Source organism: Thalassospira sp. MBR-102, from assembly GCF_040549275.1.
In the GTDB taxonomy this organism is placed as follows: Bacteria; Pseudomonadota; Alphaproteobacteria; order Rhodospirillales; family Thalassospiraceae; genus Thalassospira; species Thalassospira xiamenensis.
Map to the genome: position 1 here is coordinate 115,344 of NZ_JBEPTC010000003.1, position 115,343 is coordinate 230,686.

Sequence of the window (115,343 nt, forward strand, 5' to 3'; positions counted from 1 at the left end):
GCATCACCGCGCCGTTACCAAACAGGTTGGTGGTGACGGTCGATTCATATTCCGGTTTGAACCCCTCAAGAATGTGCGAGGCTGCGGTCGTCTGGACACCTTCGGTGCAGAACAGATCCTTGATCGCAATCGGCAGGCCTTCCATTTTGCCCGCGTCACCCTTGGCGCGCTTGGCATCGGAAGCCTTGGCCATGTCGATGGCCTTGTCCGGGGTTTCGGTGATGTAAGCGTTCAGATTACGGTGCGCTTCCATCGATTTGATGTGGGCTTCGGTCAGTTCGACCGACGTGTAATCGCCCTTTGCCAGCCCGTCACGGGCTTCAGCAAGCGTCAGATTTGTCAGATCAGTCATTATTCAACCACCTTCGGCACAACAAAACAGCCAGCATCGGTCATCGGTGCGTTTGACAGCACTTTTTGCTGGATATTGCCATCGGTGACTTCGTCCTTGCGCATCGGCAGGGTCAGATCGGCAACCGACGTCAGGGGATCACAACCCTCGACATCAACTTCTTGCAGTTCCTCGACGAAATCGAGGATACGGGTCAAATCTCCCGCCAGTTCGCCAAGCCCTTCTTCGGACACGTTGATACGCGACAGAAAGGCGATGCGACGAACTGTTTCCTTATCCAAAGACGACATGGATGAAAGTCTCTCTTAAGGAATGACAAAACACCCGGCAGGCAGGCGGCCTGCCGGAACCTGAAATTACAGCGCGGAAACTAGCACCCCGCCGCCGCCGCTGCAAGGGTCGTTGCCGCCCTTTACTATGGGCTAGCATTGCCCGGTTTCGTGACCAACGTACCGCGCCATGCCGAAGTTATTTGAACAAAAGAGAACGGCCCGGCTCAAACCAGATGGATTTCTTCTCCGAAGAGGAGCCCGTTCAGGCTTCGTCACGCGATCATGGTTGCACTAGGTTCACAGCGAAATCCTGGTTCCGGCCTGCCCCTTCAAAATTTGACCTGCGTCCTCAAGACGACCGATCCCGGCCATCCTCCCTGCCGTGACAAAATCGGCTGCCGCAGTCACCTTGGGGGCCATCGACCCGTCAGGCAATGAAAGTGCGCGCGCCTCATCAGGGGAAAGCCTGTCAATCCGACAGGCATCTGGCGTCCCGAAATCACGGTAAACCCCGTCCACGTCGGTAAGCAGCAGCAAAGCATCAGCACCGATCTTCTTGGCGAGAAGAGCACTGGCGGCATCCTTGTCGATGACCGCTTCGATGCCGGTCAGGCTGCCGTCTTTTTGATAGACCACCGGAATACCGCCCCCTCCCGTGCAAATAACAATAACACCATGCTTCAAAAGCAATTGAATAACCGGGATGTCAGGTATTTCGACCGGCTTTGGGGAGGGAACGACCCGACGCCATTTATTGCCGTCCTGCGCAATGGTCCAATGGCCTTTGGCAGCCTTTTCTTCGGCCTCTTCCTTGTCATATACGGGGCCGACGAATTTGGTCGGACAGGCAAAAGCCGGGTCCTTTTTATCGACAACGACCTGTGTCAGCAAAGCAGCAACCGGCCGTTCATGATTCAACGCATTTTCCAATTCCTGCTCGATCATGTATCCGATCATGCCTTCGGTTTCAGCCCCCAGAACGTCAAGTGGATATTCTTCTTCCGGACGATATGCGGCACCTTGCAAAGCCAGCAAACCGACCTGAGGCCCATTGCCATGCGTCAGAACAAGATGATGCCCATCGCGAACGATTTGGGCCAGCACCGTGGTAGCGCGCCGCACATTGGCGCGCTGCGTATTGGCCGTCATGGGTTCGCCGCGTTTAAGCAGAGCATTCCCACCAAGGGCTGCCACAACAAGCATGTTATCCTCCCAGTGTTGCGACCAAAACGGCTTTGATCGTATGCATCCGGTTTTCAGCCTGATCAAAAACAATCGATGCCGGGCTTTCGAACACCTCGTCGGTAACTTCCATCGCATCAAGGCCGAACTCTGCCTTGATTTCCGCCCCCACACTGGTGGTGGTATCATGAAATGCTGGAAGACAGTGCATGAAGCGCACATGCGGATTGCCCGTTTTGTCCAGAACGTCCTTGTTCACCTGATACGGACGCAGAATCTTGATCCGTTCGGCCCATTTTTCCTTGGGCTCCCCCATCGAAACCCAGACATCCGTGTAAACGAAGTCAACGTCCCTGACCGCCTCGTCAACATTTTCAGTGAGGGTCAGCTTGGCTCCAGTTTCACGCGCAACCAATCGTGCCTCTTGCTGAATGCTTTCAACCGGCCAGCAGTTTTTGGGCGCACACAGGCGTACATCCATGCCCATCTTGGCACCACCAATCAACAGGCTGTTACCCATATTGTTGCCAGCATCGCCCAAAAAGGCATATCGGGTTTGGTGCAGCGGCTTTTCGACATGCTCCTGCATGGTCAGGAAATCTGCCAGAATTTGCGTTGGATGGAATTCATCGGTTAACCCGTTGAAAACCGGAACCCCCGCATATTGCGCAAGCGTTTCCACAACTTTCTGCCCAAAACCACGATATTCGATCCCGTCATAAATACGGCCCAGAACACGTGCCGTATCCTTGACGCTTTCCTTGTGGCCAATATGGCTTCCGGTTGGCCCAAGATAGGTCACGCGCGCGCCTTGATCATAGGCGGCAACTTCGAACCCGACCCGTGTACGCGTGGAATCCTTTTCAAAAATCAGCGCAATGTCCTTACCGGTCAAAGTCGGAACTTCGTAGCCGGCATATTTCGCCGATTTCAAATCCTTCGCCAGCTTCAACAGGAACTTGATTTCCTCACCGGAAAAATCGCTCAGGGTCAGGAAGCTACGGTTTTTAAGATTAAATGCCATTTTCAGGCTCCTTCGTTCTATGCAACCTGGGGCCTGGCCCCTACACCGGATCACGCATGGTTGGGCAGCTCATGCAATGCCCACCGCCGCGCCCCCGGCCCAATTCGGCGCCCGGTATGGCAAGAACCTTGATACCTGCGGCTTCAAGGGCGGCATTGGTATCGTCGTTTCGGTCATAACCGATGACGACGCCCGGACGCAGGGCCAGAACATTGTTTCCGTCGTTCCACTGTTCGCGTGACTGTTCGGCTTCGTTATTGCCGCCAGTCGGGACAACTTGCAGGGATTTATAGCCAAAAACCTCGGCAACGATGTCAAAGATGGGACGCGGATCGACACGGAAGTTCAGCTTGCCTGCTTCGGAACCGGGACGAATATCATAGCAAACCAGACCGTCAGCGACTTCCTTGAACGTCGTCACGACATCCCCTCCGCACAGGGTGAAAATCGTATCCAGATGCATGGCGGCACGTGATTTCGGTATCTGGAAGGCAAGAACACGTTCAACCACGTTATCGCGGAACAAAGCCTGCGCAAGTTGCCCCACCGCCTGTGGCGAAGATCGCTCGCCCATGCCAACCAGCACCGTGCCATTCCCGACCGGCATGATGTCGCCGCCCTCCAGCGTCGCCAGACCATGATCGCAGGTTGGATCGCCCCAGTGGATCTTTGTCTTTCCCGAAAATTTTGGATGAAATTTGTATATTGCCGTATTAAGCAATGTTTCCGGTCGCCGTGCCGCCCAGAACATCGGGTTGACGGTAACACCGCCATAAATCCAGGCACTGTTGTCGCGGGTAAACAGCGCATTGGGCAATGGCGGTAAAATGAAACCATGATGCCCCAGATAGCTGCCGAACAAGCCGGTCGGCTCAAAAGGCAACTCATCGACGGTCAACCCGCCCAGAAGGAGTTCCGCAAGGCTGGCAGCCGGAAGATCTTCCATCCAGCCACGCAATTCCGAAAGCGCGCCAACACCGATCTGATCGGCAGTGATGCGATGATCAAGAACCCAGGAACGGGCTTCTTTGATGGCAAGCGTTTCAGATAGCAGATCATTGACATCAAGGACTTCGACACCTTCGTTGCGCATGATACTGGCAAAGACATCATGATCCTTTTGGGCCTGCTTGACCCAAAAAACATCATCAAACAAAAGCTCCTGACAATTACCCGGCGTCAAACGACGATGGGCCAATCCGGGGCGACAAACAACAACCTGACGCAACGTTCCGGTCTCAGAATGAACGCCGAGCATTTTTTCAGACATGACACTGTCCTTTCGGGGGACCTAAAGAGAAGTTCCGACACACAAAACGACAGTAATCATGACTGTCAGCATCAAAAGAAGCGGCCAGACAAATGCCAGCCAGCGGTCGTAAGACACCCGACCAATGGCGAGCCCGCCAACCACCACGGCAAATGTCGGATTGATCAGATTGACCAACCCGTTTGCCGACTGATAGGCGGTCACGATCAGATGCCTGTCGACCCCGGAAAAATCGGACAAGGGTGCCAGAATCGGCATCGACAGAACAGCCAGCCCCGATGACGACGGCACAAGGAAACTCATTCCCGCCTCGATCCAGAACATCAGGTTGATAAAAGCCAGATTGCCAAGCCCGCTCAGGCTGCCAACAGCCCCGTGCAGCAATGTGTCGGCAATCAGGCCGTTTTGCATGATCACCACAATCCCCCGAGCCAGCCCGACAACAAGGGCGACCCCCAAAAGATCGCGCGCCCCGTCGACAAAATGCCCCGTCACTTCTTTTTCGCCCATCCGCGCCAAAAGACCGATCACAATCGCAGAACCAAGGAACAGAGCCCCCATCTGGGCCATCCACCAATCCTGGGATGAAACGCCCCAGATCATCACCGCGAAGGTTAAACCGAACAGGATCAAGATCAGGCTTTGTTTACCAGTAAGGGTCGCACTGTCTGTTTGGGCGTTATGACCTTTCAGAAAGAGGGACCGGTGTGAATCCAGTTGCTTGGCAACAATCGATTTCGACGGGTCATTTTTCACCCGACCGGCATAACGCATCACATAAGCAATGCAGATGACCAAACCCAAAATCAGGATAACAAAGCGCAACACAATACCCGAAGTGAACGGAATATTCGCTGCGTTCGCCGCAATCACGGTGGCAAACGGATTTATGGTCGAGCCCAGAACACCGATACCGGCACCAAGCATGATGATCGCAACCGCGGTCACGGTATCGTAGCCCGCTGCAATCATGACCGGAATTAACAGACCATAAAAAGCCAGCGTTTCTTCCGCCATGCCATAGGTGGTCCCCCCGATGGCAAACAAGGTCATCAAAATAGGGATCATCCATATCTCGTGCCCTTTTAGCTTTTTCATCGCAGATCGAATACCGGTATCGATTGCACCGGTCGCGTTTACCACGCCCAGAAAACCGCCAAGGAAAAGAACAAACAGCGCCACATCAATCGCATTTGCGGCATAGCTATCAGGATCATAAAAACCGGCACCGGGTGCCAGCATGACATCAAAGAAGCCCTGCGGATTCGGATCGACTTCGTGATATGTACCGGGAACGGCAACCTCACGACCAATCGCCTCATTCATTTCCCGGTCATACTGCCCGGCCGGAATGACCCAGGTAAGAGCCGCGACAACAATAATCAGAGCAAACAGGATCGTGTAGGCCGTGGGAAAACGGGACAACAAATCATGCTCATGTGTCTGTTCTGGCTTTGACGGTTTGTCAAGCTTGGACGGCATTGCAAACTCCTGCTAAATAACGAAAAACCAACAATGTTTTCAGGTCTCGTCTCAGAAAAACTGCAATCCAATCAGGATGGATATCCACTTATCCCATAAGCAGACGCCAAGTTCATTGACATACATCTAAAAAAATTGAATTCACAAAAAGTAAAACCAGAATGAATTTTATGTAAAATTTGAAATAATAAAAATAAAATCTATTTTTATTCTTATTTTATTATTAGCAGTACTTTATAAATTTAAATAATGGAAAATAAAAATTAAAATACCTTGAATTTACCTTCAACCAGCCATCCAGCACGTCCGCTTCCCAAATTGACTTCAAACTTATCAATCATGCGTTACAATCTGCGTTAAATTGCCTTATGGTGGATTTTCGGGCTGAATATGGCGTCATTTTCAAAAGCTAACAATTTACCATTTGGCCTTTTGATCAATCCGAAATATTAGCTCTGGCACAGGACATAACTTACACCTATAAGGGCGCCATGATTTGCAATGACACACAGGAATTGCTGCGGTTTTTGACACCGGCAGCACGCGTTTTGGGGCTGGATCTCGGCACCAAAACCATTGGCGTGGCCCTTTCGGATGTCGGGCTGCAGATCGCGTCCCCCTATTCGCTGATTTCGCGCAAGAAATTCATGCGTGATATTGCCGAACTTTCGGCAATCGTCACCAAGCAGAATGTCGACGGCATCATCATCGGTTTTCCGCGTGAACTTGACGGCACGGTCGGCAAGGCATGCCACCGGGTTTATGCCTTTGTCGACGAAATGCAGAATTATATCGATCTGCCGATCCTGCTTTGGGATGAACGTCTTTCGACCAACGCGGTTGAACGCATCCTGATTGAAGATGTCGACATGACGCGCAAACGCCGGGCCCAGGTCGTCGATAAAACGGCTGCGGCCTATATCCTGCAAGGCGCGCTTGATAACCTTAATCTTCATACCGATCCGGGCGCAAACCCTGATGACGACGATGATGAAGATGAATTTGGTGACGAAGAAGCCTGATTTTCAGCCAAACGAAACCACTTGGTTTCAGAGTTTTCGATCAGCCGCCTGTTTGTTCAGGCGGCTTTTCCTTTGGCCGTAAAAACAACCAGTGTTCCGAAAAATTTCGAGGGCGGCAGGATCAGACGGCCCTTTTTATGGATTGCCCCCATGGACTGGGCGGCTTGGGCAATCGTGTCGAGCGTGTTGACGATGATTTCATAACCGGCAAAGCCATCGGTAGGGAAAGCCGGGTCGTCAATTCCGAACCGAGTGACCATTTCATCACTATGCAGAGCTGTGACGATCTTCTCGGTTCCGATTTCTTCGACGAAATCCGTAACCGCGTCCGCCGCCCAATGCGTGAGGAACACCTTGCCAATCGCATAGGCGCCGTTGGCGTGGTTTTGATATTCCGGATAATAGAAATTCTGCGGCGGATGTCGATGCTGGCAGACAAAGGTCACCGCATGGCGCAACAGCGGATGATTGGCAAAGGCCAGCGAAAAGGCCAGATCGGTAAGCGAACCATCCGGGCGGGTTGCTTCGCGTTCGAACTTGAAAACACGGGGCACGGCGGCACCCGCGGCAATGAAATCCTCCCGGTCTTTTTCCGCATCGCGCGATTGCAGCGCCAGCATCGACATGCCTTCGCGCTGACGCAGATAATCGCGGTTATAAATCGGGAAGGAGAACGGCGCGGCAAGATCGGTTTCAGCGATTTTTTCCGGCTCGATCACGGCAAGCAATTCGATATACATGCCATCAAGCTGGATCAGGGCATTGCCAGTGCCAAACGGATGATTGGCACGCGGGGTGACGGTAAAACCCAGCTTGCGGTAAGCATCGCAGGCCGCATCGAGATCATTGACACATAGAACCAGATGATCGATTGCGCGACTCATGGGCTTTCCCCTGATTGCATTCCTGTTTGGCGCGGCAGGTCACAGCGCAGGAATTTCTTTCAATTGATAAATCAGTGCGTTGAACGCATTATCTGAGCGACATCCATTATCACAGGATGTCCGTGCAATGAAACAGGCAGTCTTTTCGATACGACGTCAGGCCGGACTGTTACAATGCAAACCATCACAGCAAATCACATAACAACCGATTAATAACTGCCCCATCGTGCGGCAAGATATTTTCGAAAGCGCCCCATGTTAGCCATCCTGTCCGCCCTGATACCGACCTTTGCCCTGATCGTGCTGGGCTTCATCCTGCGGCAACGCAAATTCCTGCCTGATGCGTTCTGGCCAGGGGCGGAAAAGCTGACCTATTATGTGACATTCCCGGCATTGCTGTTTTCCAATACCGCGCGCGCCGATCTGGGTAGCCTGCCACTAGCGGGAATTGCGACTGCGATGCTGGGCACGGTTTTCATATGTACCGTTCTTATCCTGATCGCCAAGCCGGTTCTGAAAGTCTTCAATCCGGCGTTTTCATCTCTGTTTCAGGGCGCCATCCGGCCCAATACCTATATCGGACTTGCCGTTGCCGCGGCCCTTCTGGGCGAAGCCGGATTGACGGTAACGGCCCTTTGCGTTGCCCTTGTCGTGCCGACGGTCAATGTGCTGTCGGTTCTGGCATGCGCGCATTGGGGGGATAATGACCGCACGCCCGGCGCGGTATCTCTTTTGCGCGATGTTCTGCGCAATCCGTTGCTGATGGCGTGTGTTCTTGGCATTGGGATCAATATGACGGGATTTGGCCTGCCGCCAGTGCTTGGACCGTTTCTGGAAGTTCTGGGGCGTGCGGCATTGCCGATCGGGCTTCTGGCGGTTGGTGCGGGGCTTGATCTTTCGGCGGCACGACGCGCCGGGGGGCCGGTCGGATTTTCCACGCTGGGCAAACTTGTCATCAGCCCGGCCATTGCAGCGGGGCTTTGCCTTTTGCTCGGCCTGCCGCAGGTCGAACTGGCGGCGGTTGTGCTGTATGCCGGATTGCCCTGTTCGGCGAGTGCGTTTGTGCTGGCGCGCCTGATGGGTGGTGACGCCCCGATGATGGCCAGCATCATTACGGTTCACACGCTTGTTGCGATTGTCAGCATTCCGATCCTTGCGGTTTTGCTGCATGTGGTGTGATGTAAACCAAGCGAAATATTGATCATTCGGTCAGGATGTTGGGGCAATATTTTAACTTTCCGTGGCAGGGGCAATTGGGTATGCTCCGCGCGAGTTTCTGCCCATACCATTTAAGGAATATGTGCAACGCCATGAGTGTCATGGGACCAGCGGCGGATCACTATCCGCACCCTCACCTCCTCGGTATCGAAGGTCTTACCCCGGGGGAAATCACCCTTATTCTTGATCGTGCCCAGCATTATGCGGAAAAGAACCGCACAGCAGACAAGACCAGCAACATTCTTGCCGGGGCCACGGTCGTCAATCTGTTCTATGAAAATTCGACCAGAACGCTGACATCGTTTGAACTTGCCGCCAAGCGGCTGGGGGCGATGGTCATCAACATGACGGTCGGCACCAGTTCGGTTAAAAAGGGTGAAACCCTGATTGATACGGCAATGACGCTCAATGCCATGAACCCCGATGCACTTGTGGTCCGTCACGGTGACAGCGGTGCGGTCAAGCTTCTGAGCGAAAAGGTCAATTGTGCGGTTCTCAATGCCGGGGATGGCCGCCACGAGCACCCGACACAGGCGTTGCTTGATGCGCTGACCATCCGCCGCCACAAGGGCCGCCTGCATCGGCTTAATGTCGCGATCTGCGGCGATATCGCGCATTCGCGCGTCGCCCGGTCCAATATCCTGCTGCTTAATACCATGGGATCGCGCGTGCGCCTTGTCGCGCCGCCGACCCTGATCCCGTCAAAGATCGACCGGATGGGGGTCGAGATTTTCCATGACATGGAAGAAGGCCTTAAGGATTGTGACATCGTCATGATGCTGCGCCTTCAGCTTGAACGCATGGAAGGAAGCTTTATCCCGTCGGTCCGCGAATATTTCCATTTCCATGGCCTTGATCGCGCCAAGCTTGCCAATGCCAAGCCCGACGCGCTGATCATGCATCCCGGCCCGATGAATCGCGGGGTGGAAATCGACAGCGAAGTCGCCGACGACGTCGAACGATCCGTCATCCGCGAACAGGTTGAAATGGGGGTTGCGGTGCGCATGGCCGCCCTTGAATTGCTGGTCCAGAACCACAGACAGGCAGGAGGCCAGGCATGACCCCCGCCATTCGCGTAAAGGGTACGGGCCGTAAGGCCATTATCAATGCCCGTCTGCTTGACCCGGCGGCACAGACCGACAGTACGGGCGGCATCCTGATTGAAAACAGCAAGATCATTGATTGCGGTGCGCAGGTCACCCGCGACAATCTGCCCAAGGATTGCGAGATTGTTGATGCTGCGGGTGCGTGTCTTGCGCCCGGTCTTGTCGATATGCGCGCACAATTGCGCGATCCGGGGTTCGAACATCAGGAAACCATCGAAACCGCCGGTCGTTCGGCGGCAGCCGGCGGGATCACCACGATCATCGCACTGCCCAATACTGATCCGGTAATTGACGATGTGGCCGGTGTCGAATTTATCGCACGCCGGGCACGCAAGGTTGGCCTGGCCAAGGTTTTTGCCTATGGCGCGGTATCAAAGGGCATTGAGGGTGGCGAAATCACCGAGATGGGCCTTTTGCATCAGGCCGGTGCAGTGGCGTTTTGCGATGGCGTAAAAACCATCGCCAGTGCCCGGTTGCTGCGACAGGCGCTATCTTATTCGACCTTCTTTGATGGCATGATTGTCCAGCATCCCGAGGAACCGGAACTTTCCAAGGGTGCGTCGATGAATAGCGGCGAACTTGCCACGCGCCTTGGTCTTAGCGGTGTATCACCACTTGCCGAAGTCATGCAGATAGAGCGCGATTTGCGGCTGGTTGAAATGACAGGCGGACGTTTGCATTTTGCCCATATCTCGACAGGAGAGTCGGTCGAGGTGATCCGCAAGGCCAAGAAACGCGGCCTTAAGGTCACGTGCGATACGGCCCCGTTCTATTTTGCGCTTAACGAAAATGCGGTTTCGGATTACCGGACTTTTGCCAAGCTGTCGCCCCCACTTCGGTCCGAAGACGACCGTCAGGCGATTGTGGCAGGCCTTGCCGATGGCACGATTGATGCCATCGCATCGGACCATAATCCGCAGGATGTTGACTCCAAACGCCTGCCTTTTGCGCAGGCCGCCGCCGGTGGTGTTGGTTTTGAAACACTTCTGCCGATCACGCTGGAGCTTTATCACAACGGGCATATGTCGATGCTTGATGTGATTACCAAGCTGACAACCGCCCCTGCGGGACTGGTACGCATCAAGGGTGCCGGTACGCTTGAAATCGGGACAGCGGCCGATCTGGTGCTGTTTGATCCTGATCGCCCATGGAAGATAGATCCTTATCAGTTCGAGTCAAAATCGAAAAACTCGCCATTTGACGGCCGCCTTACCCAAGGCCGTGTCCTGCGCACCATCATTGATGGTCGCGAGGTTTTTGCCGATCCCTCTGTCGCGGAAGGCGCGTGAATATGGAACTTGATGCCACTTACAAGGCAACCCTGATGTCGCTGCAGATTGCGACCGTTTGCGGTTATCTGCTGGGCTCGATCCCGTTTGGTCTGGTTCTGACGCGGATGGCCGGACTTGGCGATATCCGCAAGATCGGATCGGGCAATATTGGTGCGACCAACGTACTGCGTACCGGCAACAAATTTCTGGCATTCCTGACACTTGTCGGCGATGTCGGCAAGGGTGCGGCAGCAGCCCTGCTATTTACCCATTTTGTCAATGCCGAGGCCGGTATTTTTGCTGGTGGTGCCGCGGTTGTCGGGCACATGTTCCCCGTATGGCTGCGTTTCAAGGGCGGCAAGGGTGTTGCCACCACCCTTGGGACCCTTGTTGCGGTCAACTGGATCATGGGGCTTGTCGCGGCGGCAACGTGGCTTGTCATGGCGCTGGTTTTCCGCATTTCATCGCTTTCGGCCCTGATTGCGATGATTGCCGCCCCGATTGCCGCCTTCCTGATCGCCAATGATCCCGGTGCCGGATGGCTTGCAATCTTCCTTGCGGTGATTGTCTGGGCTGCACATCACAGCAATATCCGCCGCCTTCTTAAAGGCGAAGAGCCGAAAATCGGCCAGAAGAAAAAAGAAGCCGCAGCCACCAGCGAAGAATAAGCTATGCAGTTGGAATAGCTTGACGAAACAACGCCCGGATGATCACAATCCGGGCGTTATGGTTTCAGACATGCAACAACCGATACGATTACCGCAATCTGAACGCCTCGCGCGTATGCGACTGGCGAGCAGTACCAATGTTGGCCCGGTCACATTCCGCAAGCTGGTCGAGCGGTTCGGATCGGCACGCAATGCCATTGATGCCCTGCCCGATATCATCGCGCGCACAGGTGGCAAACGGCAGATTGTTCTGGCAACGCGCGAAGACACGATTACCGAAATTGAACAGGCGCGCGCCTGCGATGCCAAGCCGGTGATTATCGGTGATCCGGAATATCCGGTGATGCTGGCCGCGATCGAGGATGCCCCACCCTATTTTTATGCGCTGGGTCGTGTTGAACTTTTGACCAGGCCAACCATCGGGATCGTCGGTGCCCGCAATGCATCGGCCAATGGGTGCGGTTTTGCACGGCGGTTATCCGCCGCCCTGTGCGACGCGGGATATGTTGTCGCATCGGGCATGGCGCGCGGGATTGATGGCGCGGTTCATGATGCCTGCCTCCAAGTCGCAAATACGGATGGCGGCACCGTCGCGGTTCTGGGCGGGGGTGTGGATGTGATCTATCCGCGTGAACATGCCGATCTGTATCGCAAGCTTTGCGAAAATGGCTGCGTGATTTCGGAAATGCCACCGGGACTTAATCCGCAGGCACGGCATTTTCCAAGGCGCAACCGGATCATTTCCGGCCTGTCGCATGGCGTTGTCGTGGTCGAGGCCGGACGCAATTCCGGATCGCTGATTACCGCCCGATTTGCAGGAGAACAAGGACGTGATGTTTTTGCCGTTCCAGGCAGTCCGACCGATCCGCGTGCGGCAGGCCCCAACAGCCTGATCCGTGACGGGGCGATCCTGTGCGACTCCGTTGATGTGATTTTGGATGCCTTGCGTGTTTCCGAACAAAACAACCATCTGCGTGAAGGAATTCATCATTTTGCCATCGAGGGCCGCGCGACAACCACAACCAGTTCATCAGATGATTTCAGCGACATCACCAAATCCATCGAACGCGATGCCCAAAGCGCGATCATCGTCGACACCCCGGAAAGCATTGATAACCAAGAAGAAACAGGGGTCCCTGCCCCGGCCCGAAACGGAGACCGTGAAACGGACCATATACTTGAATTATTGTCGTCCAGTCCGCTTCTGATTGATCAGCTTATCCGGGCTTCTGGCATGCCTGCCGATGTGATTTCGACCATGCTGATTGAGCTTGAGCTTGCAGGAAGGGTTGAACGTCACCCAGGAAATAGGGTATCGCGTATCGCCGAATGAGTGTCGTAGCGATCTGTGCTGCGACAATATTGTTGTGATTTGCCGCAATTTGCGCAATCTGATCTGAAATACGATCACACTATATATATGTGTCGGACATTCGGATCATTCGCAGCACGACATACATTTTCGCCCCAGGGCGCAAGAACCGGACACGAAAAACGTAATGAATCTTGTCATCGTCGAATCCCCGGCCAAAGCCAAGACGATCAATAAATATCTCGGTGACGATTACAAGGTGCTGGCCTCGTTTGGTCACATCCGCGATCTTCCGTCAAAAGATGGATCAGTTGATCCCGACAACGAATTTGCGATGGTCTGGGAAACCGATGGCCGTTCCGAAAAACAGATCCGCGAGATCGCATCGGCTGCACGCGATGCCGATACCATCTATCTCGCGACTGACCCGGATCGCGAAGGGGAAGCGATTTCGTGGCATATTCTGGAAGTTCTGGAACAGAAAAAGCTTTTGCGCGGTCGCGATATTCATCGCGTTGTGTTCCACGAGATCACGAAAAAGGCAGTTACCGACGCGATTGCCAATCCGCGCGAGCTTAATCAGGAACTGGTCGATGCCTATCTGGCGCGCCGTGCCCTTGATTATCTGGTGGGCTTTAACCTATCGCCGGTTCTGTGGCGCAAATTGCCCGGATCACGGTCGGCCGGTCGTGTTCAGTCGGTCGCCCTTCGCCTGATTTGCGAGCGCGAGATTGAGATCGAAGCATTCCGCCCCGACGAATACTGGTCACTCGAAGCTGGTTTCAAGGTGCCTGAGGGCAACTTCACCGCGCGTCTGACTCATCTGAACGGTGAGAAGCTTGATAAGCTGGCACTGGGCAATGAGGGTGCAGCGACGATTGCCAAGGAAAAGGTCGAAAGCCGCAGCTATACGGTTTCAAAGGTCGAGCGCAAAGATGTCAAACGTCGTCCGCAGCCGCCTTTCACCACCTCGACCCTGCAACAGGAAGCGTCACGCAAGCTGGGCTTTGGCGCGAAACGCACCATGCAGCTGGCACAGCGCCTTTATGAAGGGGTTGATATCGGTGGCGAGACAGTTGGCCTGATCACCTATATGCGTACCGATGCGGTCGTGCTGTCGGGCGAGGCACTGGCAGCAGCACGCCGCCTGATTTCCAAGGATTACGGTGAAAACTACCTGCCGCCAAGTGCACGCAGCTTTGCCAACAAGGCCAAGAACGCACAGGAAGCCCACGAAGCCATCCGTCCGACTGACCTGTTCCGTCGCCCCGATCAGGTTGCGCGTCACCTGGATAAGGATCAGCTTGCGCTTTATACCCTGATCTGGAAACGCACCGTCGCCTGCCAGATGGAAGATGCCAAATTCGATCAGGTCGCGGTTGATCTGTCATCGAATGACAATCACGTGGTTCTGCGCGCCAATGGTTCGGTCGTGAAATTCGACGGTTTCCTGAAACTGTATCAGGAAGGCAAGGATGACGAGGCAGAAGACGAAAATGATCGTCGTCTGCCCCCTTTGAACGAAGGCCAGAAGCCCGATCTTGGCAAGGTCAGTATCGACCAGCATTTCACACAGCCCCCGCCCCGTTATACCGAGGCGAGCCTGGTCAAGAAAATGGAAGAACTGGGTATTGGCCGTCCGTCGACCTATGCATCGATCATTTCGGTGTTGCAGGATCGCGATTATGTGACGCTGGACAAGCGCCGCTTTGTCGCACAGGACCGCGGTCGTCTGGTCACGGCGTTCCTGTCGAAATTCTTTGAACGTTACGTGCAGTACAACTTTACGGCCGATCTGGAAAACCAGCTTGATGACGTTTCAAACGGAAGCCTTGCTTGGCGCGATGTGCTGAACCAGTTCTGGTCGGCCTTTAAGGGTAACGTTGACGAAGCCAAGGAACTGAAGATCACCGATGTGCTTGATGCGCTTCAGGTGATGCTGGAAAATTACCTGTTCCCGACGCGCGACGACGGCACGGACCCGCATAAATGCCCGAAATGCACTGATGGCACGCTCAGTCTTAAGCTTGGCAAATTCGGCGCGTTCCTTGGCTGTTCGAATTATCCGGAATGCAACTTTACCCGTCCGCTAGTTGCCAATGAAAATGGCGGCGATTCCGAACTTGATTCCGGGCCCAAAGTGCTTGGCATCGACAAGGAAACCGGCAAGGAGATCACCCTGCGCAAAGGCCCTTATGGTGTTTATGTGCAGCTGGGTGAAGAAGAGGAAGTCGAAGGCAAGAACGGCAAACCAAAAAAGGTCAAACCGAAGCGGACATCGCTTCCAAAAGGTCTGGAGCCATCGGTTGTCGATCTGACCAAGGCGGAAGAATTGCTGACATTGCCGCGTCTGGTGGGCGTATTCCCCGACACAGGAGAGGAAATCAAGGCCAATGTCGGCCGTTTTGGCCCCTATGTTCAGGCGGGCAGCATTTTTGCATCGCTTAAGGCCGAGGATGACGTTCTGACGGTTGGTGAAAACCGCGCCATTGCCCTGATTGCGGATAAACGCGAAAAAGCAGGCAAGGAAATCGGCAAACATCCCGATGACGGCGAACCGATATTCCTGTCCGATGGCCGTTGGGGTCCGTTTGTCAAACACAAGAAAACCAATGCCAATCTGCCGCGTGACACCAACAAGGAAGATGTCACGCTGGAAATGGCCATTGCGGCATTGAAGGAAAAGGAAGCCAAATCGGGGAAACCGGCCAAGGCAACCAAAACCGCAGCAAAAAAAACAACGACGAAAAAGGCGGCCCCCAAGAAACCGGCTGCCAAAAAGACCGCTGCAAAGAAACCTGCAGCAAAGAAAACAACCAAGAAAGAGGCGGCGAATTAATCGCCGCCTTCCTTTTCTTGACGATAAAATTGAAAGGACGCCGCGAAGTTGGCGAACGACACAGAAAATAAAACCCCGTTCCCCACACGGGAACAGATCATGGAATTCATCGATATGAGCCCCACCCCGGTGGGGAAGCGCGAAATTGCGCGCGCCTTCAACATCAAGGGTGCAGCGAAGATCGAGCTTAAAAAGATCCTGAGGGATCTAAAAATCGGTGGTGACGTGGTCAAGGGCCGCAGACGATTTGACAAACCCGACCGCCTGCCGCCGGTTGAAGTACTGGAAATCATCGGCATCGATGATGATGGCGAGGTAATTGCCCGTCCCAATGTCTGGAAAGAAGATTACGAACCACCGGTCATTTACGTGAAAACGATCCGGCGTGGTGGACCAAGCGCACCGGGAATTGGCGATAAAATCCTTGCCAAACTGCGCTATACCGGCAAGCAGACCTATGAAGCCAGCATCATGCGGGTTCTGGGCAGCGGCCCGCAACGCGTTCTGGGCATTTTCCGCCCCAATGAACGTGAAGGCCGGGTTGTGCCCACAGACCGCAAGGATAGCGGCGAGATCGCCGTGCCGCTGGATGACCATCCCGATCTTGAAGGTGGTTCGTTGGTTCTGACCGAAATTCTGCCGGGCAAGCATTTCGGCCTGCGCAAAGGCCGGATTACAGAGGTTCTGGGCAATATCAACGAACCGAAATCGATCAGTCTGGTATCGATCCATGCGCGTGGTATTCCTTTTGAATTCCCGCCCGAGGTCGAATTGCAGGCGCGTGAGTCCAAGGCAACGCCGATGGGCAAGCGCACAGATCTGCGCGATATTCCGCTGGTGACGATCGACGGTGCTGATGCGCGCGACTTTGACGATGCCGTCTGGGCCGAACCCGATTCCGATCCGGAAAACGAGGGCGGCTGGCACATCATGGTCGCGATTGCCGATGTGTCCTGGTATGTGCGCCCGCACGACGCGCTCGACCGTGAAGCGGTAAAGCGCGGCAATAGTTGCTATTTCCCGGACCGGGTCGTGCCGATGTTGCCGTTTGAATTGTCAAACGGCTGGTGTTCGCTGGTTCCACATGAAGATCGCGGCTGTATGGCCGTCGAGATGTGGTTGAACCGGCACGGCACCAAACTGCGACACAAATTCTGTCGCGGAATGATGCGATCAGCAGCACGCCTGACTTATGATCAGGTTCAGCGCGCAATGGATGGTTATTCCGACGACACAACGGGGCCATTGCTTGAAACCATTATCAAGCCGCTTTACGGGGCGTATGAGGCGTTTCTTGAGGCGCGCAAAGGACGTGGTGTTCTGGAACTTGATCTTCCGGAACGCAAGATCGAGCTGAATGACAAGGGCCAGATCATTGCCATTGCACCGCGGGCACGCTTTGACAGCCACAAGCTGATCGAGGAATTCATGGTCGCGGCCAATGTCTGTGCGGCCGAGGAACTTGAACGGATCAAGCAGCCCTGCATGTATCGTATTCACGATGCGCCAAGCGAGGAAAAGCTTGAAGCGCTTCATGAATTCCTTGAAGGGGCTGGATACAAGCTGAACAAGGGGGCGGTCCTGCGCCCGCGCGATTTCAACCGCATCCTTGAACAGGCCAAGGACACCCCGGAAGCCGAGCTGATCAATACGGTCGTGCTGCGTAGTCAGTCACAGGCCATGTATAGCCCGGACAATATCGGGCACTTTGGTCTGGCCCTTAAGAAATATGCCCATTTCACATCCCCGATCCGACGTTATGCCGATCTTCTGGTGCATCGCGCACTGATTGCGGGCCTGAAACTTGGCGAAGGCGGATTACCGCCCGAAGATGGCGAACGGTTCGAGCAGATCGGCGAAGACATTTCCGGCACCGAACGACGGGCGGCCATGGCCGAACGTGATGCGGTTGACCGTTATGTCGCGGCCTATATGGCCGACAAGGTCGGCGCGGAATTCCCCGGACGTGTTTCGGGGGTCACGCATTTTGGCCTGTTCGTATCGCTTCAGGAAACCGGTGCCGATGGTCTCGTCCCGATTTCCACCCTGCCCGATGATTATTATGTGCATGATGCCATCGGACATGCATTGGTCGGGCAAAATCGCGGCAAGACATTCCGTCTGGGAGATGATGTTGTTGTCCGCATTGCCGAGGCAGACGCGGCAACCGGATCGCTTGCGCTGCGTCTGGCAGGTCATGCCGATATCACCGACCGGGACCTGATCGAACGGCCGCGTGGACGCGGCAAGCGCAGTGGCAGCCCCGGTGATCGCAGCCACCGTCACGGCACCAAACCGGGTTTCCGCGCCAATCCAAAGGATAAAAGCGGTGCATCTGGTGGTGGCCCCCGTGGGGGAAACCCGGGCAGCAAGCCTGGTGCCAAGGCTGCAGGCAAGAAGAAAACCACACCCAAAAAACAGCGCAAGCTGGTGGCATCAAGCCGGGTCGCACGCAACACGACCAAACGCGATAGTTAAAGAAAAAGGGCGGCCGCGATGGTCGCCCTTTTTCGTTGATATCGGATGTTGCAATCAGTCAAGCGTTTCAATGAACTTTGCCAGATGCTCGGCTGTCTGCTTGCCCCGGTTTGAAATGATCACGACATTTGATGGCAGACCTTCCAGATCGGGGTGGGATGCCTCGAAGCTGGTCAGAAGGCCAAGCGCCTTGTCCTTCATGGTTTTCATTGCGGCAAGGGCGCGGATCAGTTCGATCCCGCTTAGACCATCAAGGACCGCCGCAGTGATGATTGCATCTGGGCGCGATTGCACGACGGTCTCGAATGCTTCGACTGCGTTACGTGCGGTGATGGTCCGGAACCCCTTTTCGCGCAATTCGCGTTGCAGAAAGTGCGCCTGAACCGTGGTTGCAGTGACAATCAGAACTTCCTTGTCATGCGCTGTTGGCGTGTTCGAGACGCTATCCTCATCCCCCTTTTTTGCACTTCGGGTCGGCAATGAGCGCAGAATGCGGGTTTCTTCCTCCGCCGGGGGATTGGTCCCGCTTTCGATGATTTCGCGGATCCATGTCGTGAAATCGACAAGCGATGCGGCTTCGAGATCATCAATTTCAGTCAGTTCGGCGATGTAATCTTCCATGCGGTGCGCAATAGCGCCGACAAGCGGGAAACCGAACGATCCGGCCAGACCTTTGACTGTGTGGGCTTCGCGCCGCAGTTCGGCGATGCCAACATCAGCCTTGTCCATACCGCCGGCAACACGATCAATGGTGGTTTCGATGCGGTCTGCGCGTTCCAGAGTGTCTTCAATGAAATCCTGTTTCAGTCGGGCGACGATATCGTCTGCATTCCCCATCTGGGCGCTCCTGTACCGGGTTGAAGACATCAGTATCAAAGATTCGGCATTATAACGGCGTTTCGCAGGGTTTTCAGCCATGCCAGAAAAGCACTTGCCCGATCACTTCAACTTCATGATGATAGATATCCGTTTCAATGCCCCTTTTTTTCGGCCCGATCAAGGGGCTGGATCAAAAAACAGGAACGAATGCCACCATGCAGCCAGAATATAGTGAACAAAGCAGCGGGTCGCGCCTGCTGACCGGTCTTAGCCGTGGTTTCCGCCGGAAATGCCCCAATTGCGGGCATGGACTTGCGTTTGGCGGGTATCTGAAGCTGCGTCAGGAATGTGATTGCTGTGCGCATCCGATCGGCGAATATCGCTGTGATGATGCACCGCCCTATTTCACGATTTTCATTGTCGGCCATATCGTTGTTGGCGGGGCGCTTACGATGGAACAATCCATCCAGCCATCCATGGCGCTGCAACTGTCGGTCTGGCTGCCGATCACTGTTTTGCTTTGCCTTGGCTTCCTGCCTTTTATCAAGGGGGCGGTGCTTGGAACCCAGTGGGCGATGAAGATCAAGGGATAGTCATTGTCGACTGCACATCATTCGCAGTAGAATGACTTTCACGTTGATCCATCTCCTTTCGGATTGAGCACATTTTGGCATCAGCCACGCAGGACTTCGATACTGTTTCTTTCCGTCCGGCTTTACGCCCTATAAAGCGTGTTGCCGGGATGGTTGGTATTTGCCTTTTGCTGGCCGGGTGTGTGACCCAGCGTGCGGATGTGATCATTTCAAGTGATGATGCGCAGACCCGCGATGTGATGTCACAAACCATCGAACTGGTCGCGACCCGATATATTGATCCAGTTGGCCGTGAACAGATCGTTGTCAATGCGCTTGACGGGCTTTCGACCATTGATCCGAACATTCGCATCGGCATGACACCTGACGAAATCATCCTTGGATATAACGGTAAAACCGTTCGCAATCTTGCCCTGCCCGCTGCCGATAGCGAAGAACAGGACACCCTTTTGTGGACGGAGCTGACGCTTAAGGGCGTTGGCATTTACCGGGTTTATTCACCAGACTTGCGCCATGCCGATCCGCTTTCGGTACAATCAGCCCTTGTCAGTGGATCAATCAAGAACCTTGATCGATACAGCCGTTACGAGGGTCCCAGCCAGGCCGAAACGGCGCGGACACGGCGCGATGGTTATATCGGGGTTGGCGTGCGACTGATCGGTGGCGATGGATATCCGGTCATCAAGAAAGTGCACGAAGACAGCCCGGCGGCCAAGGCAGGCCTTAATATCGGCGATCAACTGATTTCGGTGAACGGGATCAACCTTTATAACCGGACCGCCTCCTACGCCAGCGACCTTTTGCATGGCGAGGAAGGCACACGTGTTTCAATCGAGATCAATGGGGCCGATAGCCCGGTCGTCACACCGGTTGAAATCATGCGAGAACGCGTTATCGGCCGGACCGTTTTTGCCGAAATTCGCGACAATATTCTGATTGCGCGGATCGCCAGTTTTAACAGCGCGACAGCACAGGCGCTTGGCGATGAAATCCTGAAGGCCGATCTTTATCCCGGTGGTTTGCGCGGGGTGATCCTTGACCTTCGCGGTAATCGTGGCGGGCTTTTGCAGCAGGGTGTGGAGGTTGCCGATCTGTTTATTGCCGGTGGCCCGATTGCCAATACCCGATCACGCGTGATGGCCGCGCGCCATATCTTCAAAGCCGATGCCGAGGACCTGACCCGCGGTGCCCCGCTTGTGGTTCTGATTGATGGAAGAACGGCATCATCGGCCGAACTGGTCGCCGCGGCCCTTCAGGACCGCAATCGCGCCGTCCTGATCGGGTCAACCAGTTTTGGCAAAGGATCGGTTCAGGCGATCAATGATCTTTCGAACAAGGGTACCCTGACCTTTACATGGTCACAGATGACGGCTCCATCCGGTTACACATTTGATCGTATCGGACTTTTCCCGTCGATCTGCACAACCGCCGACGGAGTTGGTCCGGATGAACAGATCAAATCGGCATTGGCCCATCGCGATGACATGGTCGCCGTGATGACAAAATGGCGCAATCTTGATTATCAGAATGAACAGGCACGACAGGACCTTAGAAAGGTGTGCCCGGCCCGTCAGGGCGTTGATGAAAACGACATTGATATCGCGCTTGAATTGATCAAAAACCTCCCGGGTTACAAGGATTTGGCTCAGTTGCCGATCAATGAGATTGCCGATACCTTTGCCTCGCAATAAAAATGGCATTATTTTTGCCAAAATGGCTTGACACCCGGCGCATAACCTTTATGTTCCGCGGCCTGAGATACACCTGAACACAGGAAGCTGAGATATGGCGAAGCCCGCTTCGATCCTCGTAAAGTTGGTAAGCACCGCTGACACCGGTTACTTCTACGTCGTTAAGAAGAACCCGCGGAATACCACCGAGAAATTCTCGTTTCGCAAGTACGACCCGGTCGTGCGCAAGCACGTCGAGTTCAAAGAAGCGAAAATGAAGTAATCTTTCAGCCTCGGCTGATTAGGTTACCGGAATTTAAAAAAGACGTGACCTTCGGGTCGCGTCTTTTTTATTGTCTGGTGGACCTGGTGAAACGCCCCAACTCCCGTCAGGCTGAAAATCTTTTCCACCCTGCCCCCGCCAACATAAGCCAGCCGGTAATGAAAGACAGCCCGCCAATTGGGGCCACCATGCCAAAGGCGCTTATCCCGGCAAAGGCAATGACATAAAGCGCTCCGCAGAAGAATAAAATACCCGCCAGCATTGCATATGCCGCCCAGCGCAAAAGCCGTTCATCGGGCACCTGATGGGCAAGGGCTGCGATGGCAGCAACCCCCACAGCATGAACCAGCTGATAATGTGCGGCAGTTTCGACAAGATCACGGGCGTGGCTCATTTCTTCGCCTGCCATGCCGTGGGTTGCGAACGCACCAAGTGCGACGGCAATTGCCCCATTGAGCCCCGCCAAAACAACAGATAACCGCATGAAGATGTTTCCTGATTTTATAAAGCCTTAAACTGGCGATACTTTATAGACCGGTAGCTGGGCGCGCCATGATCAAACGCAAAAAAATGGCCGTACAAAAAATTGTACGGCCAGTAAACTCTCTTGGGGGAGATGTTCCGGACCATTTAAATGCCCGTCACCCTGTTTTTCTATCCTGTACGGCCAAAGGTTTCTGTGACACCCGTCACAATTGGCGAAACAATTTCGACTTTCTGTCGACATTTCATCATTTCGCAACCGATTTGACCAATCAATGGATCGACTCACTCAGGAATTCTTCCAGACGTCGTACATCGGGAACGTAAAGACCGGTATCATTTTTGGTCACCAGTCCCTTACGCGCCAGACTGCCCATAACACGCGCAACCGTCTCGCGCGATGTGCTGACACGCCCGGCAATGTCGGAATGAACCGGCACCGGGTTTAACGTTGCCGATCCATCCCCTGCAATCGCGATCTGTGCGCAGCGCAGAATTTCCGCCACGACACGTTCGTTCGCGCCAAGGGTACTGACATCGACAATCCGCCGGGTCGACGTCCGCACGATACGCGCGAGTTCATGAATGACATTCCAAGCGACAGATGGGTGGTTCTTGACGACTTTTTCGAAATTGGCCGGACTGACAATGGCAACATCGGTATTGGTAACGGCCAGCACACAAGCCGAACGGGGTTCACCATCGATGGCCGAAAGATGGCCGACACAGCCGCCGACCCCGATTTCCTCCAGCGTGATTTCACGTCCCGATAGCGAATAATTCACGATCCTGACCTTACCCGACAGGATCAGATAGACATCCGAACTGTCCGATTCCGGTTCAATGATCTGCGCACCGGCCGAAAATGTTTTTCGATTGATGTGCCGTTCGACATCCGCAAGTGCGGCTTGATCAAGCCCCGCAAGAATACCGACCACCGATAATTCTACCATCTACCCCAGCTTTTCCATGCTCTCGTTTTCATCGTTTTACCGGTTCATCGCGAATTTGACCGATACCGACTATCCCCTTAGGATCATATGCAAAGCAGTCGGCACTGACAATCACCGGCAATCAATTTCGGGGCTATTTTCAATACAATTGTATGACCATACTCTATCCAAACGAATGCTGCGGATGTGAATTGTCGATTTTCATGTTAGATTATATGGATCCCTACACAATTCGCATGCAGGAGGCCTGCCATGAGTCCCGAATTGGAAATTTTTCGCCGTAACCCAGGCAGCAAGCCCAAATCTAAAACCCCGATTGTTTTCGTCCATGGTGCGTTTACCGGTGCCTGGTGCTGGAACGAGCATTTCCTGACCTGGTTTGCCGATCAGGGGTTTGAAACCATCTCGTTTTCACTTCGCGGCCATGGTGGCAGCGGCGGACGCGACCTGCGCAGTCTGGCGTCAATTGATGATTATGTCGAAGACCTTGAAACCGTTGTCGATACGCTGGGACAGAAGCCGATCCTGATCGGGCATTCGATGGGTGGTTACATCATCCAGAAATATCTTGAAAAACATAAGGCCGCCGCTGCGGTACTGATGGCATCCGTCCCACCGGAAGGCCTTCTTGCCAGCAACACCATGATGGCGATGGCAAAGCCCGATCTTTATCTTCAGATGTTCTGGCTTCAGGCAATAGGACCGCACACCCTGCTGCGAGACAGACTTGGGCGTGCCATGCTGTCGCCCGACATCGCCGAGGACGAAGGCATGATTTATTTCGGTCGCCTTGAAACGGAAAGCCACCGCGCCCTGATGGATATGATGGGCGCCAATCCTGTGTTTCTATCGCAAACAGATCTGCCGCCGATACTGGCCATCGGGGCACGCAATGATGAGATCATTCAAAGCGAGCTAGTCAATCATACCGCGAAGCGTTTGGGCGCGGATTGCATTCTGCTTGATGATATCGCACACGCGATGATGCTTGACGCAAAATGGGAAAAAGCAGCATCCCAAATTGCTAAATGGCTTGAAAAAAACGTAATCGAAAAACAGGACAGTACCTCAAAGAAGTCCGCAGCCTGATTGATTACAAAAAACGAATTCATTTTTAAAGGCAGGATGTTAGCGCATTCTGCCTTTTGTTTTTCTGAACGTCCCCAACTGTTTTCTTTTCAATCACCACCATTTCTGGAAGCATGGGCCATCAGAACCACAACAAAAAGGTTGGTGACATGCCCCACATGATCAAAGGTTTCCGTCTGCGGTCCTTTCTGCTGAGCAGTGCAACGGCGATATTGCTGACACTGCCGGCCAACGCACAACAGGCCACGGATGCGATTGCACCCGAAAGTGCGACATCGCCGGTCTCACATCGCGACGCTGTTCGCGCGCCGAACTGGATGGTTACGGCGGCCAACCCGCTGGCGGTTGAAGCTGGTGCAAATGTGCTTCGTCGCGGCGGCAATGCTATTGATGCCATGGTCGCCGTTCAGACGATGCTTGGACTAGTTGAGCCACAGTCGTCGGGACTGGGGGGCGGTGCCTTTCTGGTTTATTTTGATGCACGCAGCGGCAAGCTGACAACCATGGATGGCCGCGAAACGGCGCCGATGGCCGCCACACCGCCCCTGTTTCAGACCGAAACAGGCGAACCAATGGAATTTTATGATGCGGTTGTCGGCGGTCGGTCCGTCGGGACACCGGGAACACCAGCATTACTGAAAGTAGCCCACGAAAAATGGGGTCAACTGGAATGGCCCTCATTGCTGTCCCCTGCCATAGAACGCGCCGAAATCGGTTTTAATGTCTCCCCTCGCCTTGCCGGACTGATCGCCGAGGATGCCGAAAAGCTCTCGCGCGATGATACCGCAAAGGGCTATTTCTTTGACAGCAATGGCGCGCCGCTTGAAGAAGGTGCGCTTCTGAAAAACCCGGAATATGCCAATACCCTTAAGGCGTTGGCACAAAACGGTACTGACGGGTTCTATTTTGGGCCGATTGCCAATGACATCATTAACAAGGTTCAGGGGGCAAGCTGGAACCCCGGTGTTCTGTCCCTGAAAGACCTTGCCAATTATACTGTCAAGGAACGTGATCCGGTTTGCGCCGATTATCGCGGATATGAAATATGTGGAATGGGCCCGCCATCATCCGGTGCCCTGACGGTCGGGCAGATACTTGGGCTGATCGAACCGTTTGATATTGGTGATTTTGGCCCCAAATCGCCGGAAAGCTGGCGATTGATTGGTGATGCATCACGTTTGGCCTTTGCTGATCGCGGGCGATATATGGCTGATATCGATTTTGTGCCGATGCCTTTGACCGGATTACTGGACAAGGATTATCTGGCGCAAAGATCGAAGCTTCTGGAAAGCGACCAGGCGCTGGAAAGTGTGGAACCGGGCATACCCGCGTTCAGCCACGCCATGCGGCTTGCCGATGATGAAGCAATCGAATTCCCCAGCACCAGCCATTTTTCAATTGTCGATGCCATGGGTAACGTTATGTCGATGACCACCACCATTGAAAACGGCTTTGGGTCGCGCCTGATGGTGCGCGGCTTTATGTTGAACAATGAACTGACCGATTTTTCGTTCAAGACACACAGCAACGGTGTGCCGATTGCCAATCGGCTGGAACCGGGCAAACGCCCGCGTTCTTCCATGGCGCCGACAATCGTCATGCAGGAAGGCAAACCGGTTATCGCCGCCGGGTCACCTGGCGGATCGCGGATTATCGGGTATGTCGCACAGGCGCTAGTCGGGATGATTGACTGGGGCATGGACCCGCAGCAGGCCATCAACATGCCCCATCTGATCAACCGGTTCGGAACCTTTGATATCGAGTCAGGAACAGAGGCCGAGGCACTTGAGCCATACCTTCAGCAACGCGGTTTCAAAACCGAGATCCGCGATCTTAATTCCGGTTTGCACATCATCCGGATTACCGATCAGGGTCTGATTGGCGGGGCAGATCCACGACGCGAAGGCATCGTTATCGGCGGGTAAATATAGATTTCGATGATTTGAGGACGGGCGGCATCGATTGCGATGCCGCCTTTTTTTGTCAAGCAAGCCAATCAGCCAGAAAGTCGCGTAATGCCAGATGATTTTCTGCGACATAATGCGCCCCTGCCCCGCGCAGAGCATCCGCCGATGTCAGATCGACCAGACCGATTGTCGTGGCCCCCGATGCAACACCGGCGCGCACGCCGCTGATGCTGTCGTCAATAACCACGCATTTGGTGATGTCGATACCGATTTTTTCAGCAGCCAGCAAATAAACATCGGGGGCCGGTTTTGCATGTTGCACATCATGGGCGGAGCATATCCGACCACGAAAACGATCCAGCAACCCGACCTTGCCAAGCGATACATCCATTTTGTCATGCGGGCCGTTGCTACCGATTGCCATCGGGATCCCCTTCGCATCCAGAAGGTCGAGAACAGGATCAAGGTCTGGATATGGCTTCAAATCTTTTTCAAATGATTTGAAGGTTCTGGCATAACATTCCTTAATCCAGTCGTCAGGCAAGGTCACACCAAAAGATTCGGCCATTTTGGGTGCAACAGCCGCCAGCGTGCCACCTATAAAGAATTGGTGGCTTTGCGCCGGGGTCATGTCACAGCCATATTCGCACAGCAGATCGGTCAGAACCCTGTTTGCCAGGTTTTCGGTATCAACCAGAACACCATCACAATCAAAGATCACGCCGCGCACGACCGGCTTAGTCACAATCGCGTCCATCATCCTGTCACTCATGCCCCAGCCAGTTCGGACCAGCGTCCTTCATCATAGGCTACCGTGCGGGTCGCACCGAAATCGACAACCGGCCGTTTGATCACGGTCGGATTAGCCGCAAGGATGGCGGCGGCGGCCGCATCGTCATTTTCAAGCACGGCCTTGTCGCCATCGGAAAGATTACGATAGCTTGGCCCGCGTTTATTGATCAGGGTTTTGCCGCCGACTTCGGCAAGCCACCCTTCGATGGTTTTGGCATCAATTCCGTCAATGCGGAAATCATGAAACTTGTGATTAATCCCCTTGGCATCGAACCATCTAAGGGATTTTTTGACTGTGTCGCAGTTTTTGATGCCATAGACCGTAATCATGAATGCTTCCTGTATGTCGCAATGTGCGATGCAGCCATGCATCGCCGAATGGGTTTTGACCCTAAATCCCGGAACATATATAAAGACCGCGCCCGGAAATCGGCAACCCCATTCACGTGCTCAGGTTCAGGAACAACTCGGTATGACTGTCAATCGGCGTATTTCCGTCGCCCCGATGATGGATTGGACAGATCGGCATGATCGCTATTTCTTGCGGCAGATCAGTCGGCATGCGCTGCTTTATACCGAAATGGTTACCACGGGTGCGATCATCCATGGTGGGGCGGACCGGCATTTGCGCTATAACACGGCAGAGCATCCCGTTGCCCTGCAATTGGGCGGCAGCAACCCCGATGATCTGGCGCGTGCCTGCGAGATTGCCAATGATTATGCCTATGACGAGATAAACCTGAATTGCGGCTGCCCGTCGGATCGCGTGCAGAATGGTGCGTTTGGTGCCTGTCTGATGGCGACCCCCGATGTCGTGGCAAATTGCGTCAAGGCGATGATCGCGGCCAGTAACGCGTCGGTGACGGTCAAAAACCGTATCGGTATCGACGATCAGGAAGATTACCCGTCGTTGAAACGGTTTGTTGAAACCGTGGCGGATGCCGGGTGCAGAACTTTCATCGTGCATGCCCGCAAGGCATGGCTGAACGGGCTTAGTCCCAAGGAAAACCGCAAAGTCCCGCCGCTTAAATATGAACTGGTTTACCAGTTGAAACAGGAATTGCCGGAACTTGAAATCCTGATCAATGGCGGCATCAAGACGCTGGATGAAACAGAAGAACATCTGAAACAGGTGGACGGCGTGATGATTGGGCGGGAAGCCTATCAGAACCCCTATGTGCTTTCGGATGTGGATCGACGTTTTTATGGTGATGATACAAAGCCCTTAAGCCGTCATCAGGTGGCAGAGGCGATGTTGCCCTATATCGACGAACATCTGAAATCGAACAACGGGACGCTTGGCCATGTGACGCGACATATGCTTGGCCTGTTTCAGCAGATGCGCGGTGCCAAACAATGGCGCCGGTATTTAAGCGAAAATGCCCATCGCAAGGGCGCGGGTGTTGATACGGTGCGAGAGGCACTTGCACTGGTTCCCGAAGAAGATGCCGAGGCATTGTCTGCATGAGCGCAGATGAACAATCGCCCGAAGCCGCGAGACAAACCGGCGGCATTACATGGCGGGAAGGCAACGTCCCCTTTTCCCCGCAATTTGGCGATATCTATTACAATCCAAAAAACGGATTGGCCGAAACGCAATATGTGTTTGTTGCGGGCAATAACCTGCCCGAGGCATGGCAAAACCGCGAGAATTTCACGATTGGTGAAACCGGCTTTGGCACAGGATTAAATTTCCTTGCCGCGTGGGATTGCTGGCAAAAGGACCCGACGCGGTCCAAACGTTTGCATTTCGTGTCAGTCGAGAAATTCCCGCTGACGCGTGATGCGATGGCACGCGCGCATCAGAACTGGCCGGAATTGGCCGAAATTTCAGACCAACTGGTCACACAATGGCCAACCGGAACGATGTTGCCCGGTGTGCACCGGTTTGATCTGGGCGATGGTTCGGTCACGCTGACACTCCTGATCGGGGATGCGATTGACTGCTATCGAGATTATCACGGAATGGTCGATTGCTGGTTCCTTGACGGTTTTGCCCCGTCGCGCAATCCCGATATGTGGCGACCGGAATTGTTCACCGCCCTTGCCGCGGCATCAAGCAGTGATGGTGCCACCCTTGCGACATTCAGTGCAGCACGCATCGTGCGTGACGGGCTGGAACAGGCCGGGTTTGAAGTCGCCAAGCGCAAGGGATATGCCTATAAGCGCGATATGATCACGGCCCGCCTTGCCCCGAAAGGGACCGATGAAAACGCAGATCGCGGCAAAGGAATGGACGAAAACCCTTGGTTTGTATTGCCAAAAATGACGGATAACAAACGTGTCGCGATCATTGGCGGCGGCATGGCCGGGGCTGCCTGTGCACGGGCGCTTCAAAATCGCAGATGTGCGGTTACGCTTTTTGAAAAATCCGAACGCTTGGCGAATGCGGCATCTGGCAATCCCATCGGGATGCTTGAACCCTATTTCACCGCTGATAACGCCATAACAGGACGCTTTTACGAAGCGGGCTTTCGATACAGCCAACGACTGGTGCGCAGCTTGTCCGTGGCGGGCAAGATCGAAGCCGATTTTTGCGGCGTATTGGATCTGATTTCCAACCAGCGCGACGAAGAGCGTCAGGCAGGCATGATGCAGCGCCTGCCGGACAGCCCCGATCTGGTTCATGTTCTGGACCGTGAAGCTGCGAGTAGCGCCTTTGGGTTGCCGCTGCCCCATGGCGGCTTGTTTTATCCTGGTGCTGGCTGGGTCAATCCACCATCGCTGGTGACCTGTCTTGCCAGCGGGATCGAGTGCCACATCAACACACCGATTGCTGCAATTTCCGAAGATGGTACAGACAAGGTCCTGCATTCGGTTGAGGGGCAGGAATTTGGCCCCTTTGACGCTGTGATCATTGCCGGTGCGACCGAAACAACGGGGCTTGATCAAACCGCATGGCTTTCAGACTATCTGCGCCCGGTACGCGGACAGATCAGTTACTTTGACGACAGCGCATTGCGCGAATGCTATGGCGACGAAAAAATTCGCTGCGTGCTCAGTCATAAAGGCTACCTGACCCCGGCGCGTGCGGGTATCCATGTTTTTGGTGCGACATTTGATCGCAATGATGATCAGACAGACCTGCGCGAAACTGACCATGCCCATAACCGCCGACAGTTGAGCCGCGTCCTGCCCGAGCTTGCCGACAGGCTGGAAGCGATAAAACTTGACGGTCGGGCGGCATTGCGGACCACAACCCCGGATCACCTGCCAATGATCGGTCCAGCACCGGATTACGATGCCTATCTTTCGGCCTATCACGATATAGACAAAGGGAAAAAGGCGGCGCGATATATCGATGCGCCTTACCACAAAGACGTGTATATCTGTACCGGATTTGGCGCGCGTGGGCTGATCGCAGCCCCTGTTGCCGCTGAAATAATTGCCAGCGAGATTTGCAATATGCCCCTGCCGCTCGAAAAGTCCCTGATGGATGCGATCCATCCCGCACGGTTCATCGTGCGTGGTCTTAAACGGCGGCAAATCACGGCATGATCAACAAGCACGTCCTTCCGTCATTTGACGACCCGCGTATGAAAACCGCAACCGTGCTTGCGCTGTTTTTCGTGGGGCTTTTCCTTATTCAGGGTGTGTTTCTGCCCTATTGGCCGGTCTGGTTGAAAAGTCAGGGATTATCGGCGGGCGAGATCGGTATTTTGCTGTCCCTGCCCAACTGGGTTCGGGTTTTTGCCGACCCATTGATTGCGCAGCGCGCAGATCGCACCGGCAATCGTAAGACACCTATGTTGTGGCTGGCGGGGATTTATGTCGTTACGGTTCTTGCCTTTCCGGTATCGAGCAATTTCTGGTGGCTGGCCGGATTATCCGTGATCATCGGCTTTAGCTTTGCACCGTTATTGCCACTGGGCACAACGATTACGGTTCATGAATGCAAGGCCAAGGAACTTGACTACGGCCGGGTTCGGCTTTGGGGATCGCTTGCCTTTATCGCGGCATCCTATGGCGCGGGATGGGTTCTTGATGGCACATCTACGGCTTGGATTGTCTGGATGCTGTTTATTGCCGGGATTGTAAATTTTGCCATCGTCACTCGCATGCCCGATCCACAAACCGACCGTCCGTTGCGGTCCGGTTCGTCAATCATTTATCTGCTGCGCAAACCCGTTTTCCTGATTTATCTCGGCTGCATCGGTTTTGCGCAAGGGTCGCACGGCACCTATTATAGCTTTGCGTCTGTCCATTGGGAAAATGTCGGCTATCCCCATGATGTGATCGGGGCGTTCTGGTCCATCGGGGTGATTGCCGAAATCGCCCTTTTTGCCTTTGCCGGGAAATATGTGCGCGGTCGGCATCCGGGGATTTTGTTTGCCATCGGAGCGGCGTCAGGCGTGCTGCGCTGGACTGTTCTGGGCATGACCGATAATTTCTGGCTGATTGTTCTGGTGCAACCCTTGCATGCCATGACATTTGGCATTACCCATCTGGCGGCTGTCAGCTTTATTGCACGCGCGGTACCGACCCAGCTGGCAACATCGGCTCAAAGCCTGATGGCGACATTATCCATGGGTGTTTTCCTTGGCAGTGCGATCTGGGCATCGGGACCGCTTTATGATCATTTCGGGTCGCATGCCTATTACGCCATGAGCGGACTTTCGATTGTTGCGTTCTTCTTTGCGCTTTGGCTAATCAAGCGTTGGCGCGGCGAAGACAACACGTTTTGTGAATGACCGGGACATGCCTGGGGGAAATCTGATGAGCAATCTTCCGCTTTCACGGAAATGGCGCCGTTTGAAACTGGGGCTTAGGACGCTTTTGACGGCGTCGCCAGCCGGTTATTTCATTCCGTATCGCTATGCCGCCGAAACGGCCAGTACCGTTGGCCGACCGCATTATCCGGCAATCGAGGCCATGATGGATCACGCGGCGCCGACCATGAAGGCGTGGCTGACCAAGGCCAACAAATATCAGGACGCATTTGCCAGTTTCGGCAATGCCACCCCACCCGATCCACGTTGGCAACAAAGCTGGTTCCCGCGACTAGACGGGATGATGGCCTATGTCCTGACGCGTGAATTTCGCCCGGAACGGATTATTGAAATTGGATCGGGCCATTCAACACGGTTTTACTATCGCGCCATTCTTGATGGTGAACTCGACACCATCTTTCACGCAATTGATCCGGTACCACGCGCCGATATTGCCGCCTTGCCGATTACGGTCGAACGAACCATCGTGCAAAAGGCCGATCCGGCTGTGTTCAAGACATTGTCGGGTGCGGATATTCTTTCGATTGATTCAAGCCATATCCTGATGCCCGGCACGGATGTTGATCTGCTGTTTTCAACGGTCATACCGGCATTGCCCAGTGGGGCGATCATTCATATCCATGACATCACCCTGCCCGATGATTATCCGGAAATCTGGCAATGGCGCGGATACAATGAACAGCAGGGTGTTGCAGCGTTGCTGGCAGGTAACGGGTTTGAAATCCTGTGGTCGAGTGCCTATGCCAGTACACGCCTGAATAACATTATTGCAAACTCCATCGCCAATGGCATTCATCTGCCTGATGGGGCACATGAAACCAGCTTGTGGTTGCGTAAAAAGTAGTTCAAACAGGATCAGTATCCATTCAAACCGTATTGACGGAAATGACGGGGTAAAAGCCCCGCAAGCCTGCCGGGAAAACGTCTTTCCATCCGAACCACGGTTAATCAGGATTAAATCGATGTCGCGAACAGATGCTCCGGGTCTTGGCCGGGGACTGGCCTTTGTCATGGCGGTTGCTGCCGGTCTTGCAGTTGCCAATATTTATTATAATCAACCGATGCTTGGCATCATTATGGCCGAGTTCAATCAAAGCGGCACTGCGGCACTGATCCCGACCGCAACGCAGTTGGGATATGCAGTTGGTCTGTTTTTACTCGTCCCGCTTGGCGATCTGTTTGACCGACGCAAACTGATTGTTATCCTGTTCCTGTTGCTGGCACTGGTTCTTGTAATCGAAGGATCGGCACCAACGGATTATATTCTGTTTATTTCTTCAATATTGCTTGGTGCCTGTTCGACGGTGGCCCAGCAAATCATTCCCTATGCAACAGCACTGACCCCTCCCGAAAACCGCGGAAAAACCATTGGCACGGTCATGGCGGGTTTGCTGTGCGGTATTCTTCTGAGCCGGACACTGGCGGGGTTTGTGTCGACCCATCTTGGCTGGCGCGAGATGTTCTGGCTTGCCGCCCCGGTGGCCGTTCTTGCCGCCATCGTGATGGCCATGATGTTGCCAAAGGACAAGGCGCGGACCTCCATCGGCTATGGAGAGGCGCTTTTATCCGTGCTGTTCCTGTGTAAACAGCTGCCTGCCCTTCGCCGGGCGACATTGACGCAAGCCGCCCTGTTCGGATCATTTTCGGCCTTCTGGACCATATTGGCCCTGCATCTTCAGGAACCCGATTATCAGCTGGGTGCCGACATCGCCGGGCTATTTGGGGTTTTGGGCGCGATTGGCGTTCTGGCAGCCCCCCTTTCGGGCCGGTTGGCAGACCGATATGGTCCTGCGCGCGTCATTGCCGCCGGTGTCATCATTTGCGTGATTTCATGGCTGGCATTCGGGCTTTGGACAGCTCTTGCAGGGTTGATCGTCGGGGTGATCATTCTGGATTTCGGCGTGCAAAGTGCGATGATTTCCAACCAACATGTGATCTTCGGCCTGCTGCCAGAGGCCCGCGGCCGGATCAACACCGTTTATATGACCGGTATGTTCCTTGGCGGTTCATTCGGCTCGGCCGGGGCGACCTATACATGGGGACTGGGCGGTTGGCCTGCGGTTTGCGGTTTCGGGCTCGCACTTTCGGTGATTGCGATGGTGCCCTCGATGGCGCAACTGCGATCAAAACCGATTGTGCATTAAAACAGAAGCAGCCCGCCAGTAGATGGCGGGCTGCTTGATTTGGCAGGACAGTTAATTCTTGTAGGGATCGGCCGCATCGCGCAGGCCATCGCCAAGGAAGTTAAACGCCAGAACAACGATCACCACCGGTACCACCGGCAACATCAGCCATGGATAGACAGCAACGGCGTTGATGTTCTGGGCCTCGTTTAACAGCACGCCCCAACTGGTGACAGGTGCTCTGAGGCCAAGACCAAGGAAACTGAGTGCGGTTTCGCCAAGGATCATGTTCGGGATTGAGAGGGTTACCGACGCGATCAGGTGACTGGCAAAGTTTGGCAGCAGATGACGGGCAATGATGCGTTTTGGCTTGGCCCCCATCAGACGGGCGGCAAGGGCATAGTCTTCTTCACGCAGTGCCAGAAGTTTCGAACGTACCGCGCGGGCAAGCCCCGTCCAGTCGATCAGGCCCAGAATGATCGTGATCCCGAAATAGATCAAAACCGGGCTCCAGGTCACCGGCAATGCTGCTGAAAGTGCCATCCATAACGGAATTTCCGGCATCGAGCGGATGACTTCGATCAGGCGCTGCGCGCTTGCATCGACCCAGCCGCCGTAATATCCCGCCGCCCCGCCGATCAGGATGCCCAGAATGAAGCTTACGGCAATACCGACCAGACCGATGGTCAGCGACACACGTGCGCCGTAAATCATGCGCGACAACATATCGCGGCCCAGACGATCCGTACCCAACAAGAACAGGGTTCCGTCCTCGGCCGGGCACATGACATGAAAATCGGCCTCGAACAGGCCCCAGAATTCATAGGGATCGCCGGAACAGAAGAAGCGGATTTTTTCAACGCGGCTGTCGCTTGGCGTATAGATCGGTTTCAGCGTTTCCATGTCAATCGAGAAATCGGTGCCATAGGTAAACGGCCCGACAAATTTCCCGTCGTGAAACAGGTGGATCGCTTGCGGTTGATGATGGATGTATTCGGAATTCCGGGTTTCCTGTGCATAGGGTGCCAGGATTTCGACAATGAAAACGGATGCATACATGATCGCCAGAATGATCAGCGAAACATACGCCAGCCGATGGCGTTTAAGCCGCCACCAGATCAGCTTCCACTGCGATGCGAGATAGTATTTTTCCTGCGCGGGTGTCAGTTCCTCACGATCCCAGGGATCGAAGGGCGCGGTATCAACGAAATGCTCGTTACGTTTATCGTCGCTGCGGCTCATTGCGATACCCCTCCTTGCAGACGAATTCGGGGATCAAGCCATGCAAGAAGCAGATCGGACACAAACATGCCGATCACCGTCAGCAATGCCAGAAACATCAGGAACGACCCGGCCAGATACATGTCCTGACTTTGCAGGGCGGCAAGCAACATCGGCCCGGTTGTTGGCAGCGACATCACAACAGATACCAAAACAGAACCCGATACGACCTGAGGCAGGATATTGCCGATATCGGCGATAAACGGATTCAAAGCCATGCGCAGCGGGTATTTGAACAAAACGCGCGTTGGCGACAAGCCCTTGGCATGGGCCGTGACAACATATTGTTTGCCAAGTTCATCAAGAAGATTGGCACGCAGGCGCCGGATCATCGACGCGGTCCCTGATGTCCCGATCACCAGCACCGGCGCCCAAAGATGTTCGGCAACCGACATGATCTTGGCAAAAGACCAACCCTGATTGATGAATTCCGGGTCCATCAGGCCTCCGATGGAAGTCCCAAACACAACATTGGCGTAATAAAGCAGGATCAACGCAAACAGAAAGTTCGGCATGGCAAGGCCAAGGAAACCGAGCAAGGTAAATCCGTAGTCGCCCCAGCTATATTGGCGGGTTGCAGAATAAATCCCGATTGGGAAGCTGACGACATAGATGAACAGAACCGTGCTGAAATTCAGAACGACCGACAACCACAGACGATCCCCAACCACCTCGGTAACCGGCAGGTTATATTCAAACGAGAAACCAAGATCGCCGTGTAACAGCCCCCACGCCCAATCGAAATATTGCTGCCAGAGCGGTTGATCGAGACCGTATTGCTGTTTGAGGAAAGCAATTTTGGCAGGATCGACCGCCTCGCCCTGCGCCTGCAATTCATTCAGATAGGTGGACAGGAAGTCGCCCGGCGGCAATTGAATGATAATAAACACCAGCACGCTGATGAAAAACAGCGTGGGCATCATGACAAAAAGCCGTCTTGCCAAGAAAGTCAGCATCGGCGGTTAAGCTCCCCCTGTCGCATCGGCTCCGGTTTCCCTGTCCGGAATGATGCGTTCGTTTTCAGATCATTGCGATCAACGGTCCCACCAGAATGTATCGGGACGGTAAATGCCAAAGAATGCACCTGGTTCCCAGCTATGTATGCCCTTTTCCGGCACGTTGCGCAGATCGTTGCGAACCACGACCGGCTGCGGCACATTACCGATCAGACCGATCGAGAACATGTTTTCCGCGTTGATATCGAGAATACGCTGCCATGCGTCCTTTCGGGCCGCGTCATTGCCATTGGCCCATTTACCATAAAGGTCCATGAGTTCCTTGGCCGCGGGCATATCCGGTGCTTCGCCCGCCTCGCCATTGGTCTGGAAATACTGTCCCCATTTCGGCCATTGCAGGCTGTCCTGCTGGATCGGAACGAATTCCGCCGGAACTGTACCCGGCGTTGCAAGGCCGCTATCGACACCATTAAAGATCGACATGATGGTTTCGCCGCTATAGGCCCGATTGCGCAGAACTTCGCGCTGCAATCCCTTGACGAACAGCTTTACACCGATCTGTTTCCAGCTATCCCCGATCAGTTCAAGCATGTCGTCATGTTCGGGGTTTTCGCCCATGGTTTCGACAATGATTTCAAGCGGTCGACCATCGGGCATCAAACGAATGCCATCGCCATTGCGCTTGGTCAGGCCCATTTCATCAAGCAGCGCATTGGCCTTCTTGACATCGAACTCAATATAGCTGTCGCGGTATTCCTGTTTGAAAAGCGGGCTTTTGGGCAGGACCGTATTGTTGGTCGGTGCCGCCAGACCAAAGAACATCACCCGGTTGATCTCGGTTCGGTTGATGGCAAGCGACAATGCCCGGCGGAATTTCACATCGCGCAATAATTTCCGCCAGACCGGATCAGAACAGGTCAGGTTCGGATAAAGTGCCGCATAGGCACCGTAACCGACATCCCAAAGGTTCACCTTGAAGTTTTGCTGCGGCTCGGACTGTTTAAGGAAGGTGTAATCCTGCAAGGACAGAATCCGGCTTTGCAGATCAACCTCGCCCGCGCCGACCTTGGCCGGAACCAGTTTGGCATTCGAGATATTGAAGATCATCCGATCAATATAAGGCAGCTGATTACCATCCGGATCAACGCGATGATAGTACGGGTTACGTTCAAAGATGAATCGATCAGACGGTTCTTCGGTTCGGATCAGCCATGGTTCCAGCGATGGACGTTCGACATTTTCAAGCCGGTAAGGACGGTCCTTATCTGTATGAAGCACCGCCCAGCTGCGTAAGCCCCGTTCTTTGACAATCGCATCCAGCTCGGCCGCATCGCGATATTTTGCGTGAAACTGTTTCAGATAATGTGCAGGCCGATAAATGAAGGGCGGCCGGGTTGCAGCCAGTTCCGTTACGAAAAACGGGTTGGGTTTGGACCAACTGTAACGAACGGTATATTCGTCGAGAGTCTCGAATGTTGCCGGTTCATCGCCAACAAACAGGAACCGCGGCGGACCGACCGGAAACAGTTCATCGTTATTGACGACGTCTTCCCAAAAATAGCGGAAATCCTCGGCGGTAAAGGGTTCACCATCGGACCATTTATGGCCTTTGCGAAGATGCAGGGTGAATACATTACCGGTATCGTTGACATCAAGGCTTTCGAGAATATCGGGTTGCAGGTTCAGGTTCTCGTCATATCCGATCAACCGGGCATAGCCATAAACCACCGCCATGCGAATATCGCGCGAACGGCCCATGATGGTCACCAGATCACCGCCATATTTGCCGATTTCCTTATTCTCGGCAGTGAAGTCGATGACGTTGGGATGTTCAGGCAGACGTGCCGCCATCGGGGGCAATTCCCCCTTTGATATGGCATCCTCGAAATACGGAATTTCAGCCTTTGCCGGGCCGACCGCCGATATCATCCCCGCAAACATCGCCGCCGAGAACCCCACACATACGAACGCCATGCGCGATTTGTTAAACCAACCCGCAGAGAACGCAGGAACGATAGTCGGCTTCATATGGCCATCTCCTGATAATCGGCACGTGCGGCACGGACAAAGTGATCCTCGGCAAACTGGACCATGCGCGGATCAGATTGGGCATCAATGGTAAAGGGCGCAGGCCAGCGGCGCGGATCAGAAGCCTTGCCGTCGACAATCTTGGTAAAATCCAGAAGATGGTCGAGATCGGCAAACGGCACGGCGTTAAGCAATGCCTGGGTATAGGGATGGACCGGATTTCTGAACAATTGTTCGCGTGGTGCGGATTCAACAATACGCCCCGCACACATCACAGCAATCCGGTCCGCGATATAGTCAACCACCGCCAGATTGTGCGAAATAAACAGGTATGTCAGTTTAAGTTCACGCTGCAAATCTTTGAGAAGGTTTAAAATTTGCGCCTGAACCGATACATCAAGTGCCGATGTCGGTTCATCAAAAATCAGAAGGTCGGGTTTAAGCGTCAGCGCGCGCGCAATGCCGATACGCTGGCGCTGGCCGCCCGAAAAGCTGTGCGGATACCGGTTCAGGAACCGGGGATCAAGCCCGACCAGTTCCATCAGTTCCAGCACCATTTTCTTACGGTAGGATGCATCACCGATACCATGAATAATCAACGGTTCGGTAATTATGTCCTGAACGGTCATCCGTGGATTAAGGGACCCGAACGGGTCCTGAAAAACGAACTGGATACGTTTGCGATACGGGTTGAGCTGATCTTCGTTCAAACCGGTCAATTCGGTCATCTGACCACTTTCCCCCCGGAACAGGATCGATCCGCTATCGGGTGCCATCGCCCGCATGATCAGTTTGGAAAGCGTGGTTTTGCCACATCCACTTTCGCCAACCAGACCGACACATTCGCCGCGATTAACCGTCAGAGACACATCCGCCACAGCGGCAATTTCTTGTTCCTCGGTCTTTAGCCAGTTGCCTTTGCGCACCGCAAAACTTTTGTAAAGGTGGCGCACAGCCAGAACCGGCTCGCTTGCCATTGCCGGATGCAATGCTAGCGACGGCGGAACATCCCCGCCTTGCTCAGATGTGTCTTTGTCGCCGCAGAAAGTCAGCAGACTATCGACCTTCGGCTTGATTTCACGCAGGGGACGCAAACGTTCGTCAGGTCCCATATCGAAATGCGGAACCGCAGCCAGCAACGACTGTGTATAGAGGTGACCGGGATTGACGAACACATCATGGGTCAGACCGCTTTCGACAACACGGCCATCATAAACCACGACCATGCGGTCCGCCATGTTGGCCACCACCCCAAGATCATGGGTGATCAGCAGTACGGACATTTGCAATTCGGCCTGCATATCCTTGATCAAACGAAGTGTCTGGGCCTGTATCGTCACATCAAGTGCCGTTGTCGGTTCGTCCGCAACCAGCAGTGCCGGCCGGCAAACCATTGCCATGGCAATCATCGCACGTTGGCGCAAACCACCTGAAAGCTCGAACGGATATGTCTTTAAGGATCTTTTGGGATTGGGAAAACCGACAAGTCCCAGCATGTCACTGGCAAGCTCTTTGGCCTCGCTGGAGCCGACCTTGCGATGGAGGCGCACGGCCTCGCAAATCTGATCACCGATGGTATGAAGAGGTGACAGGGAGCTCATCGGCTCCTGAAAAATCATGGAAATACGGCCACCGCGAATGGAACGCATTTCAGCACCCGAGCGATCCAGCATCGCAATATCAACGCGGGTTCCCGGCTTTTTCGGATCGGCAAAAACAATTGATCCGTTGGTGATCTGTGCCGATTTGGGCAACAACCCCATGATCGCCTGTGAAATGGTGGTTTTGCCAGAACCGGATTCTCCGACAAGGGCGACGGTTTCCTGCGCACCAATGCGAAAACTGACATTTTCGACCGCCTTGACCCGCATATGCGGCAAAACGAATTCGACTTTCAAATCGCGGATACGCAGAATATCGGTCATCTTCCCTCGCCAATGCCGCCTGCCCGACTTGATGCGGCTGCCTGGACCATTGTTTCGGCCTCGTCCATACGCATCAGATTGGTTCTTGTTATATCGTCGACCAGTAACTGGTTATCTTTGGCCCAATCCCGCGCAATTTCAAGCAGATCATCAAAACCGTCCAATGTTGATTCTGTGACGATTTTCGCATCCCCGGCCTGGAGGGTCAGTTCAAACCAGCCTTTCCTGCCATCGCGACGGGTAGAGAAATAACGCAAACGGAATTTGGAAAGTTCCGACCACGCAAATGCGGTTCCGCCGCGCAAGTTGCTGATCCGGATACCATATTCCGAAACATAAATCTTTGACTGAAACCGCATTAATGTGCGGGCAAAATAAAGAATGAACAAAAGCGCCAGCCCGGCTGCCGTCCACTGAATAATCGGCAGCATTTCGGGAATCAGGGCAATGACACCGCAAATCAGCAATCCGGCAACCGATTTCGCCATATCAGGTGCCATAAGCCGCGGCGGATATCCCATGATCTGAACATCACGATCACGCACACCGGCAGGCTTGACCGGATCGACTGTTTCGACACCGCCGGTTTCTTCGATAGGGCTTATTGCCATGGGAAAACTCCGGGAATTCGCAACCATTTGAGCGCTGCGTGCTCAAACGAAAACAGGTTTTCAAGAAATCGTGTTGTGGTGTCGTCATGAACCAGATGATGCGTCAGAAGCCCTGTGGGCTCGGCGGCGTCAACCAGCCCGGTTCGGCGGGCCGACAAATGCGCAATCATCGCCGTAATGCATTGGTCTTCGCCGGCAAAGCCACGGGTACCGCGCCAGTCAATAACATCAACATGGGTATTGACCATCAGAAGGCCGGAAACGGGATATGCATCCGGTCTCGCATTAAACGTGCTGATGCCGCGCAGGCCAAGCGATGGCAAAGCCCGCATGACGTCATCGGCAATGCGGTTCCATGGTGGCACCATAACCGGCAGGAAACGATTGCCAAACTGGGATGACAGGATATCAAAGCCGCGGCGGATATCGGCAACGACCGCACCAATATCGCGAACATCGTCAAGTTCCTGCTTTTTTCGGCCAGCAGGCATATGATTGGTATGGGACCAGCCATGCTGGAAAACACGGGTATCAAGTGTTTCTGCCAGACGCAGCACCAGATCATGTTCAAGATCAGCCGGAATCACCGCAAGGGCCAAGGGAACGCGATAATCCTGTTCGAAGGCAAGCAACGTTTCAAGTGCCGATGTAACGGCAACTGCGTCATCGTCGCGCCACCACATCGTGGCAATCCATTCTTCGGACTGCCACAAATCCAGCTCTGCGCGAAGTTGATCCCAGCTACTCATGCCTTCCCTCTTATTCTTTCTGCGAGTTTAGCCGCAGTTATCCCTGCCCCGTCCAGAGATATATCTAATTTAACAGGATTTTTCGCCCGATCTATTTGATTTGCCAAGGATTGCGGACTTAAATCATCGGGATCAAGCAACGACAGCACTTTCTTTCCCGCTAAAATAGCAGCGCGCTCACTTTGTTCGCTTTCACCACCATCGGCGAATGGAACCATTACCGACGCGGTCCCCGTCGCCAGAACATCCATCAAGGTATTATAGCCTGCCTGCGAGACGGAAACACAGGCATGTGCCATCCGTGCGCGGAAATCAGGCAAAAAGCGATGCAACGTGACCCCGGTCGGCAGGTTTTGCGCAAGGCGATGGAATGTGTTGGTCGGGAAATGCGGCCCTGAGACAATATCCCATGGCTGATCGGCAAACCGGCTTGAAAGCGGACGCGCAGTGATTGCAGCTTCAATCAGCGCAGCCCCGACCGCACCACCACCAGCAGAAACAAGAACACCTTGTCGTTCGCCGCCGACGAACTCAGCTTTGGGCGCAACATAACCAGTATATTCGATCATATCAGCAATATCGCTTGCAAACGGGAAGCTACGCTCGAAACCAAAAAGCATCGGATCACCGTGAACCAGCACGTGGTCAAAATGACTGCGTGCAATATCGCGCATCCAGACTTCTTTTAACGGGTCTGCTTTGCGAACCAGAAGGTCACGAACGGAACAGATACGGGGAATCCCCGCCTGCCCAGCCCGTTCCAGCAGCGGCAGTAATTCGAACCGGAAGGCCCGGCGGCCAAACGGGAACATTTCGATCATCAAAAGCTTGGGTGCCACGGATTTGAACGCATCAAGCAATGCCTGTTTTCGCGCCTGTTTCCATGCCTCATCAACCGGATTGCCTGCCTCGTCGACCAATCCGGAAAAACCGCTATCTGCGGTTCGGCAAGGTGGCAGCTGGATCACATTATCGCTTCCGAAATCCAGTGCGGCATCGGGGATACCACCGGTGATAACGGTTGTCTTGATGCCGAGCTTTTTCAGTTCCGCATTGATCAGGGCGATGCGACGCACATGTCCAATACCAAGCAAATGCTGAACATACACAAGGATGTCAGTCATGAGGTTGTTCCGCCCCGTTCAAGCAGACGGCAATTAAGATCAACGACGCCAAGCCCGTCATCCGAAGACCATGAAAAGACATGAATGCTTTTCCAATCAAGCCTGTCAGGGATTTTTCCCATCATGTCCCAGCCACTTGCCGCAGCATAGACCGCACGAATAACACCCTTGTGGGTTACGACGCCAAAATCACCGTCACGATGCCCGGCCAAGGCGGCCTCGACCCGGGAAAGAACTTCACGCGGGCTTTCGCCGCCTTCCGGGCGGAAGTCCCAACCACGGTCTTCATTTTCCTGCATTCGGGGGCCGAGTTGGCGGCGCAAGTCGGAAAGTTTTTTACCTTCCCAATCGCCCCAGTTCATTTCAATCCAATGTTCGTCAGGTGCAACACCCTCAATCGAAAGGCTAACGGCTGTTTGAATTGTCCGGATCAGCGGACTGACACGCCAAGGAACTTTGCGCCATTTTTCCGGTAATTGCAGGCGGCCATACTCATCAATGGTTTCGGGAAGCAACGATATATCGCTTTGGCCCTGGATACGTTTTTCCGTGTTCCACGCGGTAATCCCATGTCGCAACAGGGCAAAATGAAAGTTTCTCATCCCTGTTTCCGTTTCATGTGACTTTCCATCACGCCACTCAGGACAGTATCAAGCTTTTGGGCGGCGGCGGTGACGGTATGCATCTGTTCGGCTTTCTGCGCGGCCGACTGCCCGATATCGTGCAATATGCTGTACCGATCCGATGCCAAGCATTCGGCAAGTTTGTCGGCAAAGGCATCAACATCCCCAACCGGCACCAGCCATCCGGTTTTGCCATCCGCTACAATGCCCGAAACACCGCCACAGTCGCCTGCCAGAACAGGTAATGCTGCCGCCTGTGCTTCAAGTATTGCCATACCATAGGCCTCGTTGATCGCCGGCCATACAAACATGTCAGATCGCGCCAAAAGAATGCGCATATGATCGGCATCGCAAAGACCGGCGAAATCAAGTTGATCGTATTTGATTGCGTGGCGTTCAAAGGCTGTCTCGACATCCGCGCGTGCGGGACCATCGCCGATCACCGTCAGATGCCAGTTCGTCACATTCCGCGCATTGAGCCTGCCGAGTGCGTTTGCCAGCAATTCGTAAGATTTCAGCTTGTCGCCCGGTCGCATCATGGCGGTTGTTACCAACTGAACCGATTTATCCAGATCAATTTGGCCACGATCAGCAGCATGCCAGTTTTCGGTATGGGTAAAGGGTGGCAGATAATGCAGCCGATCCTGACCGCATATTGGCGCAAGACATTCCATATCCGCATGATTAAGTGAAAACACCGCACTGGCACATCGCAAGGCATGTTCAACGGCTGTGTGGCTTTGCGCCCAGGCACCGGTTGCGCGTTTGGGGGCAAAGGATGCCTCGGCCACGACATAGGGAATGCCAAGGACATTCGCGATCACCGGGCCAATCCAGTCCGGGGCCTTGTAGTATAGATGATAGGTAAACCAGATATCGGGGCGCTTGCGTTTGCCATTCTGATACTGCCGCAACAGCCGCGCGGTCAGCTTTGACGCCAGTTCGGCAATTTGCGCCTGACGCAGGATATTGCCATCGCCAACCCTGCTGCGCAGACGAGATGCGATATCAACTTTATGTCCGGCTTGCGAAAGCGCGTCACACAGAAGGCGCGCCATCAGGCGATCACCTGATGGTGTCGGATGATCAATCGGCTTTAACGGTGCATAAAAGGCGATCTGCACGTTTGCCGTCCCCCTACTCCGCCGCCGGTTGTTCTAATGTGCTTGTATCGAAAGCCCGATCAGCGCCAAATCGACGCGCCAGTTCTTTCATCCCGGTATAGAACGAGAATTCGCGTCGGACGATTTCATTGCCTTTGCGCCCCATCTGGTCGCGCAAAGTCGGATTACTTATCAGTTCCGCCATTGCCAGGGACAGTAACTTTGGATCACGTTCGGGAACAAGTTTGCCATTCAGGCCATCCGTGATCAGTTCCGGTATTGCTGAAATTGCGGTCGAAACCGCTGCAAGCCCGCAAAGCTGGGCTTCCATCAGAACATTGGGCAATCCGTCACGATCACCATCCTTTTCCACCCGGCTTGCCAGCACGAACAGATCAGCAGACTGACAGGCTGCAATCACTTCCTTCTGGTCACGCGGCCCTTGCCAGTCGCAATTATTGGCAATTCCAAGGTCCGCTGCGAGCGATTTATATTTATCGCCATTGCCGCCACCAATATGAACAAACCGCCAATGCAGATCTTTTGGCAAGTCGGCAAGTGCTCGTAAAAGGTCATCATAACCCTTTTTGCCAACCAGCCGACCAACCGACAGGATTGTCACCCGGTTATTGTCATCACGCCCGTCACGGGGGGACCGATCGGGCAGTTCTTCGGGGAACCGTGAAAAATCCAATCCATGATAAAGCAAATTCACTTTGGCCGGATCATCGGCAAGCTTTTGCAGATGATCGACATTTGCCTTCGTGCAGGTCACCAGCCAATCCATATCAGCCAGCTTTTCGCGCATGTCCCAATCTTCGCTGGTGTAGATATCCTTGGCATGCGCCGAACAACACCATGGAAGACCGCGAACTATCGCGGCATATCGCGCAACCGATGCCGGGGTGTGCAGGAAATGCGCATAGATGCGTGTGATATCGTTCGGCAGCTCCGCCGCCATGACCAGCGCCTGGGCAAAACGACGCGCACGGTTAGGTGTACGATCCCGGCGATAGTCCTGCCACCAGATGTTTCTGGCCCGACGATATCCCGGCATTTTGCGCGCCTTTAACCAGCCGCGAAACACGCGCATCGGTTCCTGATAAACATATTCTGGCAGGTAATCGATTTCAGCCATGATCCGTTCGTGGATCGGATGGCGTTTTTTATCGGTCGGATGACGCAGGGATACAATGCGATAAGGAATACCTGCCTGCTGAATACCAAGTATTTCCTGGGCAATAAAGGTTTCCGACAATCGTGGATAACCTTTCACCACGATTGCAAGCTTGTCGCATGTCATCTGTTGTTATCCCGGAAAATCTTACTCGGCAGCAAGCTGCGGCGGCAGCCAGCGTTCAACCTGATCGCCAACACTATCAAGGCCGCCCATCAGGTTTGGCACGGTCACATGCGACGGCTTTGGCTGATCAATCAGACTGCGAAGGGCCTCGGCCATTTGCATCGGCGGACGACCACCGTCCTCGGTCAGCATCTTGACCAGACCAAGCTTTTCGGCCGCCGATGCGCGGACATATTGTTCAAGCCGCGGAACGGTTCGCGGCACAATGATTGCCGGTTTGTCAAAAGACAGAATTTCGCAGAAGGTATTGTATCCGCCCATCGCAATCACGCCAGCGGACCGATCCATCAACATTTCAACATTGGCATCAAAGGTGATGACCGAGAGCTTATCGATCTTTTCGGCGCGTTCCATGAACGCCTGCTGATCATTTGGTGCCATGAACGGGCCCAGCACAACAAGCGACGGAACCGGAATGTCAGGGTCGGCTTCATAGGCACTGATCACCCAATCGACCAGATTAACCCCATCACCACCGCCACCGGTGGTGACAAGGTAATAGGGTTCCTCAAGACCAAGCGCGCCATGTTCCGGGGTTGGTTTGCGGGTGGCTGTACGCGGCAGATAGCCGGTATAGGTCATTTTTTCTTCGACACCCGGAGGCAAATCGATACCTTCAAGCGGATTGCAGATGTCCTTGAGGCCATAGACCCAGATTTCATCGTAAAGATCGGCAAGGGCCGGAACGCATTTTTTGCGGTCCCATTCTTCGCGCAGATTAACCGGGTCATCCATCACATCGCGCAAGCCCATGACAAGGCGCGTGCGGCGATGGCGAAGCATTTGAAGTGTCGATTCAACTTCCCCGCGCAAACCAAGCGGCTCCTTGTCGACGATGAACAGATCAGGGTTAAACACGTCAGCGGTATGCTGAATGATGGATTCACGCATCGCCAGGGTCTGATCGACATCAATATTCAGGTTAAGTGACGTGTATTCACCATTCGAGAGCTTGATCACGCCCGGAATGCGCACAAAGTCGACTCGTGAACGAAATTCGAAACTGCCAATGATCGGCGATCCAGAAAGGATCAGCACAGATACATCGTCCCGACGCGAAACAAGCGCATGCGCAATGGTTCGGCAGCGGCGCAGATGGCCCAAGCCGAATGTATCGTGGCTATAGATCAGAACACGATAGCCGGTATTCCCCACGATCGACATATATCCGCCCGCTCTCGTAGTGTCCTTCGATACCTTCTCAACCCGATATAGGGTGACACGATATCGCCCGTTGGCAAGTATTTCCGTATTTTACGGTATTTAAAACCTGCCATCGGGCTATTGCTCTCACGCCGATGCGATATCTTGCAAGACTTTTTCGAGCAGGGCCTCGCGTTTTTCGTTGCTGTCGAGTGCACGAAGCTTTTCCGAAAGCTCTGTAACACTATGGGCATAGAGGTTATGCCAGTCGTCCCGGGACATTTCGCCAGCCGGCAGGCGCGGTTTGAATTCGGCCTGTTTTGCCTGCCCGCGTTTGAGCATAACGGTGTCATCAAGCATCGGAAGAGCGATTTTGCTTTCTTCGATACCGGCATTAATCATCGCCTGCTGCAAACCGGCACGTGCGCCATCTTCACCATGGGTCAGGAAAATACGCCGCGATACCGGCATACGTTCTTTTGTCCAGCGCAGAAGCATGTCCTGATCGGCATGACCGGAATAGATATCAAGCGTTCTGATCCGGGCACGGACATCAATCTCGTCACCGTGAATGCGGACGTGTTTTGCCCCGCCCTGCAACACACGACCAAGCGAGCCGGCAGCCTGGAAACCAACCATCAACACCGTAGATTCAGGACGCCACAGATTGTTTTTCAGATGATACCGAATACGCCCGGCATCGCACATGCCGCTTGCCGATAAAATGATCGCCCCGCTTTTAACCCGTGCCAGTTGCATGCTGGCTTCGGCATCGGGCACCATATGGAAATTGGGATGCGCCAAGCCACGAGCATCGTCATGAGACAGATGTTTGGCAAAAACCTCGGTCGCGCGCTGAGCCAGCGGGCTATCGACGAAAACATCCGCCTTGGGCAGCTTTCCACGGTTAAACAGGGTTGCCAGATCAACCAGCAATTCCTGCGTTCGGGCAACCGCAAAACTTGGTATGACAAGGTTACCGCCAGCCTGAATGGCAGCGCGAACTTCCACGGCAAGCATTTCACGACGTTCGGCGTCGCTGACTTCAGGACGGTTACGATCACCATAGGTCGATTCAACAAACAGATAATCGATGTTTTTCGGGCCTTCGGGGGCATCGTTAAACACCGCCTCTCCCGTGCCGATATCACCTGAAAACAGCAACCGCAAGGTGCGCGGTTCGCCGTCCGGTGCCTCGTCATCCACTTCGACCTCGATCGAGGCCGATCCCAAAAGATGCCCTGCATCCCAGTAGCGTGCCCGCAAACCCGGTAAAACTTCGCGCCATTCATGATAGTCGACAGGCTGCAAACGTTTGAGGGTCTTTTCCGCGTCTTCGCGGGTATAGATCGGGGTGACTTCCGGGCGGCCACGCCGGACATTGCGGCGATTAAGACGTTCGACCTCGGTTTCCTGAATATAGCCGGAATCAGGCAGCATGTAGGTCAGAAGATCGCAGGTGGGTTCGGTCGCGTAGATCGGCCCGTTAAAACCGGCCTTCACCAGTTTGGGAAGCAACCCGGAATGATCAATATGCGCATGGGTCAGAAGCACGCTACGAATATCCGCAGCCTTGAACGGAAAAGCTCCATAGTTCAGTTCGCGAACCGTCTTGCTGCCCTGAAACATGCCGCAATCGACAATGATATCACCACCGTCGGTACGCAGCAGATAACACGAACCGGTAACGCCACCCGCAGCCCCGCAAAAAGTAACTGATACAGTCATCTGCTTTCCACCCTTAATCCGTTGTTTTGTTATACATCTGCGAAAAAAGGCAGCAAATCCATGATCTGGATCAGTTTTTAAAACGCCTGCAAACCACCGAAGGGCAAATAAAGCACGCGATCACCCTTTTTAACCTGTCCGCAATCCTCGGCGATTTCAATCAGGCCTTCTGCCCACACCATCGAGGATAACATACCGGAACTTGCCGAATGATAAGGTATGGCAACCCATTGACCATCATCATCCTGCACAAGACGGGCACGCAACCATTCACGGCGCCCGGTACCACGACTGAAATCAAATCCGGCAGTTGCGGGCAATCGCACGGGGACACAAACCTGATCAGCAGCCCCCATCATATGCAAAAGCAATGGCACGGCATAAAGCAGGCCTGACACCATCACCGAAACAGGATTGCCAGGCAAACCAATAACCACACAATCCCCAATACGGCCTCGCATCAAGGGCTTTCCGGGTTTGATTGCCAGTTTCCACGCCTGAATTTCGCCAAGGCTATCCACGACGGGTTTAAGCAGATCGGCCTTGCCAACCGAAACCCCACCCGACGTCATGATGACATCATGGGTTTGAGCCGCATCCTTCAAGGCCGTTTTCAGAACGTCGAAATCATCAGCCAGAAGACCGAGATCGGTTACCCTGCACCCGCAAGCGCGCAGCATACCGATCATGGCAAACCGGTTGGAATCGTAGACGCCACCGGCTGGAAGTGGATCGCCCGGCCTTGCCAGTTCATCCCCGGTCGAGAAAACGGCAACTGATAATGGTCTGGAAACCGGCAGGGACTGATACCCCTGCCCGGCCGCGACTGCGATATCCTGTGGGCGCAGACGTTTACCGGCTGGCAGGACAACCATACCGGTTGCAACATCTTCACCGCGCTGACGAATATGTTGATGCAGACGGGTTTTGGCGATCACGTCCTGCGGGATTGTCAAAAGCGTTTCATCGGCATTGGCCGTGATATTTTCCTGAATGATGATGCAATCCGCACCATCAGGAATAGAGGCCCCGGTCGCAATGCGGATTGCCTGCCCGCGCGGGATTTCTCCGGCAAAAGGATGACCTGCCAGTGATACGCCGCCCACAATGATTTGTGCATCCGACGCCCCGACAAATTCCTGCAAATCGGCATGACAAAATGCATATCCGTCCATCGCCGAATTATCAGCAGACGGAACATCGACCCTGGCAACGATATCCTTGCGCAGGATTGCGCCATAACAATCAGAAAGTGGTGCCTCAATCACCGGGGCGCGAACAGCCACGTCGTTAAACGCAATACGCAGTGCATCTTCCAACCGGGTCAGGCCCGGTTGATGGCAAAGGTCGGTCTTGGCAGGATTTTTTTGCGACGTGGTCATCGGCAGCCTGTCGAATTTATCGGGATCATATAGCAGCGATAGTGGTCCGCCGGAACAGGAACGTCAATGGCGCGAAGATGCACTGCCATGCCCGGGGCGGGACCGAGAAATTGCACGACTGAGCATAACCACCGGCACGACGCCGACAATGACGATGGTCAAGGCACCGAGTGCGGCTTGCTCGATCATTTCGTCCTTGGCAAACTGATAGACATGCGTTGCCAGCGTTTCAAAATTGAACGGCCGCAGGATCAGTGTCGCCGGAAGTTCTTTCATCGCATCAACAAAGACCAGAACCGCGGCGGCAAGAATACCGCCACGCACCATCGGGAAATGAATACGTTTCAACGTGCCCCACGGGCTTTCCCCCAATGTCCGGGCGGCGTCATCCATACTTGGCCGGACCTTGCCAAGGGCGGCCTCGATCGAACCATAAGAAACAGCCATAAACCGCACGGCATAGGCAAACACGATGGCAAAGACCGTACCGCTTAGAAGCAGACCGGTTGAAATCCCGAATGTTTCACGCATCACGGCGTCAACCGCATTATCAAACCTTGCGAATGGAATCAGAACCCCGATTGCAAGAACTGCCCCCGGCACGGCATAGCCAACAGACGCCATGCGGATACAGAACCGCAAAAGCGGCTGCGGGAAAAGCCGCAGGGCATATCCCAGAAACACAGCACATCCGACCGCAACAAAGGTTGCAAGACCAGCAACCAGAAGGCTGTTGCCCGCATATTCAAAGAAGTCCGATGTCCAGCTTTGGTCAAAATAGCCAACGGAATAATAGATCAGCACCAGCGACGGGATCACGAAACCCAGCACAATCGGCAGAACACAAACCGCAAGTGCAAAGAACTTGGCGACCGGGCCAAGCTCGTAGCCCGGTAATTCCTGAAAACGATTGGTTGTGTCGTGGAAGCGCTGGCGACGACGCGAATAGCGTTCGGCTACGATCAGGACAATCACAACCGCAAGCATGGTCAGCGCAATCTGCGCCGCCCCACCGGCATTTCCCATACCAAGCCAGACATTGAAAATACCGGCGGTCAGGGTATGAACCGCAAAGAAATCGATGGTGCCGAAATCATTCAGCGTTTCCATCAACGCAATGACCACCCCAACCACGATGGCAGGCCGCGCCAATGGCAAGGCCACCGTCACAAACGAATTCCACGCCGAACGCCCAAGAACGCGCGCAGCTTCAAGGACACAGACCGATTGCGCCAAAAAGGCAGCCCGGGCCAGCATGTAAACATAAGGATACAGCGTCAGGCTGAGCACCAGAATTGCCCCGCCCTTGGTCCGGATATCGGGGAACCAGTAATCGCGCGCCGATTGCCAGCCAAAAATTTCGCGCAACAGACGCTGAAACGGCCCGGCATATTCCAGCAGATCGGTATAAACATAAGCAACGATGTAGGCCGGAACCGCCATCGGCAGCAGCATTGCCCACTCAAAGAACCGTTTGCCCGGCAGGCGGCACATCGTTACGACCCATGCCGCCGACACACCGATCAATGTTACACCAACACCGACGCCCAGCATCAGAATGCCTGTGTTTTTAAGGTATCGGGGCAACATGGTTGATGCCAGATGCGGCCATATATTTTCGGTAGGGAACAGTGCCAGATAGACAACCGCAATCAACGGCGTCGCCACAAGAAGCGCTATAATGAACGCCCCGGCCAACCAAAGACCTGATTGGCCGCGCGGCAACCATCGCATCGAGGTTCCAAGTGACCGTTCGCGCAACGGATCAAGCGTTTCGGTCACGGCCGACGGTCGGATATCGCGATCATCTTTGGTCTGACAGGAATTGTTCACGCGAAGAATGCCCTATTCGTTAAAGCCGACTTCGTCGATCAGACGAATGGCGGTGCCACGATTGTTGGCAACTTCGTTAAGCGGCAGCGTGTCGGATTTGAAAGTTCCCCAAGAACGGACCATTTCCGACCATGCCACCCCCGGCTTGACCGGGTATTCAAAATTGACGTCCGCATACATATGCTGTGCTTCGTCCCCCGAGAGGAATTCGACCAGCTTGATCGCATTTTCCTTGTTGGGTGCATTCTTGATCAGCGCAACACCCGAAATATTCACATGCGTACCGCGGTCACCCTGATTGGGGAAAACAATCCGGACATCCTTGGCGGCATCGGCTTTGTTCGGATCATCAAGCATCTTGCCATAATAATAGGAATTGCCGATTGCCAGATCACAAACACCCTGCGATACGGCCTCGATCTGGTCGATATCGGCCCCTTGCGGTTTGCGCGCAAGATTGTCTTTCAGTCCCTGAAGCCAGGTTTTTGTGTATTCCTCGCCATGATGGGCAATCATCGAGGCCACCAATGCGATATTGTAAACATGCATTCCAGAACGGACACAAATGCGCCCCTTCCATTCCGGATCGGCAAGTTCTTCGTATGTCGAAATGGCGTCGGGCTTCACACGATCAAGCGACGTATAAAGAACACGTGCACGAGTGGTCAGACCAACCCACAGATGGTCCTGATCACGGAATTGTTCGGGGATATTGGCATCGATCACATCGCTTTGAAGCGGTGTTGCGATATCGGCATCAACAGCATCCTGGATGCGCCCGATATCAACCGTCAGCAAAAGATCGGCCGGACTGTTGCGGCCTTCATGTTTGATACGTTCGACCAGACCGCTTTGCGAAAACAGCGTATTGACCCGGATGCCGGTTTCCTGAGTGAATTGTTTGAACATCGGTTCAATCAGGAAAGGCTGGCGAAGCGAATATACATTCACCTCCTCGGCAGCATTCGCTTGAAATGCCGTCAATCCGACCACCGCGCCCATAATGCCAAAGACCTTGTTGCGCAGTGAAGTCATCTTGAATCTCCTGAAATGGTCGCAAAGCGATGGGGCAAGTAAGAATGATTTGTACTCGCTGTCGGGGAAATTAAAGGGCTGCTACCCTGTTTTGCAAGAGCCAATAGAACATAACCGCCTTGTCCATGTCGGTTTGCGCCGCGGAATTGCCGGGTTTACAGACATAAAAAAAGGGACGGTAATGGTTACCGCCCCTTTCCGGAATGATTCGAAAAACGAAAATTCGTTTATTCGTTGTATCCCACTTCATCGATCATGCGTACGGCATCCGCACGCAGACGCGCAATTTCAGACAACGGCAGCTCATCAGCCTTGAACGTGCCCCACGACTTCACATAGTCGGACCATTCAACACCCGGCTTGACCGGATATTCGTAATTCACTTCGGCATAGATTTTCTGTGCCTCGTCACCCGAAAGGAATTCCATCAACTTGACGGCGTTTTCCTTGTTCGGGGCACCTTTGATCAGGGTCATGCCGGAAATGTTCATCGACATGCCGCGGTCATTCTGATTGGGGAAGATAATATTTACCGATTCCGCCCATGCGCGCTGTTCCGGGTCATCAAGCATCTTGCCGTAGTAATAGGTATTGGCAATCGCGACATCGCATTCGCCTTCCTTGATCGCCTTGACCTGACCACGATCATTGCCCTGTGGCTTGCGTGCAAGGTTTGCTTTCAACCCTTCGAGCCATGTTTTGGCTTCTTCTGTGCCGTGATGCGCAATCATCGAAGAAACCAGCGCGATATTGTAATCATGCGTACCAGAACGGGTACAAACGCGGCCCTTCCATTTCGGATCGGCAAGATCTTCGTATGTGGCAATTTCGCCCTCGGTCACACGGTCTTTCGATGCATAAAGAGCGCGACCACGCTGGGTCAGCGCGAACCACTGATCGTTTTCATCGCGCAAGTGGGCCGGAATATTTGCTTCCAGAACATCACTATTGACGGCGTCGGTGACACCGGCATCGACGGCTTCCTTGATGCGGCTGATATCGACGGTCATCAGGACATCCGCCGGGCTGTTTGCACCTTCCTGCTTGATCCGCTCAACCAGACCTTTTTCCGCGAAGATCACATTGACCTTAACTCCGGTTTCCTTGGTGAAGCTCTCGAACAGGGGCTCAACAAGGAAAGGCTGGCGCAGGGAGTAGACATTCACTTCCTGTGCAGAGGCGGCCGAAGCCGTAACGGCGGCAGCACCCAACACCGTGCCACAGATGATTCTCCTGATATCCATCGAAACGTTTCCCTTGAAATCTTTTCACCACGACATGCGTTTGCAAGTCACTTGCAACCAGGCATCAGCACTAATCGCAAATGATTCGCAATTCAATACAGATCACACAAAACGATCCCGTCGGTGTGAAACGTTTCACTTTACCGAAACCGGGATATCTTAAAGCAGATTGAATGATCCGGCGCTTGAAGCCCGCCAGGCGTCGAGGAATTCCTGATAAGCCGGGATATCCCCTGCCCGTTCCTCAAGCCATGCGACGGTCAGATTGATGGCGTGATTATAACCGTCATGGTCGCTTAATCCGGTGTGGAGAACATAGCGAAGATAAAGAAGATAGGTGTTGAGAACATCCGTTTCGCAGTAACGACGAATGCCTTCAATCTCGCCATTGTCATACATGTCCGAAACTTTGCTACCATCAACGCCGGTCTTGCCCGGAAGATCAAGGGCGGCACAGACCTCGTTCATTTTGGTTCTTGCGGATGCACCGTAGTCGGAAAGAACTTCGGCAAGGTCGCAATGCCAGTTTGGCGCATAACGCGACGTATAATTTTCCCACTTGTTGGCGGATTGGTGTAACCACCGCGCACTCACCCCATGCTTCATCGCGCGATATTTCAAAACCGGCAGATCGAACCCGCGACCATTGAAACTGACAAGCCTAGGATAAAGTTTACCGCAATAGGCAAAGAAACCGTTCACAAGGTCCTTTTCCTCGCTGATCAGATCACCACCGGAACGCAGTTCTTCGATCTCGTAAGTTTCAAGATTTCCGTCGCGCTGGATCGCGGCGCGCAGGAAACTGATCGCGACAACCTTGTGAAATGGTTGGCGCGGGAAACCGTTTCGACCATCGGTGATATCTAGATGATATTTTTCGAGCATCTCGCGACCTGTTGCCGGATCAGGTGCGGTTTCGCCGGTCAATTGTGGCAGAACATCGATATCGGGAACGGTTTCGATATCAAAAACAAACAGACTGTCATGCGTCATGGTGCCCCCGGTAAAAATGCGTTTGGCGCAGCATAAACATGCCACAGGAAAGTTTCACGAACTTCCGGTCAAAATTCCACCCCCGCAATCGTAAATACACTGACATCTCCTGACATCGTTGTCAGGAGGAGTGTTTTAGACTGCAACCCATCATGGCTCATCACAAGTCCGGCAAATGTCGGCAAGCAGGGTTGCGTCATCTTTGGGCCCGAGGTTAAACTTTGACCTACCTGTATCAGGGGCAAAGTCCAGTCAGGGAACCAAATGAACAACCACTGGTGACATGACGGCATCCAACCGTCGGACATTGCATTTGATGCGCTTCCGGACCGTAGAAGATAGTCAAAGGGAAAAATGATGAACATCCTGCCTACCGGAGCCGCAATGCTTATGGCCGCTGGCCTTGCATTTTCCAGTTTCACAAGCGCACAGGCACAGGATGCCAGTTGCGAGATTGATCGCCCGGTGATGTTCGCCGGGCTGAATTATGACAGTGCGCTTTTCCACAATGCTGTCGCGCGCTTTATCATTGAAAAGGGTTATGGCTGCCAGACCGACGCCCTGCCCGGTGATGTGATTCCGCTTTTGACCGGTGCGGGTAAAGGCGACATCGACGTTGTCATGGAAATCTGGCGCGATAACGTGGCAGACGCATGGAAAAAGGCAGAGGCCGCCGGAAATGTTACCCAAATCGGGGTGAATTTCGATGATGCGGTCGAAGGCTGGTTCGTGCCGCGTTATGTGATCGAAGGCGATAAGGAACGCGGGATCGAGCCGATGGCGCCCGATCTAAAGTCGGTCGATGATCTGCCCAAATACGCCAAACTGTTCGAAGACGCCGAAGAACCGGACAAAGGCCGCTTTTACAATTGCCCGGCGGGCTGGGTTTGCGAAAAGGTCAATTCGGCGAAACTCGTGGCCTATGGCCTTGATGACAGCTTCACCAACTTCCGCCCGGGCACCGGTGCAGCGCTTTCTGCGGCAATCGCCTCTGCGCACAAGCGTGGCGAGCCAGCACTTTATTACTATTGGGGGCCGACATGGGTGATGGGTCTTTATGACAGCTATCGCCTTGAAGAACCGGCCTATGATCAGTCGATCTTCGACAAGCTGAAAACAGATCCAAACCCGAAAAAAGCCACGGCCTATCCCGAAAGCACGGTTACGGTCGGGGTTAATACGGAATTCATGAAATCAGCGCCCAAACTGATCGAATTCCTGACGCATTATGAAACCAGCAACGCCATGGTTTCGGAAATGCTGGCCTATATGCAGGAAAACGAAGAAAAGCCCGAAGATGCAGCACTTTATTTCCTGAAAGAAAAGCCGGACGTTTGGAAAGCCTGGGTGCCGGAGAAAGTGGCAGAGCGGGTTGAGGCCGCGCTTTAAAGCAGGTATCAACCTGATCGCAATGCGGTCTTGCAAATGTTGATCACGGGGCAGATTTCGATCTGCCCCTTTTTGCTGCGCCTTCAAAATTGGTTAGGGGTGGAAACAATCGAGGCAATCCGGATTGCCCCATTCTAGTCCACGGAAAACCGGTCGTATCCGGTCGGCGGCCTGGGGTCGACTTCTTCGGTATCCATCAGGCGGGCAACATGCTGCAATGAGGTCAGAATGCGACTGCGTTCGTTCATATCAAGCATTTCATAGCGCTGCATGAATTCACCGTCCATCAGCGGTGGCGTATCGCTCAGTACGGCAAGCCCCTTGTCGGTAAGGCGACTATTGACCACCCTCTTGTCATCCGCGTTGCGAGCCCGCTCGATAAAACCGCGATCTTCAAGCCGGTTCAGGATCGTCGTAACGGTTGCCTGACTAAGCGAGACATGCCGCGAGATTTCCTTGACCGTCACCGCCCCCAATTCTTCGATTGCCAGAAGCACGACAAGCTGCGGAACAGTAAGACCACAAACCTTCATCACATGTTTTGAATGCAGATCGGTTGCACGAATGATCTGCCTCAGCGCGACCAGAACATCGAGAAACTCTCTTCTTTTCTGCTGATCCGTGATCATACGCGCCGTTCTCCCTGTCATGTTATCGGGCCAACTTAGCGCCATTATAATTTGACATCAAATGTTTTGATCTGTAACTATCAAAACACAGAATGTGACGAAATTGGGGGAGCAGGCGCGATCCGGCGCAAAGATCACACCTGTCTCGACATGACATTTTCAATGGATGACATCGCGTGGTTTCCGCAACCCGGGATCGACGACGCTTGTTGTCCGACAACAACAAATGACAAGGGCCAATGACCGATAAAATCGTTGTAAAGGACCTTTATAAAGTCTTTGGCGACCGTCCTGATCAGGCAATGCAGATGATCAATGACGGGATCGACAAAGCCGAAATTTTTGACAAAACCGGACAAACCGTCGGGGTTTGCGGCGCCAGCTTCACCGTCCGCCAGGGCGAGATTTTCGTTGTGATGGGGCTTTCGGGATCTGGAAAATCGACACTTGTTCGCCTGCTGAACCGTTTGATCGAGCCAACGTCGGGCCAGGTTCTTTATGACGGCACCGACATTGCCGCCATGAATGACGAAGAATTGCGCGAATTACGCCGCAGGGACATGTCCATGGTATTCCAGTCCTTTGCACTGATGCCCCATATGAGCGTTGTCGAAAATGCAGCATTTGGCCTTGAATTGGCGGGTGTTGCCGAAAACGAACGCCATGAGCGCGCCCTGAATGCGCTTGATCAGGTCGGACTGAAAGCACAGGCCAATTCCTACCCCGATGAACTTTCGGGTGGCATGCAGCAGCGCGTCGGCCTTGCCCGTGCCCTTGCCAACGACCCATCCGTTATGTTGATGGACGAAGCATTTTCCGCCCTTGATCCGCTGATCCGTACAGAAATGCAGGACGAACTTCTAACCCTGCAACGTGAACACAAGCGCACCATCATCTTCATCTCGCACGATCTGGATGAAGCGATGCGCATCGGTGACCGTATCGCGATCATGGAGGGCGGCATTGTCGTTCAGGTCGGAACGCCTGAGGAAATCCTCAACAATCCGGCCAATGACTATGTCAAATCGTTCTTCCGTGGTGTTGATGTCTCAACAATTCTTACGGCCAAGGATATCGTCGTAAAACGCCAGGTTACTGTGATCGAACGCGAAGGTGTTGGCCTTAAAACAGCCCTTAACCGCCTGCGTAACGAAGACCGCGAATATGGCTATATCGTTGGTGACAAGCTTGATTTCCACGGGATCATTTCCGTCGACAGCGTCGATCAGGCGATCAAATCAGGTGCCGACAAACTTTCAGCAGCTTTCCTGCCTGATATCGAAGCCGTTTCCCATGACACCCAGCTTTCCGACCTGATCGGAACCGTGGCACATACGCCATGCGGCGTGCCGGTCGTCAATGAAAACGGCAAATATCTTGGCGTAATCAACAGAGCCAATCTTTTGGCGACTCTCGACCGCGAAGGAGATGGCGCAAATGGCTGATAACAGCAATCCGTGGGGTGCTGCCACCGATACCGGCGCGGCAGATGCAGCAAAAGACGCAACCACATCAGGTGCCGCCGATGCGGCCCGGAACGGCGCATCCAATCCATGGGGTGGCGGTGACGCTTCTGACACGGCAGGAGACTGGCTTTCGAATGCCGCCCCTGCCCCGGAACATCATTTTGATATCCTCCATCCTTTTCAGGATGCGGTCATTCCACTTGATATCTGGGTCAATCATGGGTTGGAATGGGTCGTCGATAACTTTCGCAGCGTCTTTCAGGCGATCCGCTGGCCGATTGATGCGGTCCTATCGGGTGTCGAAACCGGGTTGCAGGCAACACCAGCCATCGTTGTCATTCTGATCCTGTCATTGATTGCGTGGCAGTTGGCCGGTCGTCGCCTTGCGATTGGTACTTTGATTTCGATGATTGCCGTTGGTCTGATCGGTGCCTGGTCAGAAGCCATGGTGACATTATCATTGGTTATCACATCGGTTCTGTTCTGCGTGGTCCTGGGCCTGCCGACCGGTATCTGGCTGGCACGCAATGAACGGGCAGCAAATACGGCACGCCCCGTCCTTGACGCAATGCAGACAACACCTGCGTTTGTTTACCTTGTGCCTATCGTGATGCTGTTTGGTATTGGCAACGTTCCGGGCGTGGTGGTGACCATCATCTTTGCCCTGCCGCCACTGATCCGCCTGACTATTCTGGGTATCCGTCAGGTGCCCAGCGATCTGGTCGAAGCGGCTCGTTCCTTTGGCGCCAGCCCGAAACAGCTTCTGTTCCGTGTTCAGCTTCCGCTTGCCATGCCGACAATCATGGCAGGTGTGAACCAGACCCTGATGCTTGCCCTTTCGATGGTGGTGATCGCCTCGATGATCGCTGTTGGTGGCCTTGGTCAGATGGTTTTGCGCGGCATTGGTCGCCTTGACATGGGCCTTGCCACAGTTGGCGGTGTCGGGATTGTCCTTCTGGCCATCGTGCTTGACCGCATGACGCAGGCGCTTGGTCAGGATAGCCGCAGCAAGGGCACCCGCCACTGGTACGAAAGCGGCCCGGCCGCAGCTATCCGTTCCCTTATGGGCAAGAAATAGCCGGCACGCCGGTTTGAAAACAAGGGCAGAAAACTGCTCCAATCAACCAACAAGGAGAAGCTAATGACGATCCTGAAGAAACTTTCCACCGGTGCAGCCATTGCTGTCACCAGCTCGTTTCTGATCAGCGGCACTGCTTTTGCCGACAACATGAAACCGGGCGAAGGCGTTGAAGTTCAGCCGCTTAAAAGCTCGATCGCCGAAGAAACATTCCAGACCGTTCTGGTAATGAAGGCGCTTGAAGAGCTGGGCTATAACGTCAATGATATCCAGGAAATCGAATACGCTGCGGGCCACGTTGCCATCGGCAATGGCGATGCGACCTTCTTGGCCGATCACTGGAACCCGCTGCATGCCGATTTCTACAAGGCTGCTGGCGGTGACGAGAAAATCTATCGCGAAGGTGTATATTCACCGGGCGCATTGCAGGGTTACCTGATCGACAAGAAAACAGCTGATGAATACAACATCACCAATATCAGCCAGTTGTCCGATCCGGAAATCGCCAAGATTTTTGACAATAACGGCGACGGCAAAGCTGATCTTGCGGGCTGCAACCCGGGTTGGGGCTGCGAAGGTGTGATCGAACACCACCTTGATGCCTATGACCTGCGCGACACGGTGGCCCACAATCAGGGTTCCTACTCGGCGATCATCGCCGATACCATCACCCGTTATAAGGCTGGCGAGCCGATCCTGTATTACACTTGGACCCCTTATTGGGTTTCGGGCGTTCTCGTACCGGGCAAAGACGTTACCTGGCTTCAGGTTCCGTTCTCGTCGCTTCCGGGTGAAAACAAGGAAGCCGATACCGCCCTTCCGGACGGTTCGAACTATGGCTTCCAGGTGAACAACCAGCAGATCATCGCCAACAAGGCATGGGCCGAAGAAAACCCGGCTGCAGCGAAACTGTTTGCGATCATGGAACTGTCAGCCAACGACATCTCGGCCCAGAACCTTCGCATGCGCGATGGCGAAAAATCGGCCGAGGATATCGACCGTCATGCAGATGCCTGGATCAAGGCAAATCAGGCGAAATTCGATAGCTGGCTTGAAGAAGCACGTAAAGCTGCGATGTAATCGCGTTAAGGCTTTGAAGCTTTAACGTCTTTGACGTGAAAACAGCCCGCCTGAATGGGGCGGGCTGTTTTATTATCAGTTCCTGACGCAAAAAACTGTCAGGAGATGTCAGTCCCTCAAGCAATTAATCGTGCGTAGGCGGGATCATATTGCTAGGCTCCTACGTTCATTGGTTTTCTGAACACAACCGGCCGGACGCGCACGATGTTTCCAGAACAATTGAATGTGCCCTTGGGCAAATGGGTCAATCGCTTTGTCGACTGGCTGGTGGTGAATTATGGCGATGCTTTTGAAGCGTTTGCCGACAGCCTGCTGACAATTTTGGTCTGGCTTGAACAAATCCTGCGCGGAACGCCTTGGTGGATCGTGGTGATCGCGGTTGCGGTCATCGGATTTCATGCCAGCCGCAACTGGAAAATTGCCGCCGGACTGGCAATCGCAATGATTGCCATCGGATCGCTGGGGCTTTGGGACAAGGCGATGCAGACCCTTGCCCTGATGATCGTGGCAACGTCACTTTCGGTGATCATCGGCGTTCCGGTCGGTATTGCGATGGCGATGTCCAACCGGCTGCGCGCCGTGATGCTGCCGATCCTTGACACCATGCAGACAATGCCAAGCTTTGTGTATCTGATTCCAGCTTTGATGCTGTTTGGTCTGGGCAAGGTACCAGCTATCCTTGCAACTGTGATTTACGCGGCCCCGCCGGTAATCCGTCTGACCGATCTGGGCATCAGGCTGGTCGATGCCGAAGTGCTTGAAGCATCCCGGTCATTCGGAGCCAGCCGCAAGCAAATCCTCTGGAAAGTGCAACTCCCCCTCGCCCTACCCAACATCATGGCCGGGATCAATCAGACGACAATGATGTCGATCTCGATGGTGGTGATTGCATCCATGATCGGTGCGCGCGGCCTTGGTGAACAGGTATTGATGGGCATCCAGCGCCTTGATGTTGGTGCGGGTATGGAGGCCGGTATTGCGATTGTGCTTCTGGCGGTTGTGTTTGACCGGATCGGTCAGGCTTATGGCAGACGGTCCCAACGCAGCCACAAGGCGGAGGAAAAGCCATGAGTTATATTGAAATCCGCCATATTTTCAAAATCTTCGGCCCGGATCCGCAAACAGCACTTAAACTGGCGCAAGACGGTGCCGATAAGGATGAAATCCTTGCCAAGACCGGCCATACGGTCGGCCTGCATGATGTATCACTCTCTGTCGAACGGGGTGAAACATTTGTGGTTATGGGGCTTTCGGGGTCAGGAAAATCAACCCTGATCCGGCATCTGAACCGCCTGATTGATCCGACGTCAGGCGAAGTCCTTTTTGACGGCACTGATATCCTTGCCATGAGCATCAGTGAATTGAATGCATTTCGGCGCAAAAGGCTTGGCATGGTGTTTCAGCGCTTCGGGCTTTTGCCCCACCGCAGTGTGATCGACAATGTCGGCTATGGTTTGGAAATTCAGGGGATTGATCGCAAACCACGCGAAGATGCGGCTCGCAACTGGATCGAACGGGTCGGCCTTGCCGGATACGAAGATAAATTCCCCGATCAGCTTTCAGGCGGCATGCAGCAGCGCGTGGGCCTTGCCCGTGCTTTAACAACCGATCCCGAAGTCCTTCTGATGGACGAGGCATTTTCAGCCCTTGATCCACTCATCCGCAATGACATGCAGGATGAGTTGATGAAACTTCAGGGCGAGCTTCATAAAACCATCGTGTTCATTACCCATGATCTGGACGAGGCACTTAAGCTGGGCGATCGGATTGCGATCCTGAAGGATGGCAAACTCATTCAGGTCGGTCGACCCGAAGAAATCATCATGCAGCCCGCTGATGCGTATGTAAGTGCCTTCACCCGCGATGTGAACAGATCACGGGTACTGCGTGCCCGTACCTTGATGCAGCCCGTTGCAAATGGCAGCGACGTCAATGCGGGTTGGCCCAGGATTGCCGGGGACATGCGCCTTGAAGATATCCTGCCCGTCGCACTGGCGACCGAGGGATCAATGGCCGTGATTAACGACAGGCAAGAAACGGTCGGCATCTTAAGCAAACAACAGGTGATTGCAGCACTGGCCGCATAATTTTTTGATTAGAGGCTTCTAATTGCTTGATAAAATCTTATATTCATACGAATACAAGCGATAATATCGGGCAGGAATTCAGTCTCATGGCACTTCGTTGACCACCGGAACCCAAAACATATTGCATGTCGTGTGCGAAAGCGACCGCACGGCTTTGATGCCGGTATCCCTGCTTGGTTTTGACATTCGGGTCTCGTCCATTGCTGATAAAATTCCGCTGGATGCGCAAACCATCGTTCTGGATATCGATCTTGCGAAGGCCGATAATATCACCAAGCTGACAGCGTTTCGCAAAACGGCTCCTGCCCGCTGCAAACAGATTTTCGCGATCACCAAAGGCAACCTGCAGGAAGAATTGCAGGCGACCACTCTTGGCGCGCGCAAGACAACGCACAAACCGTTAAACGATGTCGGGCTGGCAAAGATTATCGAAGACATTCGCGAGGCGGAGGGCATATTTACCCCGACAGCGACCAAAGCGATAAACGCAGCAGCAAAGACACTTGAAAAAACCTTCACCCAGTTCGGAGCAAACAGGCCCGTCGACCTTGACGAAGTTGCGGCAACCGGCGAGGAAGTTGCAAAAACCATTGGCGATGTCGGTGTAAATGAATGGCTATCGACGGTGCGGGCATATCACCAGACAACCTTCCAGCACATCCTGATCGTAACCGGTCTTGCCTGCTCGTTTGCTACTGCAATGGGAATGCGGCGCGGCGATATCGAAAAGCTGACCATCGCCGGATTGCTGCATGATATCGGCAAGGTCGATATCCCGGCTGCAATCCTTGATAAGCCGGGAAAATTAACCCCCGAAGAGTTTGACGTCATCCGTACCCATCCCTTGGCGGGTTACCGGTTCCTTTCCCGGCAAGGCGGCATTGACGAAGACGTTCTGGATGCCATCCTGCATCATCATGAATTCCTGAACGGCACTGGCTACCCTGATGGCCTGTCAGGTGACCAAATTCGCGATCTGACCCGTATTCTGACCGTTTGCGATATCATGGGTGCGCTGCTTGAACGGCGATCCTACAAAGAACCCTTCAGCGTCACAGAATCTTTATCCATCCTTTTGCAAATGGCCAACGACGGCAAAGTGGAAAAGGTCCTGGTGCACGCCCTGGGCAGGACGCTTGAAAAGAACATCAACGCAATCAACGATAAAATCCCGGACGAAAGCCTGATTGCGCTGGCCCCGCTATATCAATCACCCGTCGACGCGTGATAACGCCCGATATCCCCGGCAAGAGCATGATGCGCCGCCGCCGCACGCGCAACATCAACTGAAAACAGTTCGATCAATGCGGGCTGCGCTCTGTCTTTTTCCGATAGTACGGGCTGCTGACCAAATAATTCCCAATCGATCTGAAGATCAGGGTCATTCCACGCGATCCCACGGTCATTTTCAGGGCTGTAATAATCCGACACCTTGTAAATCACGGTGGTGTCGGGCCGCATGGTACGGAAACCATGGGCAAATCCCGGCGGTATCCATAGCTGATACCAGTTTTCCGCCGACAGTTTGATCTTGATGTGGTGCCCGAAAGTCGGTGAATGCGGGCGGATATCAACGGCGATATCCATGATCTCCCCCGTTGTCACCCGGACCAGCTTACCCTGAACATGGGGTTCAGATTGGTAATGCAAACCACGAATGGTGTTGATCGGTTTGCTGATGGACTGGTTTTCCTGCACGAGTGTTACATCGCCAATTGCCGCACGAAATTCATCCTCGCGGAAGGTTTCGGCAAATGTTCCACGCGGGTCACGATGACGGTTGGGGACAAAAAGCACCGGCCCGTCAATGTCAAAACGATCAAATTCCATGGCCTTATCCTTTTACTTCCTGATGGAAACGGGAAAACGTACCAACTGTCGCGGCACCCGCCACTTCCCGTTATGAGGCTTTGGGATCAAACGCACGAACACGAGGCTGGCCTCGTCATCCACAGTGCTAAAAAGCCGATCCTGACTGTCTTCATCAATCATGGTGGCATAGGCCGCAAACGGATCCCCCGGTCCGGCATCGGGGTCCAGATCCTCATCCAGAAGGAACTGCGGATCCGACCAGTTTTTCATATCTGCCGACGTCGAATAAAAGATTCCGTGACGATCTGTACCGTCCTTGTTGCGTTGCCGGTGCTGATAGATCGCAATAAAGTTATTGGTGCCTTCGTGTCGCACCAGCCCCCGGATCGAGGTAATGCCTCTTGGCCCAACGCGGGCGCAATCAGTCTGTTTGACATGCCATCCGTTTTCAGTCAGGCGGGCAGCGTTGATGAAATCCTCGCCATCCCAAACCTGCCAGCTTGACGGGTCATTGGCGGGGGCGCGGACCAGACAATTGCGCGAATTTTCCCATTCCTCTTCCCGTCGCCAGACAATGGCATAAAGATAATTCTGCCAATTGATGATGTTGGTCACGGTTACGTAGCTTGGCGCACGTTTGCGGTCATCGCGATAAGGTTCGGGTGGCGGAAAGGGTGCGTGATGAGGCGGTTTTCCCAGATAATCAAATGTCTTGCCACCATCGGTCGATTTCAGCGTTACCAATCCGTTGATCCAGCAATCAATCCGCTTTGTCCGTCCCTTGCAGGGCATTTCGTGCCGATACGGCATGAAGCTGGCACTGCCCAGTGCATAAACGTTTCTGCCATCATTGGTGTAAATGGCGTGGATCCAGGTGCGGTCATCGAGAAGATCGGGCTGCGCCTTGCCTGCCGCCATAAACCGGCTGTCGCAATCGGGTTTCAGGCTATCGAAACCATACCCGACAAATGCCCGGTTCTGAAAATTCGGCGCAAACAGGATCATGCGCCCCTTGTCATCGCGAAAGGCACGTGCTGGCGCATCGGGCAAATGATGTGAATCACAACCCGCAACGTCACTGTCAAAAATGACTTTTTCCGGTCCCGTGACGGTCAATTCAAGCGCCGAGGAATTCGGAGATGAGAAAGCAAGTATGCCGCCACCGGAAAAGACGGTCGCAATCAATACTGCCGCGTAGCGGAAATGCGATCTGGTTAACACGTCGCCATCCATTACCGTTTGAAACGAAAAGAAACACAGGCATGACCGGCACTAGGAAAACCGGCCACGCCCGCGCAGCATTGATCACGCCGCCTCGACCACGTATGGGGTCGGAGTTGCACCAAGGCGGTGCGCCATGCCGTTCTCTTCAAGGAAGGTTTTAAGTTCGCCAAACCGCATCTGGTAGGTTTCCTCGAAATGGCCGAAATCTGCCTGATCCCAGGCTTCTTCGAAGGAAAACTTGTCGATATAGCGACCGTCGACATGCGGAATGCCCAGCGTTTTGACAAATTCGCGAGTTCGCGTGTCGTAGGTGATGTAAAGCGCAGGCACTTCGTTGGCGAGCGCCAGAAGATTACCATGCAGACGGAAGCCGGTTACGGCATCAAGATGCCGTTCTGCTTCCTCGAAATCTGCCACCGTTTCGAAAACCGCCAGTGACGATTTATACAGTTGCAGGATCGGGTCGTTTTCACCGTAAAGCCAGCGTTCCTTGATAAGCTGGTTGACGGCCTTTGCCATCACTTCGTCCGCGTTGGCAATCTGGTTGCAGCGGGCATAGAAAATGGCCTTTTCTTCCAGTTCACCCGCACACAGGAATTCGGTCTGATATCTCTCCGCAAGTGTGCGCATCAAATAGCGTTGCAGCGTCCCAAAGCCATGTGTTTTGCGCCTTAGGGTAAAACCAAGCCTTTTAATTTCGTTGGCCTTGATGCGGGGGAGACTGAGTTTCGGTTTGCAGTGGCGGAACGCCGTCGGACACCCAAAAACGCGGACATTCTTGATCCCGATCGAGTTCAGCGCCTTTTTCGAGAGATTCCCGCGCACACCCAGCGTTGCCGACCGATGAGATACGATTTGAAGGAAACGCTTGGTCGACTCATTGACGTAGTCTTCGGAATTGTCAGGTGTTTGCACACCAATACCAAATGCAATTACCGGAACTTTGGTTCGCTCCAGCACTCGAATGATCGGGTCCCATTGACCGTTGGTATGGATGTAATTCGATCCGCGCAGAAACAGATAATCAAGCTGGTTGATTTTTTCGATCTGGGCTTCTGAAATATCGCCATTGGCCGAAGCATAAATAGGATAGAGTTCAGCGTAATCAAGAATTCTCAGGGATGAGTCATAGACGAAGCAGTCACCGATATTGGTAAATAGCCGAGTGGCTTTTTCCGGGGATCCAAAAGTATGCGTTACCACTCCGACATTTTCGACAACTCTGCCTGCCGGCATGAGAACGCCGATACGGGGCCTCTGGCCAGTTGAGGGGGTTATCTGGCTCATTTCTGGTACTCCTGCTATGGCGGTTCGGGTCATTTTGATCCTTCTGAACCGCTTGCTCGTAATGGACGTTTCCTCCCTTTCTGGCGCTCGGGTGTTATGCGGCGTCGACCACCTGACGGTTTTTCAGGCTTTCCTCCCAGTCAAGGGCATGACGCACGATCATTTCAAGATCATCATGTTTCGGCACCCAACCGAGTTTTTCGCGAACACGGTCTGCTCCGGCAATCAGCGCCGCGGGATCACCCGGCCGGCGTTCGGCCAGTTTGACCGGGAAATCAACGCCTGATACTTCCTTAACCGCCGAAATCACTTCCTTGACGGAGAAACCGCGACCGTAACCACAATTCATCACGTCGCTTTCGCCGCCATTTTCCAGATATTCCAATGCAAGAACATGCGCATTGGCAAGATCGGAAACATGGATGTAATCGCGAATGCAGGTGCCATCGGGGGTTTCGTAATCTTCGCCATAGATTTCCAGATGCGAGCGGACACCCGTTGCAGCCTGGCTTGCGATCTTGATCAGATGGGTCGCCTTGCGTGACGTCTGCCCTGCCCGACCTTTGGGATCGGCACCGGCAACATTGAAATAGCGCAATGCGACATAATTCATGTCATGGGCAACCGAGGCATCGGCCAGCATCTTTTCCGTCATCATTTTCGACGTGCCATAAGGCGAAATCGGTTTTGACGGGAAATCTTCAAGGATCGGGGTTTTGGCCGGTTCACCATAAACACCTGCGGTCGAGGAAAAGATGAAATGCCGGATACCGGCATCAACAGCGGCCTGTGCAAGCGCACGGGAATTGACCGTGTTGTTATAATAATAATCCAGCGGATAAACGACCGATTCCGGCACGATGATCGAGCCCGCAAAATGCATGATTGCCGTCACATCGTGATCGGTGATGAGTTTGCGAACCAGCTCATAATCACCACAATCGCCTTCGACAAAGGCAGCCCCGGCCGGAACGGCCCAGCGGTGCCCCTGACTAAGGTTATCGAGGACGACGACATGTCGCCCCGCATCCAGAAGTGCAAGCGCTGCGTGGCTACCGATATAACCTGCGCCACCCGTTACAAGTACAGTCATTGCCGTGTCTCCTTGTTATCGCTGCCCGTTTGCGGACATGCTTGTGGTGGCACAGCCATCCCGCCCGATAGTACGGTGCGAAATGGCTGCACCGGGTTTAATCAGGCGACCTTGCGCTCGGGCTGAGCGTCTCGGGCCATCACATCGACCATCTTGTGATCGATATTGTTTTCCGTCAGGAACGTTGCCATCTCGCGATAGGTTTGGAACCAGGCGCGATTGAATTTGTCGAACAGATCCTGATTCCAGTAATCCTCAAGCACGAATTCCTTTTTCGAGAACACGTCATAGGAAGGAATCTGATAGGTTTCGGCAAATTCCACAGTGCGGCTGTCATAGGTGAAATAGATCGATGGAACACCGTTCGACAACGCCATCAGATTGCCGTGCAGGCGATAGCCCAGAACACAATCCTTGGTACGGACCAGATGTTCGTAATCGGCCACGACATCGGAATAGAACAGCTTTTCGCGATACAGCTTTTCCATCGTCGGATCGAGATACCAGTTCTTGACCCAATCGTTGTTTTTAAGGGCCTGCATTGCCTCTTCTTTCTGGGCATTGGTCCCGAAAACCAGTTTCTTTTCTTCGGGTTCGCCCTGGGCCATCAGGGTGATGTCATCGAACCGATGTGCCAGTTCCTTGACCAGATCGCGATGGAAAGTCAGATACCGTTCAATGTTCTGTGCGTAGGCTGGGGAAACTTCGCGCCGCAGGGTGATACCGACATTGCGTACAGCGTCAAGCGACGGGAGCTTGATGCGCATATCCGGATTATTGGACCGGAAGGCCGTCGGACACCCGACAATGCGAACATTGGTAATTCCCAGATCCCAAAGAACCTGGGCAGTGTAAGCCCCGCGCACACCGATTGAAGTCGTGGAATCGGCCATCATCCGCAAGACGCGTTTGGTCTGGTCGGATAATTCCAGCTTGCCCTTGACCGGAGCCTGCGCACCGATACCAAAACCCAGAACAGGCAAGCGCAGCCGCTCGAGGACTTCGATGGTATTGCGCCAATCCATGTCAGAATGGATATAGTTCGACCCACGCAGGAAGACGTAATCGTATTCTTCACGCAGACGATCAATATCTTCCATTTTGGGCTCTGCAATCGGCAGAACGCCGAGCTTGTCATAATTCATCAATTTCAGTGATGAATCGTATACGAACGCATCACCAATATTGTGATAGTGGTCGATACTACGTTGAATATCCTGATAATTGTACCAGCGGACACAATCATGGTCGTAGACTTCGCCCGATGGAATCATTACGAGAACGCGCGCCATAGTATTTCTCCTTGGCTAGGTGACTTCTGATTATCGTTATGCCGTGCTGGCGACGGAGTGCTGCGACACAGGAGTCACAGACATCGGGCGGGTCTCGAGAACCTCCCGGTACTGCGCGAGATGTTGCTCGGCGCAATCGATATAGGTCGGCGGGCGAGGAATCCCCTCACGCATCCGATCCCAGATTTTATTGTCGGTAAGGGCATCTACAAGACGGTCGGCAAGGTCTTCGGCACTGCCGACACGGAAATGCAGACCATTGACGCCATCAGTAATTTTTTCGGCCATGCCACCGATGTTGGAACAGATCATCGGACGCCCATGGAAGAAGGCTTCCTGAATGACGATCGGTGAATTTTCCCACCAGATCGACGGAATGATCGTCCAGTCGGCAAGCTCCATCAGTTTAGGCATTTCGCTGTTCTGATAAGCGCCATAGAACCGGACACGTTCACCGGCCTTTTCGATCAGGTCGTGAACTTTTTCCTGATATTCAATGGGTTGTCGTTCAAGGTTGCCGCCAAAGATCATCATCCGGGCATCATCCCCCCAGATGTCATCAGGCACACGGCCCACCGCATCAAGCAGGATATCAGCACCCTTGAACATGGTCAGTTGACCAAAGAACGCGAAACGCGACCGGCGTGGTTGCGCCTTGGAAAGTGCCCGGGTATTTGCCGCCTCCTTGACGTCCAGACCGTTTTCGATCACCGACATCTTGTCACGATCCAATCCCCAGTCGACAAACCGGTCCGCCAAAAAATCGCTGGGCGACACATAATGATCGGCCAGATTAAGCATCGCCTTGATGAACCGTTCACGACGCAGGAAGGATGCCGGCGAGATGTTCTGGAAACAGCCGTTACATTCGATGGGGCTTGCCCGGTTGCAAAGCTTCGTCCCGCCGCTTTTTACCATCTGTCCATGGTTGTGACAGATCGTCAGGAATTCGTGGAAGGTAAAGAAGATCGCCGCATCCGGCAGGGCTTCGCGGATCGCATAGATCGTTTCCAAACCGAGGCCGAGATAGTGGTGAAAATGCACAACATCCGGCTCATAATCGCGCACAAAGCGCAACAGATCGCGATCAATTTCGTCAGTATTCCCGTTCGACAGCAGAAAATGATCATAGTTTTCTGCATGATACAGGATTTCGTTATCTTTCTGGCGCAAGCTCATCAGTGCAGACGCACCGTGACGCGGCACCGGATGACCGACACGGGCCAGATAGAAGCTTTCCACCCCGTCCAGTTCGTTCAAGCCTTTATGCAGGTTGTAGGAGGCCACTTCGGCCCCGCCCAGCGACATGCTGGGATGTCCGTGAGAAATGATGAGGACACGCAGGTCAGTCGACGGCATGATTGTGGCTCCGCAAATTTGAGACGACCAATGACCAGCGGCGATCAAACGCCCAGCGGTCAAGACGATGCGAAAGTTCCTCCCAAGCGGGGGCGCTTGTTATCGATTGTTCGCTCCCCAGGACTTCGATTTCCGGAATCCACCATGACGCCGTTCCGCCCATGCGCAGTTTCAGCGCAAGGTCGAGCCCCTTTTCCGACGGGCCAATATAGCCACGGGTAAAACCGTTTATGTCTTCGAATGCCTTGCGCGGCATGACGCAGCATTCCGGGGTTCCGGCACTGACTTCGGTCGGTTCGGCATCGGCCAGAACGGCACGCGGATAACCGACATAACGATCCGACAAATACTGTCCGTCGACATCGCCCTCGATCCAGGTGCCTGCCCAACGGACGGAATCATCTTCAAACAGGATCGTCGGACAGACGACGCATTTGCTGCCGCGTTTGCGATAAGCCGCCAGCAATGGCTCGAACCAGCCTGTGTCGTGTGGCAGGATGTGTGCTGACACCAACGCGATTGTTTCGGAATTCGTTGCAGCAACGCCAACCTCAAGCGCGTCGCAGAAATCCTCGACGCCCTCGGCAAAAACGATGCGGACATTAAGTTTATAAAAGGCCGCCAGCCTCATCATGTCGCTGCCGACCTGATCAAAACTTTCGGCGGGGCCTGCTATCACAATCGGCAGATGGCGCGTGACCTCATCAAGGCCAAGCAAGGCAATAGTCACACCGATATCGCTAATCGTGTCGTCAACACCAACGATCAGGGCAACTGGCGCGTCTTCATTGAAATTGCCGATATCATGGGTATCGATGGCAAACGGGTTTTGCGCCGTCATGTTCTGCAACATTGGGCCAAACTGTCGTTCGATACTGTTTGATGCCGTAACCGAACGCGGATCAAGGGACGGCAGAACCCGCGACAATGCCTGTCGCGCCGACGCACGGGTAGGATTTAGCGGGCAATAGGCCGGGAACGCGTCGGATATGGCCAGTTCCAGATAAACCGGCTGATCGGATGACGGTGTATCTTCCAGCGGACAGAACACCAGAAAACCATGGCTGTTGCGTGCCGGGTTAAGCCCCGAAAACATCGGATCGTTCAGAAATGCATTGGTAACGTCCGGCCGTGACTGCCGGGTCCAGCGATCATCAATCCGAACCGCTTCACCGCCAACGCGCAACATGACGGTTTCAACCGCGCGATCCGGGTCAAGCATCCAGCCCGATACCAGAATGCCACTTCCTTCTATCACCAGCGAAAAGTCGATCCCGATCCGCACCGGACGATCCAGTTCGGAAACAGTATCGCGACCATCGAAGCGATGGGCCGCCATCCGGATTTGCGCAAGGATGTTATCGGGCGCCTTTACCCGATCCAGAACAGAACGGATATGTGCAGGCACGTCTTGCAAGGCAACCAGCACGCGCTGCTGATAAACCTCAATCGAGAACCAGCCATCACGACCACGGAAATAAACGCGCTGCAACTTGCTCGGATTGATCCTGGTGTCGCCAGCCATAAGCCCGGTAACGCCCGATGCATGTTCACCAAGATCATCGCGTTGAAATTCAGCACTGGTCAGTTCGGCAAGAACCGGGCCTTCGTCTATCGCGATCACGCGGGTGCGGCCGGTCGGGAAATTGCTCGACCAGCCCTGAATGTAAATATCGCCTTCTTCCAGACCGCCCAGAACTTCGATAAAGCCGTTGCTTCGTGCAGCAATCCGGACAAGGGCAGCCACAGTGCGCAAACGCTTCTTGTTCGGGTTGCCAGCCAGAAGCGCTTCGATAACGCCGTCAATCACGGTTGCAAAAGCCGACCCGGATTGCTCGGCCACAGCAGATAGAATGGATTCAAGTCCCTGCGAGCGGCTTTCAATCCGATATTCGCCGGGCTGTCCCGGTGCCTTGAACAGGGCCGTTTTCAATCGGCGTTGCGATACATTCTGCATCGGCAGAAGTGCGACAAAACCAAAAGCAGCCTCGGGTGGGCCATCGGCACGACGCCAGCTGATGATTGATGCCTGAACCTTGGCATCAGATTGACCGTTCAGGAATACATCGATTGTCGCGGGCATCGCAGCACCGACACCCGCCATAAGCGCAAGCCCGTCATCGACCAAAGCGGCCACAACGGTCCTGCCGTCCAGCGGCATTCCAGACGGTTCAGTCATGCCCTGCCCTCCTTGTCATTTCTTGTGATTGTGAATTGAAAAACAGTTCAGCCAGACCGAACGGCAACATCATTACAAATGACAGCGCCGAAAAATCCGCGCTGCCGCTACTTTCGAGCAATTCGCGATGATTGGTGGCCTTTGTCATGACGCCCTGCCTCACCAAACCATTGCGCCGATGGAAAGTCCGACCGTCACACCAATCAGGCAGGACAGCACCAAAAGCGGCGTTTTCAGATCGTTGCGATGCCGCTCAGTCAATACGGAAAGACGTTCGTCAAATCCGCCAAGTGACTTGTCGAAGCGAACCAGGAAAACTTCGAGTTCCTCAACACGACGGGTCAGTTCGTCCTGCCCGGTACGAACAAGCTTCACACCGGCCTCGATCCCGTCATCGGCGGACGCCAGTTCATCCATGCGCTTGGATGCATCAACAAGGCGCTTGGCGGCTTCACGCTGACCATTTTGTAAAATGTGCTGAGCCGCCAGCAAACGATCAAGCCGGTCCAGAATTTTCGAAAGCGGCGCGTTGACGGCCGATTGCGCCTGCTGTTCGCTTTGCGACGGAATGCGCAACTCGATCTGATCGCCGGTTTCAGGCGCAATCGCGAAAACGCTAACATTTTCAACACTTGCCAAGGCGGCTTCGGGGAGCTCCACCTCGAATGCGTGGGCACCGTCGCCTATGCCATTACGGCGCAGGTCGACACGCTCGTTTTCGGCCTTCATACGCAACAAGGTATGCCCGTTCAGACGAACGATAACTTCGATGCGCGCATCCGGGCGTTCCGGACACCAGACCCAGCCAAACAACCGTTGACGGTCAATCGCATCAACGCGTCCCTCGATTGTCGGGATCGCCTGCTCGGCATCGTTTTTTGCCGCATCATTGGCAACGGGCTTTGCAGATGTCTCTGATAGGTCTTTCTGGGCAATCGCCATGAATGCCTCCTTTTATCTGTGTCACGCCGCGACGAAATCGGGACGGATCATCTTGCGAAACAGCACAAGGTGCTTTTGCGCGACATCATCGATACCGGCTGGCGGACGCACATGCCCCGACAGCTTCTTCCAGAGTTTCGGATTGGTGGCACAGTCCTTCATCACACGGGCAAGATCGGCCGGATCATCGGCGCGCACGTGAATACCGTCATGACCATCGCGGACCATTTCAGCCATGCCGCCGATGCCGCTTGTGATCACAGGACGGCCATGCTGGAACGCTTCCTGAATGACCAGCGGAGCATTTTCCCACCAGATTGATGGCACAACGATCCAGTCGACACGTGCCATAAGTTCGGGAATATCGGCTCGTTCATAGGCCCCCATACGGTGGACTTTCGAACCGGTTGCATCAAAAAGACCATCAATCTTTTCATTAAAGGCAACCGTCTGGAACGGTGCCCCGCCGTGAATACGCAATTCAAAATCGACATCATCGGCTGCCAGTTTCTGACTGGCTTCAAGCAGAACATCCGCCCCCTTCCATGGGTTCAGATTGCCGAAATAACCAAACACATTTGGCATCCCGGCCCCCATATCGCGTTTGGGTGCGGCCGGTACGGACGGGCGACCATTGTGCATGACTTCGATCTTTGCCGGGTCAATTCCCCAATCGACATAGCGATCACGCAGGAACGCGCTTGGAGACAGAAATCGATCAACAACGCGAAGATGATTGCGCAGATTGACCGTCCGCATTGAAAACCGTTCCGGCGCAATGCCATCAAGACCGCAACGTTTGCCAATCCGGTCCGCTTCCAGATAACGCTGACGGGTCCCGCGATGGATCATCAACCCGTCATTCGGGCAAATCGCATAGTAGTCATGCAAGGTCATCACGATCTGACAATGCGGCAGAACACGGCGGATCAGCATCGGCAACTCGATCCCCCAAAGAACCAGATGATGGATATGCACCACATCCGGATCCCAGGTTTTCAGAAGCTCGGTAAAATTCGGCGCGACGGCATAAAGATCCGTCTGCGACATGTTAAACCGGTCAAAATGCCCCGCCCAGAACAGCATTTCATCACCGGCATCATTGATCGCCTGAAAGCTGGTGCCAGGGCGACGTTCACGATGGATATCGTTGGTCGCGCCAATGAAAATGGCTTCGCACCCTGCCCGCTTATAGGCATTAAACAGATCGTGGGCGAAAATCTCGGTGCCGCCGGGATGCAAATCGGGATGATTATGAGCCAGAACCATGATGCGCGGGTTCATGCGTTCCTCCGCGGTTTTTCTGCAATCAGGAAGTCCTGGTAATGATCGGCCTGATCACCGTGCCAGGTTCCGAAACTTTTGGATTTCAGGGTAAATCCGGCGGCACTCATCGCGCCGTCGATGAAACCATCATCAAAGCCGACGGCCGCCATCGGGTTTTCACCCTTAAGATGCCAGCACGGCTGGTTTTCAAGTCTCTCAAGACTGGTTAAACGCGGGTCGCAGCCGGGATATGAAAGTTCCTGAGGATCACGAATGATAAAGGCCGTTAGAAACAGCTTCCCGCCCGGGCGCAGCACGCGGAACACCTCGGTGCAATAGGTTTCGATTTCTTCAGGCGGCAAGTGGGTTGCCACCGAGATCATTGCGGTGAAATCGAATGCACCATCCTGAAAAGGCAACCGCATGCCACGCCCGCCGATGGATCCTTCGGGATTATACAGCGCGTTTTTGACGTCCTGCGTCTGGAAACCAAAATTTGGATAAGCGGGTGAAATCGTGCGCTTGCACCATTCAATCCCGTTTGCAACCGGGTCAATGCCTTCGTAGATCGCATTGGACGCATCAATATACTGGGTCAGTGGCACCGCCATCCGCCCGATGCCGCACCCGATATCAAGCACATCATGATCAGGCATAAGGCCCGCCCGACGGACAAAATGCCCCAGAAATTCGGCACCGATGGCACGATAGTCGCCATCGCCGACAAAAACGGCTTCTTCGGGCGGTACCGGCAGAAAACGATTGGCGATGATCTGCTCGCAAAGCCAGTCCAGATGCTGTTCGCTTTTGGCGTCGAGCACCGGGTCATCATGGTTGGAAAATGCCAGAACCTGGCTCATGCCGCTTCTCCTTGATCGTCTTTATCTGAAACACGGTTTTGCGGCCGGTTCTGCGGAACATCGTTTTTGTGGAAATCTTCGAGCATGTCTGACCAGCGCGAGGCATGAAGCCAGGCGTTGTATTGTGTCGCCACACCAAGCATGTAATCGGTGTGGGTCGAGATCGACTTTCGCTCGAAATGATAAAGGCTGGCGTCAGGTACATATTTGATATCGAAATCGGCCTTGCGGATTTTGAGGCAAAGGTCACTGTCCTCGTAATCGCCGATCACGTAATCTTCGGTAAAGCCACCGACATCATTGAACGTGCCACGATGCAACAGCATGCAAGCCCCGGTGATCCCGGGAACGGATCGTTCAACATTGGCGTCACGGAACTGATCGGGCAGCCCTTTATAGAAATGATGGTTCAGCCATTGTCCGCGTTCATTGCGGGCAAAATACATTCCGGCATGCTGTAACGAACCATCTTCGAACAAAAGCTTTGGCCCGACCGCGGCGACATCCTGCGGACCGCCCATTTTTGAGGCCATCAATTCCAGCCAGCCAATCTGATAGGGAATGACATCCGAATTCAGCATCGCGATCAGGTCTGACCGAGCCTGTTCGGCACCTGAATTGCAGGCCCGCGCATACCCCCCATTTCGTGTCATGACCACCAGACGCATCGGCATGTCATAAAGCAGATGCAACCCACGCAGCAGATGTTCGCACTCTTCTGCGTGTTCCGGAGAATCCAGAACGTAAATCACTTCGCAATACCGTGAAATCCAGGGGTCACAGGCAAAGGCACCAACCTGGGCACGCAGGAAATCGAGCACCCGATACAGCGGCACAACAATCGAAACAGCGGGCTCTTTAAGCTGCTCACCAAACTCGATGGTTCGATCCGCTTTGGCAGCAGCAAGCAATTTCTGCTGCAAATCACCAATGACCGGTGCCAGACAGTTTTCAATGATCTCGTCAGTCAGGTGCTGCGGTGGGACCGCACGCAGGATACGTGCCCGCGCCTCTGCCGGGTCAATCGGCTGGGCGGTTGGCACCATCAGGTGACGGCTGCCCGAGGTCAGTCGCATCAAACTGCGTGGTTGAAGGATCGGTACCTGGCTTTGAATGTCACGATAAAACCCGACAAACCCGGTGGCCGAAACCGTTCGGTCGTCATCCATGACATTCCCGGCATAGCGATAAAAACCATCGCCGAATGGATGGGCTGTGCCCTTGCTGTCAAGAATATCAATGCTGGCGATCATTTCAGCCGGATCACGATACCAGCCGCCAATCAGGGTGCCACGCGCAGTGGTTACGGCAAGGTCGACCTCACCACTGGGCAAGCCACCGCCACCCGTAACCCGCTGGCTTGAAAGCGGACAGCGTAGCTGGAATTCAAGCGCGGCCTTTCTGGCCTTGGTATCGCCACGCGCCATTGCGCCAATGATATATTCACGCAGATCGGCATCGGATTTGCCGCGCGCCAGCCACCATCGCGACAACGAGGGCAAAACTGGCGTCGCCGCCAGATGGCGAATGGCCAGCGCGCGTCCGCCGGTCACGACGAGATAGGCACCGTTCTCGGTGCCGTCGCGATCAGCGATCATGTAGGTCTGTTTTTTGCCTTGGGGCCCCTCGCTGCTTTCATGTGGCGGAACAGCCAGACGGCGGAATCCGAACGAGGACACGATATAAACAGCTTCGATGTCACCAAACGCCACCGGCAGCCCAGCCGAGATCAGTATCTGCTGATCTGAGAGTTTTGCGACCGCTTTGGCGCGCTGTGGCGTATCGACAATTTCGGAAACCAGTTTATTGAGAAATGCGGTGTAACTTTTGCTTCGGCGGGTACGAAACATGCTTGCCCACGCACCAAGCAGCGCAGACATAAGAGACAAGCGTCCCGATGGCGTCACGTCTTCAAGCAGCATGCTCGCATTGGCAAATTCAAAATCACCTTCCGGATCAATGGTGATTTCATCTTTGCGGCCAAGCGTCCCTGCTTCTGCAAGGAACGAAACCGGTTCGTCCTTGGGCCGACGGATCAGGCGCAGAAGTCGCGTGCCGCCACCATTAAGCGGCAAACGCAGTGTGGCTTGCGGCGAGATTGCCTTGCCTTCGGTAGTTTCAAGTTTGGGCACCGCCCACAAGCGGGTCGGCATATCCCAGATCAGAAGCAATGTTTCCGGGTTAAGCAGGCAAACGTCCGGCGCGTCACCGGTCGTCCGCACAGCATCGGACGAGGCAAATTCAAGCATGGCGATTTTCACTTCACAAGAAGAACGGGGTGACGCCCGCAACATAAGTTGCGGACGCCAGTATTCGGATTACTGGACGCTGAAGAAGCTGTCCGGATTGTCCTGGACGTCTTCTGCATCGACATTGTTGAGGGTGATGGAATCCCCATTGCCAAGGTCGATAACAGTGTTGGCGCCAACCTGCGATGCACGCGCGGCAATATCATCGGCACTTTCAATGCCGGTATCATTGATGTTGCTGCTAATGGAAAGCATGTCTTCACCAACCGTGAAGTCGAGCACGACGTCGTTGCCGCCGCCACCGGTGAAGACAAAGGTATCGCTACCCGAGCCACCGACCAGCAGGTCGTCCCCGGCACCACCGTCAAGGACATCGTCCCCGGAGCCGCCAAGCAGGACGTCATTGCCATCGCCACCCTGGAGAACATCGTCCCCAGAACCGCCCAGCAACTGATCGTCGCCTGCACCGCCCAGCATGATGTCATCGCCGCCACCGCCGACCATAAGATCATCGCCTGCGCCACCATCAAGGACATCATTGTCCGAACCGCCAAGCAGGGTGTCGTCACCGGCACCACCTGACAGTACGTCTTCGCCAGAGCCACCTATCAACAGGTCGCTGCCGGAATCCCCCATCAGCACATCGTCACCCGATCCACCGAACAGGATATCGTCACCTTCGCCACCAATCGCGACATCGTTTCCTGCGCCGCCGAACAGAACGTCATCGCCCTCTTCACCGAACAGAACATCGTCATCACCTTGTCCGAAGATTGTATCGTCACCGCCACGTCCGAAAATCACGTCGCTGAAACGAGACCCTAGAAGCGCATCATCAAAGGCGCCGCCTTCGAGAGTTGCCATGGTATCCTCCTTCGTGTCCCAACATTATTGACATCGCGGGGGTTATCCCCTCACGAGAGGCTGGCCGTTCCCTCAAGGCAGCTAGAGGCCACCCTGAGATCGGCCACACAGCAACCCTATATTCTTTTCTTTTATCTTAGGAAGATATTCTCGTGTTTTTATTGTGTCAATATTATGGATTAAGGCAATAATCACATTATACTTCTAGATTTATTTAATAAGCATTTGTTGTTTGTTTGATTTTTATTTAGTTTTACTTTTGAATAATAATTCAAAGAAAAAGGCCGCAGACCTTTCAGCCCGCGGCCTTCGCACCCGCAGCATCAGCAAAAATCAGTCCTCGCGGAAGGCCCTGCTCATGCTTTCAGTGATCGGATCAATCAGATAGTCGATCGCCCTTCTGGGGGATTTCAGGATCAGAATGTCGGCCGGCATACCCGGTCGAATTTCGATATCATCGCGTTTTGCCAATGCATCGGGGTTAATTGCGGCCCGAACGATGTAATAGGAAGAGTCGCGTTTCTCATCGACCGTCTGGTCGGCGGCAACATAGCGGACTTCGCCGTCAAGCGGTGCCAGCCGGCGCTGACTATATGCCGTAAGCTTGATTTGGGCTTTTGATCCGACATGAACCGAATCAATGTCCTGACGGTTGATCATGGCTTCGATCAGAAGCGGCTCGTTTTCCGGGATGATATCCATGATGGGTTCCGCCGGACTGATCACGCCACCCGGCGTGCGGATCTGAATATTGGCAACAATACCGTCCTGCGGTGCCTTGACTTCGCGCCGGTTCAGAACATCCTCGCTGGCGCGGATACGCTGGGTCACATCATTCAGTGCCAGTTGCGCTTCCTGGATTTCTGTCGCGATATCGCTTTGCCATTCCATTTCAATCGAGGCAAGATTGATTTCGGCCTCAGCCTTTTGCTGTTCGGCGGCGGCTTTTTGGGCCTTGAACTCGCCCATATCCCCGACAAGATCAGACCAGTTGTTTTCTATCTCGACCAACTGGGTGCGCGTCGCGAAGCCCTTTTCCGCAAGCTGCCTGATGCCCTTGAGCTGCTCAGCAACAAGCTTTTCCTGACGGGTGCGGGCATTTATCTGGGATTCCAGTGCGCGCGCCTCGGCATCAAATTGTTCTATTTGCTTGGCTTGGGCATTTCGCTTGGCATCGTAAACCTCATTGCGCTTGCCGAACAATCGCTTTTCATCCAGCAAGATATCGGCCACATAATCCTGCTCCGCATTCAGTATTTGCTGGGGAAAATCGATTTCACCACGGCCACTTTGCTCGGCACGCAGTCGGGCAAGCTTGGCGATAAGCCCATATCGTTCACCGCGCAGCTGGCCCAACTCGGACTCACTGCGTGTTCCATCCAGCAACATCAATGTTTGCCCCGCCTTGACGCGATCACCTTCTTCAACCAGCAGCTTCTTCAAAATGCCGCCTTCGAAATGGTTCACAACCTTTTTGCGGGAGTCCACAATGACAGATCCCGATGCCACCGCAGCACTGTCGAGTTCGGCCGTAAAAGCCCAGGAAAAGAAGCCGCCAAACCCGACGGCAATAACGATGATCCCCGCCATGATCGGCTTTCGCAGGCTTTGACGCGACGCGGTGCGCTCTTCGTCAAGGACCTGATACCATGCCGGTTGCGGGTCTTCGGGAATCATGACCTCACCACGGTTGTCGACATTGATCACTCGGTTCATGCTGCACCCCCGTTTTGCTGATTGCGCTTAACCGGGGGCAGGTTTTTGATGTCGTTATCATCCTGCGTCATCGCCCGGATCACATTGGTGCGTTCGCCAAACTGTTTGACCCGCCCTTCCTGCATGACAAGCAGCTTGTGGGCGTATTGCATGATGCTTTGCCGGTGTGCGATCAGAACAACCATTGCCCCACCTTCTGCTGCCTGACGGACCGCCCGGATCAGTGATGCTTCACCTTCAGCATCAAGGTTGGCGTTGGGTTCATCAAGCACCAGAAGGCGTGGCCAGCCATAAAGAGCACGGGCAAGTGCAATGCGTTGCTGCTGCCCACCAGACAGGGTATGTCGCCCCGCCCCGATCGGCGTATCGTAACCAAGCGGCAGCCGGCCGATCATTTCATGCACCCCGGCTGCGCGGGCCGCATCAATCACCTTGCGCGGATTGGCTTCACGCATGCGACCAATGTTTTCACGGATGGTGCCGTTCAGAAGCGAAACGGATTGCGGCAGATAACCGACCATGTTGCCAAACGAACCGCGCTCCCAAAGATAGGTGCTATGCCCGTCAAGAAATACGCCGCCAGCAGTCGGTTTCGCCGATCCGACCAGCAGACGCGACAGGGTCGATTTACCAGCAGCCGACGGCCCGACCACGCCCAGAATTTCGCCCGGGTTAAGATCGAAGCTCACCCCGCGTAGAACCGGCACGTTCGAGCCGGGCACCGCATATACAAGATTATCGACAACAAGCGGCCCTTCGGAACGCGGTGTTGGTTCGATTTCGCGCTCGGACTGACGCTCCTCAAGGATATTCCGGATGCGCTTCCATGACGAAAGAGCAGAAACCCACGCCCGCCAGTCGCGCGTAACATTATCAAACGGCAACAGAAGACGGCCCATGATAATCGTACCGCCAATCATCGCCCCGGGTGTTGTTTCCCCCAGAATAACCAGATACGCCCCCATCGCCAGCACGCAAATCTGCATGCCGAAACGGGCCGAGCGCGTGACGGAATACATGCCTTTACTTCGGACATTCCCGATATCAAGCAACTCACTGGCATGGACCTGCGATTGGCGCCAGCGCATGGCAAGTGCGGGTAACATGCCCATTGCCTCAATCGCCTCTGCATTTGATACGGTTGACCCGATATCGCCGATATTACGCAGATTGGCATCGGTGCCTTCCTTGGTGATCTGTCGCACCAGCAAATCACCCAACAGACTAAGCCCGATCAGGACCAGCACCGCCACAAGCCCCGCAATACCGTAAAACGGATGAAGGGCAAACATCACACCAAGGAAAATCGGCGACCATATCGCTTCGAGTGGCGCACTGATGGTATTGCCATTGATAAAATTGCGCAAATCCGACAAATCGCGCAGAACCTGCGTGCCCTGTATCGATCCTTTTTCCAGCGCCACGCTCATTGCCGCCGAAATGGCCGGCAAGTTCAGGCGACGCAACAATGATTTGGCCATTTCCTGAAAGATCAGGGCCCGAATGAAATCAAGGATGCCGTATAGAATGATGGCACCAATCGCAATTGCGAGCAGCAATTTAAGCGTATCGGTACTTTGACTGTTAATCACGCGATCATGCACCTGAAGCATGAAAAGCGGCACGGTCAGTTGCAGAACATTGATAAAGCCACTCAAGACCCCGGCCCATCCAAGACCGCGTACAAAAGTGAATCTCGCCTCGCGGATAACCGATTTTGCATCCAGAGATGGTCTGACAGCTTTGCTTTCTGCGGTTTTTGGCGTGTTTTTACGACCAAAATGCATTGATTTTCATCCAATCAGCCAAAAGTCATAGTTTTTCCGCAATCTAATCACATAGTTGCGATGTCATGATGATCTACAATAAAATCAAATATGTCGATCTCATGTTCATGATCTGACAATGTAAAAACAGAAGAATACGAAGTAATTTTAAAATAAAAATACTTTGAAATTACTTCGAAATTACGAGCAAACTGAGGGAAGAATTGGGCGTGCGGAAAAATCGTTCAAGAGCAACGTCCTGTTATCTTCCCCACACGAAAGGCCTGCCTTGGTCAAAAGGCCATGGCATCAACTCTCGCTTGGGACCAGATAACGGATCAAACAACATGACCGTCACTCATCTTGAACTTGCAAATACCGTCGAGCGTATTTATCGGCGTTTTGCTGATCTGCTTCGTGTAGATCTTATTCGACTCGGCAAAGATGACATCAGCCCCGCACAAGTCGCGTTGCTGTTCACCATCGGCGACGATGAACTGTCGGTTCGTGATCTTTTGGATCGCGGCCACTATATGGGATCGAATGCATCCTATAATCTGAAACAGCTGGCTGAATCGGGCTATGTCGAACGACATGTCATGGCCCGTGACCGACGGTCTGCCAGAATAAAACTGACGCGCAAGGGGCACGAACTTTGTGAATCCCTGCATGAATTTCACGAAGAATATCACAACGCACTGACCAATGACCTGCAGGACCAGCAGGAAATGGAAACGGCACTTCGAACTTTGCGTCGCCTGGAGGAATTCTGGACACAGACCCTTCGGTATGGCGGTGTCCCCGTCACAAGTGGCGTTATGACACACGAGCTTCGCAGTCGCCGATGAAAATTGTCTTTGTCCACCGCCATGGACCGGGACAATTTGTTCACCTGGCCTGTCATCTGGCAAATGCCGGATGGCAGGTTTCCTTCCTTTGCGAAGCAATGAACGTACAGCTTCCCGGCATTCGCGTCCTGCGTCAGCGGGCAACTCTGCCCCCGCCTGCGACCCCATTTCCGCAATATCACCAGCAGATCGGCATGCATGCGGCGACAACACTTGATTCACTCGTCGCACAGGAAGGCCCACCCGACATCGTTTACGGGCATATCGGCTGGGGCAGCATGATGTTTGCGCGCGATGTCCTGCGCAAAACGCCACTGGTTGGCTATTGCGAACATTTTTACCACGCCGAAGGTCGCGATGTCGGCTTTGACCCGACAGAAACGGTGACCTTGGCCAAACGCACACAATTGCGGCTGCGCAACAGCGCACAGCTTTCAAGTCTGGAAGCAATAGACACCGGGATCAGCCCCACGGCATGGCAGAAAGCCGCCTTTCCGCAAAGCTTCCATAACAAGATCGGTATTTGCCACGATGGCATCGATATCCATCGTTGCCGTCCGGACGACAAGGCACTGCTGCGCCTGCCCGACGGTCGTGTGCTGCGACATGGCGATCAGATAGTGACCTATGTTGCACGCGATCTCGAACCCTATCGCGGCTTTCCACAATTCATGCGTGCTGCAGCTAAGTTGGCCCGGCGCAACACCGATGTAATCTTTGTCATCGCCGGGGGGGATGGCGTCAGTTATGGAACGCCGCGCGCCGACGGCCAGAAATGGCGTGATGCGATGATGGCTGAAACCGGTATGGATCCCTCTCGCATCGTCTTTCTAGGGCAAATCCCCCACGATCAGCTGATCCGTCTGTTCCAGATCAGTTCGGCCCATGTCTATCTGACATATCCGTTTGTTTTGTCATGGTCGGTACTTGAAGCCATGGCATGCGGAACGCCGGTGATCGCATCGGACACAGGCCCCTGCCGCGATATCATTCGTCATGGCAGGAATGGATTAATGTGTGGCTTCTGGAATGAAGACCAACTTGCCAGCACAATGGCCGAAGCATTGGCCAATCCTGACAGGCTTCGCGAAATACGCCAGCTGGCGCGCCGGACAATCACGCAAAACTTCGCGCTTCAGCAATCACTTGCAAAGCAGACTGGCCTGATCGAACGCATGGCAAAGCAATGATCAGGCCTCGGCGATATCACAAGTTTTAAAATAACGCGGTGCTGTGTCATCGACACGTTCCGGCATCTGGCGATATAGCTTCCATTCATCAACGCCGTTTTTGCCGGTGGCGAAAATCAGCCACAGAAAACCGGCTTCTTCTGCGCGGGACAAATCGGTTTTCGATGGCTGGCAATCGCCATTCGGATGTGAATGATAGCATCCGATAATCGCCTCTCCGCGTTGCCGAACCGATCGATGCGTCGCAATCAGAACGTGCGGATCAATTTCGAATGTTTTTTGGCGATCGATGGCGACATTGCGTGCTGCAACAAAACGCAGAATAACTTCGGGACTTTCCGCGTCGGCAATCAATAGACCACAGCATTCCTCCGGCCATGCCGCAGCTGCGATATCTGAAATCTCTGCCAGCAAACCTGTCCGCAGTTTTATGATTTTACCCGCGTCGATCATCAAACCACCATCAGTTCAAGCGGTGCTTATTGCGGCTCCACCAGTAAAATCTGCCCAAGAATAGCGCCGTCACGCAAAGAAACAATCACCAGACGGCTTCCTTGGCGTCCCTCAAGACGAAGAGTTGCCTCTGTTCCCTGACGGGAAAAATCAACCAAGGTCTCCCCCGGTGCCAAATCAACATTGATCGTTCCGAACGGTGCGATCTGCGTTGCGGATCGTGGGCCTGTATCTGTTGGCGTCTCAAACTGCCCCGCAATCGGCGCGGATAGCTCAGGCGCATCGGATGCAACGCTGCCATCTTCCTGACGCGACAGGCCATAAACCACAAGTGCGACGCCCGCAACGATCAGCACTCCCATAAAAGCGACCAGAATCTTGATAACGCGCATCACATTTCCGATTGATAAGTTGATAGAATGCCCCTGTCTTGCGCCACGCTATGATCACAACAGGCCTGACAGGACGATATTGAAGGCCATAGCGACAAGAGAAGCCAATTGCAAGTTTGCAAAGCGGGATTGCATTTCATCAGTAAGCGATTAAAACCGCCCTTTAACGGACAGTGACGGTCATAGCAGGCCAGAATAGCAGCAGATATGAATATGGATAGCGGCTTGAACACCGAACATCTTGAATATATTGCCTCTCCCGCTGACGAGGGAGCGCGGCTTGACAAGGTTCTGGCAACCGCATGGCCCGAGCAATCCCGTTCGCGCATCAAAAGCCTGATTGAGAACGGACATCTGCTGCTGAATAACACGCCGATCGCCAAGATGTCACACAAGGTAAAAAGTGGCGACCGCTTTGCGCTTGAAATCCCACCCGCAGTGGCGGCCGACCCAATCGCCGAAAAAATCGCGCTCGATATCCTTTATGAAGACGACGATCTGCTGGTGATCAATAAACCCGCGGGGATGGTTGTTCATCCTGCTGCGGGCAATGAAAGCGGTACATTGGTCAATGCTTTGCTGGCCCATTGTGGCGAAAGCCTGTCGGGGATCGGCGGCGTGAAGCGCCCGGGTATCGTGCACCGGCTCGACAAAGACACCAGTGGGGCAATGGTGGTCGCGAAGACCGATGCAACCCATCGGGCACTTTCGACCCTGTTTTCCGAGGATAAGGAAAATATCGAACGCGCTTATATCGCCGTTGTTTGGGGTGTCCCGCGCCAAAGCGAAGGCGTCATAGAGGGAAATATCGGCCGAAGCCCGCGCAATAGAAAGAAGATGGCGGTACTTCGAAATGGGGGAAAACCGGCCCTTACGCGTTACAAGGTTTTGGCAAAACGCGACGACTCGTTGGCATGTCTTGTTGAATGCAGGCTTTTGACTGGCAGAACACATCAAATTCGCGTTCACATGACCCATCTTGGTCACTCACTTATATGTGATCCAGTTTACGGTAGAAGCAAACTTACCCAGAAGTTCAGCAAGCACGTGCACGAGGTCCTGACGGGCTTTGAGAAACAGGCGCTACATGCCAGAACACTGGGATTTTTACACCCAAAAACAGGGAATTACGTCCTCACCAAAGCCCCCCTTCCGGAAGACCTACAGGAACTCATCACCTGCCTAGACCTACCCATTGGGATAGTTTGACCTAACCTTTTTGGTCTAATTTTTATTGACGGCACCTAATACTCCCGTATACCTTTCAATAAGTGCCAGGGGATAAACCGCACTTTATACGAAGCGCAACGGGAGGCTTCAATGAAACAGGGAAATGCACTTCCAATCATCTCCCAAGATGGTCTGACAGTCTATTTGCAGCGCATCCGCCGTTACCCCATGCTTACACCTGAACAGGAAACGACGTTTGCATGTGAATTCCGTGACAATGATGATGCAACTGCCGCAGAAAAGCTGATTACAAGTCATTTGCGGCTGGTTGCCAAGATAGCCATGAGCTATCGCGGTTATGGACTTCCGATAAACGAACTGATCTCCGAAGGTAATGTAGGCCTGCTTCAATCGGTCAAGCGCTTTGACCCGGACAAAGGTTTCCGCCTTGCGACTTATGCGATGTGGTGGATCCGCGCCGCAATTCAGGAATATATCCTGCATTCCTGGTCGCTGGTGAAAATGGGTACCACTGCTGCCCAGAAAAAACTTTTCTTCAATCTTCGGAAACTCAAAAGCCAGATGCAGGCGATTGACGAAGGCGATCTGCGACCGGAACAGGTCGAATTCATCGCCACAAAACTGAACGTCACCGAAGATGACGTGATCATGATGAACCGCCGTCTCGCGGGGCCGGATCACTCATTGAATGCGCCAGTGCGTATTGATGGTGACGGTGAATGGGTCGACTGGATCGAAAGCGAAGATGAAGATCAGGAAACCCTGTATGGCAAGCGCGAGGAATTTGTCCAGCGTATGAATCTGCTGAAAAGTGCGATGTCACACCTGAATGCACGTGAACGTGACATCCTGACCCAGCGCCGCCTGCTCGATTCACCTGTAACGCTTGAAAATCTGAGCGTCGCATACGGAATATCGCGTGAACGCATTCGTCAGATTGAAGTTCGGGCCTTTGAAAAAGTACGCAAATCGATCCACACCGATCTGCCGATGTGAGTGCCTTGCTTACCCTCGTTAACCAACCAACATGACTGCGGCGGACAATTTGTCCGCCGCTTTTTTTATTGCTCGATGGTTTGTGATTCGGTTGCGGATTAACTGCCTGAACGGTCGATTTCCTTGATCAGGCTGTCGCCCCAGGTTTTGATCAAACCACGCTGCCTTTTACGCAATTCAGAAACACGGCGCTGGGCCGAAAGATTAAGCACATTGGCGACAATCGGTGGCATCGCCAGATACAAAAGCCATCCAAGACCGGCCGAGCCATACATGATCGACAGGGCAACGGGTTGGAAAATTTCCTGAGTTGCCACACTGGCCGTCTGCCCGCCCTGCTGCCAGATTTCCATGATATAGGGCGCAACCCCTGAAAAATTCAGACCAAAAATGCAGCGCGACATGGTGCGCCCTTGGCTGCGGTCAAACATGAACGCCACCATTGATGGTAACAACCCAACCGCCAGGGTAATGAATGTCGGCAGCGCAACCATGAACAAAAGCACGGCAGAAGCCACCACCGACAAACCGGAAAATGCGCTTTTCTTTTTACGGCCGCCTGATTGTCTCGCCATTCCTGTCCCCTACCACATATGCATCAGAAATAGCGCCGAAACCGTCAGCAGCGCAATCATGGTCGACGCAAAGGCTGCGGCCTGCTGGCCAACTTTTTCTGCCAGTTCAAGTCGTGCGGGGCCTGATGATTCAAGGTCAAAAACCTCGCTTTCTGCTTCGGAATATTCCTCAACCGCGGTAATGAATTCGGTCTGATCCTTCCGGCGTTCCTGCTCGTCATTGATCAGATTGTACAGTTCGACAAGATTGCCGCGCTTGGCCAGTTTCGGGATTTCGTGTTCAACACGTTCCCGACGTGCCTTGCTGTGAAACACCTTGACCGCGGGTTCCATCAACCGGGCCACCCAGTGCGACAGATTTTGCAGATTATCAGGCCCATGCCGCCATTGCACAAGTGCCAGCATGCTAATGATTGCGCGACTGTATTCGACTTCATCTGACGGATTTTGCAATGCCAGAAGCTGTGCCTCGACGTCGTCTTCAAGACGGGTCGCGATAAAAGCCGCGATATGACGATCCACCGGCCAGCTATCTTCGGGCAGGTCAGCCGCCGCTTTTTCAAGCGCGGGTAAAAGCTGCGAGATATCTACAACATAATCTTTTTCAATCATCGGGCTCAGGCAATGCTGGTTACGCACAATGGCATAAAGGCAGCGTTCATAGCCATAACCGGCACTTTGCTGCTGGATATAGTATCGCAGGTTTTTATATGCCTGCTGAAGCTTCTGAATTTCCGGGCTGTATCCGACTTGGCGTCCAAACCAGAATGACGGAATATCCCGCACGACGACATCGGAAAAACGCTGTGGCCCGCGACCATGCTGAACATCATAGGACAACATGCTGCCAAGCCCGTCGACCATCGCCGAAAAGCCCTTGAAACGGATCGCGCCAGATGGATCAAGAATGATGATTGATTTGGCGATCAGGATATCTTCCGCCGCTCGCTTGTCTGCGCCAGCCCATTGCAGTTGCCGGATCGCTTCTGCCATATGCTTGGCACGATCATTATCGGCAAGCCCGCGCCGCAACCATATTTCCACGGTCCCGTCGCGCAATGGCGCAAGCGAATTGACCCAGTTCTTGGAAATCCCCTGCGCCAACGACCGCGCGGTATAATAATCCTTGCCCGAAATATTCTGCGAGCGTGCCGCACGACGTTCGGTATTGGATTGCACTGGCTTTGCCCGACGCCCGTCGATCCAGGCATGCAACTCGGCAAATCCCCAACGTTCTTGCGGATCATCACACAAAAGTCCCCGCACAGGCTCGATCAGCACAAGCGGCAGTTTTTCGTTCATAACAACTGCTTGGAACGAGCCTTTGGACAATTTTACATCAATGATGTCCTGTTCGCGCAGTTTCTCGAGTGGTGTATGTCCAATGCCAAGGGCGGCAATCGTCATCCCCAAGGCATAAAGATCGTCAAGCACCGAGCCCAAACCGCGACCGGCCGGATCGGCCGTCATACGCGATATGGTTTCGTAAACAAGCGGCTGGTTGAACCCTGCCGGGGCCGAGCAGCAATCTCCAACCACGACCTTTTCAGACATAGGGTCGCCAAAAAACAAGTTATCTGCCCGAATATTGCGATGGGTCATCCCTTTGTCCGCGACGGCCTGCAAGACATTCATCAAGGGTTCGATGACAACCTTGGCAAAGTCGTGCTCATCAATCTTTCGTTGCTTTTCTCCCGGGACAAGAACACGGCCACCTGCCGGTTTTTCATAGAAAAGTACCATTGTATTTCGCTCATACAGCGGCCAGTGAACGATCTCGTAATCCAGAAGATCAATCTGTCCCCCGATATGAACGCCCGTCAAAAACCGCATCAAATCATGGCGCGTCGGAACTGTCGGGTCGGTCACAAGCGCAAAGGCGCCGCCCTCTTCACGGCGCAGGTTATCGGCGGCATAGGCCTTGCAACTGCCCATGTCATATTCGGGCAATCGCAGATCCGAAAACACGCGAAAATTACCGACTTCGACACTGCGCCCGCCAGCACGGGCAGAAGGCTCCCCGTCCCTGACGGCTGGCTCAGGGGCTCTGGAATCCTGTTGCTCCGCTGCGGCAGCCTGTTCGTCAGCGCCGTCGGAAACATCCTGTTTCTGCATTTCCGCTTCTTGTGCCATGAGCCCCGGTTTTTCTTTGTTGGAGGATTCGTGCCCTGCCCTTCCCTACCTGGAAAGCAGTTTCAGCCCGTCCTCTGATCTGCCGAAACGATACTGCCGATAACAAAACGGAGCAAGCCGTTATCCAAGCGGGGCATAAGGGTATGATCTGCCAAATCATTAGTCTTAAACGGAAAAAGCCACCGGAAAAACCGGTGGCTTTCTGCATTTTCATTCATGCACGTGATCACGCACTGAACGGGTCATGAACCAGAATGGTGTCATCACGTTCCGGGCTGGTTGACAGCAACGCCACCGGTGCCTCGATCAATTCTTCGATACGGCGAACATATTTGATCGCAGCCGCCGGAAGATCGGCCCAGCTGCGCGCGCCCATCGTGGTTTCAGACCAGCCTTCAATGGTTTCATAAACCGGTTTGGCTTTGGCCTGAAGACGCTGGTTGGCGGGAAGATGGTCATAGATTTTGCCATCAATGTCATAGCCGCTGCAGATCTTGATTTCCTTGAAACCGTCAAGAACATCAAGCTTGGTCAATGCAATACCGGTAATGCCGTTAACCTTGACCGACTGACGGACAAGGGCCGCATCAAACCAGCCACAACGACGTTTACGCCCGGTGACAACACCGAATTCATGACCGCGTTCGCCAAGACGTTCGCCGTCCGCGTCAAACAGTTCGGACGGAAACGGGCCTTCGCCGACACGTGTGGTGTATGCCTTGGTAATCCCCAGAACATAACCGACCCCCGACGGGCCCATACCAGAACCGGCAGCAGCCTGTCCCGAAACCGTATTGGACGAGGTCACAAACGGATACGTGCCATGATCGATATCAAGCATCGTGCCCTGCGCGCCTTCAAACAGGATACGCTGACCGGCTTCCTTGAACTGGTTAAGCGATTTCCAGACTGTGTCCGAGAACGGCAGGATTTTCGGTGCGATTTCCTTAAGCTGCGCAAGCAGTTCCGCACCATCGACTTCCGGCTGACCCAGACCGCGCAAAAGCGCATTGTGGTGGGTCAGAAGGTTTTCGACCTTGGCTTCAAGAAGTTCGACATCGGCCAGATCGCCAACGCGGATCGCACGGCGACCAACGCGGTCTTCATATGCCGGGCCGATCCCGCGACCGGTGGTACCGATCTTGTTGTTGCCGGTTGCCGCGGCTTCGCGTGCCTTGTCCAGATTGCCGTGCAACGGCAGAATAAGACAGGCATTTTCTGCAACGCGCAGGTTTTCCGGCGTGATTTCAACGCCCTGCCCTTTAAGGCGGTCAATCTCGGTCAGAAGCGCCCACGGATCAACGACAACGCCGTTACCGATAACCGACAGCTTGTTCTTGCGAACAATGCCCGACGGCAGAAGGCTAAGCTTATAGGTCGTTCCGTCGATCACCAAAGTATGACCGGCGTTATGACCGCCCTGGAAACGCACAACGACGTCTGCCCGTTCGGACAGCCAGTCGACGATCTTGCCTTTCCCCTCGTCCCCCCATTGGGAACCGATCACGGCAACATTGGTCATCGCAAAACTCCTTGCGCGATAAGAAATGGTTCTGGGTTACGCACCCAGCGGCACGATTTGGCCGCCAAGATAAATGAAACTGCATCCCATGCGGCGTGCTTCCTTGCGCGCCGCATCTTCTGTTTTGGCTTCGGCGGCACCTTCAAGTGCCGCCACAGTATAATGGCCGTCTTTGCGCAATTGGCGCGCTTCGCGCTGCGGCGTGCCTAACGGCAAATAAACCCGTTCAACCGGCTTTACATCGGCAAGGCCGCGCAAAATCGTATCCATAAAAAGCGACATGCCGGTTGCGGCCTCGCCGCCCGAACCACCCGCACGGTAACGACCGCCACGCCCCAATTCACCGCGAACATGTTTGGCAAACAGGGTAAAGCTGACACCGGTCTGATACCGGAAACCGGCCATTTCAACCGGATCAATGGTCAAGGCCGCATCAAGATCGGATGCCAGGATGCGCTCGGCAACTTCGATCAGACGGTGCAATTCTTCGGACGCACCCAACGGCAGTTCAAGCTTTTTAAGCTTCGGCAATGCTGCCTGTGCAGGACCGGCGGCTTCAAGCAGGGCCACCAGCACATCGGTCACATTGCCACTAACAGCTTTGACCGCTGCTACATCGCGATGTTCAAGGGCCGCGATCAGCGTCTCGCGATCATCGGCTGCAACGCCAAAGGCATCAAACAGACGGACCGGCAAGGTCGGCAAATTCAGATCAACGGAAACATCCGGCAAACCGACATGTTCCAACGCCTCAAGCGCCAGCAACACGATCTCGGTATCTGCTGCGGCGCTGGATACACCAATCAACTCCGCCCCGACCTGGGCAAACTGACGTTCCGGGCGCAACTGTGTGCCCTTGATCCGCAATACATCGCCGGAATAGGAAAGACGCAACGGACGCGGCGCATCGCCCAGACGGGTTGCCGCAATACGGCCAACCTGCGGGGTCATGTCGGAACGAACACCCATCATCCGGTGCGACACCGGGTCCATCAGGCGGAAAGTTTGGGTGGCAAGCTCCGGCGCAGCACCTTCCAGAAGGCTCTCTTCGAATTCGACCAGCGGCGTCTTGACCCGGTCGTAGCCCGCATGTGCGAAACTGCTCATCAGCTTTTCACGGATGTCAGCTTCCCGTGCAGCGATTCCAGGCAGAACATCCTGAAGGCCGGCGGGCAAAAGAGCTTTCCTGGCAAGTTCGGTCATTATATGTGCTTTCCGGACAAGGCGCGCAAAATCGGTTCAGGTCGTGCCTGATCTATATATCCGGTAGCGGTTACTAACGCTTTGTTCCGGACAGGGCAACGGGAAAACCCCCGAAGACGCAAATAATACTCACGAATTACCGATCATCCAGCCTGAATTTCAGCTTTGACCGTCGCATATGCCCAATCAAGCCACGGCAGCAACGCCTTGACATCACGGGGTTCCACCGTCGCACCGCCCCAAACCCGCAAGCCCGGAGGCGCATCGCGATAGCCATTGATATCCATTGCGATTTCTTCGGCCTCAAGGATCTGCGAAATGCGTTTGGGCAATGCTGCCTGCTTGTCCGATGGCAATGATAACGCCCATGGATCGACAATCTTGATGCACATTGATGTATTGGACGCCGTTTCCGGCTTTTCCGACAAATCAGCCGCCCAATCACTTTTGGCAAGCCATTCATCAAGATGGGCGCGATTCTGACGGGTGCGTTTCAGCAAACCGTCAAGACCGCCGATATCTTCGGCCCATTTCAGGGCATCAATCGCATCCTCAACCACCAGCATCGATGGGGTATTGATCGTTTCCCCACGGAAAATGCCGTCAATCAGTTTACCGCCCTTGGTCATGCGGAATATTTTCGGCATCGGCCACGCAGGATTATGGCTTTCAAGGCGTTCAACGGCACGCGGGCTCAGAATAATGATGCCATGACCACCCTCGCCGCCCAGAACTTTCTGCCAGCTATAGGTTACAACGTCGAGCTTGTCCCAAGGCAGTTCCATGGCAAAAATCGCCGAGGTCGCATCGCAAACTGTCAAACCCTTGCGGTCCGATGCGATCCAGTCGCCATTTGGCACCCGCACACCGGCTGTCGTGCCGTTCCAGGTAAAGACAACGTCCCGGTCGAAATCAACCGCACCAAGATCGGGCAACTTGCCATAATCGGCTTCCATGACGCGAACATCAGGCAGGTTAAGCTGTTTTAAAACATCGGTTACCCAAAGCGACCCGAAGCTTTCCCATGCCAGCATATCAACGCCGCGTGGCCCCAAAAGTGACCACAACGCCATTTCCACCGCACCGGTATCGGACGCCGGAACAACCCCAAGCAGATAATCATCAGGCAGGTTCAGGATCGCACGCGAACGATCAATGACCTCTTCCATGCGTTCCTTGCCGAATTTGGAACGATGTGACCGGCCAAGAACACGGGTATCAAGCGCATCTGCCGACCAGCCCGGACGTTTTTTGCACGGGCCCGACGAAAAATTCGGGCTTTCGGGGCGCTGGTCTGGTTTGGCAAAGGCATCAGTGGAATTGGCGGTTACATTGGCATTCTGGGCCATCGGCATATTCCTGAGATAATCGAACGGTGCAGGCGCACTATTCTGCGTCAAAATCGGAGCCCGATCCTATTGCGGCACGCTCAAAAGTCAAACGCCTTTGGCACATTATAACTGCCCGCATTTGCATGACAGATCAGCCAATCGCGCACAGGCATTTCAGATCAGAACGGAATGTCGTAATACCAAGGCGCGAACAGACTGAACGCCAGCCACAAAATGATGATCAACGGCGTCCCGGCGCGCAGGAAATCGACAAATCGATAGTGCCCTGGCCCCATCACCAGAAGGTTGGTCTGATACCCCACCGGCGATGCAAATGAACAGTTGGCCGCCATCACCACCGCAATGGCAAAGATATGCGGCTCAACCCCAAGATTCTGGGCCATGCCAATCCCGATTGGCGTGAACAGAACAGCACAGGCATTGTTCGACAGAACATTGGTAAACACCGCAACAATCAGGAAGAACAGCGACAAAATCACCGGTGCCGGTGCCCCGCGCGTTGCCGCAAGCAACTGATCGGCCACGAATTCCGCCCCACCGGTCAGTTGCAAGGCATTGCCAAGGGCAAGGGCAGCCGCCACCAGCAGCACTATCTTCCGGTCAATCGCGCGCGCTGCCTGACGCAGGTTAAGCGCACCAGATGCAATCATAAGCGCCGCACCGATAAAGCTTGAAACCATGATCGGCACCAGACCGGTCGCCGCCACAGCAATCACACCAAGGAAAATGGCCGCGGCACGACGGGCATGGAACGGGCGCGGCAAGGTACGGGTCGACCATTCCAGCAAAACCACATCACGAATGGTACGAAGGGCTTCAACATCCTCGGACCGCCCCTGCACCAGAAGAACGTCACCGGCTTCAAGGCGGATTTCGGTCATCTGCGTGCGGATCATGCGCGAACGGCGCTGAATGCCAAGGACAAGGCATTTGTACTGATAGCGGAAACCGATCTGTTCAAGGTTAAAACCGATCAGACGCGATCCTGGCGGCAGCATGACCTCGGCCAGAAGCTGGGTCGATTTCTGCGGGATTTCTTCACCGCCTTCATGGACGGCCGCGGCTTCCGCATGCAGAAGGCCCGGATCTTTTTGCAGCGCCTCGGTCAGGGCCTTGCGCGTGGCTGCAACGACAAGAACGTCACCTGCCTGAATTTCCATGTCTTCGTCAAACGGCGGCAGATCGGCATGTTCACGCCGAACAATCATCTGGATCGTAATATTGGGCAGGTCTTTAAAGAACCCGGCCACAGGACGGGTACCGATCATCTGAGACGCCGGGCCGACCGTAATCTGGGCGATGAATTGTTTGCCACTGCTATCGGGGTTGGCAAGCTTGCTGCGCATCGATGCCAGCGCGGGCAAAAGGCGGGGCGCGACGAACAGCACATAGACAAAGCCCACCAGCGCCAGCACACTGCCAATCACCGTAAATTCAAAAAACTCGAGTGCTGGCATGCCAAGTTCGATCAACGAGCTTGATACCAGAAGGTTGGTCGAAGACCCGATCAGGGTCGTCATCCCGCCCAGAATGGCGACGTAAGACAACGGGATCATCAATGCACTGGGCGAACGCTGAATACGCTCCGACAGCGCCTGAATGATTGGTATGAAGATAACAACGACCGGGGTGTTGTTCAGGAATGCCGACATCAGCATCACGACAAACAACCCGACAAAAATCGCCATCGAGGCATTCTTGCCACCATGTTCGGTAATCAGACCAGCGATATAACTGACCCCGCCGGTCAGCACCATGCCCTGCCCGACGACCAACAATGAAAGCACAGTCAGCAAGGCCGGGTTGGCAAACCCAGACATCAGCGCGCCCGCATCAAGCAGGTTGTTGCCATCGGCATCGGGCAACGGGAAGAAATTGAAGAACAGCAGCAAAGTGGCAATCAGCGCCATGCTGGTCAGCTCAAGCGATATGCGCTCCAGCCCATACAGGACCAGCGATCCGGCGACCAGCGCCAGAACCACCCACATCTGCAATGGCGTCGCAGAACTGGCGACAACACTATCGATCACGATCTATCTTCCCCTGCAACAGCGCTTTTATACGGGGTTGTGGCAGGCTATTCAAAACGCCCGTCCATTCCCCGAAAGTCGTATTTTGCCATTACTTAGACGAAAGCCCCCGCAAGAGGTCAATAAAAATCAAACGTCTGATCACGGCCCTGCGCGATAGTGGGTAGACCGCGCAACCCTGCCAGATTACCAAAACCCGGTATTTTGCCATAAAAATGGCGGACAGTGTTGTGCCCTGCCCGCCATTGCAACGATCGCTTTTCGACAGTCTGTCCGACGTCAATCAGGCAGATAAATCTCACCCTTAAGATACAAAAGCGCATTGCCCTTCAGATGGACGCGTTCCCCATCAATCGTACAATCAACGATCCCGCCACGCTTGGACGCCTGATACCCGACAACATTGGATTTACCACTATGTTCCGCCCAATATGGCGAAACAACACAATGCATATAGCCGGTTACAGGGTCTTCATCGATACCAAGGGCGGGCAGGAAATACCGCGATACCATATCAATGCCCGGCTGATCACCTGGTGCGGTAACGATTACGCCGCGTTCGGCAAGTTTCCCTAATGCCGACATATCCGGTTTCATGTTCCGCACCACCGATGCATCGTCATAAACCACGACAAAATCGGTATCCCGGCTGGTAACATGGAAAGTCCCCCGCGGGGCTGCGTCGGATATGGCGGCAAGAACATGCGCCGGAACATCATCAGGAGCAATCGATTGCTTGGGGAAATTAAGTACAATCGCATCACCATCGCGCCGCGCGGTCAGAATGCCGCTGGCACTTTGCAGGCGGATCAAATCGCCCTTGAAGCCCAGGACATTGAAAATGACAAACGCACTGGCCAATGTTGCATGCCCGCAAAGCGGCACCTCGACCGTTGGTGTGAACCATCGGATATGAAAATCGGCCCCGTCATTATTTGCCGGATCAAGCTTCACCACAAAGGCGGTTTCCGACAGATTGTTTTCCATCGCAATATTTTGCATCACCGCATCAGACAGCCAGCCATCAAGCGGCACGACTGCCGCCGGATTACCGGCAAACATCCGGTTGGTAAAAGCATCAATCTGATAAATCGGAAGCGTTTTCATTCGTCTTTTATCCTGAATGGTCTTTGATACTTGGAAAACAGCGCCTTTACAGCACACTGTCAATCGCATCCTTGACGATTTGCAGATCGTGATCGCGCATGCGCCAGTTGCTGAACGCAGCCCGGAACCCGAACCGCCCGCCATAAATCGTCGGCGTCATAAACAGTTTCCCAGTCGCATTGATACGCGCCAGCAAGGCACGATTATCATCATCGCTGCCCGGGCCGGTAAACATGGTCACGTTAAGTTTGGGATCGGCCAGCAATTCAAGCCGGTCATGACCACGCACCCATTGCGCCAGATCAACAGCCTGATCGCAGTTCGCCCGAACAATCCCGGCAAAACCGTCACGTCCATAGGCGACCATCGCCAGCCAAAGCGGCAAAGCCCGGAACCGGCGGGAATTTTCCACCCCGCGATTGATGTACATATTTCCAACCGCATCCGTCTGCAAATACGGCGCAAACGCCCGGCAGCAGGTTTCAAGCACACTGATATGCCGGGTCAGGAAAATCCCGCAATCATACGGAACATTCAGCCATTTATGACCATCTGAGGTGATCGAGTCTGCCCGATCAAGTCCTGCTAGCAGATGGACACGACGATCATCAAGGGCTGCAAACATGCCAAACGCCGCATCGACATGCAGCCACGCCCCAAAAGCAGCACACAAATCGGCAATCGCCCCCAGATCATCGAAATCGGTGGCGTTCACCGTGCCCGCAGACGCGATAACCAGCTTGGCCTTGGCCGTACTTGCCGCAAGGCGGTTTTTAAGATCGGTGATATCGGTTTCCTCGGTCCCCGGTCGGGTTGCAACCTTGGTAAAGCTATTGCGACCAATCCCGGTGACGGACAAATCCTTGATCATGCTGGCATGCGGGCTTGCGGCAAATATTTCAAAACCTGGCAGCACACTCGCCCCGTCGGCGTCAACATCAACGCCGATCTGCTGACCGCACCATTGGCGCCCGGCAACAAGTCCCAAAAGGTTCGATACGGTCGCACCGGTAGTCAGCACACCGTCAAAACGCCCGTGGGGTAGCCCGGCCATCTCGCAAATCCAGTTGATCACCTGTTCTTCAACTGCTGCCGTAACGCTGCCCTCCGGGCCGGTTGCGTTCTGATCGATTGCGCCTGTCAACCAATCACCGGCAAGGGCGGCCGGTGTCGTGCCGCCGGTCACAAAACCAAGATAACGGGGACCGATTGATGCGGCGAGCAGCGGCAGAATTTCTTTCTTCGCTGCCCGCAGCGCATCAAGCGTACCGCGGCCCTGCCCCGGCATCGGGCGCGAGGGATCAAAGGCAGAAAAGTCGCGGCAGGTCACATCCATGTCGTCAGCACCCTGAACAAAGTCGCGTGCCATATCGCTGGTTGCGGCCAGGATTTGGTCAAGCTGTTCAAGATCATCAAACATCAGATGACGCGCCGTCCTTACAGTGGGGCTGCTTTCGGCACGATTTAACGGGCGGCTCATTGGGTATCTCCGTTCAGGATACGGGCATAGTCGGTCCGGTCGATATTCGCACCACTCAGAATGACAGCAGTCTTCTTGCCGATATTGCGTTCGTGATCTGCAATCGCCGCGGCAAGTGATACCGCCCCCGCACCCTCGGCAAGGGTGTGGCAGGAACTGAAATAAAGGCGCATGGCATCGCGGATTTGATCATCACTTACCGCAACAATATCTGACGCGCCGTCTTTGATGATTGCGAACGCTGCCGGATCAGGACTGCGACAGGCAACGCCATCTGCAAACGTATTCGCGGTTGGTGTTGTGATCACCTTGCCCGCCCGGAAGGATTGCAGCACGGCATCTGCCCCCGTCGCGACAACACCGATAATGTCGGTATCAAAGCCCAGAGCATCGCGCACTGTAATCAACGAACAAATCCCTGACCCCATGCCAATCGGCACGTAAATCCGGTCAAGCTTTTTGACCGCATCAAACAATTCCAGCCCGTATGATGCAACGCCGCGCACCAGTTCCGGCTGAAAGGGCGGCACCATCACCAAATCTTCGGCAGCGGCATATTGGCCTGCATATTCCGAAGCATCCTGAAAATCGTCGCCATGCTCGATGACCTCGGCACCCCAAGCCCGCATCGCTGCGTTCTTTTCAACCGAGTTGCCGCGCGGAACAATAATGGTTGCCGAAAGGCCCGACTGGCTGGCGGCATGTGCCAGACTTTGGCCGTGATTGCCACGCGTGGCACTTATGATGCCCCGCGACACTCCGATGGAATTTTTCAGATAACGACAAAATGTCAGCCCGCCACGAATTTTGAACGCACCAAGGCGGGTATGGTTTTCATGCTTCACATACAGGGACAATCCAGTCGCCCGATCCAGCAACGGCCAGCGTATTGTCGGCGTCGGAGCCACATATTGGTGGACATAAGACGCAGCTTCGCGAAGCTCCTTTTCGGTAAACAGCGACATTGTCACCCTTTCGGATAGTTCATCAGTACAATCGAATGATATTCATCGGGACAATTCAGACAGGGTTCGAACGGAGGCACGAGGGAGCGTGAACCTCCGTTCGGCGCAACATAATCTAGTTGCGCGGGGGGAACCCTGTCCAAAACGGCTTTGACAATTCGTGATCCAGATCGGATCGCGTCATTCCGATATCCTTCAGAAGGTGATCATCAAGCTTTTCCAACATTCTGCGGTCGCGTGCGTGTTCCTGCCAGACGCGAAGATATTCGACGACGAAGACAGCGATGCCGGCAACAGCAGAACGCCAGTCAGTCGCCTTGACAGCGCCTTTGGTGTTCATCTGTACGTTTCCTTTGATATTGAGTTCGGAAACCCGGATTGTATCGTTACAATTTACCATCACTTCCTCCTGTCGATTAATTGTACCGATTTTGTTTTGTCATTGACATTGACATTGTGTCAATTTAAACATTGTCACCATGACAATATGGCTTCCAAACATCGAAGGCGGCAGCGGCCCTGTTTATCGACGGATCGCACACGCCATCCGCAGCGCGGTTGATGACGGGTCACTCAAACCCGGCGACCGTCTTCCCACCCATCGCGACCTTGCCTATCACCTGGGCGTTACAGTCGGCACGATTACGCGGTCCTACCGCGAGGCGGAAAGACTGGGGCTTGTTGCTGGCGAAGTCGGACGCGGCACATATGTGCTGGGCAGTTTGCAAAGCGAACTGGATATGGCGGCGACGGTTCCCGCACCGGGACACTTCAGTAACAATATCGGGAAAATGGCCCGCGAAACGGCAAATGATGATGACGAGGATATCGGGCCGGTCAATTTCCGCATGAATTGCCCCCTCCCCCCGCGCGAAGACCATATTCGCAATGTCCTGATTGATGTCGCCAAATGTACCCCTCTGGATGACATGATCACCTACAAGTCGGAATATGGCATGCCGGGCCACCGGCGCGCCCTTGCCTCAATGGCCGGTGCACTCGGACTGGATGACAATCCGGAACGTGTTCTGCCAACCGCAGGCGTTCAGCACGGAATGACGGTTTCATTGCTGGCAACCGTACGACCAGGCGATCTGGTCCTGTGCGAGGAACTGACCTATCCGAACCTGCGCAGCCTTGCAAATCTGCTGCAATTCCGTCTGCGTGGTGTTGCCATGGACGACGAAGGCATCATTCCGGATGTTCTTGAAACCCTTTGCCGGACACAAAGCCCGCGCGCCATTTATTTGATGCCAACCCTGCACAATCCGCTGTGCTGCACCATGAGCCAACAGCGACGCATGGAAATCGCTGAAATTCTGCGCAAATATGATCTGCTTTTGATCGAGGATGGCATCTATCACTTCCTCAATCCCGATGCGCCACCGCCGCTCTCATGCTTTGCGCCGGAACGCAGCATCTATCTGGACGGGGTCTCAAAAAGCATCGGCGGCGGTCTTCGCGTCGGTTATATCCACGCCCCAAGCGAAATGATCGCCAAACTCGCAAGCGCCATTCGATCAACCTGCTGGATGGTATCGGCCATCAATCTGGAACTTGTTTCACGCCTGATCGAAGATGGCAGCCTCAAACGATATGAAGCCTGGCACCGTGAAGAAGCCGCAAGACGGCTTTCGATCATTCTGGGCACGCTAAAGGGCTACAATGTCCGGTTTCATCCGACCAACTATCATATCTGGCTTGATCTGCCCGACCATATCGATCCGGGTGAACTGGTCATGAATGCGGCCAATAACGGTGTGCTTCTGACCGCGGCACAGCAGTTTTCGGTCGGGCATCCACAACGCGGGCTAAGGCTTTGTTTCGGGGCCGAAAAATCGACCGAACGTCTGCGTCACGGCGTTCAGATTGTCGAACGCCTGCTGCAAACCAGCGAGTTTGGCAATACGGTCGTGATGTAAACCGTTTTTTGTCCATGACTGAAACGCCTTTTGGTTGCGGTTTGATAATAGCTGCACGGGGCATTACACCATCACATCATCAATACCCGGGACGCCCATATCGCAAAATCGACAAGCTGCTCTTGACCGTCCTATCGCGTTGCTTCCAAGATAAGATTTCGTGATCGGCGTCCTTGCCTGATCACATCCTTTTTGGGCAGCAGAAAGACAGCAAATGCCAGTTTCCCGCCTCGACGCTGATGATTGTGGCTTCCCCCACTTCCGGATTCGCAGCCCACACAAAGACCAATCTCCTGAAATTTTTGCTTTTTCATCGCATTACCGAGCAGCAGAGGCATTGAAGTTCGGTCTTTCAATGTCCGAGCCGGGCTTCAACATCTTTGTTCTGGGCCTTGATCGCGCTGGTCGTATGACCGCAACCCTCGAATATCTAAAAAAGTCGATGGAAGAGCGCCCAGCACCACAGGACTGGGTATATCTGAACAACTTTTCCCGCACCAATCGCCCGCGCCCTTATGCCCTTCCCGCCGGTGAAGGCCGCAAACTGGCCGATGCGATGGAAACGCTGGTATCGCACCTGCGCGAGGCATTTGCATCCGCATTCAACGCGCCAGCCCACCTGACCGAAACCCAGACCCAGACGGAAGAAGCGCGTGCACAACTGCGCGAAAAATTCGACGCCTTGCGCGAATATGCCCGCGAACGCGGTCTGGATGTTCAGGAAAACGAAAAAGGCGTGATGATCGTCGCCCTGAACGAGGACGGCGAGCCCGTTTCGCTTGACGAAATCCCCAAAGAGCGCCGCGCCGAAGCCGAAGATGCATTTGAAGAAGTCGCCGAAGAAGCCCGCAAGACGCTGCTTTCGACCCGCGATCTTGAAGAACAGATTTCCGACACGCTTGATGCGCTTCGCCGCGGGGCCGCAAAGGTCGTTCTGAAGCCGCGCATTCGCAAAATCCGCGACAAATTCACTGCACCGGGAATGAAGGCGTGGTTCGAAGCGCTTGAAAAAGACATTCTGGATAATATCGACGCGTTCGAAGAAGCCAGCGACCAGCCCGCCATCGACAGCGGCGATGGCAAAATGCCCGAAACCGTCGATGACCGTTATGCGGTCAATCTTCTGATCGACCATTCGCGCGACAAGCATCCTGATGTCGTTCTGGAACCAAGCCCAAGCTATGATAACCTGTTTGGCCAAATCCAGTACCGCCCGGTAGCAGGTGGCATGCACCCGCATTTCAGCCTGATCAAGCCAGGTGCCCTGCATCGCGCCAATGGCGGCGTTCTGGTTTTACGCGCGGAATCGCTGGTCGAACACGAAGACAGCTGGGCGTTCCTAAAAGCAGCCCTTCGTGATGGCGAAATCCGGATCGAGGAAACCCATAAATCCGGCCCGCCAACTGCCGGTGCACCGGAACCGCGCCCCATCCCGCTTGACGTCAAGGTCGTGATCGTCGGCGCACCGAAATATTACTATACATTCTTCTCGCTGGATGTTGATTTTCGCAACCATTTCCGGGTGAAGGCCGACATTGATGCCGACATGCCCGCCGCAGGTCGTAACATTTCGATCTATACCGGATTACTGCGTGATTCTGCATTGTCACGTACCGGCATCCCGCTTGATAACGGGGCCATCCGCCAATTGCTGGGTCAGGCGGCCCGCTGGGCCGGGGAACGTGACAAACTGACCGCACAGATCGAGCGGGTCGAAGATGTAGCCATCGAAGCCGGCGCACTGGCCAAGACCGACAAACGCAGCAGCATCCGGGCCGCCGATGTCAGACGCGCCATCGAAGAACGCCGTCATCGCAACAGCCGACTTGAAGACCGATCCCATGAACGGGTTCAGCGTCGCGAAATTCTGATCGACAGCTATGGTGCGGTTGTCGGGCAGGTTAACGCGCTGACAGTTCTCGATTATGGCGATCACGCATTTGGTTTGCCTGCACGCGTATCCGCACGCTCCTATGTCGGCAGCCTCGGCGTTTTGAACATCGAACGCATGGTCGATATGTCTGGCCCATTGCAGCAGAAATCGGTCATGACAATCGAAGGGTTCCTTAAATCCCGCTTTGCACAGGAATTCCCCCTATCCTTTGCCTGTAACGTGACGTTCGAACAGAACTATGGCGGGATAGAAGGTGATTCGGCATCCATGGCCGAACTTTGCGCGATCATTTCGTCAATTTCCAACATCCCGATGCGCCAGAATATCGGTGTAACAGGATCAATGAACCAGTTCGGGCAGGCACAGCCAGTCGGGGGCATTTCGCACAAGATCGAAGGATTTTATCGCATTTGTGCCGATCAGGGCTTTACCGGCGATCAGGGTGTGATCATCCCGCTGGCCAATGCGGAAAATGTTGTTCTGCGCGAGGAAGTTGTTCAGGCAATTCGTCAGGGCAAGTTCAACATCTGGACGGTGGAACACATCAATGACGCCATCGAATTGCTCAGCGGCAAGCCATGTGGCGATCATCCCGAAGGCCAGTACACCGCCGACAGCGTTTATGGCAAGGCAATGGAACGGCTGCGCCAGAATGACCGCATCCTGCGCGAACGCCACGCCTTCCCGGCATGGTCGGAACAATAAATGATACCGGCGGCGACATCCCCTGTTCGCGTTCGATACGGATCCAAACTGGCCAGTATCGTGACAGGATGCATTGCCGCCGGTCTTTTTATGACCATGGGCCCGGGTCGGGTCACGGCGCAAAATATCGAGACAGCACATCCCGCAAGCAAAGAAATGAAATCCGGTCTGGACGCCATACCGACCGATCTACCCGTTCACACCAGCAGCCCGTCGCCGGTCAATCAACCTTTCAGCCTTCTGCCCGGCACCATACGAACCGACCCCGTTTTACTTGAAGACACAGATCGGCCAAGCCTTGCCGAGCAATATCGAATGGAAAAACAGGGTATCAAACGCGCGCCATCGCGAGCAGCAGGCGCAAAACGCACAATCATGGAAAAACCTGCGCCAGCACTCATCGCCCAGCCAAAATCTGCATCTGCATCCGCGAACACACAGCATGTGACAGTATCGCCTTTAATTCCGGAAACCGGTGCGTCACAGGCATCAACATTGACAGCGACGAGTCTCTCCCCCGCCGGAACCGACGGCGCATTTGCGATCCAGCTTGGTGCGTTTCGCGACACGATCAGTGCCCAAACCTATTGGGCAAGTTTCATGATCCGGTATCCCGATCTGGCACAATCCCACCCCCGCAACCTTTCAACCACAGACATCGGAACCAAGGGAACGTTTCATCGACTGCGCCTTGGTGGGTTTGCTGATATTGCCAGCGCTGAAAAACAATGCCGCCAGCTTTTAGCTGACGGCACGGATTGCTTTGCAACGCATAATCAATAAAGTCGCATTCACGTTGCGTGAATGCGACCGGAAACCGTCCTATTTGGCATCACCGCCCAGCAATACAATCTTGTCAACGATCAGGGTTTCGGCCTCGGTGCAGGTCGTCATCAACGCACCATGGCCGGTCACCCGAACCTTGTCACCAGGACGGAAATTGCTTGCCTTGTTTGCCAGCGCATAAAGGGTTCCGTCATCCGCACGAAACGTGACGCATTCCCGGCCATTATCGGTAATTTCCCCGGTCAGGGTCATGTTTTCTTTCTGAAATGCCGAACATGCCGACATCAACATTCCCGCAGCCAGAATCGCAGCAAACTTGCCAGACACGGCGCCAATTCCGGTTTTCATTATCGTTCTCCTGTGCTCGTGCGGTTTCCTGCCGTCACAAAACCTTACTTTCTTCGTTAATGATGTTGTAACGCACTGGACTTTAAAAAGGATACTGTCAAACGTTTTACGCGTTTCAGTTTGCATTGTCATTGATAACAAGATCAAAGATGAACAACTCGCATCTAGAGCTTCTGAAAAAACTGGCTGACGAGTTTCAACCGCGAACGGATGTTAACACCCGTGCCACAGTTGAAGCCGAAAGCACGGATGCATTTGCGACACTTGTTGATCTTGCACGCGACATGCAAAACCGTCTCGACCAGCAGCAGAACCGCATCCGACAGCTTGAACAAATGGTCGAAACCGACGAGTTGACAGGTCTCTATAACCGTCGCGGTTTCCTGCGTCGTGTTCGCGAAACCATGGCACGTGCCGCCCGTCACCCGGAAAACGGCATTCTGGTCATTGCCGATCTTGACGGCTTCAAATTGATCAATGATCACCATGGCCATGCCGCTGGCGATGCCATCCTGCGCCATTTCGGCCAAAACCTTCGCACACATACACGCGCTGATGATTTTGTCGCCCGCTTTGGTGGTGACGAATTTGCCATCCTGCTGGTCGGCAGCATTCCCGAAGTCGCAGAACGTCGGATAAGTGACCTTGAAAAAGCAACATCGCGCTTCCCGCTAATTTGGCAGGGAGCAGCCCTTCCGATCCGAGCCAGCTTCGGCTTTACCGTCTATAGTGGCAAAAGCGATATCGCACAGCTTTTGCAGCAGGCAGATGACGCAATGTATGCCAACAAACACGCAAAACGCCCCCATTCCGAAAGCAGCCACAACGCCGCCTGACAGTGACTGAGATGTCAGTATTGTCGTTTGAAATACGGTTCCCGTCTGCGTCACGTGACACAAACCAGCCCTGTGCAATCACAATGCCCGGTATCCACCGGCTTTTTTTTGTTTATTAAGTCCTTTTCCTTCATATTGCCCCTTAAGATCGCTATTTAAGAAGAACAGGGAAAACGACTTCGGAACTCATCCGAAGCTTTTGGGGGTCAGGCTTGTGATGGTTCTCGTATGACGGACAATATGAGTTATTCAGCAGAAACAAACGACAGGGACCTACTGGCTGCCATGGCGTTCTGCTGGGCGGACATGCTGCTTGAAGTCGACGAGAACGGATACATCCTGTTTGTGGCCGGTGCGACCGAAAGTCTTTTGGGCTGCCTGCCGGAACGATTGATCGGCGAGGCACTTGATAAGCTGGTCATAAAGTCGGAACGGCCGCTGTTACGGGCCTATCTTCATGCCAGTTCCGGGATCAAACGGCTTGAAGAACTCGATCTTGATTTTCAGTTGATCGAGGATGATGGAATTGCCCTTGGCAATCCGGTTCCCCTGTCACTTAGCGGCTATATGATTTCCGAACCGATCGGTCGTTATTTTATTGCGGCCCGCCATCGCGCGATACGTCCGCGCGCACGATCGGGCATTGATCGCCTGATCCTGCAAAACACGTTGTCTGCGGTAAGCTCAAAAACAGGCAAGAACGACCAGCAGGCCGAAACCGCCGCACGCATGGCCTCAAGCCATAGCGAAGCCCTTGTGGTTCTTGAAAACCTCGCCGCCCTTCGCAGCCAGGCAGAAACGGATGCGACCAACGAACTTGCGCGCCTGATCGGGATTGGCATCGGCAACCGCCGAAGTCCCGAAAACCTTGAACCAGACGGCGGTTATCTGGTTGACGAGCCGATGATCGAACTGGAACGCCGAATTGTCGCCTATGCCAGTGCATTACGCGCCGATCTTGACGATCCGGATTGCAGCGATGCGGCAAACGCCCCCGATCCTTTCAAAAACCTGAACCTTGCCACGGGCAGTTCTGGCACGTCGGGTGCTTCGACACTCACCAACAATGATCTGTTTGGCCGTGACTACGACCTTGCCAGCGGGTTTCACCGCCTCACACAGAATGTCCGCCAACCGATAGAAAATGGTGAAAGAGAAACCAATCTGACGCGTGCTGTTGCATATGCGCTTAATCGTCTTCAGCATCGCGGTGATTCGGATGTATCGGCCGAACGCCTGTCAGCAAGCTTGCCGCATCTTATTCAGGAAACCCTGAAATCGGTTCGGGCGTTTCGCGAAATTGTGCAGAATGGATCCTTTGCCGTCGCACTGCAACCGATCGTGCATCTCGAAAGCCTTGAAATGCACCATTACGAAGCATTGGCGCGGTTCCATGATGGCGGCAGCGCCCTTGCGGTTGATCAGATCATTCATTTTGCCGAAGGCACCGGATTGATCACCGAATTCGATCTGGCAATGTGTCAGAAGGTGCTGGATCACGTCACGCTTGAACCTGAACGCGTAACTCATTCTGTTGCGGTTAATTTATCCGGCCACTCGCTTGAACAGCAGGATTTTCTGCCAGCACTTGAACAAATTCTGGATCGCTATGATATCGATCCGGCAAAAATCATGTTCGAGGTGACAGAAACGTCGCGCATTCGCGGATTGCGCGACGTGAATGACGGTCTGCAGCGCCTGCGCGCACGCGGGCACCTTGTCTGCCTTGACGATTTCGGGGCGGGGGCCGCCAATTTCGAATATCTGAGCGCGCTTGACGTCGACATCATCAAATTTGATGGCGGTGCCATGCGAACCGCTCTGGCCAAACCCAAAGGCCGCGCATTTATCAGGGCTACGGCCCTGCTTTGCCGGGATCTTGGCATCCATACAATTGCAGAAATGATCTATGATAAGGCCAGCTTCGAACTGGTTCGCGATCTGGGCATTGATTACGGTCAAGGATATCATCTTGGCGCGCCTGTAACGCTTGCCAGTGTGAATACCGGATCATCAAATACCACGCAAACCGCCGATGCGACCGGAGGCGGAAAATGAACCGGCACCACAAGGATGCTGAGAAGGCAATGTCTGACCATACCGATGTGACGTCCGAACAGGTTTTCATCCTTGATCCACAGACCATGGCCGATGCAGAGGCCCCCGTTCTGGTCATGGACAAGAACGGAACGCCCCTGTTTGCCAACAAAAATGCCCGAAGCTTTGCCGAAGGCATTCGTGACGGCCTATTCCCCGAAATCAACAAACTGGTCTTGCGCGCGATCACAACACCCGGCGGGGTTGTAGAACTGCTGACTTTCGAAGTACAGCGCGGCACGGCAACGCTTGAACTGACCGCCCTGCCAATGGCTGATAACCGTGTCCTGCTGCTGCCACGTGATGTCAGTATGGATCGTAACCTGCGCGAGGCCTTGATTGATTCGCGCCAGCGTTACCGTGACATTGTCGAAGTATCCTCTGCCTTCGCATGGGAAACCGACGATACCGGCAAATTCATTTTCGTCTCGCCGCGCGGCGCACTTGGCTACAAGGCCGAACAGCTTGTCGGACGGTCACCTCTTGATTTCCTGCTTGATACCGCCGATCAGGACAGCGAAATCGTATTTCGCAGCCAAAAGGCCGTTCGGGATGTGCCGATCTGGCTTAAACGGGCCAATGGTAATGCCGCCTGTCTGGCCGTTTCCTCGACCCCGGTTTACACGCGTGATGGCCGTTGGACCGGCACGCGCGGGCTTGCCCATGACATTACCGAACAGCGCCGCCGAGAAAGCGAAGTCGCCACCGCGCGAAACCGTGACCGGCTGATGACCTATATCGTGCGAACCATGCGCGATGAAATCGATCCGACCCTTGTCCTGAAAGGGGCGGCCGATGCCAGCGCGCGCGCGCTGGCCTGTGCGGGATGCGCGATTTTTCGCCGCAACGAAGACACCGACGAGATCGAAATGGTCGCCTGTCACGGCCCCGAAGACATTGACCCGATTGCCAATCAGGCCTTGAAACAGCTTGACGAAAACGAAGACGTTTTCGAAGCAGAAATCGAAAACTATCGCGTTCTTGCTCATCACTCCCACTATCATCAGCGGGTGAATGGTGCAGTGATATTTATCTTCAATGCCGATCACCCCGTCCCGAATGAAGGCGAACGCGCCATCATGTCCGAGGTTTCCGATCAGATCGGCATTGCAATCGAACAGGCCGCTCAGCATGACCGGATCGTCACCCTGTCGCGGACCGATGGTCTGACCGGGCTATTGAACCGGCGTGCCTTTTTCGACGAACTCGGTCGTCGCCATGCCCGACTGCTGCATGACAACATGCCCGCGGCACTGATGTATGTTGATATGGATAATTTCAAGCTGGTCAACGATGTACACGGGCATCAGACCGGAGACGAGGCCATTCTGGCACTAACCCGTATTCTTCTGGACAACACCCGCCCGGTTGACTTGGTCGCGCGTCTTGGCGGCGATGAATTTGTCGTCTGGCTGGATGGGGCCGATATGGAAACCGCGGCGAAGCGCGCACGCATCCTTCTGGAAAAAAGCGCAGCCTTATCGTCGTTTTCCGGTGCCAAAGATCGCCCGCTTGGTATTTCGGTCGGTATTGCGGTGCGCGATGCCGCATCTAAAGAACCGCTTGAACAACTTGTGCTTCGCGCCGATCAGACCATGTATCAGGTGAAAAAACACGGCAAAGGCAGTTTCGGTATTGCCGCCCCTCCCGGATCGGATGAACCAGCAAAAATAGAAAACCAGGAGACACCCCTATGAAGGGCTTTTTGCAGAGGGTCTTCACCAAACGTCGGGAAACCCCGATCACGTATGATGAAGCCAAGGATATGGCAGCCAGCCCGGATGCAAATGTGCGCGGGGTACTGGCCCAGCGTCACGATACCAAACCCGAAATCCTGTACTATCTTGCAAGTGATGCGGATTCCCAGGTGCGGCGTCATATTGCAGCAAACCAGGCAACCCCGGTACAAGCCGACGTCCTGCTGACCGACGACAAGGATGACAGCGTTCGTGGCAGTCTGGCCGAAAAGATTGCCAATCTGTCAGCCGGACTGACACCCAACGAGTCGGACAAGCTGCGCCGCATGACCTACGAGGCGCTGGACAAGCTTGCCCGTGATCAGGCCGTCCATGTCCGTCAGGTGATTTCCGAAACGCTCAAGGATATCGCCAACGCGCCGCAACCGATCATTCAGCAATTGGCACGCGATACGGAAAGTGTCGTGTGCGGGCCAGTGCTGCAATATTCGCCGGTTCTGACCGAAACGGACCTGCTCGAAATCATCGAAGGCAGCACCGGGCGCGGATCGCTAAGCTTTATTTCGCGCAGACGCAATGTCGGCGAAAAACTGGCCGATGCGATTGCGGCAAGTAGCGATAAGGACGCGATTTCGCACCTTCTGGGCAATAAATCGGCTCAAATCCGCGAAGAGACGCTTGATCAGCTGATTGATCGTGCCCCGGATTATCCCGAATGGCACAAGCCATTGGTTGAACGCCCGCAACTGCCACCAACAGCGGCCGGGAAACTGGCGCGATTTGTGGCCGAAAGCCTCATCAGTGTGCTTGAACGTCGTAAAGACCTGAAAAAGGAACAGCTGGAAGCCGTGCGTGAAGTGGTCAATCGCCGCATTTCGTCAGGCGAATTTGACAAACGCGACGAAGTCCCGGTTGAAACCCGCAAGGCCAAGCAAAAAGAGGCCGAAAAGAAAGTCGCAGCCAAGGCAGACGGTAAAGACAGCGCAGCAGGCGAAGAGGAAGAAGAATCCTCCTACGAAAAGGCCTTGGTCCTGCATAGCAAAGGCAAACTCACCGACAAGGAAGTTGCCAAGGCATTGGCCGCCAATGATGTCAAACTGGCACGTGCCGCCTTGGCCGTACTTGCCGGAATTCCGCCAGAAGCGGTAAGCAAGGTCCTGAATACCCATTCGGCCAAGGGGGTTGTGTCGTTGGCATGGAAGGCCGGCCTTTCTGCCGAACTGGCCGTTAAAATTCAGGTCAAACTCGGTCATGTTCCGCCCGGTCAGACGCTTAATCCCCGTGGCGAGGCATATCCCTTGAGCGAAGAAGACATGAAGTGGCAGCTTGAATTCTTTACCGGTATGGCAACGGTCGGCCTACGCTAAACCGTACCGGCCGTATCAGCCATACCCGCCGCCCGCGATCAGGAAGCACGCAGCATTGATATGTGGGCGATGCCATCTTCATAGAACGCCTCACCGAACTGGATGAAGCCAAGCCCCTCGTAGAAGTTTTTAAGATACAGCTGGGCATTCAGAAAAATGCCCTTACCCGCAAAGCTGTCTTCGCAGGATGCAATGGCCTGCAACATCAGTTTACGGCCGATCCCCTGCCCGCGCAAATCCGGGCTGGCAACGACACGCCCGATTGCAGGATGTTGCCCCTGTGCGGAATGATCGGGGTCAATACCCGGTGCCACAATGCGCGCGGCTGCCACCACCCTGCCATCAAGTAATCCCAGAACATGCTGACAAATCGGGTCCAATCCATCGATATCGGGAAAAAGACATTCCTGTTCGATGATGAAAATCTGTTGCCGTAATTGAAAAAGGTCATGGACCAGACGCGGCGTCATATCGTCAAAGGCACAATGAACCCATTGCAGGGGTGATGATGAGGCGGACATGGCGGCAACTTTCATTTCCGGACGTGGCGGGCGCGGTTCTTGTGGTTATTTCGCGGCCAGATTCTCGATATGATAGATAAACACATCATTTTCCTGTGTCGATGACAACAGGCGGTTTCCTGTCATATCGCAAAAGGATTTCATATCTGCAACCGATCCCGGATCAGTCGCCAAAACCTTTAGAACGCCGCCTACCGGCACATCGCGCAACGCCTTCTTTGCCTTCAGCACTGGCATCGGACAAATCAGTCCACGGGCATCAAGAACAAGGTCGAAAGGGTCTTCTGGAGTAAACGACATGAAAAACCTTATAAAAATCGGGATAATCATCGCCAATCCGTGAATTGGCGATTGTTGCATTTGCACAATATGTTAGACTGATTTTCCAGAATCAATCAAACGCTGATGCCCGCCCGCAATGCAAATCTATCTGCCTATTGCCGAGATGTCGGTAAACATTTTTCTGATATTGGGGCTTGGCGGCGGCGTCGGATTTTTGTCCGGATTGTTCGGCGTTGGCGGCGGATTTCTGATCACGCCGCTTTTGATTTTTTACGGAATCCCCCCCGCAGTATCGGTTGCCACCGCAGCAAATCAGATCGTCGCATCCTCTGTTTCCGGTGTTTTTGCCCATTGGCGACGCGGCAATGTCGATCTTAAAATGGGCCTCGTGCTGCTTGCGGGTGGTATTGCCGGATCGACCGCCGGGGTTTGGGTCTTTGCATGGTTGCGTTCCCTGGGCCAGATCGATCTGGTCATTTCGCTTTGCTATGTGATCTTTTTGGGGATCATTGGCGGTATGATGCTGATCGAAGCATCGCGCGCCATTTTCCGTACCCGACGCCGCGGCGGGCAGCTCCGCCGCACCAAAAAGCACCAGCACAGCTTCGTGCATGGTCTTCCACTTAAAATGCGGTTTTATCGCTCGGGCCTTTATATCAGCGCATTACTGCCGCTTCTTGTCGGGCTCTTTGTCGGATTGTTGACGGCTCTGATGGGGGTTGGTGGCGGGTTTGTCATGGTTCCGGCCATGATCTATATCCTTGGCATGCCGACCAGTGTGGTCATCGGGACGTCGCTGTTCCAGATCATTTTCGTGACGGCAAACGTCACCTTCCTGCAATCAATCCAGACACAGACCGTCGATGTCGCCCTTGCCATCCTTCTTTTGATTGGCGGGGTCATCGGGGCGCAATTTGGCGCGCAATTCGGATCGCGGCTTAAGGCAGAGCATTTGCGCGCAATGCTGGGGCTTCTGGTACTTTCGGTTTGCCTGAAACTTCTGTTCGATCTGGTGATCACGCCGACCGAACTGTATTCCGTCGCGCCGGAGAATTTGTAATGCACAAATCGGGCGCGATCATCCACACACTGCTTGCCGTTGCTGCGGTGCTGGCCGTGGCCCTGCCTGAACGCGCGCGCGCCGAAGCACTGGTAGTTGATCTTTCCAACCACCTAGTCGCCATTACCACCGGCTTTACCGGCACCAATGTTCTGTTGTTTGGTGCCGTGCAAAGCGAAGGCGATGTGATCGTGACGGTCAAGGGTCCCGATCAGGATATGGTCGTGCGGCGCAAGGAACGGAAAGTTGGCATCTGGGTCAACAGCGAAAGCGCCACATTCCGCAATGTGCCCGCCTATTATGCCAGCGCGTCGAACCGGCCGATGGAAATCATCGCCAATTCCCAGCTTTACAACGACTACCGTATCGGGCTTGAACATCAACGCTTTGTCACTGAAATAGACGACAAGGATCGCAACAGCAGCGATTATCGAGATGCCCTGCTGCGCAACATGCGCGCGGTCGGCCTTTTCAACCAGCGCCCGGCCAAAATCAGCTTCCTGTCCAATCAGCTTTTCCGGACCGATATCCATTTTCCGGCCAATACCCCGACCGGTACCTACACCATCAATGTCTATCTGATCCGTGACGGACGCATTGCCAGCGTTAAAACAACGCCGCTGGTCGTATCAAAAACCGGTGTAAGCGCAGAAGTTTATGACTTCGCACATCGTTATTCGGCACTTTATGGCATCATCGCTGTCATCATTGCGATCGGTGCCGGCTGGATCGCAAGCGTCGCCTTCCGGAAACGCTGATCCAGGCCCCAATCTTCAATTGAACGACCATGCACCTTACATCTTCCTTTGATGATTTTCGCACATGCACCATCGCGTTTTGCAGTTGCGTAAAGATATTTTCTTTGTCGGAATGCTTGAAAAATAGCTTGGAAACCGGCCTTGAATTACGGCAAACTTTGTCTGTCTGGCTTGATTGCGCCTCGCCCCGCACGTTGGTGCCCATTCACCCGGAACCCATTTTATTCAGGACAGGACGACATGAATTCATTTGATGCCGACCGCGAACTGCGTACTGCCACCACGGATCGCACGTTCCTTGTTGTGGTCGACGATAGTGACGAAATGACCAAGGCGCTTCGCTATGCCTGTCGCCGTGCACAGCATACCGGGGGGCGTGTCGCACTGCTAAGCGTCATTCAACCTGCTGAATTCCAGCACTGGATGGCAGTTGGCGATCTGATGCAGGAAGAAGCTCGCGAAAACGCCGAAGCACGCGTCAACGAACTGGCCGCCTATGTCCATGAACAGACCGGCTCCATGCCGCTTCTGTTCATTCGCGAAGGACGCCTGAAAGACGAACTTCTGAATTTGCTCGACGAAGAAGAACAGATTTCCATTCTGGTTCTGGCCGCTGGCACCAACAGTGATGGCCCAGGCCCACTGATCACCGCATTGACCAACCGGGATGTGGTTGGTCAATTGCGCCTGCCATTGACCATCGTGCCAGCGGCCCTGTCAGAAGCCGATATCGACGCGCTCAGCTGAGCCCTAGCCAGACAAAGCAAAGCCAGGCAGTTGTCAGGCTTTGCTTATGGGGCAACAAGCTTATCAAGCAGCCCTATCTTCAAGGAAGTTCATATAGGTTTCAAAAGACGACCGTTGCCCGAACAGGACATGGGCACGATTGCGAATGGCCTGTGAAACCACCGAACGTCGCCTTTTATCTGTTGCCAGTGTCAGGGCGGTTTCAACGTAATCTGCCGAATGATAGGCAACGCAATCAAAAACCGAAATCTGGCGATAACAGGTATGGCTACGCCGTGAGCGTGCACCCTTGCCCGGCAAGGTCA

The 115,343-nt window shown here is 54.1% G+C and carries 100 protein-coding genes (2 of these 100 cut by a window edge); 39 read left to right on the forward strand and 61 right to left on the reverse strand.

The genetic code is table 11. The features are described 5' to 3' along the window. The 6 genes from gatA to ABIE64_RS07125 all read right to left on the reverse strand — a co-directional run. Positions 1-352, reverse strand: the 5' portion of a protein-coding gene (gene gatA / locus ABIE64_RS07100) for an Asp-tRNA(Asn)/Glu-tRNA(Gln) amidotransferase subunit GatA (RefSeq protein WP_354376982.1). The gene continues 1,127 nt to the left of window position 1, outside the view; 352 of the gene's 1,479 nt are visible here — the first part of the coding sequence; the start codon lies at positions 350-352; its stop codon lies beyond the left edge, outside the window. Next, positions 352-642, reverse strand: a complete 291-nt coding sequence (gene gatC / locus ABIE64_RS07105) for an Asp-tRNA(Asn)/Glu-tRNA(Gln) amidotransferase subunit GatC (RefSeq protein ID WP_007089905.1) — start codon at positions 640-642, stop codon at positions 352-354. Before gatC ends, gatA begins: the two co-directional genes overlap by 1 nt. Positions 643-921: 279 nt before the next feature. Next, positions 922-1,827 carry a carbamate kinase gene (arcC, locus tag ABIE64_RS07110; RefSeq protein WP_354376983.1) on the reverse strand — a complete coding sequence of 302 codons (906 nt, stop codon included), beginning with the start codon at positions 1,825-1,827 and terminating at the stop codon, positions 922-924. 1 nt (position 1,828) lies between these two features. Continuing rightward, the gene (gene argF, locus ABIE64_RS07115) at positions 1,829-2,830 is read right to left on the reverse strand and encodes an ornithine carbamoyltransferase (protein ID WP_354376984.1); all 1,002 of its coding nucleotides are present in this window, start codon (positions 2,828-2,830) and stop codon (positions 1,829-1,831) included. 40 nt (positions 2,831-2,870) lie between these two features. After that, positions 2,871-4,100: an arginine deiminase gene (locus ABIE64_RS07120; RefSeq protein ID WP_354376985.1), complete on the reverse strand. Its 1,230-nt coding sequence runs from the start codon at positions 4,098-4,100 to the stop codon at positions 2,871-2,873. Between the two features lie 21 nt (positions 4,101-4,121). After that, the gene (locus ABIE64_RS07125; RefSeq protein ID WP_354376986.1) at positions 4,122-5,582 is read right to left on the reverse strand and encodes a YfcC family protein; all 1,461 of its coding nucleotides are present in this window, start codon (positions 5,580-5,582) and stop codon (positions 4,122-4,124) included. Between the two features lie 491 nt (positions 5,583-6,073). On the opposite strand from ABIE64_RS07125, the gene ruvX reads away from it, so the two are divergent. Beyond that, positions 6,074-6,604: a Holliday junction resolvase RuvX gene (gene ruvX / locus ABIE64_RS07130; RefSeq protein WP_354376987.1), complete on the forward strand. Its 531-nt coding sequence runs from the start codon at positions 6,074-6,076 to the stop codon at positions 6,602-6,604. A gap of 56 nt (positions 6,605-6,660) precedes the next feature. Here the strand turns inward: ruvX and ABIE64_RS07135 are convergent, their stop codons facing one another. Next, positions 6,661-7,488 carry a VOC family protein gene (locus tag ABIE64_RS07135; RefSeq protein WP_007089907.1) on the reverse strand — a complete coding sequence of 276 codons (828 nt, stop codon included), beginning with the start codon at positions 7,486-7,488 and terminating at the stop codon, positions 6,661-6,663. 255 nt (positions 7,489-7,743) lie between these two features. Here ABIE64_RS07135 and ABIE64_RS07140 point away from each other — a divergent pair, with 255 nt between their 5' ends. From ABIE64_RS07140 to rnr, 7 genes are all read left to right on the forward strand, one after another. Continuing rightward, complete coding sequence (locus tag ABIE64_RS07140; protein WP_354376988.1) at positions 7,744-8,667, forward strand: AEC family transporter; 924 nt, start codon at positions 7,744-7,746, stop codon at positions 8,665-8,667. A 140-nt stretch (positions 8,668-8,807) separates the two neighbouring features. Continuing rightward, complete coding sequence (locus ABIE64_RS07145; protein ID WP_110252313.1) at positions 8,808-9,767, forward strand: aspartate carbamoyltransferase catalytic subunit; 960 nt, start codon at positions 8,808-8,810, stop codon at positions 9,765-9,767. Then, positions 9,764-11,101 (forward strand): dihydroorotase, encoded by a 1,338-nt coding sequence (locus ABIE64_RS07150; RefSeq protein ID WP_354376989.1) that lies wholly within the window; start codon positions 9,764-9,766, stop codon positions 11,099-11,101. Before ABIE64_RS07145 ends, ABIE64_RS07150 begins: the two co-directional genes overlap by 4 nt. A gap of 2 nt (positions 11,102-11,103) precedes the next feature. Beyond that, positions 11,104-11,751, forward strand: coding sequence for a glycerol-3-phosphate 1-O-acyltransferase PlsY (gene plsY, locus ABIE64_RS07155; RefSeq protein WP_354377173.1), 648 nt, complete (start codon positions 11,104-11,106; stop codon positions 11,749-11,751). 19 nt (positions 11,752-11,770) lie between these two features. Then, on the forward strand, positions 11,771-13,084 hold the full coding sequence (gene dprA, locus ABIE64_RS07160) for a DNA-processing protein DprA (RefSeq protein ID WP_354376990.1): 1,314 nt from the start codon (positions 11,771-11,773) through the stop codon (positions 13,082-13,084). Between the two features lie 166 nt (positions 13,085-13,250). Further along, positions 13,251-15,902, forward strand: a complete 2,652-nt coding sequence (topA, locus tag ABIE64_RS07165) for a type I DNA topoisomerase (protein WP_354376991.1) — start codon at positions 13,251-13,253, stop codon at positions 15,900-15,902. Positions 15,903-15,950: 48 nt separating this feature from the next. Further along, entirely contained in the window at positions 15,951-18,380 is a 2,430-nt protein-coding gene (gene rnr / locus ABIE64_RS07170; protein WP_354376992.1) for a ribonuclease R, read from the forward strand. A 54-nt stretch (positions 18,381-18,434) separates the two neighbouring features. Here the strand turns inward: rnr and ABIE64_RS07175 are convergent, their stop codons facing one another. After that, the gene (locus ABIE64_RS07175) at positions 18,435-19,217 is read right to left on the reverse strand and encodes an Hpt domain-containing protein (RefSeq protein WP_063092947.1); all 783 of its coding nucleotides are present in this window, start codon (positions 19,215-19,217) and stop codon (positions 18,435-18,437) included. A gap of 137 nt (positions 19,218-19,354) precedes the next feature. Between ABIE64_RS07175 and ABIE64_RS07180 the strand changes: the two genes are divergently transcribed. The 3 genes from ABIE64_RS07180 to rpmG all read left to right on the forward strand — a co-directional run bounded on the left by ABIE64_RS07180 (position 19,355) and on the right by rpmG (position 21,745). Further along, positions 19,355-19,792, forward strand: coding sequence for a DUF983 domain-containing protein (locus tag ABIE64_RS07180; protein ID WP_354376993.1), 438 nt, complete (start codon positions 19,355-19,357; stop codon positions 19,790-19,792). A gap of 74 nt (positions 19,793-19,866) precedes the next feature. Continuing rightward, on the forward strand, positions 19,867-21,483 hold the full coding sequence (locus tag ABIE64_RS07185; RefSeq protein WP_354376994.1) for a S41 family peptidase: 1,617 nt from the start codon (positions 19,867-19,869) through the stop codon (positions 21,481-21,483). Between the two features lie 94 nt (positions 21,484-21,577). Further along, positions 21,578-21,745 carry a 50S ribosomal protein L33 gene (rpmG, locus tag ABIE64_RS07190; protein WP_007089918.1) on the forward strand — a complete coding sequence of 56 codons (168 nt, stop codon included), beginning with the start codon at positions 21,578-21,580 and terminating at the stop codon, positions 21,743-21,745. 106 nt (positions 21,746-21,851) lie between these two features. Here the strand turns inward: rpmG and ABIE64_RS07195 are convergent, their stop codons facing one another. Together ABIE64_RS07195 and ABIE64_RS07200 are read right to left on the reverse strand one after the other, a co-directional pair. Continuing rightward, positions 21,852-22,229, reverse strand: a complete 378-nt coding sequence (locus ABIE64_RS07195; RefSeq protein ID WP_071240181.1) for a DUF423 domain-containing protein — start codon at positions 22,227-22,229, stop codon at positions 21,852-21,854. Between the two features lie 271 nt (positions 22,230-22,500). Next, a complete protein-coding gene (locus ABIE64_RS07200; protein WP_341363947.1) occupies positions 22,501-23,181 on the reverse strand; it encodes a Crp/Fnr family transcriptional regulator in 681 nt (226 codons plus the stop codon). Positions 23,182-23,433: 252 nt separating this feature from the next. On the opposite strand from ABIE64_RS07200, the gene ABIE64_RS07205 reads away from it, so the two are divergent. Continuing rightward, positions 23,434-24,270, forward strand: a complete 837-nt coding sequence (locus tag ABIE64_RS07205) for an alpha/beta hydrolase (protein ID WP_354376995.1) — start codon at positions 23,434-23,436, stop codon at positions 24,268-24,270. Positions 24,271-24,419: 149 nt separating this feature from the next. Beyond that, positions 24,420-26,195, forward strand: coding sequence for a gamma-glutamyltransferase (gene ggt / locus ABIE64_RS07210; RefSeq protein ID WP_354376996.1), 1,776 nt, complete (start codon positions 24,420-24,422; stop codon positions 26,193-26,195). 58 nt (positions 26,196-26,253) lie between these two features. Here ggt and ABIE64_RS07215 read toward each other — a convergent pair whose 3' ends face one another. Together ABIE64_RS07215 and ABIE64_RS07220 are read right to left on the reverse strand one after the other, a co-directional pair. Further along, entirely contained in the window at positions 26,254-26,949 is a 696-nt protein-coding gene (locus ABIE64_RS07215) for an HAD family hydrolase (protein ID WP_354376997.1), read from the reverse strand. Further along, positions 26,946-27,299 (reverse strand): ArsC/Spx/MgsR family protein, encoded by a 354-nt coding sequence (locus tag ABIE64_RS07220; RefSeq protein WP_354376998.1) that lies wholly within the window; start codon positions 27,297-27,299, stop codon positions 26,946-26,948. The genes ABIE64_RS07215 and ABIE64_RS07220 overlap by 4 nt, the downstream gene beginning before the upstream one ends. A gap of 142 nt (positions 27,300-27,441) precedes the next feature. Between ABIE64_RS07220 and dusA the strand changes: the two genes are divergently transcribed. The 5 genes from dusA (at position 27,442) to ABIE64_RS07245 (ending at position 33,843) form a co-directional block, all read left to right on the forward strand. Further along, positions 27,442-28,437 carry a tRNA dihydrouridine(20/20a) synthase DusA gene (gene dusA / locus ABIE64_RS07225; RefSeq protein WP_354376999.1) on the forward strand — a complete coding sequence of 332 codons (996 nt, stop codon included), beginning with the start codon at positions 27,442-27,444 and terminating at the stop codon, positions 28,435-28,437. Further along, positions 28,434-30,467: a bifunctional tRNA (5-methylaminomethyl-2-thiouridine)(34)-methyltransferase MnmC2/FAD-dependent 5-carboxymethylaminomethyl-2-thiouridine(34) oxidoreductase MnmC1 gene (gene mnmC / locus ABIE64_RS07230; protein ID WP_354377000.1), complete on the forward strand. Its 2,034-nt coding sequence runs from the start codon at positions 28,434-28,436 to the stop codon at positions 30,465-30,467. Before dusA ends, mnmC begins: the two co-directional genes overlap by 4 nt. Continuing rightward, positions 30,464-31,660 carry a 3-phenylpropionate MFS transporter gene (locus ABIE64_RS07235; RefSeq protein WP_007089927.1) on the forward strand — a complete coding sequence of 399 codons (1,197 nt, stop codon included), beginning with the start codon at positions 30,464-30,466 and terminating at the stop codon, positions 31,658-31,660. The genes mnmC and ABIE64_RS07235 overlap by 4 nt, the downstream gene beginning before the upstream one ends. A gap of 25 nt (positions 31,661-31,685) precedes the next feature. Further along, positions 31,686-32,543, forward strand: coding sequence for a class I SAM-dependent methyltransferase (locus ABIE64_RS07240; protein ID WP_007089928.1), 858 nt, complete (start codon positions 31,686-31,688; stop codon positions 32,541-32,543). A gap of 118 nt (positions 32,544-32,661) precedes the next feature. Next, on the forward strand, positions 32,662-33,843 hold the full coding sequence (locus ABIE64_RS07245; protein WP_354377001.1) for an MFS transporter: 1,182 nt from the start codon (positions 32,662-32,664) through the stop codon (positions 33,841-33,843). 51 nt (positions 33,844-33,894) lie between these two features. Here ABIE64_RS07245 and ABIE64_RS07250 read toward each other — a convergent pair whose 3' ends face one another. From ABIE64_RS07250 to ABIE64_RS07330, 17 genes are all read right to left on the reverse strand, one after another. Then, positions 33,895-35,064: an ABC transporter permease gene (locus tag ABIE64_RS07250; protein WP_007089930.1), complete on the reverse strand. Its 1,170-nt coding sequence runs from the start codon at positions 35,062-35,064 to the stop codon at positions 33,895-33,897. Then, on the reverse strand, positions 35,061-36,059 hold the full coding sequence (locus tag ABIE64_RS07255) for an ABC transporter permease (RefSeq protein ID WP_007089931.1): 999 nt from the start codon (positions 36,057-36,059) through the stop codon (positions 35,061-35,063). The genes ABIE64_RS07250 and ABIE64_RS07255 overlap by 4 nt, the downstream gene beginning before the upstream one ends. Before the next feature lie 78 nt (positions 36,060-36,137). Continuing rightward, positions 36,138-38,087, reverse strand: a complete 1,950-nt coding sequence (locus ABIE64_RS07260) for an ABC transporter substrate-binding protein (RefSeq protein ID WP_354377002.1) — start codon at positions 38,085-38,087, stop codon at positions 36,138-36,140. Beyond that, a complete protein-coding gene (locus ABIE64_RS07265) occupies positions 38,084-40,012 on the reverse strand; it encodes an ABC transporter ATP-binding protein (protein WP_071240191.1) in 1,929 nt (642 codons plus the stop codon). Before ABIE64_RS07265 ends, ABIE64_RS07260 begins: the two co-directional genes overlap by 4 nt. Continuing rightward, positions 40,009-40,623, reverse strand: coding sequence for a hypothetical protein (locus ABIE64_RS07270; RefSeq protein WP_007089934.1), 615 nt, complete (start codon positions 40,621-40,623; stop codon positions 40,009-40,011). The genes ABIE64_RS07265 and ABIE64_RS07270 overlap by 4 nt, the downstream gene beginning before the upstream one ends. After that, positions 40,614-41,372: a polysaccharide deacetylase family protein gene (locus tag ABIE64_RS07275; RefSeq protein ID WP_354377003.1), complete on the reverse strand. Its 759-nt coding sequence runs from the start codon at positions 41,370-41,372 to the stop codon at positions 40,614-40,616. The genes ABIE64_RS07270 and ABIE64_RS07275 overlap by 10 nt, the downstream gene beginning before the upstream one ends. After that, on the reverse strand, positions 41,369-42,496 hold the full coding sequence (locus ABIE64_RS07280; protein WP_354377004.1) for a glycosyltransferase family protein: 1,128 nt from the start codon (positions 42,494-42,496) through the stop codon (positions 41,369-41,371). The genes ABIE64_RS07275 and ABIE64_RS07280 overlap by 4 nt, the downstream gene beginning before the upstream one ends. Then, positions 42,493-43,098, reverse strand: a complete 606-nt coding sequence (locus ABIE64_RS07285; protein WP_354377005.1) for a histidine phosphatase family protein — start codon at positions 43,096-43,098, stop codon at positions 42,493-42,495. Before ABIE64_RS07285 ends, ABIE64_RS07280 begins: the two co-directional genes overlap by 4 nt. Then, positions 43,095-44,243, reverse strand: coding sequence for a glycosyltransferase family 4 protein (locus tag ABIE64_RS07290; protein ID WP_354377006.1), 1,149 nt, complete (start codon positions 44,241-44,243; stop codon positions 43,095-43,097). Before ABIE64_RS07290 ends, ABIE64_RS07285 begins: the two co-directional genes overlap by 4 nt. Positions 44,244-44,256: 13 nt before the next feature. Beyond that, on the reverse strand, positions 44,257-45,525 hold the full coding sequence (locus ABIE64_RS07295; RefSeq protein WP_354377007.1) for a glycosyltransferase family 4 protein: 1,269 nt from the start codon (positions 45,523-45,525) through the stop codon (positions 44,257-44,259). A gap of 21 nt (positions 45,526-45,546) precedes the next feature. Further along, a complete protein-coding gene (locus tag ABIE64_RS07300) occupies positions 45,547-46,749 on the reverse strand; it encodes a glycosyltransferase family protein (RefSeq protein WP_007089940.1) in 1,203 nt (400 codons plus the stop codon). 126 nt (positions 46,750-46,875) lie between these two features. Further along, complete coding sequence (locus tag ABIE64_RS07305) at positions 46,876-48,456, reverse strand: MBL fold metallo-hydrolase (protein WP_354377008.1); 1,581 nt, start codon at positions 48,454-48,456, stop codon at positions 46,876-46,878. Between the two features lie 77 nt (positions 48,457-48,533). Then, positions 48,534-49,838 carry a molybdopterin molybdotransferase MoeA gene (locus ABIE64_RS07310; RefSeq protein ID WP_354377009.1) on the reverse strand — a complete coding sequence of 435 codons (1,305 nt, stop codon included), beginning with the start codon at positions 49,836-49,838 and terminating at the stop codon, positions 48,534-48,536. A gap of 63 nt (positions 49,839-49,901) precedes the next feature. Beyond that, positions 49,902-51,671, reverse strand: a complete 1,770-nt coding sequence (locus tag ABIE64_RS07315) for an ABC transporter permease (protein ID WP_007089943.1) — start codon at positions 51,669-51,671, stop codon at positions 49,902-49,904. Between the two features lie 12 nt (positions 51,672-51,683). Further along, a complete protein-coding gene (locus tag ABIE64_RS07320) occupies positions 51,684-52,706 on the reverse strand; it encodes a Fe(3+) ABC transporter substrate-binding protein (protein ID WP_354377010.1) in 1,023 nt (340 codons plus the stop codon). Between the two features lie 227 nt (positions 52,707-52,933). Next, the gene (locus ABIE64_RS07325) at positions 52,934-53,950 is read right to left on the reverse strand and encodes a Fe(3+) ABC transporter substrate-binding protein (protein ID WP_110252310.1); all 1,017 of its coding nucleotides are present in this window, start codon (positions 53,948-53,950) and stop codon (positions 52,934-52,936) included. 159 nt (positions 53,951-54,109) lie between these two features. Continuing rightward, positions 54,110-54,943: a 3'-5' exonuclease gene (locus ABIE64_RS07330; RefSeq protein ID WP_354377011.1), complete on the reverse strand. Its 834-nt coding sequence runs from the start codon at positions 54,941-54,943 to the stop codon at positions 54,110-54,112. A 357-nt stretch (positions 54,944-55,300) separates the two neighbouring features. Between ABIE64_RS07330 and ABIE64_RS07335 the strand changes: the two genes are divergently transcribed. After that, the gene (locus ABIE64_RS07335) at positions 55,301-56,332 is read left to right on the forward strand and encodes an ABC transporter substrate-binding protein (RefSeq protein WP_354377012.1); all 1,032 of its coding nucleotides are present in this window, start codon (positions 55,301-55,303) and stop codon (positions 56,330-56,332) included. 134 nt (positions 56,333-56,466) lie between these two features. Here the strand turns inward: ABIE64_RS07335 and ABIE64_RS07340 are convergent, their stop codons facing one another. Continuing rightward, entirely contained in the window at positions 56,467-56,961 is a 495-nt protein-coding gene (locus tag ABIE64_RS07340; RefSeq protein WP_037988469.1) for a MarR family winged helix-turn-helix transcriptional regulator, read from the reverse strand. 239 nt (positions 56,962-57,200) lie between these two features. On the opposite strand from ABIE64_RS07340, the gene proV reads away from it, so the two are divergent. From proV to ABIE64_RS07370, 6 genes are all read left to right on the forward strand, one after another. After that, on the forward strand, positions 57,201-58,406 hold the full coding sequence (gene proV / locus ABIE64_RS07345; RefSeq protein ID WP_007089950.1) for a glycine betaine/L-proline ABC transporter ATP-binding protein ProV: 1,206 nt from the start codon (positions 57,201-57,203) through the stop codon (positions 58,404-58,406). Next, entirely contained in the window at positions 58,399-59,505 is a 1,107-nt protein-coding gene (gene proW, locus ABIE64_RS07350) for a glycine betaine/L-proline ABC transporter permease ProW (RefSeq protein ID WP_354377013.1), read from the forward strand. Before proV ends, proW begins: the two co-directional genes overlap by 8 nt. Positions 59,506-59,568: 63 nt before the next feature. Beyond that, a complete protein-coding gene (gene proX / locus ABIE64_RS07355) occupies positions 59,569-60,585 on the forward strand; it encodes a glycine betaine/L-proline ABC transporter substrate-binding protein ProX (protein ID WP_354377014.1) in 1,017 nt (338 codons plus the stop codon). A 204-nt stretch (positions 60,586-60,789) separates the two neighbouring features. Beyond that, entirely contained in the window at positions 60,790-61,656 is an 867-nt protein-coding gene (locus ABIE64_RS07360; RefSeq protein WP_007089953.1) for an ABC transporter permease, read from the forward strand. Next, positions 61,653-62,672, forward strand: a complete 1,020-nt coding sequence (locus tag ABIE64_RS07365; RefSeq protein WP_354377015.1) for a quaternary amine ABC transporter ATP-binding protein — start codon at positions 61,653-61,655, stop codon at positions 62,670-62,672. The genes ABIE64_RS07360 and ABIE64_RS07365 overlap by 4 nt, the downstream gene beginning before the upstream one ends. A gap of 97 nt (positions 62,673-62,769) precedes the next feature. Beyond that, entirely contained in the window at positions 62,770-63,900 is a 1,131-nt protein-coding gene (locus tag ABIE64_RS07370; protein WP_007089955.1) for an HD-GYP domain-containing protein, read from the forward strand. Here the strand turns inward: ABIE64_RS07370 and rfbC are convergent. The 15 genes from rfbC to ABIE64_RS07445 all read right to left on the reverse strand — a co-directional run bounded on the left by rfbC (position 63,879) and on the right by ABIE64_RS07445 (position 82,473). Beyond that, on the reverse strand, positions 63,879-64,502 hold the full coding sequence (gene rfbC / locus ABIE64_RS07375; protein ID WP_071241298.1) for a dTDP-4-dehydrorhamnose 3,5-epimerase: 624 nt from the start codon (positions 64,500-64,502) through the stop codon (positions 63,879-63,881). The two genes, ABIE64_RS07370 and rfbC, sit on opposite strands and share 22 nt — an antisense overlap. A 12-nt stretch (positions 64,503-64,514) precedes the next feature. Then, positions 64,515-65,705, reverse strand: a complete 1,191-nt coding sequence (locus ABIE64_RS07380) for a hypothetical protein (RefSeq protein ID WP_354377016.1) — start codon at positions 65,703-65,705, stop codon at positions 64,515-64,517. 84 nt (positions 65,706-65,789) lie between these two features. Further along, positions 65,790-66,944, reverse strand: a complete 1,155-nt coding sequence (locus tag ABIE64_RS07385; RefSeq protein ID WP_007089958.1) for a polysaccharide pyruvyl transferase family protein — start codon at positions 66,942-66,944, stop codon at positions 65,790-65,792. Positions 66,945-67,089: 145 nt separating this feature from the next. Then, positions 67,090-68,088 carry a UDP-glucose 4-epimerase GalE gene (gene galE, locus ABIE64_RS07390; protein ID WP_007089959.1) on the reverse strand — a complete coding sequence of 333 codons (999 nt, stop codon included), beginning with the start codon at positions 68,086-68,088 and terminating at the stop codon, positions 67,090-67,092. A gap of 101 nt (positions 68,089-68,189) precedes the next feature. Beyond that, complete coding sequence (locus tag ABIE64_RS07395; protein ID WP_007089960.1) at positions 68,190-69,380, reverse strand: polysaccharide pyruvyl transferase family protein; 1,191 nt, start codon at positions 69,378-69,380, stop codon at positions 68,190-68,192. A 36-nt stretch (positions 69,381-69,416) separates the two neighbouring features. Then, the gene (locus ABIE64_RS07400) at positions 69,417-70,739 is read right to left on the reverse strand and encodes a glycosyltransferase family 4 protein (protein WP_007089961.1); all 1,323 of its coding nucleotides are present in this window, start codon (positions 70,737-70,739) and stop codon (positions 69,417-69,419) included. Further along, the gene (locus ABIE64_RS07405; protein ID WP_354377017.1) at positions 70,726-72,918 is read right to left on the reverse strand and encodes a glycosyltransferase family 2 protein; all 2,193 of its coding nucleotides are present in this window, start codon (positions 72,916-72,918) and stop codon (positions 70,726-70,728) included. Before ABIE64_RS07405 ends, ABIE64_RS07400 begins: the two co-directional genes overlap by 14 nt. Next, positions 72,911-73,066 carry a hypothetical protein gene (locus ABIE64_RS07410; RefSeq protein ID WP_354377018.1) on the reverse strand — a complete coding sequence of 52 codons (156 nt, stop codon included), beginning with the start codon at positions 73,064-73,066 and terminating at the stop codon, positions 72,911-72,913. Before ABIE64_RS07410 ends, ABIE64_RS07405 begins: the two co-directional genes overlap by 8 nt. A gap of 11 nt (positions 73,067-73,077) precedes the next feature. Beyond that, a complete protein-coding gene (locus ABIE64_RS07415; RefSeq protein WP_007089963.1) occupies positions 73,078-73,860 on the reverse strand; it encodes a hypothetical protein in 783 nt (260 codons plus the stop codon). A gap of 21 nt (positions 73,861-73,881) precedes the next feature. Continuing rightward, positions 73,882-75,144 carry a glycosyltransferase family 4 protein gene (locus ABIE64_RS07420; RefSeq protein WP_007089964.1) on the reverse strand — a complete coding sequence of 421 codons (1,263 nt, stop codon included), beginning with the start codon at positions 75,142-75,144 and terminating at the stop codon, positions 73,882-73,884. Further along, positions 75,141-75,986 carry a class I SAM-dependent methyltransferase gene (locus ABIE64_RS07425; RefSeq protein WP_071241301.1) on the reverse strand — a complete coding sequence of 282 codons (846 nt, stop codon included), beginning with the start codon at positions 75,984-75,986 and terminating at the stop codon, positions 75,141-75,143. The genes ABIE64_RS07420 and ABIE64_RS07425 overlap by 4 nt, the downstream gene beginning before the upstream one ends. After that, positions 75,983-78,235 (reverse strand): glycosyltransferase, encoded by a 2,253-nt coding sequence (locus ABIE64_RS07430; RefSeq protein WP_354377019.1) that lies wholly within the window; start codon positions 78,233-78,235, stop codon positions 75,983-75,985. The genes ABIE64_RS07425 and ABIE64_RS07430 overlap by 4 nt, the downstream gene beginning before the upstream one ends. Before the next feature lie 69 nt (positions 78,236-78,304). After that, entirely contained in the window at positions 78,305-79,099 is a 795-nt protein-coding gene (locus ABIE64_RS07435; protein WP_007089967.1) for a calcium-binding protein, read from the reverse strand. A gap of 333 nt (positions 79,100-79,432) precedes the next feature. Next, a complete protein-coding gene (locus ABIE64_RS07440; RefSeq protein WP_037988490.1) occupies positions 79,433-80,815 on the reverse strand; it encodes an HlyD family type I secretion periplasmic adaptor subunit in 1,383 nt (460 codons plus the stop codon). Further along, positions 80,812-82,473: a type I secretion system permease/ATPase gene (locus ABIE64_RS07445; RefSeq protein WP_246832335.1), complete on the reverse strand. Its 1,662-nt coding sequence runs from the start codon at positions 82,471-82,473 to the stop codon at positions 80,812-80,814. The genes ABIE64_RS07440 and ABIE64_RS07445 overlap by 4 nt, the downstream gene beginning before the upstream one ends. A 455-nt stretch (positions 82,474-82,928) precedes the next feature. On the opposite strand from ABIE64_RS07445, the gene ABIE64_RS07450 reads away from it, so the two are divergent. Both ABIE64_RS07450 and ABIE64_RS07455 read left to right on the forward strand, forming a co-directional pair. Continuing rightward, positions 82,929-83,429, forward strand: coding sequence for a MarR family winged helix-turn-helix transcriptional regulator (locus ABIE64_RS07450; protein ID WP_007089970.1), 501 nt, complete (start codon positions 82,929-82,931; stop codon positions 83,427-83,429). After that, complete coding sequence (locus tag ABIE64_RS07455; protein WP_354377020.1) at positions 83,426-84,619, forward strand: glycosyltransferase; 1,194 nt, start codon at positions 83,426-83,428, stop codon at positions 84,617-84,619. The genes ABIE64_RS07450 and ABIE64_RS07455 overlap by 4 nt, the downstream gene beginning before the upstream one ends. Here ABIE64_RS07455 and ABIE64_RS07460 read toward each other — a convergent pair whose 3' ends face one another. Together ABIE64_RS07460 and ABIE64_RS07465 are read right to left on the reverse strand one after the other, a co-directional pair. After that, entirely contained in the window at positions 84,620-85,072 is a 453-nt protein-coding gene (locus tag ABIE64_RS07460) for a M67 family metallopeptidase (protein WP_354377021.1), read from the reverse strand. It abuts the gene before it with no gap. Between the two features lie 26 nt (positions 85,073-85,098). After that, positions 85,099-85,464, reverse strand: a complete 366-nt coding sequence (locus tag ABIE64_RS07465; RefSeq protein ID WP_354377022.1) for a hypothetical protein — start codon at positions 85,462-85,464, stop codon at positions 85,099-85,101. A gap of 225 nt (positions 85,465-85,689) precedes the next feature. Between ABIE64_RS07465 and ABIE64_RS07470 the strand changes: the two genes are divergently transcribed. Both ABIE64_RS07470 and rpoH read left to right on the forward strand, forming a co-directional pair. Next, positions 85,690-86,673, forward strand: coding sequence for an RluA family pseudouridine synthase (locus ABIE64_RS07470; protein WP_354377023.1), 984 nt, complete (start codon positions 85,690-85,692; stop codon positions 86,671-86,673). A 111-nt stretch (positions 86,674-86,784) separates the two neighbouring features. Continuing rightward, a complete protein-coding gene (rpoH, locus tag ABIE64_RS07475) occupies positions 86,785-87,651 on the forward strand; it encodes an RNA polymerase sigma factor RpoH (RefSeq protein WP_007089975.1) in 867 nt (288 codons plus the stop codon). Positions 87,652-87,749: 98 nt separating this feature from the next. Here the strand turns inward: rpoH and ABIE64_RS07480 are convergent, their stop codons facing one another. From ABIE64_RS07480 to ABIE64_RS07525, 10 genes are all read right to left on the reverse strand, one after another. Then, positions 87,750-88,226 (reverse strand): hypothetical protein, encoded by a 477-nt coding sequence (locus ABIE64_RS07480; RefSeq protein WP_007089976.1) that lies wholly within the window; start codon positions 88,224-88,226, stop codon positions 87,750-87,752. A gap of 9 nt (positions 88,227-88,235) precedes the next feature. Continuing rightward, positions 88,236-90,341 (reverse strand): protein kinase family protein, encoded by a 2,106-nt coding sequence (locus tag ABIE64_RS07485; RefSeq protein ID WP_247643635.1) that lies wholly within the window; start codon positions 90,339-90,341, stop codon positions 88,236-88,238. A 244-nt stretch (positions 90,342-90,585) separates the two neighbouring features. Beyond that, positions 90,586-91,881, reverse strand: a complete 1,296-nt coding sequence (locus tag ABIE64_RS07490; RefSeq protein WP_354377024.1) for an adenylosuccinate synthase — start codon at positions 91,879-91,881, stop codon at positions 90,586-90,588. 36 nt (positions 91,882-91,917) lie between these two features. Continuing rightward, on the reverse strand, positions 91,918-93,084 hold the full coding sequence (locus ABIE64_RS07495) for an ATP phosphoribosyltransferase regulatory subunit (RefSeq protein WP_063092906.1): 1,167 nt from the start codon (positions 93,082-93,084) through the stop codon (positions 91,918-91,920). A 143-nt stretch (positions 93,085-93,227) separates the two neighbouring features. Continuing rightward, positions 93,228-94,433: a phosphoserine transaminase gene (locus ABIE64_RS07500; RefSeq protein WP_354377025.1), complete on the reverse strand. Its 1,206-nt coding sequence runs from the start codon at positions 94,431-94,433 to the stop codon at positions 93,228-93,230. Between the two features lie 161 nt (positions 94,434-94,594). Continuing rightward, the gene (locus ABIE64_RS07505; protein WP_037988504.1) at positions 94,595-96,466 is read right to left on the reverse strand and encodes an SLC13 family permease; all 1,872 of its coding nucleotides are present in this window, start codon (positions 96,464-96,466) and stop codon (positions 94,595-94,597) included. A gap of 279 nt (positions 96,467-96,745) precedes the next feature. Continuing rightward, positions 96,746-97,573 carry a PhzF family phenazine biosynthesis protein gene (locus ABIE64_RS07510; RefSeq protein WP_354377026.1) on the reverse strand — a complete coding sequence of 276 codons (828 nt, stop codon included), beginning with the start codon at positions 97,571-97,573 and terminating at the stop codon, positions 96,746-96,748. A 46-nt stretch (positions 97,574-97,619) separates the two neighbouring features. Then, entirely contained in the window at positions 97,620-99,053 is a 1,434-nt protein-coding gene (locus ABIE64_RS07515; RefSeq protein WP_354377027.1) for a pyridoxal phosphate-dependent decarboxylase family protein, read from the reverse strand. Continuing rightward, on the reverse strand, positions 99,050-100,018 hold the full coding sequence (locus tag ABIE64_RS07520; protein WP_354377028.1) for a threonine dehydratase: 969 nt from the start codon (positions 100,016-100,018) through the stop codon (positions 99,050-99,052). Before ABIE64_RS07520 ends, ABIE64_RS07515 begins: the two co-directional genes overlap by 4 nt. Positions 100,019-100,133: 115 nt before the next feature. Next, on the reverse strand, positions 100,134-100,358 hold the full coding sequence (locus tag ABIE64_RS07525; protein WP_231858556.1) for a DUF1127 domain-containing protein: 225 nt from the start codon (positions 100,356-100,358) through the stop codon (positions 100,134-100,136). 139 nt (positions 100,359-100,497) lie between these two features. On the opposite strand from ABIE64_RS07525, the gene ABIE64_RS07530 reads away from it, so the two are divergent. The 3 genes from ABIE64_RS07530 (at position 100,498) to ABIE64_RS07540 (ending at position 105,322) form a co-directional block, all read left to right on the forward strand. Beyond that, the gene (locus ABIE64_RS07530; RefSeq protein WP_037988511.1) at positions 100,498-101,940 is read left to right on the forward strand and encodes an aminotransferase-like domain-containing protein; all 1,443 of its coding nucleotides are present in this window, start codon (positions 100,498-100,500) and stop codon (positions 101,938-101,940) included. Between the two features lie 337 nt (positions 101,941-102,277). Next, positions 102,278-104,539, forward strand: coding sequence for a Lon protease family protein (locus tag ABIE64_RS07535; RefSeq protein ID WP_354377029.1), 2,262 nt, complete (start codon positions 102,278-102,280; stop codon positions 104,537-104,539). 156 nt (positions 104,540-104,695) lie between these two features. After that, positions 104,696-105,322: an SPOR domain-containing protein gene (locus tag ABIE64_RS07540; protein WP_175484517.1), complete on the forward strand. Its 627-nt coding sequence runs from the start codon at positions 104,696-104,698 to the stop codon at positions 105,320-105,322. 39 nt (positions 105,323-105,361) lie between these two features. On the opposite strand, the gene ABIE64_RS07545 is transcribed toward ABIE64_RS07540, so the two are convergent. Continuing rightward, positions 105,362-105,673, reverse strand: a complete 312-nt coding sequence (locus ABIE64_RS07545; protein WP_007089989.1) for a DUF5818 domain-containing protein — start codon at positions 105,671-105,673, stop codon at positions 105,362-105,364. A gap of 149 nt (positions 105,674-105,822) precedes the next feature. Here ABIE64_RS07545 and ABIE64_RS07550 point away from each other — a divergent pair, with 149 nt between their 5' ends. The 4 genes from ABIE64_RS07550 to ABIE64_RS07565 all read left to right on the forward strand — a co-directional run bounded on the left by ABIE64_RS07550 (position 105,823) and on the right by ABIE64_RS07565 (position 111,670). Then, entirely contained in the window at positions 105,823-106,509 is a 687-nt protein-coding gene (locus ABIE64_RS07550) for a GGDEF domain-containing protein (protein ID WP_071241315.1), read from the forward strand. 240 nt (positions 106,510-106,749) lie between these two features. After that, positions 106,750-108,567 carry a sensor domain-containing phosphodiesterase gene (locus ABIE64_RS07555; protein ID WP_354377030.1) on the forward strand — a complete coding sequence of 606 codons (1,818 nt, stop codon included), beginning with the start codon at positions 106,750-106,752 and terminating at the stop codon, positions 108,565-108,567. A gap of 29 nt (positions 108,568-108,596) precedes the next feature. Then, on the forward strand, positions 108,597-110,303 hold the full coding sequence (locus ABIE64_RS07560) for a sensor domain-containing diguanylate cyclase (protein WP_247643637.1): 1,707 nt from the start codon (positions 108,597-108,599) through the stop codon (positions 110,301-110,303). Further along, on the forward strand, positions 110,300-111,670 hold the full coding sequence (locus tag ABIE64_RS07565; RefSeq protein WP_354377031.1) for a DUF2336 domain-containing protein: 1,371 nt from the start codon (positions 110,300-110,302) through the stop codon (positions 111,668-111,670). Before ABIE64_RS07560 ends, ABIE64_RS07565 begins: the two co-directional genes overlap by 4 nt. A 38-nt stretch (positions 111,671-111,708) precedes the next feature. Here the strand turns inward: ABIE64_RS07565 and ABIE64_RS07570 are convergent, their stop codons facing one another. Both ABIE64_RS07570 and ABIE64_RS07575 read right to left on the reverse strand, forming a co-directional pair. After that, positions 111,709-112,191, reverse strand: a complete 483-nt coding sequence (locus ABIE64_RS07570) for a GNAT family N-acetyltransferase (RefSeq protein WP_258548432.1) — start codon at positions 112,189-112,191, stop codon at positions 111,709-111,711. Between the two features lie 45 nt (positions 112,192-112,236). Beyond that, the gene (locus ABIE64_RS07575) at positions 112,237-112,521 is read right to left on the reverse strand and encodes a sulfurtransferase TusA family protein (protein WP_007089995.1); all 285 of its coding nucleotides are present in this window, start codon (positions 112,519-112,521) and stop codon (positions 112,237-112,239) included. An 88-nt stretch (positions 112,522-112,609) separates the two neighbouring features. On the opposite strand from ABIE64_RS07575, the gene ABIE64_RS07580 reads away from it, so the two are divergent. From ABIE64_RS07580 to ABIE64_RS07590, 3 genes are all read left to right on the forward strand, one after another. Further along, positions 112,610-113,533 carry a sulfite exporter TauE/SafE family protein gene (locus ABIE64_RS07580; protein ID WP_085645055.1) on the forward strand — a complete coding sequence of 308 codons (924 nt, stop codon included), beginning with the start codon at positions 112,610-112,612 and terminating at the stop codon, positions 113,531-113,533. Then, positions 113,533-114,291, forward strand: coding sequence for a TIGR02186 family protein (locus ABIE64_RS07585; protein WP_354377032.1), 759 nt, complete (start codon positions 113,533-113,535; stop codon positions 114,289-114,291). Before ABIE64_RS07580 ends, ABIE64_RS07585 begins: the two co-directional genes overlap by 1 nt. A 240-nt stretch (positions 114,292-114,531) precedes the next feature. Then, positions 114,532-115,038 carry a universal stress protein gene (locus ABIE64_RS07590; RefSeq protein ID WP_007089998.1) on the forward strand — a complete coding sequence of 169 codons (507 nt, stop codon included), beginning with the start codon at positions 114,532-114,534 and terminating at the stop codon, positions 115,036-115,038. Between the two features lie 63 nt (positions 115,039-115,101). Here ABIE64_RS07590 and ABIE64_RS07595 read toward each other — a convergent pair whose 3' ends face one another. Beyond that, positions 115,102-115,343, reverse strand: the 3' portion of a protein-coding gene (locus ABIE64_RS07595) for a tetratricopeptide repeat protein (RefSeq protein ID WP_354377033.1). Its footprint extends 2,170 nt past the window's final position; only the last 242 of its 2,412 coding nucleotides appear in the window; its start codon lies beyond the right edge, outside the window; its stop codon occupies positions 115,102-115,104.

Coding starts and splice junctions, on each gene's coding strand:
- gatC (WP_007089905.1), bottom strand. CDS start 642: ATGTCGTCTTTGGATAAGGAAACAGTTCGTCGCATCGCCTTTCTGTCG.
- arcC (WP_354376983.1), bottom strand. CDS start 1,827: ATGCTTGTTGTGGCAGCCCTTGGTGGGAATGCTCTGCTTAAACGCGGC.
- argF (WP_354376984.1), bottom strand. CDS start 2,830: ATGGCATTTAATCTTAAAAACCGTAGCTTCCTGACCCTGAGCGATTTT.
- ABIE64_RS07120 (WP_354376985.1), bottom strand. CDS start 4,100: ATGTCTGAAAAAATGCTCGGCGTTCATTCTGAGACCGGAACGTTGCGT.
- ABIE64_RS07125 (WP_354376986.1), bottom strand. CDS start 5,582: ATGCCGTCCAAGCTTGACAAACCGTCAAAGCCAGAACAGACACATGAG.
- ruvX (WP_354376987.1), top strand. CDS start 6,074: ATGATTTGCAATGACACACAGGAATTGCTGCGGTTTTTGACACCGGCA.
- ABIE64_RS07135 (WP_007089907.1), bottom strand. CDS start 7,488: ATGAGTCGCGCAATCGATCATCTGGTTCTATGTGTCAATGATCTCGAT.
- ABIE64_RS07140 (WP_354376988.1), top strand. CDS start 7,744: ATGTTAGCCATCCTGTCCGCCCTGATACCGACCTTTGCCCTGATCGTG.
- ABIE64_RS07145 (WP_110252313.1), top strand. CDS start 8,808: ATGGGACCAGCGGCGGATCACTATCCGCACCCTCACCTCCTCGGTATC.
- ABIE64_RS07150 (WP_354376989.1), top strand. CDS start 9,764: ATGACCCCCGCCATTCGCGTAAAGGGTACGGGCCGTAAGGCCATTATC.
- plsY (WP_354377173.1), top strand. CDS start 11,104: ATGGAACTTGATGCCACTTACAAGGCAACCCTGATGTCGCTGCAGATT.
- topA (WP_354376991.1), top strand. CDS start 13,251: ATGAATCTTGTCATCGTCGAATCCCCGGCCAAAGCCAAGACGATCAAT.
- ABIE64_RS07175 (WP_063092947.1), bottom strand. CDS start 19,217: ATGGGGAATGCAGACGATATCGTCGCCCGACTGAAACAGGATTTCATT.
- ABIE64_RS07180 (WP_354376993.1), top strand. CDS start 19,355: ATGCCCCTTTTTTTCGGCCCGATCAAGGGGCTGGATCAAAAAACAGGA.
- rpmG (WP_007089918.1), top strand. CDS start 21,578: ATGGCGAAGCCCGCTTCGATCCTCGTAAAGTTGGTAAGCACCGCTGAC.
- ABIE64_RS07195 (WP_071240181.1), bottom strand. CDS start 22,229: ATGCGGTTATCTGTTGTTTTGGCGGGGCTCAATGGGGCAATTGCCGTC.
- ABIE64_RS07200 (WP_341363947.1), bottom strand. CDS start 23,181: ATGGTAGAATTATCGGTGGTCGGTATTCTTGCGGGGCTTGATCAAGCC.
- ABIE64_RS07205 (WP_354376995.1), top strand. CDS start 23,434: ATGAGTCCCGAATTGGAAATTTTTCGCCGTAACCCAGGCAGCAAGCCC.
- ggt (WP_354376996.1), top strand. CDS start 24,420: ATGCCCCACATGATCAAAGGTTTCCGTCTGCGGTCCTTTCTGCTGAGC.
- ABIE64_RS07215 (WP_354376997.1), bottom strand. CDS start 26,949: ATGAGTGACAGGATGATGGACGCGATTGTGACTAAGCCGGTCGTGCGC.
- ABIE64_RS07220 (WP_354376998.1), bottom strand. CDS start 27,299: ATGATTACGGTCTATGGCATCAAAAACTGCGACACAGTCAAAAAATCC.
- dusA (WP_354376999.1), top strand. CDS start 27,442: ATGACTGTCAATCGGCGTATTTCCGTCGCCCCGATGATGGATTGGACA.
- mnmC (WP_354377000.1), top strand. CDS start 28,434: ATGAGCGCAGATGAACAATCGCCCGAAGCCGCGAGACAAACCGGCGGC.
- ABIE64_RS07235 (WP_007089927.1), top strand. CDS start 30,464: ATGATCAACAAGCACGTCCTTCCGTCATTTGACGACCCGCGTATGAAA.
- ABIE64_RS07240 (WP_007089928.1), top strand. CDS start 31,686: ATGAGCAATCTTCCGCTTTCACGGAAATGGCGCCGTTTGAAACTGGGG.
- ABIE64_RS07245 (WP_354377001.1), top strand. CDS start 32,662: ATGTCGCGAACAGATGCTCCGGGTCTTGGCCGGGGACTGGCCTTTGTC.
- ABIE64_RS07250 (WP_007089930.1), bottom strand. CDS start 35,064: ATGAGCCGCAGCGACGATAAACGTAACGAGCATTTCGTTGATACCGCG.
- ABIE64_RS07255 (WP_007089931.1), bottom strand. CDS start 36,059: ATGCTGACTTTCTTGGCAAGACGGCTTTTTGTCATGATGCCCACGCTG.
- ABIE64_RS07260 (WP_354377002.1), bottom strand. CDS start 38,087: ATGAAGCCGACTATCGTTCCTGCGTTCTCTGCGGGTTGGTTTAACAAA.
- ABIE64_RS07265 (WP_071240191.1), bottom strand. CDS start 40,012: ATGACCGATATTCTGCGTATCCGCGATTTGAAAGTCGAATTCGTTTTG.
- ABIE64_RS07270 (WP_007089934.1), bottom strand. CDS start 40,623: ATGGCAATAAGCCCTATCGAAGAAACCGGCGGTGTCGAAACAGTCGAT.
- ABIE64_RS07275 (WP_354377003.1), bottom strand. CDS start 41,372: ATGAGTAGCTGGGATCAACTTCGCGCAGAGCTGGATTTGTGGCAGTCC.
- ABIE64_RS07280 (WP_354377004.1), bottom strand. CDS start 42,496: ATGACTGACATCCTTGTGTATGTTCAGCATTTGCTTGGTATTGGACAT.
- ABIE64_RS07285 (WP_354377005.1), bottom strand. CDS start 43,098: ATGAGAAACTTTCATTTTGCCCTGTTGCGACATGGGATTACCGCGTGG.
- ABIE64_RS07295 (WP_354377007.1), bottom strand. CDS start 45,525: ATGACATGCGACAAGCTTGCAATCGTGGTGAAAGGTTATCCACGATTG.
- ABIE64_RS07300 (WP_007089940.1), bottom strand. CDS start 46,749: ATGTCGATCGTGGGGAATACCGGCTATCGTGTTCTGATCTATAGCCAC.
- ABIE64_RS07305 (WP_354377008.1), bottom strand. CDS start 48,456: ATGACTGTATCAGTTACTTTTTGCGGGGCTGCGGGTGGCGTTACCGGT.
- ABIE64_RS07310 (WP_354377009.1), bottom strand. CDS start 49,838: ATGACCACGTCGCAAAAAAATCCTGCCAAGACCGACCTTTGCCATCAA.
- ABIE64_RS07320 (WP_354377010.1), bottom strand. CDS start 52,706: ATGACTTCACTGCGCAACAAGGTCTTTGGCATTATGGGCGCGGTGGTC.
- ABIE64_RS07325 (WP_110252310.1), bottom strand. CDS start 53,950: ATGGATATCAGGAGAATCATCTGTGGCACGGTGTTGGGTGCTGCCGCC.
- ABIE64_RS07330 (WP_354377011.1), bottom strand. CDS start 54,943: ATGACGCATGACAGTCTGTTTGTTTTTGATATCGAAACCGTTCCCGAT.
- ABIE64_RS07335 (WP_354377012.1), top strand. CDS start 55,301: ATGAACATCCTGCCTACCGGAGCCGCAATGCTTATGGCCGCTGGCCTT.
- ABIE64_RS07340 (WP_037988469.1), bottom strand. CDS start 56,961: ATGATCACGGATCAGCAGAAAAGAAGAGAGTTTCTCGATGTTCTGGTC.
- proV (WP_007089950.1), top strand. CDS start 57,201: ATGACCGATAAAATCGTTGTAAAGGACCTTTATAAAGTCTTTGGCGAC.
- proW (WP_354377013.1), top strand. CDS start 58,399: ATGGCTGATAACAGCAATCCGTGGGGTGCTGCCACCGATACCGGCGCG.
- proX (WP_354377014.1), top strand. CDS start 59,569: ATGACGATCCTGAAGAAACTTTCCACCGGTGCAGCCATTGCTGTCACC.
- ABIE64_RS07360 (WP_007089953.1), top strand. CDS start 60,790: ATGTTTCCAGAACAATTGAATGTGCCCTTGGGCAAATGGGTCAATCGC.
- ABIE64_RS07365 (WP_354377015.1), top strand. CDS start 61,653: ATGAGTTATATTGAAATCCGCCATATTTTCAAAATCTTCGGCCCGGAT.
- rfbC (WP_071241298.1), bottom strand. CDS start 64,502: ATGGAATTTGATCGTTTTGACATTGACGGGCCGGTGCTTTTTGTCCCC.
- ABIE64_RS07385 (WP_007089958.1), bottom strand. CDS start 66,944: ATGCCGGCAGGCAGAGTTGTCGAAAATGTCGGAGTGGTAACGCATACT.
- galE (WP_007089959.1), bottom strand. CDS start 68,088: ATGACTGTACTTGTAACGGGTGGCGCAGGTTATATCGGTAGCCACGCA.
- ABIE64_RS07395 (WP_007089960.1), bottom strand. CDS start 69,380: ATGGCGCGCGTTCTCGTAATGATTCCATCGGGCGAAGTCTACGACCAT.
- ABIE64_RS07400 (WP_007089961.1), bottom strand. CDS start 70,739: ATGCCGTCGACTGACCTGCGTGTCCTCATCATTTCTCACGGACATCCC.
- ABIE64_RS07405 (WP_354377017.1), bottom strand. CDS start 72,918: ATGACTGAACCGTCTGGAATGCCGCTGGACGGCAGGACCGTTGTGGCC.
- ABIE64_RS07410 (WP_354377018.1), bottom strand. CDS start 73,066: ATGACAAAGGCCACCAATCATCGCGAATTGCTCGAAAGTAGCGGCAGC.
- ABIE64_RS07415 (WP_007089963.1), bottom strand. CDS start 73,860: ATGGCGATTGCCCAGAAAGACCTATCAGAGACATCTGCAAAGCCCGTT.
- ABIE64_RS07420 (WP_007089964.1), bottom strand. CDS start 75,144: ATGAACCCGCGCATCATGGTTCTGGCTCATAATCATCCCGATTTGCAT.
- ABIE64_RS07425 (WP_071241301.1), bottom strand. CDS start 75,986: ATGAGCCAGGTTCTGGCATTTTCCAACCATGATGACCCGGTGCTCGAC.
- ABIE64_RS07430 (WP_354377019.1), bottom strand. CDS start 78,235: ATGCTTGAATTTGCCTCGTCCGATGCTGTGCGGACGACCGGTGACGCG.
- ABIE64_RS07435 (WP_007089967.1), bottom strand. CDS start 79,099: ATGGCAACTCTCGAAGGCGGCGCCTTTGATGATGCGCTTCTAGGGTCT.
- ABIE64_RS07440 (WP_037988490.1), bottom strand. CDS start 80,815: ATGAACCGAGTGATCAATGTCGACAACCGTGGTGAGGTCATGATTCCC.
- ABIE64_RS07450 (WP_007089970.1), top strand. CDS start 82,929: ATGACCGTCACTCATCTTGAACTTGCAAATACCGTCGAGCGTATTTAT.
- ABIE64_RS07455 (WP_354377020.1), top strand. CDS start 83,426: ATGAAAATTGTCTTTGTCCACCGCCATGGACCGGGACAATTTGTTCAC.
- ABIE64_RS07460 (WP_354377021.1), bottom strand. CDS start 85,072: ATGATCGACGCGGGTAAAATCATAAAACTGCGGACAGGTTTGCTGGCA.
- ABIE64_RS07465 (WP_354377022.1), bottom strand. CDS start 85,464: ATGCGCGTTATCAAGATTCTGGTCGCTTTTATGGGAGTGCTGATCGTT.
- rpoH (WP_007089975.1), top strand. CDS start 86,785: ATGAAACAGGGAAATGCACTTCCAATCATCTCCCAAGATGGTCTGACA.
- ABIE64_RS07480 (WP_007089976.1), bottom strand. CDS start 88,226: ATGGCGAGACAATCAGGCGGCCGTAAAAAGAAAAGCGCATTTTCCGGT.
- ABIE64_RS07485 (WP_247643635.1), bottom strand. CDS start 90,341: ATGCAGAAACAGGATGTTTCCGACGGCGCTGACGAACAGGCTGCCGCA.
- ABIE64_RS07490 (WP_354377024.1), bottom strand. CDS start 91,881: ATGACCAATGTTGCCGTGATCGGTTCCCAATGGGGGGACGAGGGGAAA.
- ABIE64_RS07495 (WP_063092906.1), bottom strand. CDS start 93,084: ATGACCGAACTTGCCAGGAAAGCTCTTTTGCCCGCCGGCCTTCAGGAT.
- ABIE64_RS07500 (WP_354377025.1), bottom strand. CDS start 94,433: ATGGCCCAGAATGCCAATGTAACCGCCAATTCCACTGATGCCTTTGCC.
- ABIE64_RS07510 (WP_354377026.1), bottom strand. CDS start 97,573: ATGAAAACGCTTCCGATTTATCAGATTGATGCTTTTACCAACCGGATG.
- ABIE64_RS07515 (WP_354377027.1), bottom strand. CDS start 99,053: ATGAGCCGCCCGTTAAATCGTGCCGAAAGCAGCCCCACTGTAAGGACG.
- ABIE64_RS07520 (WP_354377028.1), bottom strand. CDS start 100,018: ATGTCGCTGTTTACCGAAAAGGAGCTTCGCGAAGCTGCGTCTTATGTC.
- ABIE64_RS07525 (WP_231858556.1), bottom strand. CDS start 100,358: ATGAACACCAAAGGCGCTGTCAAGGCGACTGACTGGCGTTCTGCTGTT.
- ABIE64_RS07530 (WP_037988511.1), top strand. CDS start 100,498: ATGACAATATGGCTTCCAAACATCGAAGGCGGCAGCGGCCCTGTTTAT.
- ABIE64_RS07540 (WP_175484517.1), top strand. CDS start 104,696: ATGAAATCCGGTCTGGACGCCATACCGACCGATCTACCCGTTCACACC.
- ABIE64_RS07545 (WP_007089989.1), bottom strand. CDS start 105,673: ATGAAAACCGGAATTGGCGCCGTGTCTGGCAAGTTTGCTGCGATTCTG.
- ABIE64_RS07550 (WP_071241315.1), top strand. CDS start 105,823: ATGAACAACTCGCATCTAGAGCTTCTGAAAAAACTGGCTGACGAGTTT.
- ABIE64_RS07555 (WP_354377030.1), top strand. CDS start 106,750: ATGAGTTATTCAGCAGAAACAAACGACAGGGACCTACTGGCTGCCATG.
- ABIE64_RS07560 (WP_247643637.1), top strand. CDS start 108,597: ATGTCTGACCATACCGATGTGACGTCCGAACAGGTTTTCATCCTTGAT.
- ABIE64_RS07565 (WP_354377031.1), top strand. CDS start 110,300: ATGAAGGGCTTTTTGCAGAGGGTCTTCACCAAACGTCGGGAAACCCCG.
- ABIE64_RS07570 (WP_258548432.1), bottom strand. CDS start 112,191: ATGTCCGCCTCATCATCACCCCTGCAATGGGTTCATTGTGCCTTTGAC.
- ABIE64_RS07575 (WP_007089995.1), bottom strand. CDS start 112,521: ATGATTATCCCGATTTTTATAAGGTTTTTCATGTCGTTTACTCCAGAA.
- ABIE64_RS07580 (WP_085645055.1), top strand. CDS start 112,610: ATGCAAATCTATCTGCCTATTGCCGAGATGTCGGTAAACATTTTTCTG.
- ABIE64_RS07585 (WP_354377032.1), top strand. CDS start 113,533: ATGCACAAATCGGGCGCGATCATCCACACACTGCTTGCCGTTGCTGCG.
- ABIE64_RS07590 (WP_007089998.1), top strand. CDS start 114,532: ATGAATTCATTTGATGCCGACCGCGAACTGCGTACTGCCACCACGGAT.